The following is a 99,169-nucleotide window of genomic DNA, read 5'->3' on the forward strand; positions in this document are numbered from 1 at the left end:
ACCGCGAGGCGGAGACGGACGCCCTGCTGGCGGGCAGTACCGGCGCACCGGGGAGGGGTGGACCCGGCTTTCCTCCCTTTCCGGTGCTTACCAGTGCCTGACGAGACCCTGGGGCCGCGCCGTACCGGGCGTCGCGGCTGCCACGAACCTGCGCGGTGCAGCACTAAGGGCTGTCCCGTGATCCCTGGCGGGCGCACGACGACAGCTACGGCACCTCGCTGCGTTGCCGGAACGCCCGGATACACCCAGTATGAGGACGCCCCTCCGCCTTGCGAAGCACCGCATCTGACGCCGCGCGCTGATCCACCAGGGATCACGGGACAGCCCTTAGGCTCGCTGTATGCCCGCGCCCCACGACCGGCTGGGCCGGCCCGGACCGCCCGTCCACCGGGCCGCCGCGGCGGCCGTCCTCGCCACCAGCGGCCTGGAGTCCCTCCCCCACGACCACGCCGCCCGCCTCCCTCAGCTCCTGGAGGCGATGAGCGACCTCGGTACCGGCTCCGAGCTCCACAGCACCCTGGAGCGCATCGTGCACACGGCCGCCCGTGTCGCCGACTGCCGCTACGCCGCCGTCGGCGTACTCGCCCGCGGCAGGGAGGGCCTGGAGCATTTCGTCACCCACGGTCTGACCTTTGAGGAGCGCACCGCCGTGTGCCGCGATCCCGATCTGCGGCACGGGCTGCTCGGGTCCGGGCGGCGCACCTTCCTCGGCTTCCCGGTGAAGGTCGACGGGCGCCATGCCGGTGATCTCTACCTCACCGACAAGCACGGCGGGGGAGACTTCACGGCGGACGACGCGCTGCTGGTCAAGCTGCTGGCCACCGAGGCGGGCATCGCCGTCCGCAACGCCCGGCTCAACGAGGCGGCGCGCCGCCGGGAACGCTGGATCGAGGGCAGTGCCGCCGTCACGACCTCGCTGCTCTCGGGGTCCGATCACGCGGCGCACGACGCGCTCACCGTCGTCGCCGAGCAGGCACGCAGGCTCGCGGACGCCGCGGCCGGGATCGTGCTGCTGCCCACCGACGAGGGGGGTCTGGAGATCGTCGCCGCCTCCGCCGAGGACGCGCAGGAGCTGATCGGCACCGTGATGCGTCCGGGCAGCGAGACGGTGGGGCGGCTGCTCGCGGGGGAGCCGGTGTTCGTGGACGATCCGGCCCGTGACCCGCGTATGCCCACGCCCGTCGCGGAGCGGTTCGGGCCGAGCATGATGCTTCCGCTGCAGAGCGGCGGCCGGATCATCGGGACGCTGGCGGTGCCCCGCGCGGCTGGGGCGGAACCGTTCACCGGGGAGGAGAAGACCCTCGCCGCCCAGTTCGCCGCCCAGGCCGCGCTGGCCCTCGTCCTCGCCGACGCGCAACGCGACCGGGAGCGGCTCGCGGTCTACGAGGACCGTGACCGGATCGCGCGGGATCTGCACGATCTGGTGATTCAGCGGCTTTTCTCGGCGGGCATGACCCTGCAGGCCACCCGGCGCCGGGCGACCGAACCGGCGGTTGCCCAGGGGATCGAGGAGGTGACCGGCCAACTGGACGCGACGATCTCCGAAATCCGTACCGCGATCTTCGCCCTCCAGCAGGATCCGGGCCAAGCCCCGGCGGGGTTGCGTACCCGGGTGCTGCGGGAGGCCGGGCTGGCGGCCGAGCCGCTGGGCTTCCAGCCCTCGGTTCACTTCGCCGGTCCGGTGGATTCGCAGGTCGGCGAAGCGACGGCGAAAGCCCTGGTGGCGGCGGTGCGGGAAGCACTTTCGAACGCCTCCCGGCACGCGGCGGCGAGCCGGGTCGAGGTGACGGTGGACGCGGGCGTGGCGCTGCCCGATGGCTCACCGGGCGTACGGCTGACGGTCGCCGACGACGGGGTGGGCATCCCGCCGGAGGGACGCCGCAGCGGTCTGGACAACCTCGCGCGCCGTGCGGAGAGCCTCGGCGGCACGGCAACCTGGTCGCCCGGCCTCGGCCGCGAGGGTGAGCGGACCGGCACCACGCTGACCTGGCAGGCCCGGCGCTGAATACGCGGCCCCTCAGCCCCTCAGCCCCGGTCAGTTCAGCTCCGGCCCGTTAGCAGCCCTTCGATAACCGCCGCGACGCCGTCCTCCCGGTTGGAGCCGGTGTGGCGGTCCGTGGCCGCCAGCACCTCCGGGTGGGCGTTGGCCATGGCGTACGAGGTGCCGGCCCAGGCCAGCATCTCCAGGTCGTTCGGCATGTCGCCGAAGGCGATGACCTCGTGGGGGGCGATGCCGCGCTCCGCGCAGCACTGGGCGAGGGTGCTTGCCTTGCTCACGCCCAGGCCGCTGATCTCCAGCAGCGCGGTCGGGCTGGAGCGGGTGAACTGGGCGTGTTCCGCCGCGCCCGCTCGCGCCAGTGCCAGGAACTCGTCCGGGTCCTGCGTGGGGTGGTGCGCCAGCAGCTTCAGCACCGGCTGGTCGGCGAAGGGCTTGCCCTCCCCGTCGGTGACCGCCTCGGAGAGGAGCTTTTCCGCCGGTGCGGTCAGTGCGGCCGGGTCGAGGTAGAACGGCGGGTACGCGGGCTCGTAGTGGATGCCCTGGGAGCGTTCCACCGCGAAGCTCACTCCCGGCGCCACCCGGCGCAGCGTCTCCACGACGGCCATCGCGTCGGTCCGTTCCAGCGGCCGCACCTTCACGATCCGCCCGCCACGGTGCAGGTCCACGACGGCGGCGCCGTTCGCGCAGATCGCCAGTCCGTGGCCGTGCACGTGGTCGCTGACGACGCCCATCCAGCGGGCGGGGCGTCCCGTCACGAAGAAGACCTCGATCCCGGCCTTCTCGGCGGCGGCGAGCGCCTCGACGGTACGGGCGGAGACGGACTTGTCGTCCTGCAGCAGGGTGCCGTCCAGGTCGGTCGCGATCAGCCGGGGCAACGGGAGAGGGGCGGCTTCGGGGCGCGCGGAAGGGGACATCACGCCCCCATCCTTCCGTACACCCCCGCACAAGCGTGCACTGGGGCGCGCGCATGAGCTGATGCACGCGCGCCCCGGTACGGACCGGATCCGGCGCTCAGCCGCTCAGGTCTCCGCGTGCGGTGCGGTGCGGCGCAGGGCGGTGCGGCGGCGAGCGCGGGCGATCATCCGCAGGCCCCGGGATCTGCCCAGCGGGCGCAGCGGTGTCAGCAGGGAGGTGAGCCGGGTCTGCCGCAGACCGCCGAGCACGGCGAAGCGTGTGCCGCTCCCCTCCGCCACGGCCGCCATCCCGCCGACCACGTACTTGCTCTGCATCAGGCACCATCCCGGCTGCAGCAGCACCTCGAACCGCGCCCGGTGCCGGAAGAGGCTGTACGCCCAGACCTGTTTGCGCTCCTCGGGCCCGGGCGGCACGTGAAAGGCACTCAGCGTCGGTACCAGGTGCGGGAGTTCGCCCTCCAGGTCGCTTGCCATCGACCACACGTCGGCGAGAGGGGCGTCGATGTACTCGTCCGCGTACATCACAGAGTTGAGCCCCGCGGCCATCACCCGCAGCCGCAGGACGGGATCGAGATCGGCCGTAGGCCAGTCGGTGGTCATCGGGTCCATGCCTTCCGGAAACTGTTGCGGGCCCGGTGCAGCCGGGACTTCACGGTGCCGCACGATATGTTGAGGACCTCGCTCGCTGATCGCTCGTCGAGGCCCTCCAGTTCACGCAGCACCAGGACCGCGCGGTGTTCGGACGACATCCGGCGCAGCACATCGTGCACGTCCGCGGCGAGCTCCGTGCCCTGCCATCCTGCGACGTCGTCGAACTCGCTCACGGGGGTCTCCCGCTGGGCGCGCCTGGCGACCCGTACGGCTTCGCGCACGGTGATGACGCGCACCCAGCCGTACAGGGCCGTGGGGTCCTTGAGTCTGGGCAGGCCCTGGAAGACCGCGATGAGCGACTCCTGCACCGCGTCCGGGCCGTGCGTCAGGGCGATCGGACGGCACAGTCGGGTGACGTAGGGCGTCAGCAGGTTCAGCAGGTCGTTGAGGGCCAGGGCGTCGCCGGACTGTGCGGCCTCCACGAGTCTGGCCGCGGCGGTCCACCGGTCCGCGTCCTCCGGCGGTTTCCGGGAACCGGACTGGTGCCGAAGGGTGTCCATGCCGGTTGTGTTCATCTGCCACTCTCCTCACGTCCCTGGTGCGGGGCCTCGTTCCACAGGCACCGTGCGGGGGTTCCCTGTGTGGAGCTTCTTAAGGACAGAGGGCCTGGTGGCGCCGGGCACTCCCCGGAGCGGCAACGTGGCGCAAATCGCTCTGGCGCTGACCGCGGGTGACGAACGCCGCCGACCTGCATGTGACGAGGGGCTGCCTGTGTGTGACAAGAAAATTGGACAACTTTCGGAAGCGGGGGAGTGTTACGGGCTCGGGCCGACTCTTCCCTCATGTCGACGATGCCTGTCGCAGCGGTCCGGGCCACGGGCCGCTGCGACGCCCGCCCCTGACGCCCCGACTGGTTCCGCGGCCCGTTACGCAGAGTGTCACAGAGAAGGAGCTCCATCCCGCCTCAGCCCGACGCGCACCCCTCGGAAAATTAACGACAGCAAATGCCGTGAAGTTCACTTTGTAATTACTTTGTCCCGACTCCTGAGAACCATCAGATTACTTGATGACCTTCGCCACCCCTGGTGTTACGGTGACCTACGGGTTCCAACGAAACTTGAATTCGTGCTCGACGGGGGGGTACGCGCACTCCACTGGTTCTTCTTACGAATTGGTTACTCGCGAGTCGACTATTGGATTGCGCTTGGCCGGGCGAAGTTCATGCCATGTGCGCTTTGTTTCTGCGACACCTTTGGCTTGACGACCGCCCGCCGTTTCCTCGTCCACACAGGGCAACGTGACGAGGGGGCGCAGTGATGGGTACTGAGGCCGGGAGAGCAGTAGTCCGCGATCCGGACGTGCTGGCTCGGTTAGTAGAGGGCGCCCAGCGTGGCGACGCGCTGGCCATGGACGAACTGCTCGGGATCCTCCTGCCTTACGTCGGCCGCATCTGCGGACCAGTGGCGCAGCAGGACGGGGCGGACGCGGCGCAGGAAGCGCTCATCGCCGTCTTCCGCAACATCCGCCAGCTCAAGACGCCCGCGGCACTCTTCGGATGGGCACGCGCGATCGCCGTCCGCGAGGCCGTGAAGATCGCCAAACAGCGTCAGAAACTCGTGCCCGCCGAGTGGGAGGACCTGCCGACCCCCGATGATCTGCAGCTCGCGTCGGACATCGCCGACGTCATGCGAAGACTCGCGCCCGAACATCGGGCCGTACTCACCCTGAGACATGTCGACGGCCTCAACGAGCAGGAGGTCGCCGAAGTGCTGGCGCTTCCCGTCGGCACCGTCAGATCCCGGCTGTTCCGAGCCAGGCGGTCATTCCGCAATGTCTGGGAATGAACGGGCCGCCACCCGCTGCTGCAAGCGGTCGAAGAGCTTGCCGAACCGGTGCTCCGCCCGGAGCCGCCGCACCCTGTCGACGACCTGGCCGCCGGGAAACCGCGCACTGCTGTAGAAGGCGAACCTGCTGCCCTCCCCCTCGGGCACGGCCGCCATACCGCTGGTCAGAACTCTGCCCTGCATCAGGCACCAGCCGGGACGCAGCACCACCTCGAAGCGCTCGCGATGCCCGATCACGCTGACGGCACGCCCCGAGTGCCGGTCGCCGCCGGACTCGAGGATCGTGAACGACCGCAGACCGGAGACGATATGGGGCAGTTCGCGCTCGAGGTCGGACGCCACGCTCCACAACTGCCGGACCGGCACGTCGAAGTGCCGCTCGGCGTAACTCGGGTATTTCGCCGCGCCCGCTATCACCTGCAGTTGCCGCAACGTGTCGAGGTCCGCCGTGGGCCAGTCCTCGTCCACCACACCGGTCATGAGCCACCGATTCCTCTGTGTCGGATGCGCGGGAGCGTCGCGTATACCGCTCCATAGCCATGCAGATGAATACCGATCCGGACACTCGCCGAAACAAGCGCACCAAGAGAATCTCGGATACGCGGGGAGTGCATCACCGCCGCACGGCCTCTTACGTCTTGTAGGAGCAGGATATACGCATGCATCGGACCAGGGGAGCAACGGCATGTGGCTTACTCAGTTGCTGGAGCGCAACCGACAGTGCTTCGGTGCGCGGGCGGCACTTGCCGATATGCGCGGGGCGCTGACCTGGGACGAACTCGCCCTGCGCGTCGAGGCGCTGGCGTCCCGGCTGGCCGCGCACGGAGTGCGGCACGGGGACCGGGTTGCCGTTTTGTCGAGGGATCGTAAGGAAGTGGTGGAGACCTACTTCGCGCTCGGCCGTATCGGTGCTCTGTTCGTGCCGCTGGACCCGGGTCTGGTTTCCGGTGAAATCGCGGAACTCGCCGCACACGCCAAAGTCGCGGGAATCATCGGCGAGCGCGATCTGCTCGAACACGCGGACCAGCATGCCGCCGTCGGCGGGTGGCGGCTCGCCTTCGAGGACGCGGTCTTCCAGGGTGTTGCCGGCAGTGCCGAATCCCTGGACTCCGAACCGCACGTCCGGACGGACGACCCGGTGGCGATCCTCTACACCTCGGCCACCGGCGGCCACCCCAAGGGCGTGGTCGTGGACCACCGTTCGGTCAAGGACATCTCCCTCGGCTGGCTGGCGGCGACCGCCCCGCCCCCCGGCACCGTGCTGGTCACCTGCGGTCCGCTCTTCCACGGCACCGTCGTACTTGCCCTCGCCCACCTGGCAGCCGGTGCGACGCTGGTGATCCCCGGCCCCCGAGCCGAGGACATCGTCTCCGCGGCACGGACCCACCAGGCCACCCATATGTGGCTGGTGCCGGAGACCCTGCAGGGCGTGGTCGACCATCTCGCCACCCAACCGCACGACACCCTGCCCGCCTCGCTCACGGAGATCCTCTACGGCGCCGCGCCCCTGTCCGTCGACCTCTACGCGGCGGCCGCCCGGAGCATCGGCTGCGGCTTCCGCCAGGTCTACGGACTCACCGAGGCGGGCGGCCCGCTCGTGACCCTCGGGCCCGACGAACACCCGGACCCGTACGGCAGGCTCCCCGAGATCCTGCCCGCGGGGCGGGTCATCCCGGGCATGTCGGTACGCGTCTGCGACGCGGAGGGAAAGCCGCTGCCGGAAGGGCACACCGGCGAGGTCCAGATCCGCGGCGACGGCCGGATGCGCGGCTACTGGCGGGACCCGGCCGCCACCGCCGCGGCCTCGGTCGGCGGCTGGCTGCGCACCGGTGACCTGGGATACCTCGACGGTGACGGCCGCCTGCATCTCGTCGACCGCCTCACCGAGGTGATCATCAGGAACGGCAGGAACATCTACCCCGCCGAGATAGAGCGGGTGCTGCGACGGCATGCGGCCGTCGTGGACGCCGCCGTCGTCCCTGTCACCGACGGCGACGAGGGGGAGGTACCCCTGGCGCTGGTCGTCCTCGCGCACGGCGCGGGCGTCGCCCGTACGGAGATCCTCGGGCACCTCGCGGACGCCATGGCGGAGTACAAGATCCCGAAGGACGTGCGGATCATCGAGGAACTCCCGCGCGGCTCCACCGGAAAGGTGCAGAAGAAGCTGCTCACGGCGTAGAGCTGGGGCTCATGGACCCCAGCATCCCAGGAATCTGCATCCCAGGAACGGAAAGAAGCACTGTGGACTCCATCGGTACCCTCCTGCCGCTACCACGCGCACTGACGCACTTCCGGCCGCGGACACCGGGGCTCGGCTTCGGCACGGCCTCCGTCCACGAGGGCCCGCCGGTGGCGGTCCGGGAAGCTGAACGGCAGCTGTCCCGGACGATGCCGCCGCGCCGCCGCGCCGACTTCCTGATCGGGCGCAGCGCCCTGCACCGCGCGCTGCGCGCCGCGGGAATGTCTGCGGACGCCGTGCTCTACGACGGCACCCGCCCCCTGCTGCCGGACGGGACCTCGGCGTCGATCAGCCACTCCGAGGGCGTCGCGGTCGCCGTGGCCGGACGCTCCGAGGACTTCCGCACGCTGGGAGTCGACCTCGAACTGAACGCCCCGCCCCTGGCGGCCGCCCACCTCGTACTGAGCGGCCCCGAAGAGGCGTCGCTCGGGCAGGCGGGTTCGGTGGCGCGCCAGCGCCTGTTCGTCATGTACTCCGCCAAGGAAGCCGCGTTCAAGGCCCTCAGCCCGGTGCTCGGTCCGGAGCTGCGGGGGCTGCGCGACATCCGGCTGCACACGCACAACGACGGTTACCTCGCCGGTGTCCCGCGGCATCCCTCAGTCTCCGTACGCGTGACGGTGCGGCATCTGCCGCAGGGCGTCCTGTGCTGGGCCGTCCCGCACGACTGAGGCCGGCGCCCCGTCAGCCGGAATCTGCCCCGCCCGCCGCCCTGACGCGGCACTGGTGCCCGGCCCCACACCGGCTTCGCCCTCACCCTTTACGGAGACCAAGCCGCCATGAAGCCACCGCCCTCACCCGCACCGACAGCGCGCCCGTCAGCGCGCCCGAGCGCACATCTGACGGCGCTCGCCGCGCGCTCCGCTCCCGCCTGGACGCCCGCCGACTGGCGCCGGCACCCCGCCGCGCAGCAGCCCGACTGGCCGGACGCGGCGCTGCTGCTCCGGGTGCGCGCACGGCTGGCAGCCACCGCACCGCTGGTGACGCCGCAGGAGATCATGGACCTGAGGCGCTCCCTCTCCCGGGCCGCGCACGCCGAGGCGTTCGTCGTGCAACTCGGCGACTGCGCTGAGACGTTCGACTCTCCGACCTTCGCCGGCACGGCGGCCCGGGTGGACCAGCTGCACGCCGCGGCACGCGAGATCGGGCGCGCGCTGCACCGGCCCGCCATACCGGTCGGCCGGATCGCGGGCCAGTACGCCAAGCCCCGCTCCTCCCCGACGGAGCAGGTCGGCGACATGCTGCTGCCGTCCTTCCGCGGCCATCTTGTCAACGATCCGGCCCCCGACCCGCTCGCCCGAGTCCCCGACGCCATGCGCCTGCTGCGGGGCCACGGGCACGCGCGCGAGGTGCTCGGACTGCTGCGCGAACTCGCCCAATCGGGGATGGCCGTGCCCGACTCGCTGGCCGTCGGCGCCCCGGCCGTCTGGACCAGCCACGAGGCGCTGCTGCTCGACTACGAGGAGCCGCTCGTCCGCCGTGACCCGTCCGGCGGCGACTGGTGGCTGACCTCGACCCACCTGCCCTGGATCGGGGCACGCACCTGTGACCCGGACGGGGCCCATGTGCGTTTCCTCGAAGGGGTGGCCAATCCGGTCGGGGTGAAGGTCGGGCCGTCCACGGAGCCGGGCCGGCTGGCCGAGCTGTGTGCCCGCCTCGATCCGGACCACCAGCCGGGACGCCTCGTCCTCATCTCCCGGATGGGCGCGGAGGCGGTGGAGTCGGTGCTGCCGCCGCTGGTGGAGAAGGTGGCGCGGCTCGGCCATCCGGTGGTGTGGGTGTGCGACGCGGTGCACGGCAACACCTATACGAGCGGTACCGGGCACAAGACCCGGCACCTGGACGCCGTGGGCGCCGAGATCCGCGGCTTCTTCTCGGCCGTCCGTGCGGCCGGGGGGTGGCCCGGCGGGATCCACCTGGAGGCGACGCCGGACGAGGTCACCGAGTGTGTGGGCGGCTCGCCCGGGGTGGCGGAGGAGGAGTTGCCGCTGCGTTACGAGACGGCGTGCGATCCGCGGCTGAACGGTGCGCAGACGGCGCAGGCCGCCCGGCTCGTCGCCGAGCTCTGCCGTGAGGGCTGAGCCCCGCCGTGAGGGCTGAGTCCTGCCGCGAGGGCTGAGTCCTGCCGCGAGGGCTGAGTCCTGCCGCACTGACAACTCCCGCACCGCTACCCGCCGTACGCATGATGCCGCCGGACTGTCCGCAGCCGGCGGCATCGTGCGTACGGGCCCGGGGCCTCAGGTGCGGGTGCCGACCCCCGCTCCGAGGCTCTCCGCCTCGGCTACCTCCTTCTCGTCCGGCCCCGGCGTGTCCTCGCCGGGCAGGCCGCCGGACACCGGCTCGGTGAACCCGCGCGGCAGCCAGCGCAGCCAGTTGGGCACGTACCAGTTCCATTCGCCGAGGAGCTTCATCGTGGCGGGCAGCAGGACGACCCGGATCAGCGTCGCGTCCACGAGGACGGCCGTGGCCATGCCGACGCCCGACTCCTTCATGGACAGCTGCGGCATCATGCCGAAGACCCCGGCCACGGCGACCATGACGACCGCGGCGCCGGTGACCGCGCCGGCCGTGCTCCGCACGCCGTACTCGATCGCCTTGTCCGTCGTCAGCCCGCGGTCGTGGCCCTCACGGATGCGGCTGACGACGAAGACGTGGTAGTCCATCGACAAGCCGAAGAGGAAGACGAACATGAACAGCGGCACCCAGGAGGCGATGCCGCCGGTGCTGGTGAAGCCGAGCGGGCCCTCGCCCCAGCCGTACTGGAAGACGACGACGACGATGCCGTAAGCAGCGCCCACCGAGAGCAGGTTGAGCACCAGGGTGAATCCGGCTATCACCAGCGACCGGAACGAGAAGAGCATCACGCCGAAGGTGAAGAGCAGCACGAATCCGGCGACCCACGGGGCGGAGCCCGAGAGATGCTCGTTGGTGTCGACGGACGCCGCCGTGGTGCCGCCGACGGCGACGTCGGCGCCGGGGACGCGCGCGAAGGTGTCCGGTACGACCTCCTCGCGCAGGGTCTCCAGTGCGCGTACGGAGCGCTCGTCGGTGCCCGTGCCCGCCAGGCCGATCGTCGCGACGCCCACCGTGCCGTCGGCCGAGGTGTGGAAGGTGACCGGGCCGCTGATGCCCGAGGTCGAACTGCTCGCCGAGCGGAAGCGCTCCAGGGCGTTGCGGCCCTCGGCGCCTTCCAGGTCGTCGGCCCGGACCACGACCTTGGCCGGGGTGGGCGAGCCGGGGAACGACTCCTGGATGCGTTCGTAGGTCTGCAGGGCGGGCAGGCTGTCGGTCGGCAGGTCGCTCACGCCGGGGTCGGAGGTGTGCAGCGAGAAGGCCGGTATCACCAGGGCGACCAGCGCGCCGCCGCACACCAGGAGTGAGACGACGGGGCGGCGCAGCACCGTGCCGAGGATCCGGCCCCAACCGCCGCCGTCCCCTGCGGTGTTCGCCGACCCGTCAGGGGTCGTCGCGGTCGTTGCGTTCGTACCGCCGTCCGCGCTCATCCGCTTGAGGGCCCGCTGCTGCCGCATCCGCCGCAGCAGCGGCACCCGGCCCTTCTCGATGCGGTCGCCCAGCAGGGAGAGGAGGGCGGGCAGCACCGTCACCGAACCCAGTACCGCGACGGCCACCACGAGGATCGTCGCCGTCGCCATGCCGTAGAAGATGCCGTTGCCGGAGAGGTACAGCCCGGCCAGGGAGACGATCACGGTGATGCCCGAGACGATGACCGAGCGGCCCGAGGTGGCAGCTGCGGCGGTCACGGCGGCCTTCGTCGAGTCGCCGCGGGCCCGTTCCTCGCGTACCCGGCGGATGTAGAAGAGCGAGTAGTCGACGCCGACCGCGATGCCGATCAGCGACATCACCGAGCTGCCGTTCTGGTCGACGTGCACCAGCTGGCTGCTGAGCGCCAGCAGGCCGCTCGCGGCGACGACCGCGGTCAGTGCGAGCACCACGGGCAGCAGTGCGGCGACGAGTGCGCCGAAGGCAACCAGCAGGATGCCGAGCGTCACCGGGAAGGAGATGTACTCCGCGCTCGTGTAGTCGGTGTGCAGCTTCTCGTCATAGGCGTGGGTGAAGGACGCCTCGCCGAACTGCTCGACGGTCAGGCCCTTGTGGGCGTCGTCCACCTTCGCGACGGCGTCGAGTACGGGCTGTACCTTCTCCTTTGCCTCCACGGTGCCCGCCGCCATGTCGAACTGGACGAGTGCGGAGTGTCCGTCCCCGGAGATCGCCGGCTTTCCGGCCGAGTCGTCGAGCGGCGACACGATGTCGCGCACCTCGCCCGTGGCCTCGATCCGCTTCACCACGTCGGTGACGGCGGCACGGAAGCGCGCCGAGTCGGCGGTCGCCTCGTCGCTGTGGACGAACACGACCTCGTGCGCCGGGAGTTCCAGCCCGGCCTGCTCCAGGATCTCTTCCGCGTGCCGGGCCTCGCCGTTGGTCAGCTCGGCCGGAGTCGGCTCGGCTGTCGTGACGGAACTCCCGAGCACGGTCGTCATGGCGACGAACGCCAGCCACAGGAGCACCGCCGCCCATCTGTGGGTGGCGCTCCAGGACCCGGCGGCCTCGGCGAGACCTCGCCTGCTTCTCACAGTCTTCTTCTCCTCCGGTATCGACTCAGCGGCTTCAGCGAGCCGTTGGAGGGTCAGGAGAAGAGGGTCCCGGCAAACGTTCCCGCGAATTCCGCGGATCTCGTAGGGAACTTCTGGGGTGCCGGCCGACTCCTGACACGACGACCGACACACCTGACACCCCCAGCCGAACCCCCAGGGAGCGCTCAATGCCGAGCCAGGAGCCGTCCACGCCCGAGCCGTCCATGCCCGAGCTGGATGGCGTCCGGCACCACTACGCAAAGGTCCGTGGCGTGCGGCTGCACATCGCGGAGGCGGGGGAGGGCGAGCCGGTGGTGCTGCTGCACGGCTTCCCCCAGCACTGGTACGGGTGGCGGCGGCTGATTCCGCTGCTTTCCGGCGAATACCGGCTGATCTGCGTTGACCTGCGCGGTTTCGGCTGGTCGGACGCACCGGGCAAGGGGTACGACACCGACAGCCGGGTGGCGGACGTGCTCGCGCTGATGGACGAACTGGGCCTGGACCAGGTCCGCTTGATCGGGCACGACTGGGGGGCCTGGACGGGCTTCCAGCTCTGCCTGCGGGCCCCCGGCCGGTTCAGCCACTTCCTCGCACTGAACATGCTCCACCCCTGGCCGCTGCACCGGCGGCTGATGCCGCAGTCCTGGCGCTTCTGGTACACCGCGCTGCTCGAACAGCCGCTGCTCGGCCGCTGGGTGGTGCGCAACCGGCCCGGCTTCACCCGCTACCTGATGCGCAAGGGCGTCGTGGAGAAGGCGGTGTGGGAGCCGGCGGCGATGACCGAGTTCGTGCGCTCCAGCCAGGAGCCCGCTCGGGCGCGGGCGGCGGAGGCGCTGCACCGTGCTTTCGCCGTGCGGGACATCGCGAAGCTGCTACTCGGCACTTACAAGAAACTGTCACTTGACACCCCGACCGTGATCCTGGCGGGCGAGAAGGACTTCATGCTGCCGCCGAGTGTGCTGTCGGTGGACGAGCGCCGGGCGCCGCGGATGCGCGTCGAGGTGGTGCCCGATTGTGGCCACTACCTGCACGAAGAGCGTCCCCGGGTGGTTGCCGCCGCCGCGCGCGAGCTCTTCTCCAGCGGCGGCTGACGGGGCCGCCCAGGGCACCGGGCCGGAAGGGGCGAGGCACAGGCCTCCCCCTTCCGGTCCGGAATCATGCGTTCCACAAGATTCTCGGATTCCGGTGGAGTATGCGGACCGAGTGCGGGCTCTTATGTGATGTCGGATGCGCTCAAGCGTTTGATTTGCGCGAGGGAACATCCGCGAATGTCTGGAGAGCTCTCACGATCCCCCACACCCGCAGGGCTGCATTCGTGCTGCCCGAAAGAACCGTCCCGGCCGAGCAGAGGGAACGAAGACGTATGCCCGACGTGTCCGCACTCAATCTCGACGACATACCGCAGCCCACCGCATCCCTGGGCGTTCTCCCGGCCATCGCCGCGGAGAAGCATCCCGACACTCCCTTCCTCTCCGACACGGCCTGGCGCACCTACGACGGCCCGGTACGTAACTTCGCCGAGTTCGCGCTGGCCGTCGACGACTACGCGGACCGGTTCTGGGCTGCGGGGATCCGCCGCGGCGACATGGTCGCGGTCGTCCAGCGCAACCACATCGAGGTCGAGGCCGTGATGTGCGGGCTCGGCAAGATCGGCGCGCTGCCGGCGCTGCTGTCCTCCTCCATGGAGGTCGGTGAACTCCTCGAGTGCTTCGCCCGCCTGGAGAACCCCTACCTGCTCGTCGACTCGCTCGGCCTCTCCCGGCTGGCCGGATCGCGGCGCGCGCTGCGGCTGCTGACCCGCAACGTCCTGTGCCTGGAGGAGACGGAGGAGTCCTGGGTGGTGCCGGTCCAGGAGCGGCTGCCGCACACCGCCGACCCGCGTGACGAGGACGAGTGGTTCGTCATCACCCACTCCTCGGGCACCACCGGAACACCGAAGATGGCCGCGCACTCGACCCGTTCGCTGTTCGGCATGGTCGCCCCGATGATCATGATCTTCCGGGACCAGTACACGCCGTCCGACCTGAACGCCAAGCACCTCTCCTTCGTGCACGCCCGCACCTGCGCCGGCATGCTCGCCTCGCTGGAGACCGGGATGCCCGCACTGGCCATCGCCGACCCCGACCCGGCGCACGTCAAGAAGCTGATGCTGGAGCACCGCCCGACCTCGGTGGAGACCCACCCGAACGTCTACATCCAGTGGGAGCCGCTCGCCGCGGACCCGGACCGCCCCTTCTCCGGCGTCGAGCGGTTCATCAGCACCTTCGACGCGATGCACCCGCGCACCGTGCGCTCCCTGCTGGCCGCCTCCGACCACCCCGGCGCCCACTACTTCGAGGCGTACGGACAGACCGAGTCCGGCCCGATCTGCCTGCGCATCGTGACCCGCGAGGAGTCCTCCGACTACTCGCCGCGCAACGTCGGCCACGCCGGCGGCGGCATGGAGATCCGCATCGTCGACGAGAAGGGCGAGCCGCAGCCCGCGAACACGCCCGGCTTCATCGAGACCCGGTCGCTGGGCCGGATGCGCGGCTACGTCGGCGGCGACCCCATGCCCGCGGACGACTCCTGGTGGCCCATGGGCGACATCGGCCGCCAGCTCGACGACGGCTCGCTGGAGCTCCTCGACCGCATCGTCGAGCACGTCGACGGCGTCGGCAGCCTGCTGGAGAAGGAGGACAGCCTCCTGGAGGCGCTGCCCGAGCTGGTCGAACTGGTCCTGGTCAAGGCCGACGACTCCCCGGACAGCACCGTCTTCGCGGTCGCCTGCCCCCGGCCGGGCAGCATGCCCGACCCGGAGCGGTTCCACGCCGCCGCCGCGGAGGTCGGGCTGGACGGCCTCCAGGTGCGCTTCTGGGAGTGGGAGGCGATGCCGGTCACCGGCTCGTACAAGGTCCGCCGCGCGGTGCTCCGCGACCGGCTCGCCAGCCGTATCCAGCGCACCTCCCTCGGGAAGGAGAGCTGACGACATGGTTCAGCTGTGGAACGAGCTCGCCGCCGCCGTGCACGACGGCACCGTGCTGCACACCCCCTCGCGCCAGGAGGAGCCGGTCTCCGGACCCGCCCTCTTCGCACGCGCCGAGCGCACCGCGGGCGCCGTCATCGCCGCCTGCGACGGCCGCAAGCCGCGCCGCGTCGGCCTCCTGATGGCCAACGGCGAACCGTGGGTGCGCGGCCTGCTCACCCTCTTCCGCCTCGACGCCGCAGCCGTGCCGCTGGCGCTGCCGGTGGCCTTCGGCGGAGCGGACGCCTACGCCGCCCACGTGCGGCGGATCGCCGACGACGCCTCACTGGACGCCCTCCTCATCGACGGCAGCCTGGGCAGCCGCATCGTGGCCCGCGTCGCCGCCGCCGTACCGCACCTGCCGTTCATCGACATCGCCGAACCGCCGCACGAGGCGGTCGAACTGCCCCCCGTCACCGGCGGCGGCTCCGCTCCCGCCGTCATCCAGTACACCTCGGGCAGCACCTCCGCGCCCAAGGGCGTCGTCGTCACCCATGACAACGTCTCCGCCGGCCTCGTCTCCATCGAGGACGGCACCCGCTGGACGGCGGAGGACGGGCTCGGCCAGTGGCTGCCGCTCTTCCACGACATGGGCCTGTTCACCATGCTCGCCTCGGTGCGCCAGGGCACGCCCCTGCACCTGTGGCAGCCGGGCGACTTCGTGCGGCGTCCCATGAAGTGGCTCAGCGAGTTCGCCGCCTCCAGGGCGACGATCCTGCCGGCCCCGAACTTCTTCTACGACTACCTGATCGCCGCCGCCGCCAAGGGCATCCCCGACGATCTCGACCTGTCCGCCTGGCGGTACGGCGGCAACGGCTCCGAGCCGGTGCGCCGCAGCAGCCTGGAGGAGTTCCAGCGGACCTTCGAGCCCTACGGCCTGCGGCCCCGGGTGGTCCAGCCCAACTACGGGCTCGCCGAGGCGACACTCATCGTCAGCAGCGGCGTCCCCCTCACCGGGTACCGCAGCCTGACGCTGGACCGGGCGAGCCTGTCCGTCGGCGACAAGGTGAAGGAGGCGGCCGGAGACGGCCTCACCTCCCGCTCCGTCGTCTCCTGCGGGCCCCCCGTCGCGGGGCTGAAGGTCCGGATCGGCGACGCGGAAGGCGCACCGTACGACGCCGGAACCGTCGGCGAGGTGCAGATCGGCGGCGACCCCGTCACCTCCGGCTACCTCGGCATCCCCGAGGCGGAACAGCCCTTCACACCGGACGGACTGCTCCGCACCGGCGACATCGGCTTCCTGCACGACGACGAGCTCTACGTCGTCGGCCGCCTCAAGGCGATGGCGGTCGTCCGCGGCCAGAACTACTACGCCGAGGACGTCGAGGAGATCGTCAAGGACACCCCCGGAGTGGACCGCCGGCACTGTGCCGCCTTCGCCTGGGACGACGACGGAGAGGAGCGGATGGTCGTGCTCTGGGAGACCAAGCTCGACCCGGACACCGCCACCGCCGTCGGCGAGGCCATCCGGCGGCGGCTGTCCGAACACCTCGGGCTCGGCGCCGTCGAGACGGTCTCCGTCTCCCCGCAGACGCTTCCCTTCACCAGCTCCGGCAAGGTCAAGCGCTCCGGCGCCCTCGACCTCTACCGCCGCCAGACCAACCCCGTTTCCGCCGCACCGGAAGGACAGCACACGTGAGCGCCACCAAGACCCTGGACATCGTCGTACGAGCCCTGGCAGAGCAGGCCGGCGTCTCCGCAGCCGACGTCGACACCGCCAAGCCGCTCTCGGCGATCCCCGGCATCGAGTCGGTGAAGGCACTGCGCGCGATCACCGACATCGAGGACGAGTGCGGGGTCGTCATCCCCGACGACTTCCTCTTCGAGACGGCGACGGTGAACGAACTCGCCGAATTCGTCGCCTCGCTGGAACGGGAGGGCACCTCCGTATGACAGTGGACACCGCAGCCTCCGACGCGCTGCTGGGCGCACTCGGCCGGTTCACCACCGTGCCCGGGGACATCGGACGCTACGACACGGACGCCGAGACCGCGACGCGCGCCCTGCGCGCCGAACTCGGGCAGGTTCACCGGCTCGCCGACGAGGGCCTGCCGCACCGGATCGACTCCGAGCGCGGCCCCCTCTTCGACTACGACGACCTGATGAACGTCGGGATGTTCTGCGGCACCGGCCAGACGGTGCCCGAGCTCGGGCTGCGCTTCCTGATGCGCTTCGCCGCCTCCTCCCGCAGCAGCTGGTACGCGCCCCGCGACTGGCAGATCGGCGTCCACCCCGCCCGTACGGCCGGCGGGGACGGCGAGGACGCGAAAGGCGGCGGCGACCAGATCGAGGTGACCGTCCGGTTGCCCGACCTGAGCGCTCCCGGCGTGGAGCTGCTCTCCGAGCCGCTCCCCGACACCGGGCTGAAGACCTCCGGCTACCAGGCGGAAGTACGGCTGACCGGCGCGGACCAGACGGTGCGCGACCCGCGCATCCATGAGGTGTGGGAGGAGGTCGTCGACGCGTTCGCCTCCCGCCGCGTCAACTACCAGACGGTGCCCGAGACGCTGCGCGCCGACCACAACCGGGCCTGGGAGATGGGCATCGCCGACTGCGTGGTCGCCGCACGGCTCCTCGCCGAGCGGCTGCGCGCGGCCGGGCTGGAGGCACGCGCCCGGCGCGGCTACCTGCTCGGACTCTTCGGCAGCGACCACGCCTGGTGCGAGGTGGTCGAGGACGGAGTGCACAAGTCACTCGACCCGGTGTTCGCCTTCGTCGCCACCGTCGGAGACGAGCGCGGCGTCGCCGAATCCCCGGAGTTCGCGCGCGCCTGCTACGGCGGCCGCTTCAACCGGCTGCTCCCCTGCCGCACGGAAACCGCCGACCCGCTCGTCTACTTCGACGGCGAACCGGCCCCCTACTGGGCGATGGTCGGCGTCAGCGCCCGCCCCGGGAGGTCCTCATGAGCGTCGCGCGGACCCTCGTACGGGAAAGCCTGGACCACCCCGCCCTGCTCGACCGCGTCGTTGACGACGCCGACCTCGCGGGGGCGGGCGTCAACTCCGGCGAACTGATCAAGCTCGCGCTGCGACTGGAGGACCACCTCGGCAGGCCGCTGGGGGACGAGGAACTCCTCGGACTCACCTCCGTGAACGCGGTCGCCGAACTCCTCCAGAACGGAGCGGACTGACATGTGGCTCACGCACGTGCTACGCCGGGGACTCGACCACGACCCCGACGCCCTCGCCCTGCGTGACAGCCGCCGCGACGTCAGCTGGCGGCAGCTGGACCGCGACGTGCGGGCACTGGCCTCCCTGCTGCGGCGGGACGCCACCGCGGGCAGCCGGGTCCTCGTCCTCAGCGGCAACCGGGTCGAGGTCCTGGAGACCTATATCGCGTGCGCCGCGGCCGGCCTGGTCGCGGTGCCCGTCAACCCGGCGCTCACCGACCCGGAACTCACCCGCATCGTCGACTCCGTGGAACCGTCCGCCGCCATGGCGGACGACGCGGGCCTCGCACGGGTGAGCGCGCTCTACCCGGACCTGCCGCGTACGGACCTCGGCAGCGTCGCCGAACTGGCGTCCTCCGCGGAGGACGCCGCGCAGGACGCCGCGCAGGAGGCAGCCAGGAGCGCCGCCTCGGGCGACGGCGAGCACTGGGGCGGCTCCCTGACCGAGCCGGTCATGATCCTGCACACCTCCGCCACCACGGGCCGGGCCAAGGGCGTCGTGGTGGACCAGCGTTCGCTGCAGGCCAACGCCCTGTCCTGGCTGGCCGACGTACGGCCGGAGCCCGGCACGCCGTTCCTCAACGCGGGCCCGCTCTTCCACGGCAGTGTGGTGATCGCCCTGGACCATCTCGCGGCGGCGGGCACCGTCTGCGTACTGGACCGCTTCACGCCGCAGGGCGCACTGGCCGCACTGGAGAAGTGGAAGATCGAGCACGCCTTCCTGGTGCCCTCCATGGTCCGGCTGGTGCTGGAGGCCAAGAGCCTGGCCACCACCGACGTCAGCGCGCTGCGGCTGCTGCTGCACGGGGCGGCGCCGATGCCCGAGGCGCTGGCGCGGGAAGCGCGCGACAAGCTCGGCGCCGAACTGCAGACGATCTTCGGCATCACCGAGGGCGGGGGCCCGGTGCTGACGCTGCGTCCGAACACGGTAGTCGGGGAGCCGCCCGTACCCGGCGCGGTCTGCATCGGGGTCCCGATGCTCGGTGCCGGACTGCGGATCACCGACCGCCAGGGCAACGATGTCGCGGAGGGCGCCATCGGCGAACTCCACGTGGCGGGCGACGGCCTGATGCAGGGCTACTGGAAGAACACCGAAGCCGCCGCCGAGGTGCTGCGCGACGGCTGGCTCAACACCCACGACCTGGGCTGCTTCGACACGTACGGCCGGGTGTGGGTGGTCGACCGGCGCAACGACCTCATCCTGCGCGGCGGCCAGAACGTCTACCCGGCCGAGATCGAGCACGTCCTGAGGCAGTCACCACACGTCGCCGACGTCGTCGTCGTACCGCTGGCCTCCGAGCTCTGGGGACAGACCCCGGTGGCCTTCGTCCAGCCCGTCTCACCCGAACAGTTCGACGAGGCGGAGCTGCTCGGACTGTGTGTCGCGGAGCTGGCCGCCTACAAGCGCCCCAGCCATTTCCTGCCGCTGGACGTCGTCCCGCGCAACCCGTCCGGCAAGGCGCTGCGGGCTCCACTGCGGGACCGGGCACACCAGCTCATCACCGAGAGGGAGCAGACCACATGACCACGATGGACTACACAAAGCCGGAGGTGCTGACCGCGCTGGCGGGCGAGTGGGCCGTCCCGATCCACGGCAACGCCGTCATCCAGTGGGACTACGACCAGCGCAACGATAAGATGGTGCGCCTGTACAAGCAGGGCAAGCAGCGCCAGTGGGACATGGACGAGCGTCTCGACTGGGACCACGAAGTGGACCCCGACGACCCGCTCGGCCTGCCGGACGACTTCATCTCCATCGCCGGATCCAAGCTCTGGGACCGGCTGCCCGATGAGGAACGGCGCAACATCCGCCGGCACAGCAGCGGCTGGCTGTACTCGCAGTTCCTCCACTCCGAGCAGGCAGCCCTGATCGCCGTGGGCAAGATCCTGCTCGCGGTGGACGACCTGGACTCCAAGCTCTACGCGGCCACCCAACTGATGGACGAGGCGCGCCACGTCGAGGGGTTCAACCGCTTCCTGCACACCAAGATCGGCCTGCGCTACGGGCTGTCCCCGTCGATCGCCGCGATGTTCGAGCACGCGATGCGCGAACCGCGCTGGGACTTCGGCGTGCTCGCGGCGCACATCCTCGTGGAGAACATGGGCCTGGCCACCTTCGGCGTTCACCGCGAGCGCCTGAAGGACCCGCTGGCCCGCTCGTTCAGCGCCTATGTGGCCCGCGACGAGGCGCGCCACGTGGCCTTCGGACGGCTCCTGCTGCGCGAGTTCTATCCGCAGCTGAGCGAGTCGGAGCTGCGCGAGCGCGAGGACTTCGTCGTCGAGGGCTGCTGGGCGCTGCGCGACCGCTATGTGGACGACGACATCTGGAACACCCTCGGCTACGGCGAAGAGGCGATCAAGGCGTCCCGACGCTCGCCCGCCAAGCGCGAGTTCCGCCGCCTCGTCTTCATGCGGATCGTCCCGGGGCTCAAGGAGATCAACATGTTCGGGCCGCGCGTGCAGGACGCGCTGCAGAAGATGGGCGTGCTGGGCTTCCAGGAGGTGGACGAGGTCGCGCTGCGGGAGCTGGACGACAAGGCCGCCGTCGACGCCCTGACCGAACGCGAGATGGAGTTCCGCCGCCGCGACATCGGCTCGGTCATCGACCTGGGCCGGGGGCGAGAGGCGGACGGTACGCCTGCCTCCCTCTGAAACCAGTCCGCCGCCGCGCCCGGGACACGACCCCAGGCCCCTGGTGCGGCGGCGGGCCGTACGACCTCCCCCGCGACAGGGCGCGGGCTCGCGACGCCCTGCACTTTCGCTCCATCGTCGTCGTCGGTCCCTGAACCACGCCCTGTCGCGGGGGAGGTCGTCACCCGCCACGTCCGGCGGTCCGTCCTTCTGGAAAAGCGGAGAAGCCACCATGGTCGAAAGCACGCTGTCCCCTGCCCCGCCCTCCCCTGCGCCGTCGTCTTCGGCTGCGGCTGCTGCCGTCCCTGCTGCTGTCCCGGTTGCCGCCCCTGCTGCTGTCACTGCCGCGCCTGCCGCGCCTGCCGCGCAAGCGCCCGCGCGGCCCCGGCTGCGCGGGCTGGCGCCGTCCGACGCCGACACCCGCGGCCGCCGCATGCTGGCCGGTCTGGCCAACGGCACCGTGGCCCCGCCGCCCGCCGCGCACACCCTCCGCCTGCCGCCCGCCACCTCCTGGCTCCCGGGCCTGATCAGCTGCGAGACGGAGTTCGACGAGTCGCTCACCCTCACCCCCGGAGTCGTCTTCGGAGGCTGGATAGCGAACCTCACCGATCACTTCGCCGGGCTGGTGATGCTCTCGGCGATCCCCGACGGCACGGGATTCCTCACCGCCGGGCTCTCCGTGCAGTACCACGCGCCGCTCCTGCCGGGGCCCGTCTTCATCGAGACCGAACTGATCAGCTGCTCGACCCGGATCGCGGTCGCCGAGGTGCGCTTCGTCCAGGACGGCACGCGCACCTGCACCGGCACCGTCGAGCAGATCATCCACCGCGGAGGAGGCGGCGATGCGTGAGAGCGAACTGGAGCCGGAGCACCTGGCGTTCCGGGACATGGTGCGCGACTTCGTCGAGCGGGAGATCGTGCCCCACCACGCCGAGTGGGAGCGCGCGGGGCTCGTCGACCGCGAGGTCTGGCGTACCGCGGGCAAGCTCGGCCTGCTCGGCATCGACGTGGCCGAGGAGTACGGCGGCGGAGGCGTATGGGACTTCCGCTACCAGGCGATCATCAGCGAGGAGATCATGCGTGTCGGCGCCACCGGCGTCGGCTTCGCGCTGCACAACGACGTGGTAGCCCCCTACCTGCTGGAACTCGCCACCGCAGAGCAGAAGCAGCGCTGGCTGCCCGGCTTCTGCTCCGGCGAGCTGATCTCCGCCATCGCGATCACCGAGCCGGAGGCCGGCAGCGACCTCCAGGCGATCCGCACCACCGCACGCCAGGACGGCGACAGCTATGTCCTCAACGGCGCCAAGACGTTCATCACCAACGGCATCCACGCCGACCTGGTCATCGTGGTGGCCAGGACCGGCACGGGCGCGGGATCGCGGGGACTGAGCCTGCTCGTCGTCGAGCGCGGCATGCCCGGCTTCACCCGCGGCGCCAAGCTGGAGAAGATCGGCATGGCGGCCCAGGACACCGCCGAACTGTTCTTCGACGACGTCCGGGTCCCGGCCGCCAACCTGCTGGGCCGGGCGGGCCGTGCCTTCCTCCACCTCGCCAACAACCTGCCGCAGGAGCGGCTCGGCATCGCCGCCTACGCCGTGGCCGCCGCCGAGACCGCGTTCGCCCAGACGCTGGAGTACTGCAAGAGCCGCAGCGCGTTCGGGCAGCCGATCGGCGCATTCCAGCACATCCGCTTCGAGCTCGCCGAAATGGCGACGGAACTGGATGTCACCCGCACCTATGTCGACCGGGCAATTGCCGAACACAATGCGGGAAGGCTCGATGCAGTTGCCGCCGCAAAGGCCAAGTGGTGGTGCACCGACGTCCAGCGGCGCGTCCTCGACCGCTGCGTGCAACTGCACGGCGGATACGGCTTCATGCGCGAGACGCCGGTCGCCCGCGCCTTCGTCGACAACCGGGTGCACCCGATCTACGGCGGCACCAACGAGATCATGAAGGAACTGATCGGCCACGACCTCGGCGTCTAGGGCGTGTTTGAGAAGTCCCGCCTGTCTCGCGGGGTCTGGCACGCACGCTCGCTGCGTTGTCCGTCGTCGGCGCAGCCCGCTGCGCTCTCCTCCCTCCGCCTTGCGATCGCACGCCCCAGACCCCGCGAGACCCGCCCTCCGGGCGGCCGGCGCTACTTCTCAAACACGCCCTAGGCACCGACTCCAGGCACCGACTCCAGGCACGTTCTCCAGGCCCCCCGTCCGCCTGCGCCTCGCTCCCCTGGCGCGTCTCTGAGCCGCTGCCGCACTGCCCGGTACTCGAACGACGCAGAAGGATTACACGATGACGTCCAAGACACGTCGGTGGACCACCCCGGCCGGGGTGGAGGTGACACGTCTGTCGGAGCCCATGGACCCGGACTCCGCCGACGCGGAACTCGCCCGGCTGGAGAGCGCGCTCGACACCCACCGCGGACTGCTGATGTCCGGGCGCTCCGAGCAGCCCGGCCGCTACCGCCCCTACGACCTCGGCTACGCCGACCCGCCCGTCGAGCTGACCGCCACCGAGAACCAGCTGCGGGTGACCGCACTGAACGGGCGGGGCCGCGTGCTGCTCCCCGCCCTCGCCGCCGTACTCCTCCCGTACGGGGCGCTGCTCGACACGGCCGACGACGTCATCACCGTGGACGTCGACCACAGCGAGCTGCCCCTCGCGGAGGAGGACCGCACGCGCCGCCCGTCCGTCCTCAACCTGCTGCGCATCGTCCTCGCGGGCTTCGCCGGCCCGGAGGACCCGCTCTGGGGGCTGTACGGAGCGTTCGGCTACGACCTGGTCCTGAAGTTCGACCCCGTGCCGCTCCACCAGGACCGCGACCCGCGCGACCGCACCATGGTCCTGCACCTGCCCGACAGCCTCCTGCACATCGACCGGCAGTACGGCACCGCCGTACGCCACACCTACGACTTCAGCTACGACGGCCGCGCCACCACCGGCCTGGAGCGCACCACCCCCGCCGCGCCGTACGGCCCGGCCGCCGAGCCGGCCGTGTACCGCGACCACGCGCCCGGCGAGTACGCGCAACTGGTCCGCCATGCCCAGCAGCGCTTCCACGACGGCGAGATGTTCGAAGCCGTACCGGGCCAGAGCTTCCACCGGGCGGGCGACTCGCCGCCCGCCGACGTCTTCCGCAGGCTCCGCGACCGCAACCCGGCCCCCTACGGCCTGCTCATGAACCTGGCGGACGGCGAGCACCTCGTCGGGGCGTCACCGGAGATGTTCGTCCGTGTCGACCCCGCCCGCGGCACCGTCGAGTCATGCCCGATCAGCGGCACCATCGTCCGTGGCCGCAACCCCCTGGAGGACGCCGAGCAGATCCGCACGCTGCTCGACTCCCGCAAGGAGGAGTCGGAACTGACGATGTGCACGGACGTGGACCGCAACGACAAGGCCCGCGTCTGCCTGCCCGGCAGCGTCGAACTGCTCGCGCGCCGCCAGATCGAGCTGTACTCGACCCTCATCCACACCGTCGACCACGTACGCGGGCGGCTGCGCCCCGACCGTGACGCGCTGGACGCCTTCCTCACCCACATGTGGGCCGTCACCGTCACCGGGGCGCCCAAGCGGGCCGCCATCTCCTTCATCGAGGAGCACGAACGCAGCCCGAGACGCTGGTACGGCGGGGCCGTCGGCCGGATCGGCTTCGACGGAGGACTGGAGACCGCACTCACCCTGCGCACCATCCAGATCCGCGACGGCGTCGCCACCGTACGCGCGGGGGCCACCCTGCTGTTCGACTCCGATCCGGAGGCGGAGGAGCACGAGACGCTGCTCAAGGCGTTCGCGCTGCTGGAAGCCGTGGAGAACACCGGAGGCGGCGACCGGCACCGGCCCTTCGCCGGGCAGTCCGCCAGGCCGTCCCCCGCGCTGTACGGTGCGCCGTCCGCCCGGGAGGCGGGGCGCGGGCGCCGGGTGCTGCTCGTCGACCACCAGGACTCCTTCGTCCACACGCTCGCCGACTACTTCCGCCGGGCCGGGGCCGAGGTCGTCACCCACCGGGCCGGATTCCCTCCGGCGCTGCTCGACAGCGCCGCGCCCGACCTGCTGGTCCTCTCCCCCGGTCCGGGCCGTCCGGCGGACTTCGGCACCTCCCGGCTGCTGGACGCGGCGCTGGAGCGCGGGCTGCCCGTCTTCGGCGTCTGCCTGGGCCTCCAGGGGCTGGTGGAGCACTTCGGCGGGACGCTCGGCACCCTGCCGCTGCCCGTACACGGCAAGCCCTCGACCGTCAGCGTCGTCGACGGCGGCGGCACGGTGTTCAAGAACCTCCCCGAGCGGATACAGGCCGGGCGCTACCACTCCCTCCACGCCGAACCGGCAACGCTGCCCGACGTGTTCGAGGTGACGGCCCGCACCCCGGACGGCACGGTGATGGGCATCGAGCACCGCGACCTCCCCCTGGCCGGCGTCCAGTTCCACCCCGAGTCGATCATGACGACGGCTGACGACGCCGGACAGATCCTGATAGCCAACGTCGTCGCGGGCCTCACCCGCACCGGCCCCGCCCACGTCGGCGCGAGCAGCAGGTCGTAAGGGCGGGCGGCGGCGGGCCTGCCCGGCGGTCAGCGGTCGGTCACCGCTGACCGCCCGCCGGGCCCCGCCGCCGCTGTCGGCGTACGACCGCCCAGGACGTTAGGAAGTACACCGGCAGCGTGACGCCCAGCAGGGTGGCGCTACCGGTGAACGCGCTCGCCAGGAACCGGCCGCCCAGGCGGGCCACACCGTGGTAGTAGGCGACGATGACCACCAGCAGCAGCAGAGAGCCACCGGTCACGGTGCCCAGAACCCGGCGCAGCAGACCGGGCCACCCCCGCGATCCTTCCCGCGGCCGTGCTCGGGGCGCGCGCCGCAGGATGCGCAGGCCGAGCGCCAGATAGCCCATGACCAGCAGATAGCCGGTCACCATGAGCGTGACGTTCAGCGGCGTGGGGAGCACGACCGCGACCGTCCGGGCGCCCCGGCGGCCCCTGCGGCCCCGGCGGTCAAGAGGCGTCCCGGAGCAGGAAGTGCCAGCCCCGTACGAAGGTGTGCCAGCCGAACCACAACCACACCGCGAACAGCGCCCACCGGCCCGCCGGATAGCGCATGACACCGGCGACGGCCTCGCTGAGCGTGGGAAAACCGTCACCCGTCCGGATCAGTGAGATGCCCTCCCAGGTGAACAGGGCACCGAAGAGAACCGCCCAGACGAGATACCCGATCACCGGATGCGCTGCCACCACGACCTCCCGCACTCCTACGCGCCGACGCCCCACCCCGGCGCACCGGGGGAGGCCAGGCCGATCATCCGCTACCAACGGCCCCAAGCGCCGGAGGTGCCCCAGCGCGCTACGCGCGCACCCCGTACGGCCCAAGGGGGAGCGGGGGCTGTGACGGCCCGGAACACCGCGGCGAACGTGCCCGGCTCACACCTTGGGACCACGGCCGTAGGCTCTGAGGCATGAGTCTGCGCCTGAGCACCGTGATCCTGCCGTACCGCCGCTGGCACGAAGACGGCCGTGCCGCATGGCAGCGCGCAGAGGAACTCGGCTTCCACACGGCGTACACCTACGACCACCTTTCCTGGCGCACCTTCCGTGACGGACCCTGGTTCGGTGCCCTCCCCACGCTGACCGCCGCCGCTGCCGTCACCGGGCGCATCCGCCTGGGAACGCTCGTCACGTCGCCCAACTTCCGCCACCCCGTGACGCTCGCCAAGGAACTGATCTCGCTCGACGACATCTCCGGCGGACGGATAACACTTGGCATCGGCGCGGGTGGCAGCGGCTTCGACGCGACCGCTCTGGGCCAGGAGCCGTGGACGCCACGCGAGCGCGCCGACCGCTTCGGCGAGTTCGTGCCGCTCCTCGACCGCCTGCTGCGCGAGGACGTCGTCAGCCACGCCGGCACCTTCTACTCCGCCGACGAGGTCCGCAACATCCCCGGCTGCGTCCAGCGCCCCCGGCTGCCTTTCGCCGTCGCCGCGACCGGCCCGCGCGGACTGCGGCTCGCCGCCCGTCATGGGCAGGCGTGGGTGACCACGGGCGACTCCAAGGTCAACTCGGCCGGCACGCCCGCCGAGTCCCTCGCCGCCGTCGGCCGCCAGGTGGACCGCCTGGGTGAGATGTGCGGGGAGATCGGGCGGGATCCGGCGGAGTTGGAGAAGAGTCTGCTGACCGGCTTCACTCCGGACCGGCCGCTCGATTCCGTCGACGCCTTCGTGGACTTCGCGGGCAGCCACCGGGATCGCGGCATCACCGAGATCGTCCTCCACGCGCCGGTTCCCGGCTCCGTCTTCGACTACCAGGAGGCGGTCTTCGAGGAGATCGCCACGGAGGCCCTCGCTCAGCTCGGCTGAAGCGAGGCACGCTCTTCCTTCCAGAACTCGCCCTCCACTGACCAGCTGACGGTGGCTGTCCGGCCTCACCCCGGACAGCCACCCTTGGTTACGCCTGGCGGTCAGCGGCGCTCTCCGCGCACGAAGAAGACTCTGCGGACGTCCCGCTCGTGCGCGGGAGGCACCGGGTCCGGCCAGCGTCCGAAGTCGGCGCCCGGCTGACCGGGTTGTACCGCCTCGGCCGAGAACCCGAAGCGGTCGAACAGCGCTTCGGGCTCGTCGGTGCCGAACAGCCAGGGGCAGCCCCAGCGGGAGAAGAGGTCGAGCACCGGCCGCAGGTAGGTCAGGGTCAGTGCCGCCGAGTTGACCATGTCGGCGGCGATGCGGCTGCCGGGTGCCGTGATGGCGGCCACCCGCCGCAGGACGTGGTGGGTGTCGGCTTCCGTCAGGTAGTAGAGCAGCCCCTCCAGGAGCCAGGTCGAGGGAGCCTTGGGGTCGTACCCGGCGGCGAGGAGGTCTTCCTCCCAGGTGGGCGAGGTGAGATCCACGGGAACGGTGCGGTGGTCCACGCGGGGGGTGACGTCCGCGAGACGGTCCTGCTTGTAGCCCAGCACGGCGGGGCGGTCGATCTCGAAGTAGCGCAGCCCGTCGGGCCAGTCGAGGCGGTAGGCCCGTGAGTCCATGCCCGCCGGGGCCAGCACGATCTGGTGCATCCCCTCCGTACGGGCGGCCTCCTGGAGGAAGTCGTCGAACAGCCGGGTGCGGATCGCGTTGTAGTCGGGGCTGCTGGGCAGGGTCCGAGGCGTGCCGCTCGGCGGTGCGATGGCGGCGCGCATCTCCGCCAGCAGCGACGGGCCGACGTCTCCGCAGAGCATGGCCGCGTACGGGTCCTCGTAGATGCGGTCCGGGCGGCGCGTCTCGGCCGCTCGCAGGGCGGCGGTGAGCAGGGAGGTGCGTTCGACGGCGTCCAGCGTTTCGATCACGGGTCGTCTCCTTGTGGGTATGCCGGCGTGTGACCGAGGGCGCGGCCACAGCTGTGGTTCCTGCCGGAAGACACGGTGCGTGCGCTGTTCGTCGAGGAGGTGGATGCGGGGGAAGCCGTGAGGAGCACCCGGACAGGGGAGACGGTCAGGCCACGACTTCAGCGGCGGACCGGCTTGGCTCATCGGCATGTGAAGGCACTCCCGAGGCTCGCGTCGCGGGCAACTGCGGGGGTGACATCAGGAATCGTATGACGTACCCGGACATAGGAACAGCTGATCTCGCACCTTCGCCGGGGCCGAGCGGGAGCCCAGGGCGCATGTGCCCGTGGCAAGCAGATTCCGCTTACGGGCAGGTCACGGTCACCACGTGTCGTGGAGTGCGGGCAGGGGCGGTTCCGGTGCCGTGCGGTTCAGGGCGGCCCTGGCCCGCCGTGTCCGCTGTCAGCGTAGGGGCGGGGCTGCGTTCAGCCCTGCGTTGAACGGTTCAAGGAAGGTCGGCCGTTTCGATGCGGCGGCCCGACATGTAGTAGAGCACCGTGTCCGGCTCCATCGGGGTTTCCCAGGACGGACCGACCACCAGGCTGTCGTGGTGGCGTACGGCGAGCACCGTGGCGCCGAAGTCCCGGCCGAAGAGGGTCTGGCACTCGCCGAAGGGGCGGCCCGCCAGGGATGCGGGCAGCCGCATCGAGTAGGTGTTGCTGCCGGTGGTGTTCTGCATCAGGTCCATGTAGACCTCGGTGATGCCGGGATCCAGGACCTCCTCGGTCAGCAGGTCCGGCATGTGCCACTGGACGCACTGGACCCGGGGGTTCACATAGCGCAGCTGCCTGCTCTGGCTCATGTCGCGCAGCGCGGCCACCAGATGGACGTCGGGTTGCAGGTGGTCGACGGCGACGGCGAGGGTCAGCGCCTCGTTGTCGTCCCGGCCGTCGATCAGGACGGTGGCGGCCCGGTCCACGCACGCCCTGCCGAGCACTTCGACGGCGGCGAGATCACCTCGTACGAACAGGACCTTCTGCTCCTCCGGCATCGGGTGCTCTGGGGTCTCCTCCCAGGCGCACAGCACCAAGTCGGTGCGGGCTTCGAGCTGGAGCGCGCGGACGAGGCGCTCGGTCCGGCCCGGGGTGTAGCCGAGGATGACGATGTGGCCGCTGAGGTCGAGGTCGAGGACGCCCTTCATGCGCTTACCCTTCACGGCCTGGATGTGCGAGGCGAGTTCGGTGAACAGGATGGTCAGCGTGCCGATGCCGCCGACGATGACATAGGCGCCGACGACGTGGCCGGCGCCCGACTCCGGGAAGTAGTCGCCGTAGCCTACGGTCGAGCCGGTGACCAGGAACCACCACCAGTAGTTCTGCGGCTCGGTGATCCCGTTCGAGTCCGGCTCCACCAGCCACATCGCCAGCCAGCTGGTGACGAAGACGAACAGGGCGATGGTGACGGCGGCCCGCCAGCCGCGCACCCGCCCGCGCAGGGCCCGGATGAGCGTGGCCACGATGATCGGCAACGTACGTCCCCGTATTCCTTCACGTCCGCTGACTGCTTCGAGGAGGCAGCCTATCGGCAGCGGCCCTCAGCGGGTGACGTCGAGCAGGACGGGATCGTGCGACGCGGACATCACCGGCCCCTGCCGTCGGGGAAGCGGAGGTAGGACGGCGGTACCTCCCCGGCCAGCCAGACGCCGTTCGCGCTCACCCGGAACGCGTGACCTCCGGCGTGCATCGCTCCGGCCTCCACCGACAGCACCACCGGTCTGCCGCGCCGCGCCCCGACGCGCAGCGCGGTCTCCCGGTCGGACGACAGGTGCACCGCGTGCCGGTTCATCGGCCGCAGCCCCTCCGCGCGGATCGCGGCCAGATGTCTGCCGACTGTGCCGTGGTAGAGCCAGGGCGGCGGTGTCACGGCCGGAAGGCCGAGGTCCACCTCGACCGAGTGGCCCTGGCTGGCGCGGATGCGGTCCCGCTCCTGGTCCAGCGCGTAGCGCCGCTTGTCGTTGGAGGCGACGACCTCCGTCAGCTCCTCCCGGCTGAAGCGGAAACCGTGCGCCTCGGCGGCCCGCAGCAACTCCTCGACCGGCACCCAGCCGTGCTCGTCCAGCACGATCCCGATCCGGCCGGGATCGTGCCGCAGGTGCCTGGCGAGGTACTTGGAGATCCGTACGTCACGGTTGGCGTCCATGGCCACAGGGTGCCGGGCATGGCGGGCGGCGGCACATGGTTTTCGCCGGGCTAGGGCCATGGAAGGGCCACGGAAGGGCTACGGAGGTCCGCCTCGACTTTTCCACAGCCGTTTCTCACCTTGTATACCCGTACGAACGTGCTTCCTGTGGATAAGTTGTGCCCGTTCTCCACAGCGTGAGGGCTCCGGCGCCGCCTTCAGGCGGGGTTCGCGTGCCCTGGCACGCGTCCCCTCGGCCCTGCGGGCCTGGGGAGACGCCTTGCGACGCCACCACCAGACCCCGCTCACCGAGCCAGCGTGATCCAAACGAGAGACCCTAGCCGTAGTGCTCGATGCGCAGTCGGGCAGGCGGGGTGGTGGAGTAGCGGGTGTTCGCGCCGACGGACCAGACCGCTTCGGTGCCGGGGACCGCCGCGAGGTCGAGCATCATCGGCGTCTCGCCCGTCGCCAGCGGACCGCGCTCGCTGCTCCAGCCGTCGCCGTCGCGCCGCAGGTAGTGCGTGCGGGTGCCGTCCCAGAAGTCCCAGCCCGCGATCAGGGCGGGGTTTCCGTCGGCGTCGCCGACGACGGAGTTCAGCGCACCCACGCTGAACGGAAGTCCCTGCTGGGACACCCATGCGGTGCCGTTCCAGCGGAGCAGGACGACACCCGGCGGCTTGCCCGGCGGCCCGCCGACGCCGAACGCGGCGCCCACCGCCCACGCGTCGTCGGCCGCCACGGGCAGCAGGTCGACGAGGGTCTGACGGATACCGCCGGGGGCGGGCAGGACCGTCCACTCCTTGTGGTCCCAGCGGGCGATGCCGTCACCCGAGACCCAGACCGAGCCGTCCGCCGCCAGATGCGCGTTCCACGGGACGGGGGTGCCCTCGGGAAGGGGCGGCAGCCATCGCCACACACCGCCGTCCCAGTGCAGAAGCCGCACCCGGCCGCCGAGGACACCGGCGACCCAGGCGCGCCCGTCCTCCGCGACGGTGAGGGCGCGCAGTCTGGTGCCCGGGTCGGTGCTGCCGGGGAACGCGGTGTCCTGCCAGGTCGTACCGTCCCAGCGGAGCAGGTGGCGCGGGCCGTCCCCGGTGTCCCCGGCGACGGCCCAGGCCGCGTCGGGGGCGATGCCGGAGACTTCGCTGATCGATCCGGTGATGCCGAGGTGGGTCACGTCGGTGTGGCTCCAGGCGGTGCCGTCCCAGCGGAGCGCCAGCGGACGGCCCGGAGTCCTGGCGTCGCGGGCCTGCTCGCCCACCGCCCAGGCGAGTTCCGGCCCGGCGGCGGCTACCTTGAGCAGTCTGGACGCCTCGGCGCCGGGCGGCGCGGTGCTCTGGAGCCACTGCCCGGCGGTGGCCGTGGCAGGGGAGCCGGCAGGGCCGCCTGCCCTGGTGCTGTCGGGCGAGGCGCCGGCCGAGGCACCGAGCGGAAGCGCGCCGAGCCCCACTCCCGCCGTGGCACCGGCTAATCCTGTGACGAAGTGCCGTCTGCGCATGGAACAGTCTCCTCTGCGGTCGGTTTTCGCCCCCTCACTCTGATCACGACCGTTGGCTCCGTCAAGAGAGATGCACAGCCTGTGGATACTCCGGGTAACAGGGCGATCGTGCCGGGCCCCTAAGGGGGCCTCCCTCTCCGGTACGACATGGATCCACTCCCCCCGGGGGACGTGAGGCGGTACACAAACGCACTAGCGTTCCTTCCTGTGACTGTGATCGCGACCCAGAGCCTGACCATGCGGTACCCCCGGGTCACCGCTCTCGACCGGCTGACCGTGGACATCACACCGGGCGTGACGGGCCTGGTGGGTGCCAACGGCGCCGGCAAATCAACCCTGATCAAGATTCTGCTCGGGCTCTCCCCCGCCACCGAGGGGACCGCCTCCGTGCTCGGCATGGACGTCTCCCGCGACGGCGGCGCCATCCGCGAACGCGTCGGCTACATGCCGGAGCACGACTGTCTGCCGCCGGACGTGTCGGCGACCGAGTTCGTCGTCCATATGGCCCGGATGTCCGGGCTGCCACCCACCGCCGCCCGCGAGCGCACCGCCGACACCCTGCGCCACGTCGGCCTCTACGAGGAGCGCTACCGGGCCATGGGCGGCTACTCGACCGGCATGAAACAGCGGGTGAAGCTGGCCCAGGCGCTTGTCCACGACCCCCGGCTGGTGCTGCTCGACGAGCCGACGAACGGCCTCGACCCGGTCGGCCGTGACGACATGCTCGACCTGATCCGCCGCGTCTACACCGACTTCGGCATCTCGGTGCTCGTCACCTCGCACCTTCTGGGCGAGCTGGAGCGCACCTGCGACCATGTCGTCGTCATCGACGGCGGAAAGCTGCTGCGCGCCTCGACGACCGCCGATTTCACCCAGGACGCCGCGCTGCTCGCCGTGGAGGTTACCGACACCGACACCCACCCCGACGGCACGGCCGCCCTGCGCACCGCCCTGACCAGCGCCGGACTGACCCTCCAGGCACCCACCGAGGCGGGCGCGCCCGGCAGCGGGCACCTGCTCCTCGTCGACGTGGGGGCGGCCGGTGGCGCCGACGCCGGGGCCGACGCCGTGCACGACACGGTCCGTGACGCCGTCGCCGACCTCGGGCTCGGCCTGATCCGGATGGAACACCGCAGGCACCACATCTCCGAGGTCTTCCAGGACGACACGCCCGCCCCGCAGCTCGAACTCGCGGGGACCCGCCCGCAGGAAGGGGGCAGCGACGATGTCGCCTGAGCCCAGCCCGCCGGCCGTCGCGTCCCGCGCCACCGACGTCATCCACAACATCGGCTACCGCAGCTACGACGGCCCCCGTCTCGGCCGCGCCTACGCGCGCCGCTCGCTCTTCCTGCAGTCGCTGCGCGGTGCCTACGGACTCGGCCGCTCGGCCAAGTCCAAGGTCCTGCCGATGATCCTGTTCGCCGTGATGTGCCTTCCGGCCGCCATCATGGTCGCCGTCGCCGTCACGACCGGGCTCGACGAACTGCCCGTGGACTACACCGCGTACGCGAGCTTCCTGCTGCCCGTCATCAGCATCTTCATCGCGGCCGTGGCCCCGCAGACCGTCTCCCTCGACCTGCGGTTCAAGATCGTGCCGCTCTACTTCTCCCGCCCCATCGAGCGTGCCGACTACGTGAGCGCGAAGTTCACCGCCCTCTCCTCGGCCCTGTTCGTCTTCACCGCCGTCCCCGTCGTGATCCTCTACGCGGGCGCACTGCTGGCCAAGCTCGACTTCGTCGACCAGACCAAGGGCTTCGCCCAGGGCCTGCTCGCCGCCGCCGCCTTCTCCCTGCTGTACGCGGCGATCGGCCTGGCCGTCGCCGCGCTCACCCCGCGCCGCGGCTTCGGGGTCGCCGCCATCATCGCCGTCTTCACCATCCCGTACACCCTGGTCAGCGCGCTCCAGGCGATCGCGGAGGAGCAGGGCAGCATCGACGCCACCGGCTGGCTCGGGCTGGCCTCCCCCGGCACCCTGATGGACGGCCTCCAGGGCAAATTCCTCGGCGGGACCACGGAGTTCCCCGGCGGACGCCAACTGACCGGCGGCGAAGGCGTCGTCTACCTGCTCGTCATCGCCGCAGCGATCGCCGGTTCGTATCTCCTCCTCCTGCGCCGCTACCGAAAGGCCGGGCTGTGACCACCCTGCACATCGACCACACCTCCCGCTGGTTCGGGAACGTCGTGGCGGTCAACGACATCACCATGAACATCACCCCCGGCGTCACCGGACTCCTGGGCCCCAACGGCGCCGGGAAGTCCACGCTCATCCACATGATGGGCGGCTTCCTCGCCCCCTCCACCGGCAGCGTCACCCTCGACGGCGCCCCGATCTGGCGCAACGAGAGCGCCTACCGTCAGATCGGCCTGGTCCCCGAGCGCGAGGGCATGTACGACTTCCTCGACGGCGCGGAGTTCGTGCTCGCCAACGCCGAACTGCACGGCCTTCCCGACCCGGGTGCCGCCGCCCAGCGCGCGCTGGCCACCGTCGAGATGGAGTACGCCCAGGACCGCCGCATCTCCACCTACAGCAAGGGCATGCGGCAGCGCGTGAAGATGGCCTCCGCGCTCGTCCACGACCCGTCCGTGCTGCTGCTGGACGAGCCGTTCAACGGGATGGACCCGCGCCAGCGCATGCATCTGATGGACCTGCTGCGCAGGATGGGCGAGGAGGGCCGGACCGTCCTCTTCTCCTCGCACATCCTCGAGGAGGTCGAGCAACTCGCCTCCCACATCGAGGTCATCGTCGCCGGACGGCATGCGGCCAGCGGCAACTTCCGCAAGATCCGCCGCCTGATGACGGACCGGCCGCACCGCTATCTCGTGCGCTCCAGCGACGACCGGACCCTGGCCGCCGCACTCATCGCCGACCCGTCCACGGCCGGGATCGAAGTAGACCTGAGCGAAGCGGCCCTGCGCATCCAGGCGGTCGACTTCAACCGCTTCACCGAACTCCTGCCACGCGTCGCCCGCGACCACGGCATCCGGCTCCTCACGGTCTCGCCCTCGGACGAGTCCCTGGAGAGCGTGTTCTCGTACCTCGTCGCGGCCTGACGGCCGACAAGGAGACTGAGCGATGTACAACCCCACTGTCGCCCGGCTCACTTACCGGGCACTCCTCGGCCGCCGCCGCGCACTGCTCCTGTGTGCCCTGCCCGTGCTGCTGCTCATCGTCGCGGGTGTCGTCCGCGCGATGGTCGGCGCCGACGACGCGGTGACGGCCGAACTCCTCGGCGGCTTCGCACTCGCCACCATGGTCCCGCTGATCGGCGTCATCGCCGGTACGGGCGCGATCGGCCCGGAGATAGACGACGGCTCCGTCGTCTATCTGCTGTCCAAACCGCTGAAGCGGCCGACGATCATCATCACCAAACTCTTCGTCGCCGTCGGGGTGAGCATCCTCTTCTCGGCGCTCCCCACCCTCCTCGCGGGCTTCATCCTGAACGGCAACAGCCAGCAGCTGGCGGTCGCCTACACCTTCGCGGCGGTCGTCGCCTCCATCGCGTACAGCGCGGTCTTCCTGCTGCTCGGCACGGTCAGCAGGCACGCCGTCGTCATCGGCCTTGTCTACGCCCTGATCTGGGAAGCGCTGTTCGGCAGCCTGGTGGCCGGGGCGCGCACGCTCTCCGTACAGCAGTGGTCGCTGTCGCTGGCCGAGGAGATCGCCGGTGACGGGCTGATCAGCTCCGACGTGGGGGTGCCGGTCGCCGTCGTGCTGCTCGTGGCGGTGACCGTCGGCGGCACCTGGTGGGCGGGGCAGAAGCTGCGGACGCTGACCCTGGCGGCCGAGGGCTGACGCGGTGGCCCCGTCCGGAGGAAGCCCGGACGGGGTCCGCACGGTTGGGCGGGCACGGCTGGGTGCGCACGGCTGGGGCCGCACACCGGGGGCCGGTCGACTGGTCCCGGCCGTCGGCGGTCAGCCGCCGGCGAGCAGCTTCTCCAGGACCACCGCTATACCGTCCTCGTCCTGCGGCGCCGTGACCTCGTCGGCCACCGCCAGCAGCTCCGGATGCGCGTTCCCCATCGCGACCCCGTGTGCCGACCACGCGAACATCGGTATGTCGTTCGGCATGTCCCCGAAGGCGATCGTCTCCGAGGCGCGCACGCCCAGCCGCCGGGCGGCCAGCGACAGGCCCTTCGCCTTGCTGAGCCCCAGCGGCAGGAGTTCGACGATCCCCGCGCCCGACATCATCACGCCCACCAGATCCCCCGCCGCCGACCGTGCGGCGGAGGCCAGCGCGTCGTCGCCCAGGGTCGGGTGCTGGAGATAGAGCTTGTTCAGCGGCTCGGCCCACACGTCCGCCCGGTCCTCGTACGGCGTCGCCGGAAGCGGGCCCTCCTGCTGCCGGTAGCCGGGCCCGACGAGCACCTGACCGTCCAGCCCGTCACGCGAGGCGGCGAGCGCCAGCGGGCCGACCTCCGCCTCGATCTTCTCCACCGCCAGCCGGGCCAGCTGCCGGTCCAGGGTCACCGAGGTCAGCAGGCGCCCCTCGCCCGCGTGGTACACCTGTGCGCCCTGTCCGCAGACCGCCAGCCCGGTGTGGCCCAGCTCAGCCAGCACATGCCTCGTCCAGGGCACCGCGCGCCCGGTCACCACGAGGTGCGCCGCACCCCGCGCGCACGCGGCGTCCAGCGCGTCCGTGGTGCGGCGGGATATCGAGTCGTCGGAGCGCAGCAGCGTCCCGTCCAGGTCGGTGGCGATCAGCTTGTAGGGAAAGGATGCCAGGGGGGCACCGGCTCCCGGCAGGATGCCGGCGGTCACCGGGCGACCGGTTCCAGCACCGCACGCCCGCCCAGATACGGACGCAGCACTTCCGGCACCCACACCGAGCCGTCCGGCTGCTGGTGGTTCTCCAGCAGCGCCACGATCGTGCGCGGCACGGCGCACAGCGTGCCGTTCAGCGTCGCCAGCGGCCGTACGTGCTTGCCGTCGCGCATCCGCACCGACAGCCGCCGGGCCTGGAACTCGTCGCAGTTGGAGGCCGAGGTCAGCTCGCGGAACTTGCCCTGAGTCGGGATCCACGCCTCGCAGTCGAACTTGCGCGAGGCGGAGGCGCCCAGATCACCGGTTGCCACGTCGATCACCTGGAAGGGCAGCCCGAGCCCGGTCAGCCACTGCTTCTCCCACTCCAGCAGCCGCTGGTGCTCGGCCTGCGCCTCCTCCGGCGCGACGAAGGAGAACATCTCGACCTTGTCGAACTGGTGCACCCGGAAGATGCCCCTGGTGTCCTTGCCGTACGTACCCGCCTCGCGCCGGAAGCAGGGCGAGAACCCGGCGTACCGCAGCGGCAGCCGCTTCGCCTCGATGATCTCGTCCATGTGGTAGGCGGCCAGCGGGACCTCGGAGGTGCCGACGAGATAGAGGTCGTCCTGCTCCAGGTGGTAGACGTTCTCGGCCGCCTGGCCCAGGAAACCGGTGCCCTCCATTGCCTGCGGCTTGACCAGGGCGGGCGTCAGCATCGGGGTCAGGCCCGCCTCGGTCGCCTGGGCGATCGCGGCGTTCACCAGGGCCAGCTCCAGCAGGGCGCCGACGCCGGTGAGGTAGTAGAAGCGCGAGCCGGACACCTTCGCGCCGCGCTCCACGTCGATGGCGCCGAGCAGCTGGCCCAGCTCCAGATGGTCCCTGGGAGTGAAGCCCTCGGCTTCGAAGTCGCGCCGCTCACCGAGCGTTTCGAGGACGGTGAAGTCCTCTTCGCCGCCCACCGGGACGTCGGGGTGCACCAGGTTGCCCAGCGTGCGCAGCAGCCGCTGGGTCTCGGCGGCCGCCTCGTCCTGCTCGGCGTCGGCGGCCTTGACGGCGGCGGAGAGCTCGCCCGCCTTCGCGAGCAGCGCGGCCTTCTCGTCACCCGCGGCTTTGGGGATCAGCTTGCCCAGCTGCTTCTGCTCGGAGCGCAGCTGATCGAAGCGGACGCTGGACGACCGGCTGCGCTCATCGGCGGAGATCAGCGCGTCGACGGTGTCGACGTCCTCTCCACGGGCGCGCTGCGAGGCGCGTACACGGTCGGGGTCGTCACGGAGGAGCCGAAGGTCAATCACCCGGCCAGGGTACCGGTGCCGCTCGAACCGCTCGACCTGATATCCCGTTCTCTGGTGATATGCCCTATTTGTGAAAGAAGAGTGGGGCGGCGGAGCGCGGCGGTGCGAAGGGGAGGCGAGTGGAGTTCGGTGAATTCCCGGATTCCGGTGGGCGGAGCCCGCACCGCTGGGAGGGGCGGGTGTACGGGGAGTAGGGGCCCAGGAGTTGAGAGTTATCCACAGGTGTTGGGTTCCTCCTCAAGTTTTCCACAGGGGGCATTGGGGGCCTGTGGAAAATGAGGAAGATCATTTGGCGGTAATGTCCGCTGGCGCAGAATTCCCGGTTTGTGTTCGGAATACACCCTCATTCGAGGGGGATTGCCTCACTCCGGTGCGGTGTTCGAGAGAATTGGGGTAACGCGAGTCGATCCGGGAGGCTGTGGTCGGACCTGGGGTCTCCATGGTGTTTTGTCGACTCGGTCCGATTCGTCTGTCGACTTATGCACAGCACCACCCGCCACCCTGTGGATAACTTTGAGCGAGCGCTGCGACGCATGCGGGACACCCGCAGGTCAGTCCTGGTCCAGCCGTCGTTCAGCCGTACGCCGACCCGCCGCAGCGATGGTTCAGGCCCGGCCGTCCATGCAACGGTTCAGCCAGTCCGCCGCCGCCACGAACTCCTCGTCCGTCGTGCCGGGCGCCAGCGTCGGCCACACCTCGTCCGCCCGCGGATACGACCCCAGGAACCGCACCCGCTGACACGCGCGCTTCAGCCCCATCAGCACATCGCCCACCCGCCGGTCGGCGACATGCCCCTCGCAGTCCACCGAGAAGCAGTAGCGGCCGATGCCCTCACCCGTCGGCCGGGACTCGATGCGCATCATGCTCACCCCGCGCGACGCGTACTCCTGGAGAAGCTCCAGCAGCGCGCCGGGGTGGTCCTCGCGCAGCCACATCACGACCGAGGTCTTGTCCGCGCCGGTCGGGGCGGCGGGCCGCGCGGGGCGCCCCGCCAGCACGAAGCGGGTCGTCGCGTTCTCCGCGTCGTGGATGTCGGTGACCAGCGCCTCCAGCCCGTACGGACCGGCGGCGAACTCGCCCGCGAACGCCGCGTCGTAGCGCCCCTCCTGCACCAGCCGGGCGCCGTCCGCGTTCGAGGCGGCCGACTCCCAGACGGCTTCCGGCAGCCGCGCGGCCAGCCAGTTGCGCACCTGCGGCTGCGCGACGGGGTGTCCGGTCACCGTCTTCACGCTCGTCAGCTGCGTGCCGGGCCGCACCAGCAGCGCGAAGCTGATCGGCAGCAGCACCTCGCGGTAGATCATCAGCGGCTCGCCGCTCGCCAGCTCGTCGAGCGTGGCGGTGACGCCGCCCTCGACGGAGTTCTCGATCGGCACCAGCGCGGCCGCGGCCTCCCCGGTCCGTACGGCGTCCAGCGCGGCGGGTACCGACACCATCGGTACCAGTTCGCGGGTGGCGGCCTCGGGCAGCGTACGGAGAGCGGCCTCGGTGAAGGTCCCCTCGGGGCCGAGGTAGGTGTAGCGACTCGCGGGTGACATGCGGTCCACAGTAGTCGCGCGAGGGGTGCGGGCGGCGCCGGTCTCCGCTTCTCACCAGGCCGTCAGCCTTCGAGCAGCCGCTGCCCCACGTACTCGCCCTTGCCGGGGCCGCCCGGGACCGCGAACAGCGCGCTCGCCTCGTGCCGGATGAACGGGGAGAGCGCGTCGCCGCTGTCGAGCTTGCGCTGCACCGGCACGAAGCCGCGAAGCGGGTCGGCCTGCCAGGCGACGAAGAGCAGGCCGGCGTCGGGAGCGCCGTCCTCGCGGAAACCGTCGTGGTAGGAGAAGGAGCGGCGCAGCATGGCGGCGTCGCCGTTGGTCTCGGGGGCGCTCACTCGTACGTGTGCGTCGGCGGCGATGGCCAGGCCGCCGTCGGACTTCCGCTTGTCCAGCGCGACGGCCGTCGTCTCGGTGCCGCCGGACAGCGGGGCGCCGTCGGACTTCCGGCGGCCGATCACCTGCTCCTGGGCGCCGGGCGAGAGGTCGTCCCAGCGGTCCAGGAGCATCCGGATGCGGCGGAAGACCGCATACGAGCCGCCCGTCATCCAGCCGGGCGAGCCGCCGGTGGGCAGGAAGATCCGTTCGGCGAAGTCGGGGTCGGAGGTTTTGGGGTTGTTGGTGCCGTCGACCTGGCCCATGAGGTTGCGCTGGGTCATGGGTGCGGGGGTGGCCCCGGCGGAACGGTTGAACCCGCTCATCTGCCAGCGCACCCTCGCCGTGCCGTCCGCCGCGCGCTGGAGCGCGCGCAGCGCGTGGAAGGCGACAAGGCTGTCGTCGGCGCCGATCTGCACCCACAGGTCGCCGTCCGAGCGCTTGGCGTCGAGTGCGTCGGCGGAGAACGGGGGGAGTGGCGCGAGGGCGTCGGGGCGCTGGGAGGTGAGCTTCGTACGAGTGAAGAAGCTGCGGCCGAAGCCGAAGGTGACGGTGAGCGAGCACGGGCCCGCGTCCAGTGCGATGCCGGAGGCGGGCTCCGCTTTTGCTTCCGACTCGCGCGACCGGTCAGACCCGCCCGTCCCGTCGGCCTCGCCCGTCATCAGTTCGGCTGCGGTGCGTGACCAGCGGCGCAGCAGGGCGGCGGCCTGCTTGCGGCCGGCGCCGGGGGCGAGGTCGAAGGCGGCGAGGTGACAGTGGGTCTGGAGCGGCGTGGTGATTCCGGCCTGGTGCCGGCCGTGGAAGGCGACGGTTGCCGAACCGACGCTGGCCAGTGCCCTCGGCGGATCTGCCTGGGCGGCGGACTGGCCGAGGACGCCGCCGCCCGCGCCCATCGCCAGCCCGGTCGCCCCGGCGGCGCCGACGGTACCGAGGAGACGGCGCCGGGAGAGGCTGATGTCGTTGTCGTTCATTACGGGGACCGGGATTCCTTCTTCTTGCTGGTGCGTCTGTGCTGGTCGTCTGTGCTGGCGTGTCCGGGCTGATCAGCCGATGCGGACGGTCTTGGTCTCGGTCACCTGGTCGATGTCCGAGGTGCGGATGGTGAGGGCGATCCGCCAGTTGCCGGAGACCGGAAGCCGTACCTCCGTGTCCACCCAGCGGCCCTCGCCTGCGGGGTTGGGGGTGGTGCGGAGCGGGCCGATGTCCTTGGCGGGCTGGGTGAGGGCGACCTGGACCTCGGGTGCCTTGACGGGCTTGCCGTCGGGGTCGGTGGCCTTGATGGTGAGCCCGTTGTTGCCCTTGGTGCCCGGATTGAGAGTGATCTTCGCGGTGCCCTTTCCGTTCGGGCCGCCGGTGTCGAAGGGAAGGTCGACGGTGACGGGCCCGGCCGGTGCGGCGGAGGTTGCGCCGGAGCCCTGCTCGGATTCCACGGCCCGCCCGGGTTCGGTGCCGCTGAGCAGCGTGGCGACGGCGAGGATGGCGACGGCGACACCCGCCTCGTACAGGACGGAGCGCCGCAGTCCGGCGCGGGGCAGGTCGGAGTCCCTGGCCCGCTTGCGGCGGGCGGTCGCGGTGGCGGCGCGCTGGCGGGCGAGCTGGGCGGCACGTACGGGGTCCGGGTCGGGGTCGCGGTCGGGACCGCCCGCGGACACGAGTACGGGCTCAGCTTCGGAATCGGTGTCGGTGTCGGTGTCGGTGTCTTCTCGGTCTTCCCCCTCTGCCGCGCCTCCCACGCCGCCGGGCTCTTCCTCCCCCCGGCCTTCCGCACCCGAGACGCCGGAACCGCCGGCCGTGGCGGAACCGACGAGGCGGGCCGTCCAGCGCCGCGAGAACCAGGCGATGCCGAGCAGCAGGGAGATCAGCCCCAGCTTCAGCAGCAGCAGTACTCCGTAGTCGGTCCCGGTGAGCGCGCTCCAGGAGCCCACCTGCCGCCAGGACTGGTACAGCCCCGTGCCCACCAGCACGATGACGCTGGTGAAAGCGAGCTGGGAGAACCGGCGGGTGGCGGCGACGCTGGGGGGAGTGCCGCGGTGCAGAGCGGTGAGCAGTGAGGTCAGTCCGCCGAGCCAGCAGGCGACGGCGAGCAGGTGGACGACGGCGACCGGCATGGCGAGCATGGTCTGAATGCCGGTGGACGCGTGTTCGGACATGGCCCAGGTCGCGGCGAGCCCGGCGGCGACGACGGTGCCGCCGAGGGAGAGGCCGAAGAGGAGGTCGCGCCGCTCGGCGGGTGTACGGAGGGGGGCCTTGGCGTCCGTGGCCTGCTTGCCCCCCTTGCCCTGCTTTCCCCCCTTGCTGTCCGTGCCCTCCTTGCCGTCCTCCTTCTGGTCCTTGCCGTCCTTCGCGTAGGTGCCGAACAGCACCGAGAGGAAGGCGGCCGCCGCCGCCAGCAGCAGCAGGCGGGACATGAGGGCGGTGCCCGACTTCGTGTCCAGGGTCTCCTTCAGTACCGCCAGGTCGAACGCGTCGGTCAGGCTGCCCGAGCCGGTGTAGGGACCGCGCAGCGCCAGCATGGCGACGGTCGCCGCGGCCATGACGACCCAGGCACCGGAGACGAGGCGCTGCAACGCCTCGTTCTTCGCCCCCTCCCGCCAGCAGGCCAGCACGAAGGCGGCGCCGCCGACGAGCACCACGAAGCCCCCGTAGGCGGCGTAGCGTGCCAGGTCGTAGAGGTAGCCCGTCGTGCCGCCGCCCGCTTCCGTGTCCTGGGCGCCGACGGAGGTTTCCGAGGGGGCGCCGATGGAGAAGGTGAAGGCGCCCCCGATGGGGTGGCTGTCCGCCGAGACGGCCTTCCAGGCGACGGTGTAGGTGCCGTCGGCGAGGTCGCTGCGCAGTTGCGTGCCGTGCTTGACGGCTCCGCCCTCGGAGAGGTCTTTGAGCCCGCCCGTGTCGACGCGTTTTCCGTCGGGGGCGAGCACGCGTATGGAGTCGTCGGAGGTGGCGATGTTCTCGGAGAAGGTCAGGGTGACCTCTCCGGGTGCGCTGCCCACCACCGACCCGGCCGCCGGGCTGCTGCCGGTCAGTGCGGCGTGTGCCGCGGCGGGGCTCGCCGTACCGAGCAGGAACGCACAGAGTGCCGCCAGCGCCCCGAGGGTGCTGAGCAGCCAGGTGAGCCATTGCCGTGGTGAGGTGGTGGGCAGCACGCGTCAGACCCTCACTTCTCGGGAGTGTGGTTGGTGGCCTTGACCGGAACGGACAGCTTTATCGCGTCGGATTTCTCGAAGTGCAGTTCGAGGGAGACCTTGTCGCCCTTCACCGGTTTCCGGTGGAGATCGACAAGCATGAGGTGGTTGCCGCCTCGTGCGAAGTCGAGGGAGCCGTCCGCCGGCACGGGCATGGACTTCACCCGCTGCATCTGCTGGTCGACGGTCTTGTGCAACTGCACCTCGTCCGTGAGGTCGCTGGTGACCGAGGTCAGCTTGTCGGCCTTGCCGCCGCTGTTCTCGATGACCAGGAAGGCTCCCGCCATGTCGGCCATGACCGGCTGCGGCACGTAGGCGCCGTGCGCCTTCAGAGCGGGCGCGGCCTTCGCGTCCGAGCCGGAGTCCGAGTCGCTGTCCGAGCCGCAGGCGCCCAGCGCGAACATCCCGGCCAGCGCCAGGGAGGCGGCCGGAAGGGCGGTACGCCGTCGGTTCACGGAGTCTCCCCCTTCACGATCGCCGGGAGTTCCTTCTCCAGGATCTTGGCGGTGGACGTCCGTTCCGTATAGAGGACGTACCCCTCGTCGCTCTTCGGTGAGAAGGCGAGCACCTGTGCGCCGTGCGTGGAGACGACGTCGCCGTTCTTCTTCTCGTACGACGGCTCGATGTGCACGCCGACGCTGCGCGCGCCCGCCTGGATGGTGTCGAAGTCGCCGGTCAGCCCGATGAAGGAGGTGTCCTGCATGCGGAGCCACTTGCCCAGCCGCTTCGGGGTGTCGCGCTCGGGGTCGGAGGTGACGAAGACGACCCGGAGCTTCTCCTGCTCGGCCTTGCTGAGCTTGGACTTGGCGATGGCGATGTTGCTCATCGTCAGCGGACACACGTCCGGGCAGTGGGTGTAGCCGAAGAAGAGGAGAGTCGGGCTGCCCTTCGTCTCCTCGATGAGGTCGTACTCCTTCCCCTTCGTGTCCGTGAGGGTGAGGTCGGGCTTCGCGAAGGGCTTGTCGAGTAGGGCACCGCCCTTCTTCTGCTCGCTCTGGACGTTCGCGGCGGGATCGGTCTTGTCGCCGGAGCCCGAGGTGTCGTCTGAACCGCAGGCGGTCAGGGTGAGCGCCGCCGCGCAGAGTGCCGCGGCGGCGGTGAGGGTCTTCCGTTTGAGCATGGGTGGTTCCCGGTGTTCTTGTTTCTCAGCTGCGATGACTGGTGGCCGGTTCATGCGGAACGGCGCCGTCCGGCCAGTACCCCGAAGGCGACCCCGGCGACTCCGACGGCGATGCCGACTCCGCCGAGGACGCGGGCGGTGGTGTCCGTGCCGTCCGAGCTGTCCGAGGCGGCGTCGTCGGTGCCCTCGCCGTCCTCGGCTCCCTTCTCGGCCCCGTTCTTCGCTCCGTCCGCGGAAACGTCGGTGCCGTCACCGTCCTCCGGTGCCGGGGCGGCGAGCTTCAGTACGGGGGCGGGGTGCTCCGGCTCCTTCTCCCCCTCCTTCGGCTCCTCGATCCAGCGCACGACCTCCTTGCTGTCATAGGTCTGGAGGGACTTGAAGACCATCTGCTCGGCGTCCTCGGGCAGCGCACCCATGGAGAGCGGGAACTGCTGGAACTGGCCCGGCTCGATCTTGCCGCCGCTCCAGGTCACCTTCGAGACGGCCTCGTTGATCGTCTCGCCGTGCATCTCCATCGGCTTGTCCAGCTTGGACTTGGTCACCTTGACATCCCAGCCGGGCACCGGCTGCGGCATGACGGAGGCGAGCGGCGTGTCGGCGGGCAGGTTGACCTCGAGCTTGACGGTCGAGGCGTCGTCACGCTCGTTGGGCACCTTGAAGGTGACGGTGCTGTAGCCGCCCGCCTCCGCCTCTTCCGGATTGACGGAGACATGCGCGGATGCGCTGCCTGCGCCGAGCAGGACGGCGGAGGCGGCGAGGACGCCGGTGGTTGCGAACCGGCGCTGAGAAAGCTTCATGGTGTGGCTACCTCTGTCAGGTGTCAGGTGTCAGGTGTCAGATGTGTTCAGGCGTGGTGGCTCGCCCTGGCACGGCCGGTGGCGTACCTCCGGTGGTGCCGTCAGCGAGGCCGGACGCGGGTGGGCGGCGACGGGCGGAGACAGGCGGAGGCAGGCGGCGACGGGCGGTCCGCCGGGAACCGTGGAATCCGGAACCCAGGGGTGTGCCGCGTGCCGGCCATGCGGTGTCCTGCGCCGCCGTCGCGAGGGGCGGGGGCCGGGTGCCCGGGTGCGGCGGTGCTCGGGCCCCCGGTCCACGGGAGCGCGGGCGTCAGGCCGCGAGGGCGAGGCCTTCCGCAGCCCGCGGCGGTCCACGCCTGCTGACGGTGTGGTGGAGGAGCACGGGGCGGGGCACGATCTCGTCGTGCGCCCTGAAGACGCGACGGGGCGCGGGGGCGTCCGCCAGCAGTCCGGCGCGCAGCGCCCGTACGTAGGACAGCGCAGTGCGCAGATCGCGGACGGTCACCAGCTTCTCGGCGGCGGTCGCCGCCGTGACCGAGAGCCGGACCAGCCGCCACAACGCGGCCTCACCGCGGCGCAGCAGCAGGCCCGCGGCGATGGCGGCCAGCAGGTGGCCGAGCAGCATGGCGGGGGTGAGCTGCTGGAGCGCGTCGGTCACGGCGGCGCGCAGGCAGTCGACGGCGGTCTCCGACAGGCCGTGCCCGCCGTGCCCGCTGTGTCCGCCGTGTGCCAGGTCCGGGGCGTACGCCGTGTGCGCGGTGGACAGTCCCGCGTCGGAGACCACCTCCCGGGCCTTGGCCTCGGTCAGGGCCGCCGCCGCGCTGTCGTTGCACAGCAGCTGCCCGGCCAGCGCCTTCAGCCCGCTGCCGCCGCCACCGCCGTGCGCGTTCGCGCCGACGCCGCCCGAGTGCGCGGCGGTGCCGTGCATCCCGAAGGAGAAGAGGGTGTGCAGTGCGACCTGCCCCAGTGCGAGGGCGGCCGTGATGCCGGGCAGTGAACGCTCCCGCCCGGCCAGTCGCGCGGCGGCGGCGAACACCATCGCGCAGGCGGCACCGATCGTCCACAGCGGCAGGACGGAGCCAGCCGCCAGGGTGTGACCGGCCATGGACAGTGCGACGCAGGCCACGGTGAACACCGCAGCCCGCAGCAGTCTGAGATCCGCACCGGCAGTCATGGCGGCGACATCATCTCACCGCGTCCTGCCCCTGTCTGCGGCGGGCGGCGGAATACGGACTTCCGGCATTCGTGGGGAAGGCGTTACACGGCGAAGGGCGTACTCCGCTTCCGCCGAATGAGGGGAGTCACACCCTTTTCACGCTTACCTTCCGCTCACACAGGCAATACGTATCGGTATGGCCGGGCGGCCCTGAGAAGCTGCAGCCTCTCAGCGGCCCCATACCAGCCGCAGCCTGGAGGGTGAGCATGAGTATCTGGTGGTCTCTCCATCTGCGCCGCGAGGCGGCGAGCGTGCCGCTCGCGCGGCGGCTGCTGCTGGGCACCATGGAGACGGCGGGTGTGGACCCGGAGATCTCCTTCGAACTCGCCGTCGCCCTCTCGGAGGCTTGCGCCAACGCCGTCGAGCACGGGCTGAACGAGCGGACGGACGCGTACCGCGTGACGGCCTGCATCGACGGCGACATGTGCCATATCGAGGTCACCGACCCCGGCCCCGGCTTTCCGGCCGCCACCGTCTCCCGGGCCGTCCGCGCCGGCGTGACCGAATCGGTGGCGGGCCCCGGCGGCTCTCCCGGCGGCAGCGGCGCAGGCACCGGCGCAGGCAACGGCGGGGGCCCGCCCGAGGGGCCCCCGATCGCCGAGGACGGCCGCGGCCTCTGCCTCATCGAAACCCTGGCCGACCACGTCCGCTTCCACAACCGGCCCAACAGCGGCGGCGCGGTGGTCAGCTTCGACAAGATCCTCAAATGGCGCGACGACGCCCTCCTGAAGGCGGGCTGACCCGGCCCGCCCGCCGCCGGCCGTCGCGTCTTCAGGCGGGCTTGCGGGCTACGCCTCCGTAGAAGCCGATCTCGCTCGACCTCGGTGGTGGTGTGGTGTCCGGGCGCCAGAAGGGGGCCTGGGCCAGGCCGGGCTCGAGGAGTTCGAAGCCGTCGAAGAACCGCTCGACCTCGGGGCGGGACCGCAGGTTCAGGGTGGCGGTCGCCTTGCTGTAGATGGCCTTGGCCGCGCTGCGGTCAGCGAAGTCGTCCGTGGCGTGCGAGAGGACGAGGAAGCTGCCGGCCGGCAGTGCGTCGCGCAGGGTGGCGACGACCTCCTCCGGCTTCTCCGCCTCGGTGAGGAAGTGGAGGATCGCGACCAGGAGCAGGGCGACCGGTTCGTCGAAGTCGATGATCCGGCGGATTTCGGGGTGGTCCACGATGGCCTGCGGGTCGCGCAGGTCGGCGAGCACGATGCTGGTCGTGCCGGAGCCGCTCAGCAGTGCGCCGGCGTGTCCGTTCACGATCGGGTCGTTGTCGACGTAGGCGACACGTACGTCCGGCGCCACTTTCTGGGCGACCTCGTGGACGTTCGGCGAGGTGGGCAGTCCGGTGCCGATGTCGAGGATCTGGCGGACGCCGCTGCCGACCACGTACCGGACGGCGCGCTGCAGGAAGGCGCGGTTGGCGCGCAGGCCGATCCGCACCTCGGGTGCGGCGGTGGCGAGTTCGTCGCCGGCCTGCTGGTCCACCTCGTAGTTGTCCTTGCCGCCCAGCAGGTAGTCGTAGATCCGGGCAGGGTGCGGCCTGCTGGTATCGATCTGCCCGGCACGGAGGTCGTCCTGTGTCACGCTGCGCTCCTCTCGACGACCGCCGGGGCCCTTGCCCGCGTACGTCTGACGACAGCTTCCCATGGCGACTGCCCTGCATTCGCACGTAGTTGTCACTTCATGACTTGGGGAGCCCGGCGGAGGGTGAAGTGGAGGGCGAAGGGGCGCGGGGCGAATGCCTCGTCTGCCAGCTGGCGAGGATGCGCAGGCACTCCTCGTCCGCCGATCCCGGACCGGCGGTGTAGACGGTCAGGAACTGGTCCGGGTCGTCCGGCAGGCGCAGCGTCTCGAACCGCAGCGTCATCGGCCCGACGACCGGATGGGCGAATCGCTTGTAGCCGTGCGACTTGCTCTTGACCGTGTGGATGGACCAGTGCCTGCGGAACTCCTCACTCTTCAGCGACAGTTCGCCAACCAGTGCGGCCAGCTCCGGGTCGTCGGGGTTTCTTCCGGCGTCGATGCGCAGGTGCCCCACGGTGTCCTTGGCCACGAACTCCCGGTCCGGGTAGAGCCGGACGACGTCCTCGTCCAGCAGCACCAGCCGGGCGAGGTTGCGCTCGTGCGGCGGCAGCGCGTCGAAGTCGGTGATCAGGGCGCCGGCCAGCCGGTTCCAGGCAAGGATGTCCATGCGCCGTCCGAAGACGAACGCGGGGGTGTCGCCGACCGCGTGCAGCAACTGCCTTATTCCCGGCCTGGCTTGCTGTGGTGGTGCCCGGCGCGTCCGCTCCCGGCGTGCGGTGTGGCCGGGGTGGCGGGCGATGCGGTGCAGGTGGGTGCGTTCGTCCTCGTCCAGCCGCAGCACGCGGGCGACCGCGTCCAGCACGGCGTCGGAGACACCGGGGTTGCGCCCCTGCTCCAGCCGTACGTAGTACTCGACGCTGATTCCCGCGAGATAGGCCACTTCCTCGCGGCGCAGGCCGGGCACCCGCCGGGGGCCGCTTCCGGGGGCGAAGCCGACGTCCTCGGGGCTCAGCAGCGCACGGCGGGAACGCAGGAACTCTCCGAGATCGGCGCGCCGGTTCATGCCGCCATGATGCTCCACGCCGGGCGTCCCAGGGTGGTCCTGCCGGTACCAGGGAACGTCCGTACCGGGGTACGGCAGAGCGATACCAGCCGACGGCGGGCCGGTTGACCATGTGGGCGACGGCAACCGACCAGAGCGCCACCGGCGAGGAGCTGACGATGAAGGATCTGTCCCCGACCCCACTGATGACTGCGCGGCCGTCCCGGCGGACCGTGCTGGCCGCGACGGCTGCCACGGCCGCGACGGCCGCGACGACGGCCCTGACCGTGGCCGCACCCGCATCGGCAGCACCCTCGGCCCCGGCTTCCGTGAGGGGAGGCGGCGCGCTGCCGGAGCGCTATGTGGTGCCCGGCGACCGGGCGTTCCCCACCGGCAATGCCCACGACCCGCGCACCGGCCACCTCTACGTCGGCAGTGCCGAGGACGGAACCCTCTACCGGGGCCACGTCACCGAGCCCGAGCTGCGCCCCTGGTCGCCCGACGGCACCGACGGGCGCAGCACCACCTCGGGCATGGCCGTCGACCGTGCGGGACGGCTGTACGTGGGCGGGGCGGACACCGGCACCCTGCGGGTGTACGACACCGCTCACGGCACGCTGCTCGCCCGACTCCACGGTGTGGAGGGCGGATTCATCAACGAGATCACCCTCGCCCCGGACGGCACCGCCTACGCCACCGACTCCTTCCGGCCGGTGATCTACCGGCTGATCCGTTCCGGTGGCCGATGGGCGCTCCAGCGCTGGCTCGACATCACCCGCACGCCCGTCGACTGGGTCGACGGCCAGCACAACCTGAACGGCATTCTCTGTGTGGGCCGTCACCTGTTCACCGTGAATAGCAACACGGGCCAGCTGTGGCGTATCGACCGCCACACCCGCGCGGCGCGCGAAGTCGACCTCGGCGGGCATCTGTTGACCAACGGCGACGGGATCGTCTGGCGCGACGGCCGGCTGCACGTGGTGCAGGGCAACATCAACAACACCCCGGGCCTCACGCCCCAGGTGGCCGTGATCGCCCTCTCCGCCGGTCTCTCCCGGGGCCGCTACGTCGCCCGGATCATCCCGCCCGGCGGCTTCCGCCACCCCAGCTCGGCGTCGCTCGTCGGGGACCGGATCGTGGTCGTCAACAGCCAGTACAACCGCTGGGTCGCCGGTCTCCCCCCGGAGTCCCTTCCGTTCACCCTCTCCAGCATCCCCCTGAGCGACGCCACCCCGGTCACCTCCACTCCGCGCTGACGTGCGGTCCCGCTCCGGTCCACGGCCTGGCCGCAGCCAGGCGCCGGCCAGGCCGGCCGGGGCGCTCGTCGTCAGCCCGCGAAGATCTTGCGGAGCCTGGCCTCGCTCTCGGCGTCGAGGTTGCTGTGCACCAGCTCGGCGTTTCCGGTCTGGGGGAGCGCCTCGCGGATGCGGTCGGTGACCTCCTCCCGGGTCAGCAGGAAGAGGGCGGAGGTCCCCGGGGTGACCTCCTGCTTCACCTGGTCGATGAAGTCGTCGTCGATGCCGATGTCGGTGAGTTTGCCGCCCAGCGCTCCGGCCGCCGCGCCGATCGCCGCGCCGAGCAGCGGCATCAGGAAGATCAGTCCGAAGAGCATGCCCCAGAAGGTGCCGGAGAGTGCGCCCATACTGACCAGGCTGGTGAGTTGCCTGGTCCTGGGCTTGTGGTGGTTCTCGGGCCAGCTGACGACGGCCGCGTCGTCCACCATGATCAGCTGCTGCCGCTGCAGCGACAGCAGGGTGGACTCCACCTGCTGGGCGCCTTCGGGGGAGTCGAACTTCCAGACCGTGAGGGTGGTCATCTGTGCCTCCGAGTGTGGGCGTGACGGGCCGCGGCGGACAGCGGTGAGCAGGACCAGTAAACCCGGAAAGGAGATCAATGTGCGATATAAGAGCTTTCTCCTCTCCGGCGCGGCGCGCCGTGCGGCCGCATGGGGGCGCGCCGGAACGCGGCACGGCTCGGCACGGCTGGGGAGCCGGGCCGAGCCGGTGTCCTGCGGGGGTGTCGTACGGGGGTGTCGTACGGGGTGCCGCGCCGGGTGACGTCAGAAGGCCATGATCGCTACTGCCGCGCCGATGAACACGAGCTGCAGCACCGTACGCATTCCGATCGGGTCCCCCTGCGCCACCTGCCGTTTCGCGGCCGAGTAGTTGGCCGGGTACATGGCGATCATGAGAAGGGCCAGGCCGCCTGCCGCCCACCAGGCCGTCGCCGGGATCAGCAGGCCGACCGCGCCGGACAGCTCCAGCACGCCGGTGGCCGTCACGAGCAGGTCGGGCCGGGGGAGTGCGGGCGGCACCATGCCGATCATGTCGGGGCGGAGCTTGGGGTGGAAGTGGGCGGAGGCGGTGAGGAGGAACATCAGCGCCAGCCCGGCGCGCAGCGCCGGATGCCAGCCGTCGAGCGCGTCCATACCGGCAAGTCCCGCCAGACGGGCCGCCAGGGATCCGGCGATGAGGACGATCAGGGGTTCCATGGTGACCTCCAGAAGGAGGGGTCGAGAAGAACTTGTCACTGACAAGATAAACACCCACTCCCCTATCTTGTCAACGACAAGATAGGGTGGAGTCATGACTGACCGGCCGTATCACCACGGAAACCTGCGCAGCGCCGTGCTCGGCGCGGCCGTCGAAGTGATCGAACAGAACGGACCGGCCGCGCTGAGCCTGCGCGATCTCGCCCGCCGCGCGGGCGTCTCGCACGCGGCCCCCGCCCATCACTTCGGCGACAAGGCGGGTCTGCTCACCGCGCTCGCCGCGCAGGGATACGAGCTGCTCGCCGGTTCCCTCGCGGAGGCGCTCGCCGAGGCGCGCGGCGCAGCCCCGGGCGAGGCCGGTGAGGAACTGGCCGAGGCGGGAGTCGCCTATGTGCGGTTCGCTGTCCGGCACCGGGCCCACTTCGAGGTGATGTTCCAGCCCGGCCTCTACCACCCGGACGATCCGCAGGTCGTCGCCGCGCGCGGGCGGGCCGACCAGGCGCTGGCGGACGCGCTCCAAGCGCTGCCCGACCCCCCGGCCGGCGAGCAGCGCCGGTTGGCCGAGCTCGCGGCCTGGTCCATGGTCCACGGATTCGCCGCCCTCTGGCTGAGCGGCGCCCTGCCCACCGAACCGGGCGCGGAGCCCGGAGACGTCGCCCGTACGGTCATCCGCGGCCGCTTCGGGAGCGGGTGAACCACCTGCCGGCCGTACCGGTCGATGGAATTGACACTTTCCGAGCCGGATCGTGGTCAAAGCGTCGACCGTAAAAGATCATCCGGGCGGGGGGAGCCTGCGGGCCCGACCTCGCCGGTGGCTCAGCAGGCCGGTGGTTCGGCGAGGAGCTTCTCGATGAAGGCACGGCTCGCCTCCGGCGTATGTGCCGCCGCGCCGAGGCGGGCCATGATCAGCGAGTACTGGTCGATCTCGCTCTCCTTGTCCAGATACACCGCGCTGGTCAGCTGTTCGAGGTAGACCTTGTCCGGAAGTGTCGGCTCGCTGAACCGCAGGATGGTGATCGGCGTGCCGGCGGCCGCCGCGCTGACGCTGAACGGCGCAACCTGGACCGTCACGTTCGGCTTCTCCATGACCTGGAGGAGGTGCTCCAACTGGGCCCGCATCACGTCCGGTCCGCCGAAGGAGCGGCGCAGCACGGCCTCGTCCAGCACGGCCCACAGGATGGGCGCCTCCGGCCGGTCCAGCAGTTTCTGGCGGCGCATCCGCACCTCGACCAGGCGGTCGAGCTGCTGGGGCCGCGAGTCCGGGTACCCGAGGCCGGTCACGGCGTAGGCGTACTGCTCGGTCTGCAACAGGCCCGGGAGGAACTGGACTTCGTAGGTGCGGATGAGTGAGGCGGCTTCCTCCAGCCCGATGTGCAGTTCGAAGAAGTCCTCGATGACATCGCTGTACTGGTGCCACCAGCCCGGCGCGTTGGCCTGGCGCGCCAGCGCGAAGAAGTCCGCACGCTCCGCAGGGTCCACGATCTTGTAGAGGGTCAACAGGTCTGCCAGATCACGCTCCTTGGAGGCCACCTGGCCCAGCTCCAGCCGGCTGATCTTGGCGTGCGAGCCACGGATCGCCTCACCCGCGTCGGGGCGGCTGATGTGCAGCTCCTGGCGCAGCTTCCGGAGGCGGGCGCCCAGCACGATACGCAGGGCGGTGGGCCCGTTCTGAGGCTGGTCCAGATAGCTCCGGAGCGGAGGTTCGCCGCTCGGCCGCATCATGGCGGACATACCCAACTCCAGGGTGTGATGGGGCGGATACCATCAGTCTCGCACTCTGGACGGCAGTGGGTACAGATTCCGTCAAATAAGCAACGACTTTCCCGTCACCCTGCCCCTGCGTTGCCTGCTCCGGGCTTCCCCCGGAACGCCACACGCGCCCGCCGGGGTGCGGCGAGCGCGTACGGAAGGGCCCTCCGGCGCGGTGCCGGAAGGCCCCATGGGTCCGGTCAGAGCCCCGGGCCGGGTCAGGACCTCGGGGCCGGGCAGACCAGTCCTAGGAGAGCAGTGAGTCGAACTCGCCGTCCTTGACACCGCCGAGGAACGCGGCCAGGTCCTCCCCGGGGTAGATGAGGGCGGGACCGGCCGGTTCCCGGGAGTTGCGTACGGCGACGCCCCCGTCCGGGAGGGCGGCCAGTTCGACGCAGTTGCCGCCCGGGGCGCTCCGGCCGCTCTTGCGCCAGCTGACTCCCTCGATGCGATGGGCCGGAACTCCGTTGTCGATCTGCTGCATCCCACGGCTCCTTCACTGCCGTCGCGGTACCTGACCAGGCGTCAGATACCGTGTAAGTGCATCTGTGCTTGCAGGTGTGCGTACGACTGTAATTGCAGATGTACTTACAGTGCTATGCCAACTGCGCTGATACGCGCCTCTGTTCACCAGTCCGAATCCTGGTGCCGAGGTCTCGGAGACCTTCGCCGGCCCGGCGCCGCTGCCTACGCCGGGCCCGTGCCCGCGTGCTCGGGCGTGGCGTTCTCGGCTCGAGCGCGGTCGAGGCGCAGTCCGCGTACGGAGTAGGCGACGGCCGCCGCCCAGATCGCGGACAGCACCACGTACACCACCGCCCGCGTGGGCCCGGCCACCTCGTACGAGGTGAGCAGCGTGCGGGAGTTGGTGAGGATCACGATGCCGCCGACCAGCGAGCCCAGCAGCCTGGTCGGCACCCTGCTGACCAGCCAGGCCGCCAGCGGGGCGGCCAGTGCGCCGCCGAAGAGGAGTCCGGCGACCGTCACCCAGTTCAACTGCTCGTCGCCCAGCGCGAGAAGGAACCCGGCGCTGGCCGCGACGGAGACGACGAACTCCGAGGTGTCCACGGAGCCGATCACCTTGCGCGGCTCCACCCGGCCCGAACCCAGCAGTGCGGGGGTGGCCACCGGGCCCCAGCCGCCTCCGCCGGTGGCGTCGACGAACCCGGCGAACAGCCCGAGCGGGCCGAGGTGGCGGCGCCGGGGCGTGGACCACTGCGCCTTGTCGGTGCGCGGCGGCCGGAGGGTGAAGCGGATGAAGATGTAGGCGCCGAGTGTCAGCAGCACTCCGGCCATCCACGGCTCGGCCACCTCGGTGGAGAGGTTCGAGAGCACCGTGGCGCCGATGAAGGCTCCGACTCCGCCGGGTACCGCGAGCCTGAAGACGATCTTCCAGTCGACGTTGCGGAACTTCCAGTGCGAGAAGCCGGACACCAGCGAGGTGCCGATCTCGGCCAGATGGACGGAGGCGGAGGCGGTCGCGGGCGACGTGCCGGCTATCAGCAGCAGGGTGGTGGAGGTGACGCCGAAGGCCATGCCGAGGGTGCCGTCGACGAGTTGGGCGATGGCCCCGAAAAAGGCGAAGAGTACGAAATGGGTCACGATGTGGATTTCCTCAGCTCGCGGTATGTCACGGTCGAAGGGCGGAGGGGAACCCTCCCGACCGGGCCGGACATGCGTGAGCGAGGCGGGAGTCGGGGAGACGGCACGGCGGAACGCTCACCGGCCGGGCGCGCCGGCGCCGGGCCGGGGCGCGGAACACCGCGTCACTGGGACTGCATGTGGACTGTCGAGAGGGGCAATCGCCCCTGGGCGCTGCTGTCGAGCGTCAACACATGCTGGTGGAAACGCGAAGGAGATCCACGTGCAGTCGCTGCACCAGGCTCACTCCACTTGTCATGCGCTGGAGTATGTCAGCGCCTCGCGGAGGTTCACCAGGGCGCGTCCAGTACATGGGACGCGCCCCCTGCGGCCCTTCGTGGTGAAGGGTCACAGGGGGCGCGTTGTCGCAGGTGGGCGGCGTGCGCCGTCGTACGGGGGCTCTCAGCCCTTGAGACGGGCCATCCAGGACTCCACCTCGCCGCTCGTCCGGGGAAGCCCGTCGGAGAGGTTGCGGTTGCCGTCCTCGGTGACCAGGATGTCGTCCTCGATGCGGACGCCGATGCCCCGGTACTCCTCGGGGATCATCAGGTCGTCGGCCTGGAAGTAGAGCCCGGGCTCCACTGTGAGGCACATGCCCGGCTCCATCGTGCCCTCCGCGTACGTCTCCCGGCGGGCCACCGCGCAGTCGTGCACGTCCATGCCGAGAATGTGGCCGGTGCCGTGCAGCGTCCAGCGCCGCTGCAACCCGAGCTCCAGTACCCGCTCGACCGGCCCGTCCAGCAGGCCCCACTCCACCAGCCGGGTGGCGAGCACCCGCTGCGCCGCCCAGTGGAAGTCGAGGTACTTGGCGCCCGGCCGCACCGCCGCGATGCCCGCCTCCTGCGCCTCGTAGACCGCGTCGTAGATCTTGCGCTGGAGGTCGTTGAAGCGGCCGTTGACGGGCAGTGTGCGCGTCACGTCGGCGGTGTAGAGGGTGTGGGTCTCCACGCCCGCGTCCAGCAGCAGCAGTTCGCCGGAGCGGACGGGGCCGTCGTTGCGCACCCAGTGGAGGGTGGTGGCGTGCGGGCCGGCGGCGCAGATCGAGCCGTAGCCGATGTCGTTGCCCTCGACGCGGGCGCGCAGGAAGAAGGTGCCCTCGATGTAGCGCTCGGAGGTGGCCTCCGCCCGGTCGAGCACCCGGACGACGTCCTCGAAGCCGCGCACCGTCGAGTCGCACGCCTTCTGCAGCTCGCCGATCTCGAACGCGTCCTTGATCAGGCGCATTTCGGAGAGGAAGGTGGTCAGCTCCGCGTCACGCTCGGCGGTCACCTTGTCGGTGTGCGCCGCCTCCACCGCCGCGTCGTGACCGCGGACCACGCGCACCGGGCCGGTGGCGGCGCGGAGTTCGGCCGTCACCTCGCGGACGTCCTTGCAGGGCATGCCGTAGAGCTGCTCGGCCTCGGTCAGGCTGTGGCGCCTGCCGACCCACAGTTCGCCCTGGCCGTCGAGCCAGAACTCGCCGTTCTCGCGGTTGGAGCGGGGAAGGAGGTAGAGCGTCGCCCGGTGGCCGTCCTCGGCGGGCTCCAGCACGAGGACGCCGTCCTCGGTCTGGTCACCGGTGAGATAGGCGTACTCGACCGAGGCACGGAAGCTGTACTCGGTGTCGTTGGAACGCGTCTTCAGATTGCCCGCGGGGATCACCAGGCGCTCGCCGGGGAAGCGCGCGGAGAGCGCGGCACGACGGGCGGCGGTCTGCTCGGCCTGCGGGATCGGCGCCAGGTCCGGCAGCTCGGTGTCGGCCCAGCCGGTCTGCATGTTCGCGGCGAGCTCGTCGGAGACCTCCGTGTACGTGCCGTTCTTCCGCTGCTGGATCGGCTGCTCTTCGGGGGCGTCTGACACGTCCACGTCTCCTCCTCGTACCGGTTCAGGCCACCATCCATGGTAGGGCTCGGGCGTCAGCTGTACAGGTGCGAAATGCTGTGACGTATCTGTCAGGCGCCCCTCAGAAGCGCGCCGCCAGCAGTACGACGTCCTCCCGGCCGCCCGCACGGTCCCGGCCGCCGGGCAGCACCTCGCCCAGTACGTGGTCGATAAGGGCCTCCGGATCGTCCCGTGCCTCCGGCGGCGCGTCGGCCACCGACGCAAGCAGCCGGGCAGACGCCCGGTCCACGCCCTCCCCGGTGCGGTGCAGCAGACCGTCGCTGTAGAGCAGCAGGGTGTCGCCCGGCCGCAGCTTCACCTCGACGCTCGGTGCCTCCCAGCAGGCCAGCATGCCCAGCGGCGCGGACAGCGTCGTCTCGACGTATTCGGTACGCCCGTACCCGGTGACCAGCGGCGGGCAGTGCCCGGCCCCGGCGAGCACCATCCGGCGGCGGCCGGGCTCCGCGTAGCCGAACAGCGCGGTCGCCGAACGCGCCGGATCGGTGAGCCGCAGCAGCAGTTCGAGATCGGAGAGGACGGCGACCGGGTCCTCGCCCTCCATCACCGCGTACGCGCGCAGCGAGGCCCGCAGCCTGCCCATCGCCGCGACCGTGCCCGGCCCGCTGCCGGTCACCCCGCCGACCGCCAGGCCCAGCGCGCCCTCGGGGAGCGGCAGCGCGTCATACCAGTCGCCGCCGCCGTGCGGCCCCGTACGGTGCCGGACCGCCAGCCGGACGCCCGGCACTCGGGGCAGCCGCTGGGGCAGCAGCTCCTCGCACACGGTGGCGACGGCCCGGCGGGCGCGGGTGAGCTCCAGCTGCCGGGCGAGCTCCTCGGTGGCGCAGCGGGTGTAGAGGTCGAGCAGATGGCGCTGGCGGGCGTCGGGCTCGGCCGGCTCGTCGTACAGCCAGACGGCAGCGCCCACGCGGATGCCCGTATGCGTGGTGAGCGGGACGGAGTAGCTGGCGCCGAAGCCGAGGCGGGCGGCGACCTCGCGGTGGCGGGGGGCGAGGCGGACGTCGAGGGCGATGTCCGGGTGGGCGATGCCGGGCCGGGCGGTCGGGGGACCGCCCAGAGGGCCGGTGCCGCTCGGGGTGCGGGCGGGCGAACGCGCGTCCGATGTCTGCGAGTCCGGCGTGCCGGGCTCGGTGGACTGGGCGGACTGACCGGGCGGGTCAGACGGGGCGGACGGCCCCAGCCCGTCGAGGAGCCGCGTGTACGAGCTGGAACTGCGCGGCACCGTCTCGATCTGGCCCAGATCCGCGCGCCCGAGCCCGAGCCCGATCGTGCGCTCCGGGCCGAGGCCGTCGGCGGGCGCGAGTGCGAGCAGTCCCCGCCGCGCTCCGACCAGCGCGGCACCGGCGCTCAGCACTTCGTCGAGCGCGTCGTCGAGACCGGCGGAGCGGGTCAGCCGCTCGGTCAGATCGTGCAGGGTGGTCAGATCGGAAATCCACCCGGTGAGCCGGTCCTGGACCGCCGTCAGCTGTTCAACCGAGGCAGTGTGCGGCGGAGCGGGAATCGTAGGGTTGATTCCAGCCACATTCGGCACACGAGGGTTAGTCATGGGTGACGTCTTTCGCCCACGTGCACTTTGCTCATTAGCATCACAAACCCCCATGTCATGCCGTTCCGCTCAACGCGTCCAGATGTACACGCAGGGATGACACGATGTCCAGCATTGTCCCGATGGGATTGATGGTGTCCGAGTGGCGCGTGCCCCCTCATCGGCTGTCCCAGGATCATTGAAGTTGGCGGAAAAGGATTGCTGTGGCGCGCTTTTTGGGGTCGACTGGGCGCGCACGACAGCTCAATGCGCGCCGATGCTTCATCTCAGGGCGGCGTCGTGCGACGGGAGGAGAGTCACCTCGGCCATCGCGGGTACGGAACTGTGCAGGAAGCCCACGCGTCTTACCCCGCGACGGCCGCGCCCCACCCCTGAATTGGCGGGTAGTACGAAGAGAAGCGCCAACTGTGCGCTCTCCCCGCCAGGTACCACGCTCGGCGAGCGGCATGCTGCAGTGCCTTGTACGCACAGTTATTCGTGATCTACGTGGTGTGATGGGCTAGACGATCTCCGAACGAGAAGATCCTTGGCGTTCACAGAACGGAAAGGAACGAGCGCTCATGCGCGAGATCCTCGGAAGGCGACGAACGACCCGGTCAACCCTGCACGACGCGGCGATCACCTGCGCCACCCGTTGGCAGTGGCCGGTGGTGCCCGGCGCGACGTGCACGCCCGGCCCCGGGCCGGACCGACAGGAAGAGCCGGTTGTGCGGTCCGGCGCCCGGCCCGGCTCCAGCTCCGCACCGGTCTGCTCCTGTGCCGACCCGGACTGTGTGGTCCCGGGGGCGCACCCTGATGACCCCGTACTCCTGGCCGCGACAACCGACCCACGCATGGTCAGCTGGTGGTGGACGGGGCGGCCCGACGCCTCCCTGATCCTCGCCACCGGAGCCGCCTCGGACGGCGCCGGCCGTGCCCCGTGCGCGCTGAGTCTTCCCGCGATCGCGGGGAGGCGTGCGCTTGCAGTGTTCCGGCGAAGCGGTGTGCGGGTCGGCCCGGTCGTGGCGAGCCCGACCAGATTCGCGCTGCTCGTCGCCCCGTACGAGCTGGAGGAGCTGGGCGATCTGCTGTACGCGCACGACTGGGTGCCCAGCTCGCTGCGCTTCCACGGCGAGGGCGGTTATGTCGCGCTGCCGCCTTCCCAGGGGGCGGGTGCCCCGCAGCGGTGGGAGCGAGAGCCCGAGGTCGAGCGCGGGGGCGGCGCGCCCTGGCTGCCCCGGATGAACACGCTGCTCGACGGACTGGTGGAGGCGAGTGCGGCCGTCCCGGACCCTGGCAGCCGACTGGCGTACTGAGAAGGGCCGTACTGACGGGCTGGCTCATGTGCGTCCCTGTGGGCGCATGTGGGGCAGCCCGGCCCTTTCGGCTCCAACCGCTCCGCCCTCCGGGGAAGTTCACCCGTATGGCGAGCGTACGGTGCGTCACCATGCGCCGTCCTGCGGGAGTTGGCCCCCGCATGCGGTGCCGGGGTGAGGCGCGCAGGCGGGTGACCAGCCTGTGGGCGGCGTGCCTGTGGGTCTCGGGTGGGGCGGCCATTCGGTGCCAAGCCCGCACGTACGGCGAGGAGTTGGCGCGCATCGGGTGGGCGGTGCCGCTCCCGGGGCAGTAGAAAGCCCGGTCGCTGGCGACGGGGGATGCACCAGCGACCGGGCACTATGAACGGTAACAAGAGATCGGCTTTTCGCAAATTCGATCGCGCAGATCCGGACGTCTCATTACCTGCGGGTACGTCCCGGAAGGGGTATGACTGTGACGGGTGTCACTCGGGTTTCTCCGTCACATTCTCTGCGCAGCCGCATCACGCGTTCTTCAGCTCAGCGTTACCTGGCGATTGGTGAGCCCGCTGCGTGCCCGCCGCTCCTCCGGAGTCAGCGGAGCGGATGAGGCGAGGGCCTCGGCCAGCCGACCGTTGAATTCCTCGGCGGGCTTTTCACAGTCGTCCGAGGTCATCGCCTTCGGCAGATCCCAAACGGGCACCGTCAGCCCATGCGCACGGAAGGAACCCACGAGCCGGGTGCCCTCACCGAGCGAGGAAGTGCCCGCGACGTGCAGCCGGGCGAGGGCGTCGAGCAGCTCCTCCTCCGGGTGCGTCATCACCCAGCGGAGGTGATTCTTATCGGGAGTTTCGCACCAGTACGCGCCCTCGGAGCCCTTGAGCCGGGCCGTGGGAATCGCGGCGGAATTGGCGTGTTCAAGTGATGCCGCTACGTCACCGGACGCCTTGTCGGCGTCCTCCAGCCAGAATTCGAAGCCGCTGTGCACCTCGGGAGTGAACGGCGCCTCCGGGTCGAGCAGATCCTGCAGACGCGGACCGTCCGGAGCGGCAAGGCCCACCTCGACCGGATTCCCCGGCTCGGTGTTGAGCGCGCACTCCAGCACATGGGCCAGATCACGGCTGATGTCGCCGGACGGCGTGTCGTTCTGCAGCCCGATGAGCACTTCGCCGCTGTCGCGCCGCAGCGCGGGCCAGGCCATCGGAAGCACCGTCGCGAGCCGCACCGCGGGCACTCCCTCGGGCAGTCCGCCACGGAGGGTGAGGTCGGCGGTCGCCGCGGGCACCAGTTCGCGCAGCGCGACCCAGTCGGGCTCACCGGGCAGCCCCTCGAAGGGACGTCGCACCAGCTCGGTGACGGCGTGCGAGGCGGCCCGGCCGTGGCACGCCTTGTAGCGGCGGCCGGAACCGCACGGACACGGCTCGCGTGCGCCGACGACGGGAACCTCGCCGTCGACGGGCTTAGGTGGGCTGGCCTTCGTCAGGGGGCGGCGCTTCTTGGCCATGGCGTGCGGTACTCCCGGTCTGCGGTGGGCACTTCCAGCCGCGAGCCTATGCCGTGTCCGGCTGATCAGCCGACAGGCCGGACGTTCCGGCTTCTGAGTCCGACCGCAGTCCGGCATTCCCGCGGCCGGTGGCGGATTCGGGCGACAGGGCCGGGCCCGGCGAAGCCCCTCCCGATCCGGCCTGACCGGGCCTGGTCAGGCCTGGTCCGAAGGGCAGGGCCTAAGCGGACTCGTCCAGCTCCGCCAGCTCGTCCAGCTCCGCCATCTCTTCCAGTTCGGCCAGCTCCGCCAAGCCCAGACCGGCGAACGCCGCGCCGAAGCCGTCCCCCGGCGCCAGAACGGCCCAGACCGTCACTCCCGGGGCCGCGCCCGGCGGCCCGGGGACGACCGTGCCGCCGCCCCTGCCGCGGAACCGCGTGTCGCGTACGCGCACTCCGGTATGCGGCCCACCGGCCGCACCGACGGGGCCGCCCGTGCCCGTACATTCCTCGACGCCCCAGTCGCTGGCCAACGAGGTGATGATCGCCAGCCCCCGGCCACCGCGCGCGGTGACCGACGGGGTCGCTGCGAGAGGTCTGGTCGGCCCCCCGCCGTCGGTGACGGAGATGGTCAGCTCGCCCTTGGCGCCGCGGCTCCAGGCGGCCCGGACGAACTCCTCGTGCGCTCCGGCCGCCGGGCCTGCTCCGCCCGCGCCCACCGTGCCACCGGCGTCGACCGTGCCACCGGCAGTGGCCTCGCCGTGCGGACTCAGCGGGCGGGCGTGGCGGCAGGCGTTGCTCAGCAGCTCGGAGAGAATCAGTGTCGCGTCATCGACGATGTCGTCCGGCGCGCCGCAGGCGCGGAGCTCCGCACGCATCCTGTGTCTGGCCGCGCCCACTCCCGCCGGACCATGCGGTACGGCCATGGTCGACGAAGCAGGCACCTCCTGTGCCACCATCAACGCCACCCCCGAGAACCTCCTTCGCCCCACGCTGGGCTCTGCCTTTTGACGGCCGTCACGCCAGGCTTCGCCCCACGCCAAAGGGATGGATTCCCCGAAGGGCTGCACAGGAAACCGGTGCCCGTCAGTCTCTTGACGCATTCGTGACCATCGAATACGGAGCGAGTGCGCCGGCGCACCACCCGTGTGCGCCTGGGCGGTGGCCCGCTCGACGGCTGGCAGGCGTCAGGAGGCGAGCTGGGCGCGGACCTGCTGCGGCCGGTTGGTGATCACGGCATCGACGCCGAGCCGCGCACAGAGCGCCACGTCCACCGGGTCGTCCACCGTCCAGACGTGTACCTCGTGCCCGGCGCGGTGCGCCCGCTCCACGTACGTCGGATGGGCGCGCAGGATGCGCATGCTGGGGCCGGCGATCCGCACCCCCGGAGGCAGCCGCCCGTCCCGCAGCCGGGGCAGCAGCAGCTGCATCAGATAGACGGTGGGCAGCTCAGGGGCGGCGATCCGTACACGGTGCAGCGAGCGAGCGGAGAAGCTCATGATCCGTACGGGCGTCGTCAGCCGGTAGTGGTCGAGGAGCGCCAGCACCCGTTCCTCCACCTGTCCGGCCCAGCGGGTCGGATGTTTGGTCTCGATCGCCAGTCCGACCGGCCGCCCGGCTTCCGCGATCAGCTGGAGCAGCCGGTCCAGCGTGAGTACGGAGGTGCGCTCCGGGTCCTCGCTGTCCGGTGACTCGTGCGGGTCCTTGCCGTGCTGGGCGCTCTGCCCGTGCTTCCAGGAGCCGAAGTCCAGTTCGGCCAGATCGGCGAGTTCGAGCGCGGACACGGCGCCGCGGCCGTTGGAGGTGCGGTTGATCCGGCGGTCGTGGACGCAGACGAGATGCCCGTCGGCGGTCAGCCGGACATCGCATTCCAGCGCGTCGGCTCCGTCGTCGATGGCTTTCCGGTAGGCGGACAGGGTGTGCTCCGGGACGGCCTCGGAGGCGCCCCGGTGCGCGATGACGCTGATGCGCTCGGCCGGTCGCGGAGCGAGGGGCCTTCGCCGGGGGCGGATCTCAGAGCTCACCGGGTTATCGTGCCATCGGGAGAGGTTCTGTCGCCGTTCGGGTGCGGCGGACGCGTCTGAATTGCCGGGAGTAAAGAACGCCCGGCCGGTAGCGCACCGCGATTTACGCCCTCCTGACAGGCCATGGGGAAGGCTGGAGGGAAGACCCGGAGACTTGCACATCCCTTCCGCGATGTCGTGTACCTGAGGAGAGAGCTGTGAGCACCGAGAACGAGGGCGACGCCGCCGCACCTGCGGCGGGTACGACCCCCACGCAGGGTGCCGCGACGCCCGGTCCCACGGACGGCAGCCAGTCGCCGGAGTCCTCGGCTGCCCGGTCGCAGGACGATGACTTCGCACTGGCCGAGCCCACCACGCCGGGGGGCGACAGCGGCCGTGACGCCGACGGCTCCGTGAGAGACGCGCGTACGGCGGTCGGGCCCGCCTTCGACGAACCGCGCGACGCGGTGCCCCATGACACGGTGCCCGGTGCCACGGCGTCCGGCGACGCGAGGGCGGGAGAGGACACCGCCGTCCTGCAAGCGCTCACCCCGCCGCCCGGAGCCGGCGACGGCACCACCCAGCTGCGCGCCGTACCGGCGGACGCCGCACCCCGGCCCCTCACTGGCATGGCCACCGAGACGGACGCCGCCGCCGGAGACACGGTCTCCGGCCTGACCGCTCCCAGCGCGGGGGCGGCCATCGCTGCGGGAGCCTCCGCACAGACGGCGGCGGAGCCCGTGCAGACGGCGGCGGAGCCCGTGCCGACGCTGGGGGACCAGGCAACCGTGACCGCCGGTGGGCAGGTCCTGCCGCCGGAGATGACGAAGCAGCAGCCGGATGTCACGACGGCGTTCGCCGCCGAGGGCAACACCGGCCAGTGGGGCACGGGCGGCGGTCAGGCGGGCGGCGCCGGTGCGCCCCCGCCTCACGGCGGCCACGGCATGGGGCCGGGCGGGCCCGTCGGGCCGGGCGGACAGCACGGTCATGGCGGGCCCGGTGGCCCGGTCGGCCCCGGCGGCCCGCAGAGCCCCTGGGGCACTCCGCCCCCGCCGCCCCCGTCCGGCTCCGGCGGCAGGCGCGGCCCGGGTGTGCTCATCGCCGCCGTGCTCGCCGCCGCGCTCTTCGCGGGCGGCGTGGGAGGCGGGATCGGTTTCTGGGCGGCCGACCGTGAGGACTCCGGTTCCACCACGGTCTCCTCCGACGAAGGGACCAACGGGGGCTCGAAGGAGCTGAACCGTTCCCCCAAGTCGGTCGCCGGGATAGCGGACAAGGCACTGCCCAGCGTCGTGACCATCGAGGCGGCGGGCGAGGGAGGTGGCGGCACCGGCACCGGATTCGTCTACGACGAGCAGGGCCACATCCTCACCAACAACCACGTGGTCGCCAGCGCGGCCGACGGCGGGAAGATGACCGCCACCTTCTCGGACGGCAAGTCGTACGCGGCCGAGATCGTCGGCCGGGCCGAGGGGTACGACATCGCGGTCATCAAGCTCAAGGACGCGGGCGACCGGGAGCTGAAGCCGCTGCCGCTGGGCAACTCCGAGAAGATGAAGGTGGGCGACGCGACGATCGCGATCGGCGCCCCCTTCGGGCTCTCCGGCACCGTCACGACCGGCATCGTCAGCGCGCAGGACCGCCCGGTCGCGGCCAGCGGCGGTGAGGGCAGCGACGCCTCGTACATGAACGCCCTGCAGACCGACGCCTCCATCAACCCGGGCAACTCCGGCGGGCCGCTGCTGGACCGGAACGGTGCTGTCATCGGGGTGAACTCGGCGATCCGCTCGGGTGGCGGCGGACTCGGCGAGGCCCAGTCCGGCAGCGTCGGCCTCGGCTTCGCCATCCCGATCAACCAGGCCAAGCGCGTCGCCGGTCAGCTGATCGAGACCGGCGTCCCGGTCTACCCGATGATCGGCGTACGGGTGCAGACGGGCGAGAAGGCGACGGGCGGCGCCGCCATCGCGGAGTCCGTCAGCAACGGCGAGCCGGTCACGGAGGGCGGCCCGGCCGACAAGGCGGGGCTGGAACCGGGCGATGTGATCACCGAGTTCGACGGCAGGTCGATCGACAGCGGCCCCACCCTCATCGCCACCATCTGGACTCACAAGCCCAACGAGACGGTCGAGGTGACCTATGAGCGTGACGGCCAGAAGAAGACGACGGAGCTGACGCTCGGCTCCCAGAAGGGCGACTGACACCCGGACAGGTTCCGGGCGACCAGCGCCCGACGGGGGAGGCCCCGCCGTGCGAGACGTTCGCGTCCGTACGGCGGGGCCTCTCGCGTGGTGCATGGGTGCGTGTGCGTGGTCACCCGGAGCACACCACGGCGACCGTTCGGTCAGATGCCGCAGGAAGAGGCCGACCAGTAGCGGCTGGAGCGGTGGTCCACGTGCGTGTGGTCGTTGTGGCCGGGGAAGCCGGGGCCGAGGATGCCCCGGAAGCCGTGGCTGCGGGCCTGCTTGGCCATGGTGCACAGCGAGTGCGAACCGGCGCCCAGATCCACGCCGTCGCCGTACATGTGGCGGCTGCTGGGCGATCCGCCCACCGCGTCGTTGCACGCACGCGAACGGAAGCCGCTGGTAACCCGGATGGGTGCGTCACCGAGGGCGTGCCGCATCGCCTCGAGCTTCCACATCGACCGCAGCGCGTTCGACTTGGCCGTCGCGGCGGAGACCGCGCCGCCCGACCAGGAGGAGTTGCAGCGGTTCAGCTCGGCGTAGGTGAAGTGGATCGGGGTGCAGTCGTTGTCCTGGAGCGCGTAGATCTTGTTGAAGGTCTGCGTTCCCGCGATGCCGTCGGCCGACAGCCCGTACGCCCGCTGGAAGCGGGTGACGGCCGCCTTGGTGGCGGGGCCGAATTCGCCGTCGATGGCCAGCACGCCGCCGTAACCGGGGTAACCGGCGACCCGGATCTGGAGCTGGCGGACGTCGGATCCGGACATGCCGGACTTGAGTGTGCGGCCCCAGCTGTAGCAGCCGTCGGCCAGTGCGGTGCTGGGTGCGGAGGCGGCGGGGGCGGAGGAGCCGGACGGGGCGGCGGTGGCAGCCGAACCGGCCAGCATTCCAGTCGTGATCATGACAAATGCAACCAGTAGTCTGATGAAGCGTCTCTTCACGCGAACTCCTTGGGGGAAGCGGAGGGACTCGGCGCCGGAGGCAGTCACACGCCCGGGCCGTCGACACGACACCAGAAGACTGACCGCGTCTCTCCCGCAGGTCAACGCCACCCGCCCGGTGCCAGTGGCATGGACCTCTGGACCTTGTCCTCCGGCCGCCCTCCCGCCACCGCTCCGTCACCGGCCCGCCGCCTCGACCTGAGGTGAGTCACCCGTGCCCATCCGGCTACGCTGTCCCTGTGCCGCCTCACCGGGCGGCGCCGGGAGGTGTGCCCGAGCGGCCTAAGGGATCGGTCTTGAAAACCGTCGTGGCGGCAACGTCACCGTGGGTTCGAATCCCACCGCCTCCGCCCAGGTCAACTTAACCGCTGGTCAGAAGGGGTGCCCGTCACAGACGGGCACCCCTTCGGCGTGCACCTTGTCTCACCCTGACTCGCCCGTGTACCGGCTTTGACCAGTGCGTATGGGCCACCTGTGGGCCAGCCGAGGACCTACCCGCCCTTGCTCAACTCCTGTGCGATGAGCTGGTTCGAGCGGGACTGGTCGCCGCGCAGGATCTTCGCGTAGAAGCGGAAGAGCACGGCGATGCTGTGGCCTGCCCGGCGCGCGACTTCCACCGGGTCAACCCCCGATTTGATCCACAGGGACACCCCTGCACTGCGGAGCGAGTACGGCACTTCCGCCAAGGGGGTTGCCGCATCCTCCTCCGAGAGGACGGCGGCACGGGCTGCATCCCACAGGTCGCAGTATTCGTTGGACCCCACGCGCCCGCCCCGCGCCGCACGGAAGAGGCGACCGTCAGGAGCCGTTCCGTAGGCGTTGAGGTGGTCTCGCAGCATGCGCACAAGGACGGGAGGAATGGGCACTGAGCGTGTCGCACCTCGCGCCCGGCGCTTCAGGCCGCGCGTCTCATGCGGAGTGCCGTCGTCCGTCCAGCCGCCACCCACTTCCGGGCGGCTCTCACCGAGCAGCAGTTCACCCCACTGCTCTGAAGCTTCTGCGGTGGCCGGCGGGAGCTTGCAGTTCGACCCTTTCAAGGAAGCGATTTCGGCGGGGCGCATGGCTGCGTAGTAGAGGCACCCGAAGAACGCCGCGAGATGCTGCCCGCGCGGTCCGGCGTTCCGCACCGCCTCGATGAGCGACTGCGCCAGCGCTGGGCCGGGCACGTAGCGAAAATCGATCTCGTCATCCGTCTCCGGTGGCGTCCAGTCGACACGCTTGAGCGGGTTGGCGGACAGCAATCCCTTCTCCTCCACCGTGTAGCGCAGAAGATTACTCAGGACCATGCGCTTCCTGCGCGAGGTGTTCTCGGCAGCCTTCTTGCCGTCCATCCGATGCGAGAGAGCTTCGAGCGCCGGACGGAGTAGTGCAGGGTCTTCGAGGGCGTTGACCCTCATCGAGTGCTCCGAAAGCCAGGACAAGGCTGCACGGATCTCATCCGGTGGTTCCTGCACCATGTGGCGGGGCTTCAAGTCGCCGTCCGGCCCCCGCAATGCTCGAAAGGCCCACTGGTAGAGAGCCGCGCGCAGGATCTTCGGGTTCGGGGCGCCCCGTGTCGTTGTGACCAGCGTCGGTGTGACGACCGCGAGTGATTCAGCGATGTTGGAACGATGCTTGGCTGCCGCTCGCGGCCACTTCATGAGCACGTACGCCGTGGCGTGCACATACCAGGTAGGCGAGCTGAGTACCGCCAACTCACGTGCGGGCAGACCAGTTTCCTCGTCGAACTGCTCGCGCTCCCGAAGGGCTGTCATCAGTTCTGAACGGCGGCCATCTGCTTGGGGCTTGAGCTTGAAGCTCTTCGAATGCGGACGGGTGCCGACTCGCCAGCGCAGTTCATAAGGCTTCTGGCGCCCCGCGCGCTTACGGATGGACCAAATATCGACGTCATACGTGAGCATGTCTCTCCATGCTGAGAGGGCCCGCCGACGACGGGCCCTCTCGGTTCGATGGTCGGAAGAATCAGGCGGCGGTGTCCAGCTCGCAGGACTTCCACCAGGCGTCAAGGTCGCTCCGGCGGCAGCGGAGTTGACCATTCGGAAGCTTGATGAGTCGGGGCGCCTTTCCGCGGGCCCGCATGCGGTAAAAGGCGGGGCGACTCATGTCGATCTCGGCGAGGACTTCGGGGAGTTTGAGCATCTGAGCGCGTGCCATGGCTGCTACTCCTGTCGAGGCTTCGGCGGGGCCGGGGCCCCTTCTCTCAGGTCCGCTACATCCGCTTCATCTGCTACGCCGCAGGTCAGGGGCGGCCTCTGGTGTAGCGGTGGGGTGGGGTGTAGCGGACGGTGCCGCTACAGAACGGTTCGGGCTGTAGCGGCACCGTTGGGGTGTAGCGGGTGTGTAGCGGCTTCAGTCGGCTACGTCCGCTACGGCGTCCGTGCTGATCAGGGGGTTGTCGTGGGTGGTCGTGGCGGATGTAGCGGCCGGGCAGTACCGGGCCCAGGCGTCGTGGAGGTCGGTGGCGTAGTAGCCCTTGACCACGGACCCTTCTCGGGTGCGGATGTTGCGCGCCTTGATCGGCTGGTTGTCGGCTGTGACGTACTCCGCGAGCCGCTTGGCCAGTTGCCGGGAGTCCAGTGGCTTGCCGCCCATGTCGGCCCAGGGTGCTTCGTCCATGGCGTTGAGCCCGGCGAGGATCTGCGCGGTGGGCATCCGGTCGGCCCCGCCGAACACGGTGTCGCGCAGGTCGGTGAGCAGCCGGATGCCTAGTGACGCCTTGTCCCCGGCGGTGGCGGCGGCGACCAGTTCGAGGCAGGCTTGCCGGGCACGCTCAGGCCAGGCTCCGCCTGCCGCGTCCGCGACGGCGAGCAGCGGTTCCCATACGTCCGCAGGACGGTCGGAGACCCCTTCGGGCATCGCGGGGAAGGCGTCACAGACCTGCTCGCGCACGCTGTCGGTCCACGTGGTGAGCTGGGTCCGCAGGGCGTGCCCTTCGGGCTCGTTGCGGGTGCGGAAGGGTTCCACCTGCTCGTTGGGTGCGCGGCGTCGCATGCGGATGACCACGGAGCGGGTGAGGATCGTGTCGGGCAGCCAGCCAAGCCCGGCCACGGCCACCCCGCAGTAGGAGGGGAAGGGCTGAACGCCCTGGTTGGAGCCGTCGCCCACGCACCGGTAGGTGACGCCTTTGCGGCGGTGCCCGGCGTTGAGGAAGCCGCGCAGTTCCTCGTTGTCACCGGCCTTGGGGCCGAAGACGGTATCGATCTCGTCGAAGAGGATCGTGGGGCGCCCCTCGGCCCCGGAGACGGAGCGGAAGAGGGCTGCCGCACTCGCGTTGACCGCCACCATCGGCTGTGGAACGAGGGTCTCGCAGATCTCCAGCGCCCGCGTCTTCCCCGACCCTGGTTCCGGGGAGAGGAACGCCAACCTCGGTGTGGAGTCGAAGCAGTCGAGAAGGTGCGTGTGCGCGTCCCACAGCACCACCGCCACGTAGGCGGCTTCGGTGGGGAAGACGTTGAAGCGGCGGTGGAAGGCTTCCACCTCGTTGAGCAGCGCGGCACCGTCGATGACCTCGGTCATGCGGCGGCCCTCCCTTCGGGCTTGGTGGTGCGGAGCGGGCAGGTCTGGCGGTGCGTGTCGTGGTCTGCGATGAGTGCCAGTACGCGGCGTTCTCCGATGGCGCTGCGGTCCCAACCGCAGGCGCACACCGAGGTGGCGGAGGGGACGGTGCGGCGTCCGGGTGCGCGCACGTGAAGCCACGCGAGCGGGGTGCGGCCGTTGCCGGTGTGCGGGTTCGGGCGAAGAGCTGAAGGGGCGCCCTGCCGGGCGACGTCCTTCGGCGCGCTACGACCGGATGGGGCCGGGACCGGAGTGGCGGGGTCCGGGCCGTGGTCGGTGGAAGGACGGCGTTTCAGGGGCGGGGCGGTCATGCCGTCTGCCTTGTGCGGCAGGTGCGGATGGACCAGTTCAGAGCGCTGCGCACGGTGGCGCGGCACTCGGACGACGGCAGTCCCGCCGATTCCGCCGCCCCCTGAAACGCTTCTTCGACCACGTGCCGGTCGATGTCGCCCCACGCGACGAAGCGGCCCATGGCGCGTGCGGCGGCCAGCAGCCGCGCGTTGCGGGTCCCTTCCGGAGCGGTGGCCACGTCGGCGGATTCGGCCGTGAGAGCTGCTGAGGCGCGCCGTGAGGCCCGCGAGTGCGACGGCAGGGGCGTTACTGCCCGCAGTTCCTGACGGGCCGTCAGGAGACTGCACAGCCATTCCGGCAGGGGTGCGACCGGTGCCGGGTCGGTCACCTGGTAGGCGCCCTCAGGTGTGGTGCTGCCCACTGCGACGACGTACCCGCCGTGCGCGCGGGAATCGACCAACGAGGCGATCGTGCCCGCCGTGTTGCCCAGTCGGACACCCACGGGAGCCGCGAAGTACAGGTGGAGTCCGCCGCCCGCAGTCCGCACTGTGCGAGTGGTGGGGACGGTGTGTCCGGCGCGCTCGCAGAGCGCACGAAAGGTCGCGACGCCGTCAGGCGTCTCGCTCCCGCTCTTGCCCTTGCCTGTCGTCTTGGGCATGTCGAGGTCGACCACGACCAGGTCGGCCGGGCCGCACGCCACACCGACGTTGAAGGGCCGCACAGACCATGCGGCGTGGATGCGGTCGGGGTCGGTGGTGGCGCGCTGTTCCCACTTGCGGTGCCCGCCCGCGCAGTCCCCGGTGGCGGGGCACGCGGTCTCACCGTGCAGCGCGGGGCGCTTGGTGCCGGGCAGCAGGGGGAAGACGGGCCAGCCGCGTTCGGCGGCGTCCAGCGCCGCGCGCAGCAGCGCGGCGCGGGGGTCAGGTGTCATGCTAGGAAACCTCCTGAGTCTCGTGATGGGGCTGGAGACCGGAGCGACCGCAGGTTCTTTGGCGAGAAGGGCGGTCGCTCCGGGCGTGTTCAGGCGTCAGGGTGGTCGGCGCAGTTGCACTGGTAGGTGAGCCAGCCGCAGTTGGGGCAGCGGCCGGAGGCCGTGAGGTCCGCGCGACGCCAGGCGCGGTACTGCTGGCGGACGTAGCCGCACGGGTCCGCTTCGGCCGCCGAAGCGGACCTGGGCGGCCGTGCACCGCCGCCGTGCTGGTCGTTGTTCACGAGCATCAGCGCGCATGCCTCGGCGGACTCGGCCGCCTCGTCGTCGGCCGGGGTGTTCAGGGCGATGCGATCCCAGTAGGCGGCCAGCCGGAGGCCGTACTTCCGGTCTAGTTCGGCTTCCCAGTCATTGCTGGTGTGGGTCAGCCAGGCTTCCTCGGTGGCGATGTCGGGTGCGTGGGCGTATGCCTGCTCCGGGGTCGGCCATGAGGTGGTACTCATGCGGCTTCTCCTTCTGGGGTGTGGGTGGGGCGGTGTTCGGTGTTCGGGTGTGTGGTGGGGTGTTGCGGGGTGGCGTGTGCCCCCCTTTACCGTCCTTACCTTGCAGGTCAGAGCCCTTTACCTGCCCCTCTACCGGGGTAGAGGGCCCCCGCTACCCCGGCACCCCTTCGAAGATCGCCGCAAAGGGGTGCCGGGCGGGTGTGTCGCGGGGGTGGGTAGGCAGGGGCCCCTTTACCCGGCGAGGAGGATCTCCGCGGGAACGGCGCCTTCGATGTCGCGCCGCTGGTACCCGGCGCCGTTCGCGCCGGAGATCTTGACCTGCTTGCTGGTGCGCTTGACTCCGGCGTTCTCCAGCTCGTTGGCGAGCCGCTCGGCGTTCCAGTCGCCGTACTCGTCCTCATCGAGGTTGACCAGAGCGGCCAGCAGATCGGTGGTGAACATCCGCACGCTGTGCCGCATCGCCTCCAGCACATCGGAGATGACGGCGGGAACGGTGACACCGGCTGCGTCCGCGGCGGCGGTCACGTCACCGGCCGCATCCCCGGTGAGCTGCCCGGCAGCCTCACGCAGACTCCGGCCCTTCTGGCACAGCGTGGCGAAGCCGGGGCCGTCCAGGTAGTCCGCCCGCACGGTCACGTAGGACGCGGGTCCGGTGACCAGCACTCCCGTGCCTACATGGTCTTCGGACAGGACCGAGGCGTCCGCGCCCTGGGCGGCCTTGCCCTTGCCCAGCACCATGTCCGAGGAAGCGCGGTCGACCACCTGTGTCGAGTACCGCAGGGTGATGATCTCCCGCAGCTTGGTCGGCACGGATTCAGCGTCCGGGCGCTGGCTGGCGAAGTTGGAGATGAACCCGGCGGCCGGACCGCGGCGGGCGACGCGGCACAGGTCGTTGATGACCTGCTCCCGGTCCTCGCGCTCCATCGCGGTGAAGTACTCCTGCAACTCATCGATCGTGACGAAGATGACCGGCAGGTTGTACTTCTGGGAGATCGCCGGAGTCAGCTTCCCCTCCGGGCAGATGGAGGTGGGCAGCTCCCGCAGCAGCGCGAAGCGGCGTTCCATCTCACCCAGCAGCTCTTTCAGCATCTCCTTCAGCGCTTCCACGGCGTCGTCCTCGGCGCCCATGACCAGGCGGTGCGCGACGGCCTTCATGGGCATCCAGTCCGCGCCGCCCTTGCCGTCGGCGACGTAGTGCCGCACCCACGGGTCGAGCAGCCCGGCCGCGGTCATCAGCCGCTGCGTGAAGGTCTTCCCCCTGCGGGGGAGACCGCCGAAGAACATCGACTGCCACATGATCGGCACGGTGATGCGGTTGCCGCGGGCGTCCTGCCCGAAGGGGATCGGGTCCCACACCGAGAACTTCTCCGCCGCGGCCAGCGGCGACGGGTTCGGCGCACCGAGGTAGGGGTCATCATCAGCCACCCACATGCTTACGCGCCCGGCGTTGCCGCCCTTCGCGGCGCGCACGCGGGACATGATGACCTGGATCTCATCCACGCCGAGTTCCTGCGCGAGGACCTCCCGCTTGGCCAGCACATCGGAGGCGGTCTTGCCGCCGCCGCGGGGCAGGTCGAAGATCACTGCCCAGCCGCGGCCGTCGCGGACCGGCCCCATCGAGCACGACACGCGCGGAGCATCCTTGTCGTCTTTGCCGCTGCCGCTTTTCAGGAGGCCGGCGGCGCGCAGCGCCTCGTTGAGCTGCTGCGCGGACATGTCCACCTTCAACGGCGGCGCGCCCTGGTCGAGGAACTGCGTTTCCTTGCCGCGCCCGAGGTAGGCCAGCGGGACACCCACGGCTGTGGCCGCGCCGGTCTGCAACAGCGGATCAGCCAGCGCGAACCCCGCGGCAGCGGCAGCCACACCGACGGCGGCGATACCGAAACGCCAGCGGCGCGTCTGGGTGCGCTCCGCGTGCGCGGCCTGGTGCCGCAACGCGAGTTCGACGTCCTCCGGCCGGGCCTTGGTCTGCACGCGCAGGGCCTTCACCGCGGCGGTGTGCTCCTGCGCGGTGAGGGTGGGCCAGATACCCACGGTGGCGCGGTAGAGACCGCGGCAGGCCAGCAGCACGGCTTTCATCAGGTACTTCGGTGCCCGGATGCCGTGGTAGCGGGTGTGCCACCAGGTCAGACGGCCCAGCGCGGTCACATTCGCCACGATGGAGGCACGCGAGCGGGCCCACACCGGCAGTACCGGGGCATCGGGGACGGTCAGCCAGTCCGCGAGCGGGTTGTCCGCCCGGTCAACCGCCTCCACCAGCGGGGCAGACGCCGCACCTGTGGCGGGCGGCGCCTTGACCAGGCTCACCACCGGGGAAGCCGCGGCTTCCCGAGCAGCGCGGTGCGCATCGAGGTCGTGCACGGAGCCCGCATCGGCCCGTGCCGTGGTTTCGGTCATGATGGTCTCTCCTGTTCACACATCAGTCGTGCGTGCGGGGGCCCGCGACGGCCGACGAGCTTCCCGGCATGGCGGCCGTCGCGGGGCGGAACTAGTGGCGGGCGCGCTCGACCGCGCGGAGACGCTTCTCGGCGTCCTTGCGCTGCTGCCGGGCGGTTGCCTTCTCGGTGCCGGATGCGCAGCGCTCCGCCACACGGGCAGCAGCGAGATCCTGCTTCGCGGTGTCCAGCAGCCGGGCGTGTGCCTGGCTTTCGCGGCGGGCGCGGTCCTCGGCGGCCTGGTCGATCCGCTCGATCTGCTTCTCGATACGGGAGATGTCGCCAGCACAGCGCTTGGCGCCCTGGAACAGCAGCTTCGCGCGCTGGGCCTTCTCGCTGCGGGTGTAGGTGCGCTCGGGAAGCGGCATGGGGGCTCCTCTCGGGCACCGGGACTGTCCCGGCCCCACCACGCCCGCCAGCCCCGAAAAGTGGGGGCTGGTTGGCGCGGAAGGGTCGGGGTCACTGGTCCTTGCGGAAGTCGGCCAGCACCGAGCGCAGGACGACCACGCACACGGTCAGCGCGACGGCGCCGATGGCCACGGCGATGAACGAGATAGCCAGGGCCAGCGCGAGGAACGAACCGCCGATGCCGATGGCCAGCCACTTCCCCGCCGCACCGCCCGCAACGGCCGCGGCCGGGGCGGTTGGTGCGACCGGGTGGTGGGTGTGGTGGCAGGCGGGGGGCGGTGCGCTCTGGTAGCAGGCGCACCCGGCGCCGTGCTGGTGCTCCAGCCCCGGCGGGCGGTATGCGGGCAGGTCAGACACGGTGAATCTCCTTGCGCAGTCGGGTGGTTCAGGCCGCTTGCTGTTCTTCGGGGTAGGCGCAGGTGATGCAGCACCCGAGGGAGAGCGGGATGCAGTAGGGCTGCACCGCGTGGCAGTCGGGGCAGATACGGCGGGCTTTGGTCGCCGCAGCCAGCGCCCACCACCGCGCAGGCGTCATGGGCCGTACGGGCTTCGCCGCATCGACGCGGTAGAGGTAGGCGACCAGCGGGGGCCGCCCGCGACGGCGGGGGCGCATCACCTGGGCACCGATGTCCTGACCACCGGGCCGCAGCCCACACGCCCGCAGTTGGCGGCGGGTGGCGTAGCCGTCCGGGGCGTACCGCCACGGGAACGTCGGGACGCCGTAGGTGGCGCCCGAGGGGTCGTAGCACTTGCTGTACGCGGCGGACATCAGGCAGCCGCCTCGTCCGGCCGCGCGGCGCGCTCAGCCCGCAGGGTCTCGCGCAGCCCGCGTGCTTTGTCGGCTGAGGTGTGGACGGCCTTGCGGATGCCCTCGGCCGTCAGCTTGTCGTCGGGCCAGTCGGCGGTGGCCGACCGTGCCTCATCGAGGAGTTGGGCCGGGGTGCGGGTCGGCCGACTGGTGCGGGCGGCAGCGGGTACCCGACCGGTCGCCCGACGCGGCAGGCCCGACTCCGCCGCGACAGTCGCCAGGACCGGCGCGGACTCGACCGGCACCGCCGACTCGACCGGTGCCGACACTGGAAGCGCGGTCGAGTCGGGCACCGTGGCGACCGGCTCCGGGGTCGACTCTTCCAGGTCAGAGGTAGACCGATTGATGTCGACCTGAGTCGATTTCTGATCGTCTGTGCTGGTGTCCGGTCGGTGGTGCAGGACCTTGGCGACGAGGTCGGAGCCGAAGAAAATCGACCCGACCGGCAACGAGGTGGCCAGTAAGACCAGCGCCCAGTTGGCCGGTGCCCACTGGGCAAGCTGCACCTGCTGCCCGCCGTCGTGCAGGTCGGGAACCAGTCCGTGCACGTAGTTCAGCGCGAGTGAGGCCAGGGTGTATCCGGCCAGCACCCGCAGCGCAAACCGCCGGTCAGCCCCCGGCAGCACGAGGGTGGCGACCAAGGCCAGGGCCATCAGGCCGTCGACCACGATGGGGTAGAGCAGCGCGGCGGTCGGGTCGGCGCCCACTGTGGTGGCCACGTCCCGCAGCGCGTTCCACGACACTCGGAAGGCCATGCCGACCACGGCGACCAGAGCCAGGACAAGCAGCGCCTTCGCGGTCCGGTTCACGCCGCACCCCGCAGGGTCACCAGAGCGGCCACGAACAGCGGCGAGGCGGTCAGCAGCGTCAGATTCACCGCAGTCTGCACGCCGCGCATCTTCGACATCACGATGCCGGACAGCGCCACCACATGGTCAGCCGTCCGGTCCTCAGCCAGCTCCGTAGTGAGCTGGGCGGCCGTCAGTTCCGCCCACCGGGGGAATCCGACGCGGGCGGCGGTCGGGGAGATCCGGGGCCGCACCACCAGCAGGAGCTGCGTCACCGACGCCAGCAGCAGCACCACCGCCAGACCGCCCAGCAGCCGCGCCCCCAGGGGCACGCCGGGCTGGGAACCGAGGGTCCACACACCCGCCAGTGCCACCCCGTTGAAGGCGAGCAGCAGACCGGCCTTCGTGTCGGTGCGGGCGATCTCCGCCTTTACCTCGTTCTTCGCCTCGACCACGGCGCTCATGCCGACACCCCCGGCCGGTTGTGTGCGGTCAGGCGACGGCGTGCCGCGAGGGCCTTGCGCCGGGCCCGCCGGATGCGGCGGGTGTCCAGCTCGGAGGCGGGGCGGTCAAGGCTGATGATCTGCGCGTCCAGCAGATCGACCTCAGCCGCGATCAGCGGCATCTCGCGCTCGATGGCGTCCAGCTCCGAATCGAGCGGCTCCATCCAGGGCTCAAAGGCCGTAACGGCCTCTTCAACAGTGACGATGTGGTTCATGGGTCGTGCTCCCTTCGCAGTGGGACGGCCCAACACGGCCCCGGTGGTGAAGCACCGGGGCCGTACGCCGTGGGGATGCCGCTCGGCAGGCGAGCGGCGTTGAGACCGCAGGAGAGCGGCCAAGTGCCCCGGCCGGGAGTCGAACCCGGCCTGCGACCATCGGGGCGGTTGTGCGAACAGGCGCCTACTCGTCCTCGGAGCTCTCGGCGGCAGGGCCGCCCACGACCACATCGCCGTACACGACGCCACCGGTCACGCCCACCTGGTCACCCACAACCACAGAACCGCCGAAGGTGACGCTGGCATTGCCGAAGTCGAAGACGGTGCTGCTCTTTTCGTCGCTCATCTGTCTCTCCTCTGTGCGCTTGGCCTGGCACGCGGTCGGTCGACCGCCGCGCCTCGGGCGGGATTCGATCCCGCGCCCTCACGGCTGGATACCGAGGCTGTGGAAGTGCGCGGACCTCGTCCGCGCGGTCCGTCTTTTCAAATCGGGGAGACGGGGCCCACCTATGCAGTTGTCGAAGAACTGACGCTTCCTTCGGACCCGTGTCACGGGGCCCTCCGGGCGCTGATCTGCGCAGATGGGAACACAACATGGTTGCGTTGACCCACCTGCTCAACTTGTTGGAACAAGTTGATAGAGTGATACTGCACCGACAGGCAGTGATGAGTCAAGCGATTGGGGCCCGCATGTACCAACAAGTTCAGCGAGTGCGCCATGATGAGGGCATGAGCAAGCAGCCGAAGTACCGGCAGGTGGCCGACGCCCTGCGCCGCGAGATCGACAACGGCGACTACCCGCCCGGCTCGCGGCTGCCCTCGGAGAGTGAGCTGTCAGCCCGTTTCAGCGCGTCGCGCAACACCGTGCGCGCGGGTCTGAACCTGCTGGTCACCGAGGGTTTGGTGTCGTCCAGCCAGGGGCTCGGATACGAGGTGCGCAAGCACGAGGTCTTCGAGCTGAACGCGTCCAGATTCGAGAACCTGAGCTTTCCGCAGAGCGGAGACTCCTACAGCACCGACGTGACGAACGCCGGGCGGCGACCGCGCCAGACGTTCCGCGTGGAGATGACTCCTGCACCCGGCTACGTCGCGGAGCGGCTGAACGTCGAGCCGGGGTCAACCAGCGTCTTGCGCTTCTGCCATCGCTTCGTAGACGACGTGCCGTGGTCGACGCAGGCCACGCACTACCCGGAATGGCTCGTCGCGAAGGGCCCCCGGCTGACTGAACCGGGCGACATCGAGGAGGGTACGACCCGCTACCTGGCGAGCCTGGGCGTTGAGCAGGTCGGGTACTTCGACGAGATCGCTACCCGCATGCCCACGCCCGATGAGGCGCGGCTTCTGGAGATCGGCGCCGGTGTCCCCGTCCTGCTCTGGACTCGCGTCGGCTACTCCGGCGAGCAGGCAATCCGCTGCACCGTCACTACCTTCCGAGGTGACCTGAATCGCATGAACTACGAGATCGGCGACCTGTCGGCACGGAGCGAAAACGAGCCTCAGTGATAGTCACCCCTGCCCAGCCGGACGACTTGACCAGGCTGCTCGCCTTCCGTGAGGAAGCGGCTGCCTGGCTCAGCGAACTCGGCAGCGACCAGTGGACCCGTCCGTATCCGGCGGACCGCCTACTGGCCACCATCGAGGCCGGAACCGTCTTCATGGTCCGCGACGGCGCGTCGATCCCTGCCACCATCACCATCACTCCGGAAGCCGAGCAAGGTCTCTGGACGGACGAGGAGCTGGCAGAGCCGTCGATCTTCGTCAACAAGCTCACGGTGGCTCGTACGCACGCCGGGCAGAACCTCGGTGGTCGGCTGCTCGACTGGGCCGGGGACCGGGCCTACCGGGCGTCGGCGAAGTGGCTCCGGCTGGACGCCTGGACAACGAACGAAGCGCTTCAGCGCTACTACCGGCAGCAGGGGTTCGAGCACGTCCGCACGGTCCGGGAAGGCGGGGCGGTCAACGGCGGTCCGCGCGTCTCCGGATGGCTGGCGCAACGTCCCACCCGTCTGGCGGAGCACGGATTCGTAGACGAGACACCCGCGCCGGAGCCCGTGTCTCCCGGCGACTGATCGGCCCCGTTCGGTGGCCCATGGGCCATCTGTGGGCCAAGGGCAGCGGATGGAGCGCGGCGGAGGGCTCTCGTGCAGGTCAGAGCATTGAGCTGGTCGGTATCGCGACGCTCTTGAAAACCGTCGTGGCGGCAACGTCACCGTGGGTTCGAATCCCACCGCCTCCGCAGCTCATGGCCGTGCTGGTCAGAAGGGGTGCCTCTCGCTGAGAGGCACCCCTTCTCATGGCGAAAATGGGGGGCGCACGCCCCCGGCATGGGAAATCATTCAGCATGCGACCGGATGGCTGGCACCTCACCGAAGACGTTGGCGACTTCCTGGCCCGATCCGGAGACTTCCTGCGCTCACGGCCCGCCCTGCACACCATGCCGCTGACGGTGACGGAGAAACTCCGCACACACGGGGCGGACGCATACGGCGCCCAAGCCACCGTCTTCGGCCGACTGGAGCGAGCGGGCAAGGTCCGTGCCGCCTTCTACCGGCTCCCGTCCCGCGGTCTCAGCCTCACCCCGCTCAGCCCCGAGCATGCCGACACCCTCGCCGCCCGCCTGGCCGCCCTCTGGCCCTCCCTCCCCTATGTCAGTGCGGACCACGGCACCGCCACCGCCTTCGCTGAGGCATGGCAGCGGCACACGGGTGCGGCGCCGACGCTCGGCAAGCGGATCCGTCTGTACCGTCTCGGCACGCTCACCCCGCCGGAACCGCTCCCGGAGGGCCGGGGCCGAGTCGCGGGTGAGCAGGACCATGAGCAAGTCGTGCGCTGGTGCGGCGAGTTCGTCGAAACCGTCGGAGAAGTCCCCGCCGTGGACGCCGCCTCCTGGGCCGGCTCGCGCTTCGCCGACAGACACTTCACGTTCTGGGAGACACCGGACGGCACTCCCGCCTCCGTGGCGGCCGTTACCTCGATGGTCGCCGGCCATGTCCGGGTGGACCCCGTCTACACCCCGGCTCACCTCCGGGGCCGTGGCTATGCGGGCGGCGTGACGGTCGAGGTGAGCAGGGCCGCGCTGGCCGCGGGCGCGACGGACGTCGTGCTCTTCGCGGACCCTGCCAACCCCACCAGCAACGCCCTCTACCAGCGCATCGGATACGCCCCGGTCACCGACTGGGCCGTGTACGACTTCTCATGTGCCGCACCGGAAGCCGGTTGAGAACGTGGGAGCGGAGAGGTGCGCAGGGGGCTGGCGGGGCTGGTGGGAGAGGACTGTAAGGTAAGGCTTACTTGCCTTGCCGGTCCGTGATTCCGTGAGGAAAAGCCACTCCCGTGCTGCTCAAAGACCCTGCCCGCACTGCCGGTTCCGCGCCGTTGGTCGGAAGTTATCGCAGACTGCGGGCGCTTACGCCGCTCGCGCAGTTCGAGGTGGGGCTGCCGGAGACCGGCGAGAGCTGGGTGACCGGACGTCAGCTCGCTGAGGACGCTGCCGTGACCGAGGGGCTCGTCCAGGCCGAGACCGAGCGCATCCGCGAGGCGTACGGTACGGCTCCGCGCCGCGACGTCGCGGCGACGTGGGTGCTTCACCGCTACGCCTTCACGGTGTGCCTGGCGTTGAGCGCCCCCTGGTTCCTGGAGCGCAGGGTGCCCCGGCTGCCGCTGGACGGCGTCGGCTACGGATGGCGGGACCGGACGCTGCTGCTGCGTCCCTCCGCCGTGAGCTGTCTGCCGGGCGATCCGGCGGCGGAGCGGCACGGTGCCCTCCCGGTGGCGGGCACGGCGGAGTTGCGTGCCGAGCTGCGTACGGCGGTCGCCGCGCATCTGGGCCCGGTGCTGGACGCGTTCCGGCCTTTCGTGCGCCGTGGCCCGAGCGCGCTGTGGGGCATGGCCTGTGACGAACTGACCGACGCGGTACGGCATCTGGGGCGGGTCCTGGAGGTTCCCCGGACCGCCGCAGACGCCGCTGCCGCGCTGTTGCCGGGCGGCACACCGCCGTTCGTGGGCGACGCGGGCTTCGGTCCGCGGAGTGCAGCCGACGGGCAGGCAGCCGACGGGCAAGCGGGCGGCGGGCAAGCGAGCGGCGGGCAAGCGGGCGGCGAGCCGCCCCGTACGCGAGTCGGCTGCTGTCTCTACTACACCTTGCGGCCCGCCGAGTTGTGTGCGGGATGCCCGCGCGCCTGCTGAGGGTCTGACGCGGGCGGGGCCGGACCCGGAGGTCCGGCCCCGCCCGTCCTGGCCGTCGCTGCCGGCCGGGCAGCGGGGGGCCGCCGCGACCCCCGAGGTCGTCGCGCTGTCGTCCAGGACGCGGTTCGCGCCGTAGAGACCCACCGCGCTCATCCAGATCGCGTCGTCGGCCTCGTGGATCTCGCCCTCGAGCTGCTTCCACAGCGGGTTGGCCTCGAACTTGTCCTTGGTCTTCTGGGAGAGGCCGCCCTCGTCCGCGTAGGTGGTGATGAAGATGTCGTCGGCGTCCATCTTCTTGATCTCCTCGTCGGAGATCTCGGTGTTGAAGTCGTTGCCCTTGGCGGCGTCGGGCTTGTCGAAGCCGAGGTCGTTCATGATGACCCCGGTGTAGGTGTTCTCCTGGTAGATGCGTGTCGGACCGTCGACGAAGCGGACGACGGACACCTCGGGGTTGCCGCCTTCCTTCTTGCGGACGCTGTCACCGATGGTCGTGGCCCGCTTCTCGAAGGCGCTGACCTTCTGCTCCGCCAGCTTCTCCTTGCCGAGAGCCTCCCCGACGAGGTTGAGGTTCTCCTTCCAGGTCCCGCCGGTGGTCTCGGAGAAGACGGTCGGTGCGATCTTCTGGAGCTGCGGGAACAGCTTCTCGTGCCGCACCTTCGCGGAGAGGATCAGGTCGGGCTCCAGCGCCGCGATCTTCTCGAGGCTGGGCTCGTCGAGAGTGCCCACGGGCTCGGCGTCCGCAGCGAACTTCTCCCGGTCCTCGCCGAAGTAGTCGGGCAGCTCCTCGTCCGAGCCGGCCAGCGTCGTGTAGCCGACGACCTTGCCCTCCAGCGCCAAGGTCGCGTCGACGAAGGTCATGTCGAGGGCGACGATGCGCTTGGGGCTCTCGTCCAGCGTCGCCGAGTCCATCGCGTGCTTGACCGTACGCGGGAACGCGGAGTCCGAAGAGGAGCTGCCCTTGTCGTCCTTGGCTTCGCTGTCGTCCTCGGAGTCGCTGCCGCATGCGGCGGTGGCGAGGAGTCCGGCGGTTGCTGCGACGATACCGACCGTACGGCCGATCCGGGTGAGCCACTGGGCTCTCATGAGGGTGTCCCTTCTTCCGTGAGTGTGCGGCGTAAGGATAGGCTCGCCTAACTATTTATACGGACTCGGAAGCCGGACCGGAGGAGATCGTGACAGAAGCGCTATCTGCCCCACCGCGTGAAGCGGTGCCCCGGCAGGTCGCGGACGCGCGCGCGGCCAGACGCTGGGGCGGGCTCGCCGTACTGTGCGGAGTCCTTCTTCTCGCCGCGCTGCTCAGCGTCGTACTCGGCAGCAAGCCCCTGAGCCTGGGCCAGGTGTGGCACGGCCTGTGGAGCCCGACGGGCACCGAGGGCGATGTCATCATCCGCTCGCTGCGGCTGCCGCGCACCGCGCTCGCGGTGGTGGCCGGATGTGCGCTCGGCGTCGCCGGGGCCCTGATGCAGGGCCACACCCGCAATCCGATCGCCGACCCGGTACTGCTCGGAGTGAGCGCCGGTGCGGGGATGTTCGTCGCGGGCGGGATCTTCGTGCTCGGGATCAGCTCGCTGTACGGCTATGTCTGGTTCGGTTTCGCCGGTGCGATGCTCGCCACCACCGTCGTCTATCTCGTCGGCACCGCCGCCCGGGGCGGAGCGACCCCGGTGACCCTGGCGCTCGCCGGAGCCGCGGTGCACGCGCTGTTCACCGCGCTCACCGCCGGGATGATCCTCCTCGACCAACGCGCCCTGGACACCTACCGGTTCTGGACCGTCGGATCGGTGGGCGGTCGTCCGATCGACCTCACCCTGGACATGCTGCCGTTCATCGCGCTGGGCCTGCTGCTCGCCGCCGCCAACGCCCCCGGCCTGAACGCCCTCTCGCTGGGCGAGGACGTAGCGCGGGCGCTGGGCGTACGGGTCGGGCTGACCCGGTTCACGGGAATGGCCGCGATAACCCTGCTGACCGGTACGGCAGTCGCCGTGTGCGGACCGATCGGTTTCGTCGGGCTGATGGCCACGCACATCGGGCGGGCCTTCACCGGACCCGACTACCGGTGGGTGCTCTGCTACGCCGGGCTGCTCGGCGCCATCCTGATGGTCTTGGGTGATGTCCTGGGGCGGGTGGTGGCCCGGCCGGGTGAACTGCCGGTGGGCATCATGCTCGCGCTCACCGGGGCGCCGGTCTTCATCTATCTGGTACGCCGTCGCAAGCCGGTGCGACTGTGAAGGGGGCGGACGAGGCAATGGCGGCTGAGGCTGACACCACCGGCACGGGGAAGGCCACCGGCCCGGCTGTCCGGGAGACGGGCAGCCTCCTCGTCCCCGGCCGCAAACCGCTCCGCGCCGGAGCGGTGTCCGGCGTGTGGCGCCCGCGCGCCGTCGTCGTCCCACTGCTCGCCGCCCTCGCCCTCTTCGCCGCCGTCGTCGTCGGCACCGGCCGCGGCGAATCGCCGATCTCGGTGGTGGAGGTGCTGCGCGTCCTGTTCGGCGGCGGCGACTCCGGCCAGCGGCTCATCGTGATGGAGTTCCGCCTCCCGCGCGCGGTGGTGGGCGCCCTTGTCGGCTCCGCCCTGGCGCTGGCCGGAGCCATCATCCAGGGCATCGCCCGCAATCCGCTGGCCAGTCCCGACGTGCTGGGCATCACGTACGGCGCGGGCGTCGGCGCCGTCTCGGTGATCGTCCTGGGCGGCGAGTACGGCAGCGTCAGCGGACCGCTGGCGGAGATCGGCGTACCGACCGCCTCCGTGGCCGGCGGGCTGCTCACCGCCGCCGTCGTCTATGTGCTGGGCGTACGGCGCGGGTTGTCCGGATTCCGCGTCCTGCTCGTCGGCGTCGGCATGCAGGCGATCCTCTCCAGCGTCATCTCCTGGCTGCTCATCAAGGCGTCCATCGTCGACGCGGGCCGCGCCGTCGTGTGGATGACGGGCAGCCTGAACGGCACCAACTGGGACAACGCGCAGGCCGTCGGCCTGGCTCTGGCCCTGCTGCTGCCCGCCGCGCTCATCCTCTCCTTCCCGTTCGGCGCGCTGAACTTCGACGACGACACGGCGCGCGGTCTCGGCGTACGGATGAACTCGGCACGCGCCGCCCTGCTGTTGACCGCCGTCCTGCTCACCGCGACCGCCTGTGCCGCGGCCGGACCGATCACCTTCGTCGCGCTGGTGTGCCCGCAGATCGCCGTACGGCTGCTGCGCACCGGCACACCGCCGCTGCTGACCTCGGCGCTGATCGGCGGGGCCGTGACGGTGTGGGCGGACGTGCTGGGGCGCACCGCCTTCGGCCGGGTCGAACTGCCGGTCGGCATCCTCACCGCGGCGCTCGGCGCCCCCTATCTGCTGTACCTGCTCATCCGGAGTGGAAAGGCCCAGCGTTCATGACGGACACCATGGGGAAGGCCGGTGCGGGGGCGGACCCCGCCGCGGCCGACGCCTCGACCACCGCCCCCACTTCCAGTGACGGGCGCCGCGTGCGGCTGCGCGCCGAGGGGCTGACGCTCGCGTACGGGGATCACGCCGTCGTCCACGATCTGGATCTGGACATCCCCGACGGCTCGGTGACGGCTGTGATCGGCCCCAACGGCTGCGGGAAGTCGACCCTGTTGCGCGCCTTCGGCAGGCTGATGAAGCCCGCCGGGGGCCGCGTGCTGCTGGACGGCAGGCCCGTGCACACCATGCCCACCCGTCAGGTCGCCGCACTGGTGGGGCTGTTGCCGCAGTCGCCGGTCGCGCCGGAGGGGCTGACGGTGGCGGATCTGGTCGCCCGCGGGCGGCATCCGCACCAGTCCTGGTACAGCCGATGGTCCGCCAGGGACGAGGACGCCGTCGCCCAGGCACTGCGCAGCACCGGCACGTACGAACTGGCGGAGCGCACGATCGACGAACTCTCCGGCGGCCAGCGCCAGCGCGCCTGGATAGCCATGACGCTGGCTCAGGAGACGGAGCTGATGCTGCTCGACGAGCCGACGAACCATCTCGACCTCGCCCACCAGCTCGATGTGCTCGACCTGGTGCGCACGCTGCACCTGGAGACCGGACGCACCGTGCTGCTGGTCCTGCACGAGCTCTCGCTCGCCGCCCGCTACGCCGACCGGCTGGTGGCGATGAAGGACGGCCGGATCGTGGCCCAGGGCACGCCGTCCGAGGTGCTGACGGAGGATCTGCTGCGGGAGGTCTTCGAACTCCGGGCGCGGGTACGGCACGACGAGGAGACCGGGGTGCCCCTGGTCATCCCGCTGGGCCGGGACCACTCGGCGGGTGACCGCCGGTGACGCCCGACGGGGCCAGGGGAGGGGCGGGTGCGCCAGGTGGGGCGGTCCAGGCTGAAGCTTAGGTTAGGCTAACCCAAGTTATCGTACGGACTGTGGGTCCTCGGTGGCACATTGTGCCCGCATGCACATGCGCGGGCATGCGCAGGACGCCGCCACCGCAGGACCGCACCTGGTCACGACCGAAGGGCATCGGCCATGCAGCGTGCTCAACTCCCGGCCCGCCGAGGGCTGTACGAATCGGCAGCAGTGGCCGGTGGAGTGGAAGGGCCGCGCGTACTGCGCGAATTGACCGGTGTCGTGCTCGACGCTCTGGCCGAGGGAGCCGTCGCCCGGGGCGGCCCGGCACCCGCGGGCGGCCCGGCGGAGGTCACCGAGCGGACCATGGCCCGCTGCACCCCGCTGCTCCCCGCCGAGGGAATCGGCGCCACGGCTGCGCTGACCGATCTCGTACGGGCCGTGACGGAAGGCGCCACCGATCCCGCCGACCCGGCCTGCGCCGCCCATCTGCACTGCCCCCCGCTCGCCGTCGCCGTCGCGGCCGACCTCGCGGCCTCCGCGCTCAACCCCTCCATGGACTCCTGGGACCAGGCGCCCGCCGCCGGAGTCATCGAGGAACAGACCACCGACGCGCTGGCCGCGCTCGTCTACCCCGCACGGGCCGCACCGGACGCCCTCATAACCACCGGTGGCACGGAATCCAACCTCGTCGCGCTGCTGCTCGCCCGGGAGCGTGCCCGCGCCCGAGGTGCCCGGTCCGTCCATGTGCTGTGCGGGGCCAACGGGCACCACAGCGTGCGCCGCGCCGCCTGGATGCTCGGACTGCCCACGCCCCTCTCGGTGGAATGCCGCGACGGGCGCCTCTCGCCCGCCGCGCTCGACCGCGCGCTCGCCTCGCTGAGCGGCCCCGTCCTCGTGGTGGCCACCGCCGGTACCACCGACGAGGGCCTGATCGACCCGCTCCCCGAGATCGCCGAGATCGCCGCCGCGCACGGCGCGGAGGTCCATGTCGACGCGGCGTACGGCGGGCCGCTGCTGTTCAGCGAACGCCTCGCACCCCGACTCGCGGGGCTCGATTCCGCCGTGTCCGTCACCTTCGACCTGCACAAGCTGGGCTGGCAGCCCGTCGCCGCCGGAGTGCTGGCCGTCGCCGACAACGCCCGGCTCGACCCGCTCTCCTTCAGCACGGACTATCTGAACGCCGACGACGACACCGAGGCCGGACTGCCCGACCTCCTCGGCCGCTCCATCCGCACCTCGCGCCGCCCCGACGCGCTGAAGATCGCCGTCACCCTGCGCGCGCTGGGACGGGACGGACTCGGGCGGCTCGTGGAGCACTGCGTCGACACCGCGGACCAGTTCGCCCAGGCGGTCGACGCCCATCCGGCGCTGCGTCGCCGCGCGGGCGACATCGGCATCAGCACGGTGCTGCTGCGGCCGACGGCAGCGGACGCGCTGCCCGCCGCCGAGGGGGACGCGCTGGTCGCCGCGATCCGCAGGCAACTGCTGGCCGAAGGCCGCGCCGTCCTCGGCCGCGCCGTCGCCACGGACGAGGACGGGCAGTCCCGGCTCTGGCTGAAGGCAACACTGCTCCATCCGCAAGCCCAGCAGGCCGACCTGGACGGGCTGCTGAAGCTGGTCGCGCACCATGCGGGCCGGACGGCGCCGCCGCCCGGCAGCCCGGAAGCTGCGGCCCCGGCCGCCGGAGCGGAGTGGGCGGGCGCCCCGGACGCGGGTACGGCGAGTGCCGGCGCGCCAGGGTCCGGCAGCCTGGCCTCCGACGGCCCGGTGGTGGCCTCGGCAGGCGGCGAGGCGGGTGCTGCCGCCCGGGACGCTGCGGCGGCGCAGACTCCCTCCCCGGCCCAGGCCCCGGCCCCGGCCCCGGCCCCGGCCCCGGACGCGGGTGCGGGTGCGGGTGCGGATGCGTCGCAGGCGGGCGCGGTGCGGGCCGGCGCCCCGGCTCCGGGTGCCCAAGCGCGGGCTGAGCGGGGCGTCTTGGCCCGGGGCGTCGAGTTGCCGGGAGCTGTCGTTTCGGCCAGGGCCGCCCCGGGCGCCGACGCACCGCAGGTCCGTGGAGGGCAGCGATGAACGGGTATGGGGAGGAAGGGGCCGGAGCGGCGGACACGCCGCTTGACCTGCTGGGGGTGGGGGCCGGGCCGTTCAACCTCTCGCTGGCCGCGCTCGCCGACGCGCTGCCCGGCCTGCGGACCGCCTTCCACGAGCGGCGCCCCGCCTTCCACTGGCACCCCGGCCTGCTCATCGACGGGACCACGCTCCAAGTCCCCTTCATGGCTGACCTGGTGAGCCTCGTCGACCCGACCAGCCCGTGGTCCTTCCTCAACTACCTGCGCACGCGCGAGCGGTTGTTCCCCTTCTACTTCGCCGAGCGCTTCCACATCCACCGCGCCGAGTACGACGCGTACTGCCGCTGGGTCAGCGAGCGGCTGCCCTCCTGCCACTTCGGCCGCCAGGTCGACACCGTCCGCTGGAGCGCCCCGCACCGCGCATTCGAAGTGGACTACACCCGCCGCGGACCCGATGGTGGTGTCGACGGCGCCATCGACGCGGCGGGGCGTACGTACGCACGCAACCTCGTGCTCGGCATCGGCACCGCCCCGCACATACCGGAGCCGCTGCGGCCGCTCGCGGAGGACACCCGCGTGCTGGTGCTGCATTCGGCCGACTACCTGGAGCATCGCGAACGGCTGCTCGCGGCGCGGCACATCACCGTCGTCGGCTCCGGCCAGTCCGGTGCGGAGGTCTTCCTCGACCTGCTGCGAGACCGCCCGCTGGGCCGGGAGGGCCTGACCTGGCTCGCCCGCACCCCGGCGTTCGCGCCGATGGAGTACTCCCGGATCGGCCTGGAGCAGTTCACCCCGGACTACACCCGCTATTTCCACGGCCTTCCCGAGACCACCCGGGACCAGGTGCTGCCCGAGCAGTGGCAGCTGTACAAGGGCGTCAGCGGCGACACCCTGGGCGACGTCCATGACGAGCTGTACCGCCGCACCCTGGACGGCGGCTGGCCCGAGGCGTCGCTGACTCCCGGGGTCACGGTGCGCGGCGGCACCCGTACGCCCGCCGGGCGGATCGAACTCGCCCTGGAACACGGCCAGCAGCGTGCCCGCGGCACTCTCACCACGGACGCCGTCGTGTTCGCCACCGGTTACCGGGAGCGGCCCTTCGAGGAACTGCTCGGCCCGCTGAGCGAGCACATCCGCCGTGACGACTCCGGACGGCCGCGCGTCGACCGCGAGCACCGGCTCGTACTGGACTCGTCCGTCGGCGGCAGTGTGTTCGTGCAGAACGCCGAGCGTCACACGCACGGCGTGGGCGCCCCGGATCTGGGCCTCGCCGCCTGGCGATCGGCGGTGATTCTCAACGCGCTCACCGGACGGGACGCCTACCCGCTGCCCGCGCGCACCGCCTTCACCACCTTCGGCCTGGACGGTACGACGGCACTCGGCGCACCCGAAGGCGCGTCCCCGGACCCTTCCGGACACATCACAGGAAGCACGACAGAAAGCACGACAGAAAGCACAACAGGAGGACGTTCGTGACCGCGCAGATACCCGCAACGGCCGCACGTGCCTGGCAGCAGGCCGGCGCACTGATCACCGAGAAGATGCTCGGTGAGCTGTCGTACGAGTTCCTCTTCGAACCCGTGACCGACCCGGACCCGGTCACCGAGGGCTCGGACCCAGCCTGGCGGCTCGACCTGCCGGGTGAGGTCAGCTACCGCTTCCGTGCCCGGCGCGGCGCCTTCCTCTGCTGGGTCGTGGCCGCCGGTTCCGCCACCCGCCACACCGCCTCCGGGCAGGCGCCCGCGGACGACCCGCGCATCCTGGTCACCGACGCCCGCACCGTCCTCGGACTCTCCGGCATGCGGCTGGCCGATGTGCTGAGCGAACTCACCTCGACCGTCGCGAACGAGGCCAAGCGCCTCGAAGCTCCCTTGACAGCAGCCGAGTTGGCAGCGCTGCCCTACGACGAGGCGGACGGCCGCCTGACCGGCCACCCGCGCATCGTCGTCAACAAGGGCCGGGTCGGCTTCTCGGCCGCCGACCGCGCGAACTTCTCACCGGAGGCGCGTACCGCCTTCCCCGTCCGCTGGGCGGCCGTCCACCGGGACCTCGCCAGCTTCCGTTCCGTGCCGGAACTGGACGAGGAGACGCTGCTCGCCGAGGAGTTGGACGCAGAGACCCGTGCGGCCTACCGGGAGCGGCTCTCCGCGTACGGCGACCCGGCCGACTACCTGTGGATGCCCATCCACCCCTGGCAGTGGGAGGAGATCGTCGGCACCCTCTACGCCGCCGAAGTCGCCACCGGCCGCATAGTCTTGCTCGGCGACTCCGCCGACAGCTATCTGCCGCACCAGACCATCCGCACGCTGGCCAACATCAGCCACGCGAGCCGACGCGACGTCAAGACCGCCTGCTCCGTACGGAACACGCTGGTCTACCGGGGCCTGAACTCCGCCGCGACCCTCGCCGGTCCGGCGGTCACCCAGTGGCTGCGCTCCCTCCACGAGGGGGACGAACTACTGCGCGACGAATACCGGTTCGACCTGCTGGGCGAGGTGGCCGCCGTCTCGGTGACCCACCCGCTCTTCGGCTCCCTCGAAGAACTGCCCTACCGCTTCCACGAGACGCTCGGCGCCCTGTGGCGCGAGCCGCTGCGCACCCGCGTCGCCGAAGGCGAACGGGCGATCTCCCTCGCCGCGTTGCCCTACCGGGACCACCACGGCGACAGCGTCCTCGCCCACCTCGTCGGCACCTCCGGTATGAGCCCCGAGGACTGGTTCGGCAAGCTCTACGACCTCATCCTCACCCCGCTGCTGCACTGGCTCTACCGCTACGGCGTCGCGTTCTGCCCGCACAGCCAGAACCTCGTCCTGATCACCGACCCGGACGGCCGCCCCCTGCGGGTCCTCATCAAGGACTTCGCCCAGGGCGTGGACCTCGTCGAGGCGGATCTGCCGGTGCACGACACGCTCGCTCAGGAGGCCCGGAAGGACATGCTGCGCTGGCCCGCCCCGCTCATGGCCCAGTCGCTGTTCTCCTCCGTCTTCTCCGGCCAGGTCCGCTTCCTCGCCGAGATCGCGTACGACGACCTCGGCTACGCGCGCGGCGCGATGTGGGAGCAGGTACGCGCCGTCATCCGCGCCTACGCCGACCGTTTCCCCGAGGACGCCAAGCGCTATCCGGACCTCGACCTGTTCGCGGCCGATGTCGAGCGGGTCTGCCTCAACCGCGAGCACTTGGCGGGGGAGGGCTTCGAACGGGTCGACCGGGACGAGGAGTTCGACGTCCGCTACGGCCGCGTGCCCAACCCGCTGGCCGGGCGTGGTCCGGAGGGCGCCTGGTGACCGGCGCGGCTGGAACGGCCGTCGCGGGGACCACCCCGGCAACGTCCGCCGCTCCGCCCTTCTGGCGCCGTCCGGTGGGGCCCCGCCCGCTGGCGGCCCGTACGGCGGCGGGCGCCGCGATGCGCGGCGAACTCGCCGCCCGCGAGGTGCGACGCCTGACCCTGCTGGCACCGGACCCGCACGCCCGCTTCGCCGCCGTCGACCTTGACGGCGGCTTCGCCCTCGACACGGTGCTCGACGACGGCTACGGCGCCTGCACCTACCTCTTCGCCTGGGACGCGGAGCGCGGCACCTCGGACGCGCCCGCGCTGCGCCCGTACTACGACACCTACTCCGACCTCCTGCTGCGCCCCGACCCCGCCACCCTGCTGCCCCAGCCCGCCGAGGACGGCAGCTGGTACGCGGTCTGCGACGCCGAGTGGCCCGACGGCACCCCCGTACGGGTCGCGCCCCGCACCCTGCTGCGCCGGCAGTTGGCCGACGCGGAGGAGTGGGGCATCGTCCCCTCCGTCGGCCTCGAACACGAGGTCACCTTCTACCGGCCCGACGGCACCCCCCTCACCGCCCACGGCACCGACTACGCGCTCGGCGGCACCGAGCCGATGGCGCCACTCCTGCGCGACGTGCGCGGCACGCTCCGGGAGGCCGCGCTCGGCGTCGAGTCCGCCCGCGCCGAATGCCACCCCGGGCAGTACGAGATCGTGCTGCGCCACCGGGATGCCCTGGCGGCCTGCGACGACGCGATGATCCAGCAGACGCTGGTGCGCCAGACCGCCGTACGGCACGGCCTGCACGCCTCCTATCTGGCCGCCGAGGCCCCCGGCCAGGGAAGCTCCTGCCATGTCCACCTCTCCCTGAACGACCTCCACGGCGTGAACACAGGCGTGAACACAGGCGTGAACACAGAAACAGCTGCGCGCCGCCCCAGCCCCCTGCTGGGCTCCTTCCTCGCCGGAGTGCTGCGCGCCGCCGCCGACCTCACCCTGATCTGGGCCCCCACCGTCAACTCCTACGTACGGCTGCGCAATGGCGGCTTCGCGCCCACCACCGTCCGCTGGGGCGTCGACGACCGCACCGCCGCCGTACGACTCGCCGGGCGCGGCAACTCGCTGCGCCTGGAGTGCCGTTTCCCGGGCGCGGACGCCCAGCCGCATCTGGCGGTCGCCGCGCTGCTCGCCGCCGGTCTCTCCGGCATACGGGACGAGCTGCCGGAGCCGCCCGCCGGTGAAGCCGTCGACCGGCTGGCCACCACCCCGTGGCAGGCGCTGGAACGGTTTGCCACCGCCCGGCTCCCCGCCCGGCTCCTGGGCAGGGAGGTGGTCGACCACTACGCCGCACTGTTCCAGTCCGAGCTGGACGCCTGGTGCGGGAGCGTCACCGACTGGCAGCGACGGCGCGGGGCACAGCGCTCATGAGCGCCTCCGCCACCGAACAGCCGACGGGACCGGCGGATGGGCCGGGGCAACCAGGGCAACCAGGGCAACCAGGGCGGCCGGGGCGGCCGGGACCGGGCGCCACGCTCAGGGAACTGGCGGCGGCACCGGCCCTGCTCCCGCTGCTGGGCTGGAGCCTGCTCGCGCGGCTGCACCTCTCCGCGAGCGTCATCGCCCTGCTCGTCGTCGCCGCCGACCTCACCGGCTCCTACGCCACCGCGGGCCTGGTCACGGGCGCGCTCGTCCTCGGCCAGGGCATCACCGGACCCCTGCGCGGCCGTGCCGTCGACCGCCGCCCGGCCGCCCGCCTCCTCGTCTGGACCTCGCTGCTCTACGGTGCGGGGCTCGGGGCGCTGGCGGCCGTACCCGCGAGCGCCGGGTGGCAGACCCTGGCGGGGGCGGCGTTCCTCGTCGGTCTCGCCTGCCCGCCCTCGACACAGGTGTCGCGGTGCAAGGTCGCGCAGCTCACCGAGGGGCCGCTGCGGCAGCGTGCGTACACGCTCCAGGCCACGGTCAACGAGATCGTGCTCGTGCTGGGACCGGGCGTGGTGTCCCTCGCCCTCGCGGCCTTCGGGGCGCGCGGCGCGGTCGCCGTCTGCGGGGTGCTGGCGGTGCTCGGCGGCCTCGGGCTTGCACACGCGGTGCGCCGCGCCGGAGTCGACAGCCCGGACTCCCCCGCCTGCCCGCCGCCGTCGGCTCCCATCCCACCCTCAGCCCCCCGCGCCTCCGGCACCCCGGGGCCGCAGGACAGCTCACTGCTGCGCAACCGTCCCGCGCTGCGCGCCATCGCCGCCGTCACCGCCCTCATCGCGGCCTTCTCCGTCATCGATTTCATCCTGGTCTCCTGGGCGCACTCCCGTGGCACGCCCGCGCTCGGCGGTCTCCTCACCGGCGTCTGGGCCGCCGGGTCCGCCGTGGGCGGTCTCGCCGCCACGGTCGGGCTCACCGGCACCGCCGTGCTGCGCCGTCGGCTCGCCCTTGTCGCCCTCGGTGTGGCCCTGCTGCTGCCCGCCCTGTCCGAACGGCTGGGCGCGGGCACCCCGACGACCGTCTGCCTGGCCCTCGCGCTGGGCGGCACCGTCATTCCGCCCGCCCTCGCCGCCCTCTATGACAGCGTCGCCGAACTCGCGGGTGGTGCCCGCCGCGGCGAGGCGTTCGGCTGGATCGCTTCCCTGACCACGGCCGCCGCCGCCATGGTCAGCCCGCTGGCCGGGATGGTCCTCGACCGCTGGGGTGCCGTGGCCGCGACCGGGCTCGCCCTCGCCGCCTGCGCCGCCGCCCTGGCGCTCGCCCCCGCCAGGCTCTCGGCGAGCAAAGCCACCCCGTAGCGCCCGCCGCCCGGGGACCGGCAGACACTGGGGATCGACCGTCCTGCCCTGCGTATGGCTGAAGACGGCGAGCGGCCCGGCATGTCGCTGCCGTACGGAGGACCGTGGGCCGTTCACTCGGGCCATGCGGCAGACATCTCATCACATGCGCGGAGCAGCGGACCAGAAGCAGTGCGACGGGGCCGGCCCACGGCGGGCTTCCGTGCGGCGGGCCGGCGTTCTGCTGGTGGCGCTGGCCTCCCTGCTGGCGGGAGGCACCGCACCGGTCCTGGCTGAGGCGGGCACCGCCCCCGGGCCGGAGCCAGAGCGCGGCGCACAGGCGTACGCCCCCCGGTACATCCAGGCTCAGGCCGACGCCCACGGAGAGGACCCGCGCGACGAAGGCGCGGAAATCTTCCAGGGCCGCGCCTTCGACACCTGCGTCGCCCCGACCCAGAGCACCATGCGGGCCTGGAGGGCCTCGCCCTACCGCGGGGTGGGTGTCTACGTCGGCGGCCGGGGCCGCGCCTGCCCTGTCCAGCCCAACCTCGACCCGGCCTGGGTCGAGGGCGTCACCTCGATGGGCTGGCGGCTGCTGCCGCTGTACGTGGGTTCGCAGGCGCCGTGCGTGCACGCCGAGCGCAAGCGCCGCTACGCGATCGACAGCCGCGACCCCGCGGGTGCGGGCGTACGCGAGGGACGGGACGCAGTCGCGCAGGCGCGGGCACTCGGCATGAGGGAGAAGAGCCCGGTCTACCTCGACATGGAGGCGTACGACATCCGCGACGCCGCCTGCGCCCGCACCACCCTCCGCTTCATCCAGGGCTGGAACCGCGAGGTGCGCCGCCTCGGCTATCTCCCCGGCTTCTACAGCAGCGCCACCTCGGGTGTCACCCACCTGGAGGAGGCCCGCGCGGCGGGCGTCCAGGACCTTCCGGCGGTGATGTGGTTCGCCCGCTGGAACACCGCCCCCGACCTGCGCGGAGAGCCTGCCCTCGCACCCGGCGCCTGGCAGCCGCACCGCCGCGTCCACCAGTACCGCGGCAATGTGAGGGAGACGTACGGAGGGCGGACCGTGCAGATCGACAGGAACCTCGTGGATGCCCCCGTAGCGATCGTGGGGTGACGGACCGTAGGGTGACCCATGGCACACCCTGAGGCGGCCCCTGATGCCTGAGCCGTACGTCCTCCACCTGCGGTAGGTGTAGCTGGAGCCGCCACTACAACCTGAGGCGGACGCTGCATCGGGACCTCCGGGCGATCCGCTGAGCTCCGGCGACTTCTAGCGTTGAGCCATGACCACGCCTGGGATCGAACGGAGCGCAAGGAGCTCCGCTGCGACAGTGACGCCACTGACGTTCACGTCGTACGTGCGGACGCGTGGGCCGGTGCTTCTGCGTACCGCCCGATCGCTCACCGCCAACCCCTGCGACGCCGAGGACCTTCTCCAGACCGCGCTGACCAAGACGTACCTGGCGTGGGAGCGGATCGAGGACCACCGCGCGCTGGACGGGTATGTCCGCCGCGCCCTGCTGAACACCCGTACCTCGCAGTGGCGCAAGCGCAAGATCGACGAGTTCGCGGTCGAGGACCTGCCGGAACCAGAACCTCTCCCCGGCCCGGACCCAGCCGAGCAGCAGGCCACGCGCGACGCGATGTGGCGTGCGGTGCTCAAGCTCCCCGCACGGCAGCGCGCGATGGTGGTGCTGCGCTACTACGAGGATCTGAGCGAGGTGCAGACGGCCGAGGTGCTCGGAGTCTCGGTGGGGACGGTCAAGAGCGCGGTGTCCCGCGCCCTGGCCAAGCTCCGCGAGGACCAGCAGCTCGCGGCGGACACCCGGGGGGAGCACGTGAAGGCGGCCTGAGGGGCGCGCCCGCGCGGGAGCGAATGAGACTGCACGCCTGCGAGAGCGTCGGCGCGCGTGCCGGATGAACGCGAGTTACCTACACGGATCCCTCCGGGGTAGTGACATACCGCGCGGTATGCGTCCAGAATCACAGCACCCATTACCCGCCCGTAATACGGGGAGGCACTCGGTGCTCAGCACGATGCAGGATGTCCCGCTCATCGTCTCGCGAATTCTGCGGCACGGCTCCACGATCCACGGAGACGCGCAGGTCACGACCTGGACGGGGGACGCGGAAGCGCCGCACCGCCGCAGCTTCGCCGAGATCGGCGACCGCGCCGCCCAGCTCGCGCACGCGCTGCGCGAGGAACTCGGCGTCCTTCCGGAAGAACGCATCGGAACGCTCATGTGGAACAACGCGGAGCATGTCGAGGCGTACTTCGCCGTCCCCTCCATGGGCTCCGTGCTGCACACGTTGAATCTCCGGCTCCCGTCCGAACAGCTGGTGTGGATCGTCGGTCACGCCGCCGACCGCGTCATCCTCGTCAACGGGTCGCTGCTGGCCCTGCTCGCGCCGCTGCTCCCGCAGCTGCACACGGTCGAACACGTGGTCGTCGTGGGCCCCGGAGACCGCGCGCTGCTGGACGGCTGCCGCCCCGCCGTACACGAGTACGAGGAGCTGCTCGCCGGGCGGCCGACCGCGTACGAGTGGCCCGAGCTGGACGAGCGGGAAGCCGCCGCCATGTGCTACACCTCCGGTACCACCGGGGACCCCAAGGGCGTCGTCTTCTCCCACCGCTCCATCTATCTGCACGCGATGCAGGTCAACATGGGCGAGTCCATGAGCCTCACGGACGCGGACACCACACTTCCCGTGGTGCCCATGTTCCACGTGAACGCCTGGGGCCTGCCGCACGCCACCTTCATGACCGGCGTCGGCATGCTGATGCCGGACCGCTTCCTGCAGCCCGCCCCGCTCGCCGAGATGATCGAGACCGAACGGCCCACGCACGCCGCCGCCGTCCCCACCATCTGGCAGGGGCTGCTGACCGAACTGGCGGACAAGCCGCGCGACATCTCCTGTCTGAAGACCGTCACCATCGGCGGTTCCGCGTGTCCGCCCGCCCTGATGAAGGAGTTCGAGGAGCGGCACGGAGTCCGGGTCTGCCACGCCTGGGGCATGACGGAGACCTCACCGCTCGGCACCATCGCCCGTGAGCCCGGCTCCGCGCTCACGCCCGAGGAGGCGTGGCCGTACCGGCTCACCCAGGGGCGCTTCCCCGCCTCCGTCGAGGCGCGGCTGGCCGGACCGGACGGCGAACTCATGCCCTGGGACGGCGAGTCGGCCGGTGAGCTGGAGGTGCGCGGCCCGTGGATCGCCGGGGCCTACTACGGGGGCGAGGGCGCGGAGCCGGTGCGGCCCGAGGACAAGTTCAGCCCGGACGGCTGGCTGCGTACGGGCGATGTCGGTGTGATCACCCGGGAGGGCTTCCTGACGCTGACCGACCGGGCCAAGGACGTCATCAAGTCGGGCGGTGAGTGGATCTCCTCGGTGGCCCTGGAGAACCACCTGATGGCGCACGAGGCGATCGCGGAAGCGGCGGTGGTGGCCGTACCGGACGGCAAATGGGGCGAACGGCCGCTGGCGGCCGTCGTGCTGGCGGAGGACGCGGGCGCGGTCACCTACCAGGAGCTGCGCGCCTTCCTCGGCGAGCGGGTCGCGCGGTGGCAGCTGCCCGAGCGCTGGGCCCGGATCGAAGAGGTGCCGAAGACGAGCGTGGGGAAGTTCGACAAGAAGGTGATCCGCGCGCGGTACGCGGCGGGCGCGCTGGACGTCACGATGCTCTGACGCGGCAGAGGCACCGGCAGCGCCGGTGCGGTGCTGCCGGGTCAGCTGGCGCCGATCTTCGCGAGCAGGTCGACGATCCGGGACTGCACCTCGGCGCTCGTCGACCGCTCCGCGAGGAAGAGCACCGTCTCGCCGGAGGCCAGCCGGGGCAGTTCCGCCGGATTCATGTCGGCCGCCGTGTAGACGACGAACGGCGTACGGTGCAGCAGCCCGTTGGCCCGTAGCCAGTCGATGATCCCGGCGCGGCGGCGGCGTACCTGCATCAGGTCCATCACCACCAGATTCGGCCGGATCTGCGCCGCGACGCTCACCGCGTCCGCGTCCGAGAGCGCGTGCGCCACCTGCATGCCCCGGCGCTCCAGCGTGGAGGAGAACGCGCTCGCGATCGAGGTGTTCTCCTCCACCAGCAGGACCCGGGGCGGGTGCTGCTCGCTGTCGCGCGGCGCGAGCGCCTTCAGCAGGACCGCCGGGTCCGCCCCGTACGCCGCTTCCCTGGTGGCCTGCCCGAGCCCCGCCGTGACCAGCACCGGGACCTCGGCGGCCACGGCAGCCTGACGCAGCGACTGGAGCGCCGTACGGGTGATGGGCCCGGTGAGCGGATCGACGAACAGCGCGGCCGGGTACGCGGCGATCTGCGCGTCGACCTCTTCGCGCGAGTGGACGATGACGGGCCGGTAGCCGCGCTCGGAGAGCGCCTGCTGGGTGGAGACGTCGGGCTCCGGCCAGACCAGCAGCCGCCGCGGGTTGTCGAGAGGCTCGGGGGGCAGCTCGTCGTCGACGGGGTGCGATGACGCGGACAGTCCGCCGTCGTCGGTGACCTCGACGGCGCCGTTCGGCCCGTCCAGCGGTTCGGGGCCCTCGGCCGAGCCCTCGTCGGGCGCGCCGATGGCGAACTGGCGGGCCGGTGTCTGCGCGTGCGGCTGGCTCTGCGGCTGCCCATGAGCCTGGCCGTGGCCGTGGCCCTGGGCGTGCGGCTGAGGCTGCGGCTGGGCCGGAAGCTGAGTCTGGGCCGGGGGCTGCGGCTGCGGCTGGGCCTCGGACGGGGACGCGGGCCCGCCGTCCTCGGCCGGGGCGGAGAGCCTGCGGCGGCGTCCGGAACCAGCCGGTGCCGGAGGCGTCGACGGCGTGGACGGGATCGCCGGAACGGAGGGCGGCGCCGAAGCGGGCGCCGCCGCGGCGTGGCCGCCTGGCGGATGGGCGCCGTGGTCGCCCATCCCCTGCGCGAAGGGGACACCCTGACCCAGCGTTCGTACGCTGATGCCGCCGGACGACTGGTCCGCCGTGTACGGCTCGACCTCGCTGCCGGGCGTCCGCGGCTGCGGGGGCTGCTGTGCGGCGGGCAGTTGCGGTGGGGCCCCGCCGCCGAGGATCGGGCTGGCCGCGACCACCGAGTGGTCGGCGGTGCGCGGGTCGGTGGCGGAAGGCGCCCCGGGTGCGCCCTCGCCCGGCGCGGTTGCGGGCTCCTGGGCGGACGTGGGCTCGGGCAGGGGCTGGGCTCCGGGCAGGGCGGCCGGGGCAGGCAGCGCGAACGGTTCGTTCGTCGACGGCTGCCCTGCGGCCTGCTCCTCGGCGCGGGCCCGCGCCGCCGCGAGCCGGCGCGCGCGCCGCCCGCCGCCCACGACGGCCGGGGAGCGGTCCGTACCTGCGTCGCCGTCACCCGTCTGGGTTGTCGTCGTCTCGCTTGTCATCGTTTGGGGCGTCTGCTGCTGCGGCGGCGCGGGGGGCAGGGCCGCCTGCCCCGCGCCGTTCCACTCGGCGCCGCTGCCGACATCGGCGCCACTGCTGCTGGGGCCGGGGCCGAGCGCGGGGACGGGCGTGGCCGAGGGCTGCCCCGGTCCGCCGGCGCGGCGGGCGCGGCGCCCCGTACCGGGCGGCACCTGCTGCGGAATCGCCTGCCCGCCGGTGCCGGGCCCGGCCTGCGCGCCGGCGGCCTGGGCGCCGCTGGCCTGCGCGCCGCTGTACGACAGCGAGCCGGTGCCGTCGGAGTCCGGGCCCGAGCTGGAGCCGGAATCCGTGCCGTCCTCCCGTTCGTCGGTCCGCGTCCCGAGCGCCCGGCGCGTACGGCGGCCGTTGCCGTTCTGGTGCGTGCCGGTGCCCGCGCCCGTACGGCCGCCCGCAGTGCCGTTTCCTCCCGGTGCGCCGTTGCCCTCGTCGTCCGCTCCGGCGTCCGGGTCGGCGAGGGGGCGCCGCGTGCTGCCGCTCTCCCCCGCCGTGCCGGGGGGCGGGGGGAGCGCGGGCTGCGCGTGCGGGGCCCGAGGGTCGGGCTGGCCGTGGTCCGGGCGCGCGGGGTGCCCCGGCTGCGCCTCCTCGGCCGGGCTCGGCCGTCCTCGGCGGCGCCCGGTCGGCCGTGGCTGGCCGAGCTCGGGGGCGCCGCCCTGTGCGGGGACGCCGCCGTGGCCCGGGCGGTGCGTCCCGCCGAATTCCATGCCGCCGAGGCCCGTGCCGGTGCCGTCCGAATGCCCGTCCGAATGCCCGTCCGAATGGCCGTGCGCCCCCGCCGCCGCCCCGGGCGCACCCCCCCGAGCCCGAACCTCCCGCGGCGGGTCGCCCAGTGGCGGACCCCC

Annotated in this window: 90 protein-coding genes, 1 tRNA gene and 1 pseudogene (1 of these 92 only partly in view); 43 read left to right on the forward strand and 49 right to left on the reverse strand. The window is 71.3% G+C overall.

Going from position 1 to position 99,169, the window contains the following annotated elements; translation table 11 throughout:
- Positions 1–101, forward strand: partial view of a thiol reductant ABC exporter subunit CydD gene (gene cydD / locus LHJ74_RS05015; protein WP_260216274.1) — the 3' portion only. It extends 3,595 nt beyond the left edge of the window; only the last 101 of its 3,696 coding nucleotides appear in the window; its start codon lies off the left edge, out of view; the stop codon is at positions 99–101.
- 239 nt (positions 102–340) lie between these two features.
- Positions 341–2,005, forward strand: coding sequence for a sensor histidine kinase (locus LHJ74_RS05020; RefSeq protein WP_260216275.1), 1,665 nt, complete (start codon positions 341–343; stop codon positions 2,003–2,005).
- 35 nt (positions 2,006–2,040) lie between these two features.
- Here the strand turns inward: LHJ74_RS05020 and LHJ74_RS05025 are convergent, their stop codons facing one another.
- The 3 genes from LHJ74_RS05025 to LHJ74_RS05035 form a co-directional block, all read right to left on the reverse strand.
- Complete coding sequence (locus LHJ74_RS05025; protein WP_260216276.1) at positions 2,041–2,913, reverse strand: Cof-type HAD-IIB family hydrolase; 873 nt, start codon at positions 2,911–2,913, stop codon at positions 2,041–2,043.
- Between the two features lie 105 nt (positions 2,914–3,018).
- Positions 3,019–3,513 (reverse strand): hypothetical protein, encoded by a 495-nt coding sequence (locus LHJ74_RS05030; RefSeq protein ID WP_260216277.1) that lies wholly within the window; start codon positions 3,511–3,513, stop codon positions 3,019–3,021.
- On the reverse strand, positions 3,510–4,079 hold the full coding sequence (locus tag LHJ74_RS05035) for an RNA polymerase sigma factor (protein WP_260216278.1): 570 nt from the start codon (positions 4,077–4,079) through the stop codon (positions 3,510–3,512). The genes LHJ74_RS05030 and LHJ74_RS05035 overlap by 4 nt, the downstream gene beginning before the upstream one ends.
- Positions 4,080–4,820: 741 nt before the next feature.
- Here LHJ74_RS05035 and LHJ74_RS05040 point away from each other — a divergent pair.
- A complete protein-coding gene (locus LHJ74_RS05040; RefSeq protein ID WP_260216279.1) occupies positions 4,821–5,348 on the forward strand; it encodes an RNA polymerase sigma factor in 528 nt (175 codons plus the stop codon).
- Here the strand turns inward: LHJ74_RS05040 and LHJ74_RS05045 are convergent.
- Positions 5,325–5,828, reverse strand: coding sequence for a hypothetical protein (locus LHJ74_RS05045; RefSeq protein ID WP_260216280.1), 504 nt, complete (start codon positions 5,826–5,828; stop codon positions 5,325–5,327). The two genes, LHJ74_RS05040 and LHJ74_RS05045, sit on opposite strands and share 24 nt — an antisense overlap.
- A 205-nt stretch (positions 5,829–6,033) precedes the next feature.
- On the opposite strand from LHJ74_RS05045, the gene LHJ74_RS05050 reads away from it, so the two are divergent.
- The 3 genes from LHJ74_RS05050 (at position 6,034) to LHJ74_RS05060 (ending at position 9,665) form a co-directional block, all read left to right on the forward strand.
- Complete coding sequence (locus LHJ74_RS05050; protein WP_260216281.1) at positions 6,034–7,527, forward strand: class I adenylate-forming enzyme family protein; 1,494 nt, start codon at positions 6,034–6,036, stop codon at positions 7,525–7,527.
- A gap of 62 nt (positions 7,528–7,589) precedes the next feature.
- Entirely contained in the window at positions 7,590–8,255 is a 666-nt protein-coding gene (locus tag LHJ74_RS05055) for a 4'-phosphopantetheinyl transferase family protein (RefSeq protein WP_260216282.1), read from the forward strand.
- A 108-nt stretch (positions 8,256–8,363) separates the two neighbouring features.
- On the forward strand, positions 8,364–9,665 hold the full coding sequence (locus LHJ74_RS05060) for a 3-deoxy-7-phosphoheptulonate synthase (protein WP_260216283.1): 1,302 nt from the start codon (positions 8,364–8,366) through the stop codon (positions 9,663–9,665).
- 156 nt (positions 9,666–9,821) lie between these two features.
- Here the strand turns inward: LHJ74_RS05060 and LHJ74_RS05065 are convergent, their stop codons facing one another.
- Entirely contained in the window at positions 9,822–12,176 is a 2,355-nt protein-coding gene (locus tag LHJ74_RS05065; RefSeq protein ID WP_260216284.1) for an MMPL family transporter, read from the reverse strand.
- 188 nt (positions 12,177–12,364) lie between these two features.
- On the opposite strand from LHJ74_RS05065, the gene LHJ74_RS05070 reads away from it, so the two are divergent.
- From LHJ74_RS05070 to LHJ74_RS05120, 11 genes are all read left to right on the forward strand, one after another.
- Entirely contained in the window at positions 12,365–13,267 is a 903-nt protein-coding gene (locus tag LHJ74_RS05070) for an alpha/beta fold hydrolase (RefSeq protein WP_260216285.1), read from the forward strand.
- Positions 13,268–13,539: 272 nt separating this feature from the next.
- Positions 13,540–15,141 carry a class I adenylate-forming enzyme family protein gene (locus LHJ74_RS05075; protein WP_260216286.1) on the forward strand — a complete coding sequence of 534 codons (1,602 nt, stop codon included), beginning with the start codon at positions 13,540–13,542 and terminating at the stop codon, positions 15,139–15,141.
- 4 nt (positions 15,142–15,145) lie between these two features.
- Positions 15,146–16,819 (forward strand): AMP-binding protein, encoded by a 1,674-nt coding sequence (locus LHJ74_RS05080; RefSeq protein ID WP_260216287.1) that lies wholly within the window; start codon positions 15,146–15,148, stop codon positions 16,817–16,819.
- A complete protein-coding gene (locus LHJ74_RS05085) occupies positions 16,816–17,073 on the forward strand; it encodes an acyl carrier protein (protein WP_260216288.1) in 258 nt (85 codons plus the stop codon). The genes LHJ74_RS05080 and LHJ74_RS05085 overlap by 4 nt, the downstream gene beginning before the upstream one ends.
- On the forward strand, positions 17,070–18,086 hold the full coding sequence (locus LHJ74_RS05090) for a transglutaminase-like domain-containing protein (protein ID WP_260216289.1): 1,017 nt from the start codon (positions 17,070–17,072) through the stop codon (positions 18,084–18,086). Before LHJ74_RS05085 ends, LHJ74_RS05090 begins: the two co-directional genes overlap by 4 nt.
- A complete protein-coding gene (locus tag LHJ74_RS05095; protein WP_260216290.1) occupies positions 18,083–18,310 on the forward strand; it encodes an acyl carrier protein in 228 nt (75 codons plus the stop codon). Before LHJ74_RS05090 ends, LHJ74_RS05095 begins: the two co-directional genes overlap by 4 nt.
- A 1-nt stretch (position 18,311) precedes the next feature.
- On the forward strand, positions 18,312–19,874 hold the full coding sequence (locus LHJ74_RS05100) for a class I adenylate-forming enzyme family protein (protein WP_260216291.1): 1,563 nt from the start codon (positions 18,312–18,314) through the stop codon (positions 19,872–19,874).
- Positions 19,871–21,001, forward strand: coding sequence for a diiron oxygenase (locus tag LHJ74_RS05105; RefSeq protein ID WP_260216292.1), 1,131 nt, complete (start codon positions 19,871–19,873; stop codon positions 20,999–21,001). Before LHJ74_RS05100 ends, LHJ74_RS05105 begins: the two co-directional genes overlap by 4 nt.
- Before the next feature lie 211 nt (positions 21,002–21,212).
- Positions 21,213–21,830 (forward strand): PaaI family thioesterase, encoded by a 618-nt coding sequence (locus LHJ74_RS05110; protein WP_260216293.1) that lies wholly within the window; start codon positions 21,213–21,215, stop codon positions 21,828–21,830.
- Complete coding sequence (locus LHJ74_RS05115; protein WP_260216294.1) at positions 21,823–22,965, forward strand: acyl-CoA dehydrogenase family protein; 1,143 nt, start codon at positions 21,823–21,825, stop codon at positions 22,963–22,965. The genes LHJ74_RS05110 and LHJ74_RS05115 overlap by 8 nt, the downstream gene beginning before the upstream one ends.
- Positions 22,966–23,269: 304 nt before the next feature.
- Complete coding sequence (locus LHJ74_RS05120) at positions 23,270–25,513, forward strand: anthranilate synthase component I (protein WP_260216295.1); 2,244 nt, start codon at positions 23,270–23,272, stop codon at positions 25,511–25,513.
- 40 nt (positions 25,514–25,553) lie between these two features.
- Here LHJ74_RS05120 and LHJ74_RS05125 read toward each other — a convergent pair whose 3' ends face one another.
- Positions 25,554–25,916, reverse strand: a complete 363-nt coding sequence (locus LHJ74_RS05125; protein ID WP_260216296.1) for a DUF6256 family protein — start codon at positions 25,914–25,916, stop codon at positions 25,554–25,556.
- Between the two features lie 46 nt (positions 25,917–25,962).
- Complete coding sequence (locus LHJ74_RS05130) at positions 25,963–26,199, reverse strand: DUF6186 family protein (protein WP_260216297.1); 237 nt, start codon at positions 26,197–26,199, stop codon at positions 25,963–25,965.
- A 221-nt stretch (positions 26,200–26,420) separates the two neighbouring features.
- Between LHJ74_RS05130 and LHJ74_RS05135 the strand changes: the two genes are divergently transcribed.
- A complete protein-coding gene (locus LHJ74_RS05135) occupies positions 26,421–27,317 on the forward strand; it encodes an LLM class flavin-dependent oxidoreductase (RefSeq protein WP_260216298.1) in 897 nt (298 codons plus the stop codon).
- Between the two features lie 101 nt (positions 27,318–27,418).
- Here the strand turns inward: LHJ74_RS05135 and LHJ74_RS05140 are convergent, their stop codons facing one another.
- From LHJ74_RS05140 to LHJ74_RS05155, 4 genes are all read right to left on the reverse strand, one after another.
- Positions 27,419–28,279, reverse strand: a complete 861-nt coding sequence (locus tag LHJ74_RS05140; RefSeq protein WP_260216299.1) for an SAM-dependent methyltransferase — start codon at positions 28,277–28,279, stop codon at positions 27,419–27,421.
- 484 nt (positions 28,280–28,763) lie between these two features.
- On the reverse strand, positions 28,764–29,786 hold the full coding sequence (locus LHJ74_RS05145; protein WP_260216300.1) for an ion channel: 1,023 nt from the start codon (positions 29,784–29,786) through the stop codon (positions 28,764–28,766).
- A gap of 110 nt (positions 29,787–29,896) precedes the next feature.
- Positions 29,897–30,457, reverse strand: a complete 561-nt coding sequence (locus LHJ74_RS05150) for an RNA 2'-phosphotransferase (RefSeq protein ID WP_260216301.1) — start codon at positions 30,455–30,457, stop codon at positions 29,897–29,899.
- A gap of 316 nt (positions 30,458–30,773) precedes the next feature.
- Positions 30,774–31,934: an NHL repeat-containing protein gene (locus LHJ74_RS05155; RefSeq protein WP_260216302.1), complete on the reverse strand. Its 1,161-nt coding sequence runs from the start codon at positions 31,932–31,934 to the stop codon at positions 30,774–30,776.
- A gap of 207 nt (positions 31,935–32,141) precedes the next feature.
- Here LHJ74_RS05155 and LHJ74_RS05160 point away from each other — a divergent pair, with 207 nt between their 5' ends.
- The 4 genes from LHJ74_RS05160 to LHJ74_RS05175 are packed head-to-tail and all read left to right on the forward strand — an operon-like array spanning position 32,142 to position 35,727.
- Positions 32,142–33,170 (forward strand): ABC transporter ATP-binding protein, encoded by a 1,029-nt coding sequence (locus LHJ74_RS05160; protein WP_260216303.1) that lies wholly within the window; start codon positions 32,142–32,144, stop codon positions 33,168–33,170.
- Complete coding sequence (locus LHJ74_RS05165; protein WP_260216304.1) at positions 33,160–34,071, forward strand: ABC transporter permease; 912 nt, start codon at positions 33,160–33,162, stop codon at positions 34,069–34,071. The genes LHJ74_RS05160 and LHJ74_RS05165 overlap by 11 nt, the downstream gene beginning before the upstream one ends.
- On the forward strand, positions 34,068–34,985 hold the full coding sequence (locus LHJ74_RS05170; RefSeq protein ID WP_260216305.1) for an ABC transporter ATP-binding protein: 918 nt from the start codon (positions 34,068–34,070) through the stop codon (positions 34,983–34,985). Before LHJ74_RS05165 ends, LHJ74_RS05170 begins: the two co-directional genes overlap by 4 nt.
- A gap of 22 nt (positions 34,986–35,007) precedes the next feature.
- Positions 35,008–35,727 carry an ABC transporter permease subunit gene (locus tag LHJ74_RS05175; RefSeq protein WP_260216306.1) on the forward strand — a complete coding sequence of 240 codons (720 nt, stop codon included), beginning with the start codon at positions 35,008–35,010 and terminating at the stop codon, positions 35,725–35,727.
- Between the two features lie 120 nt (positions 35,728–35,847).
- On the opposite strand, the gene LHJ74_RS05180 is transcribed toward LHJ74_RS05175, so the two are convergent.
- The 9 genes from LHJ74_RS05180 to LHJ74_RS05220 form a co-directional block, all read right to left on the reverse strand.
- Positions 35,848–36,657 carry an HAD family hydrolase gene (locus LHJ74_RS05180; RefSeq protein WP_260216559.1) on the reverse strand — a complete coding sequence of 270 codons (810 nt, stop codon included), beginning with the start codon at positions 36,655–36,657 and terminating at the stop codon, positions 35,848–35,850.
- Positions 36,658–36,689: 32 nt separating this feature from the next.
- Entirely contained in the window at positions 36,690–37,967 is a 1,278-nt protein-coding gene (serS, locus tag LHJ74_RS05185) for a serine--tRNA ligase (protein WP_260216307.1), read from the reverse strand.
- A 605-nt stretch (positions 37,968–38,572) separates the two neighbouring features.
- Positions 38,573–39,502, reverse strand: coding sequence for a prephenate dehydratase (gene pheA, locus LHJ74_RS05190; protein ID WP_260216308.1), 930 nt, complete (start codon positions 39,500–39,502; stop codon positions 38,573–38,575).
- Positions 39,503–39,564: 62 nt separating this feature from the next.
- Positions 39,565–40,845, reverse strand: coding sequence for an iron uptake transporter deferrochelatase/peroxidase subunit (efeB, locus tag LHJ74_RS05195; protein WP_260216309.1), 1,281 nt, complete (start codon positions 40,843–40,845; stop codon positions 39,565–39,567).
- A 72-nt stretch (positions 40,846–40,917) separates the two neighbouring features.
- On the reverse strand, positions 40,918–43,014 hold the full coding sequence (locus LHJ74_RS05200) for a copper resistance CopC/CopD family protein (RefSeq protein ID WP_260216560.1): 2,097 nt from the start codon (positions 43,012–43,014) through the stop codon (positions 40,918–40,920).
- 14 nt (positions 43,015–43,028) lie between these two features.
- A complete protein-coding gene (locus tag LHJ74_RS05205) occupies positions 43,029–43,511 on the reverse strand; it encodes a copper chaperone PCu(A)C (protein ID WP_260216310.1) in 483 nt (160 codons plus the stop codon).
- Positions 43,508–44,176 carry an SCO family protein gene (locus LHJ74_RS05210; protein ID WP_260216311.1) on the reverse strand — a complete coding sequence of 223 codons (669 nt, stop codon included), beginning with the start codon at positions 44,174–44,176 and terminating at the stop codon, positions 43,508–43,510. Before LHJ74_RS05210 ends, LHJ74_RS05205 begins: the two co-directional genes overlap by 4 nt.
- 50 nt (positions 44,177–44,226) lie before the next feature.
- A complete protein-coding gene (locus LHJ74_RS05215) occupies positions 44,227–44,973 on the reverse strand; it encodes a YcnI family copper-binding membrane protein (RefSeq protein ID WP_260216312.1) in 747 nt (248 codons plus the stop codon).
- A 310-nt stretch (positions 44,974–45,283) separates the two neighbouring features.
- Positions 45,284–46,147 (reverse strand): hypothetical protein, encoded by an 864-nt coding sequence (locus LHJ74_RS05220; protein ID WP_260216313.1) that lies wholly within the window; start codon positions 46,145–46,147, stop codon positions 45,284–45,286.
- A gap of 248 nt (positions 46,148–46,395) precedes the next feature.
- On the opposite strand from LHJ74_RS05220, the gene LHJ74_RS05225 reads away from it, so the two are divergent.
- Positions 46,396–46,929: an ATP-binding protein gene (locus tag LHJ74_RS05225; RefSeq protein WP_260216314.1), complete on the forward strand. Its 534-nt coding sequence runs from the start codon at positions 46,396–46,398 to the stop codon at positions 46,927–46,929.
- A gap of 31 nt (positions 46,930–46,960) precedes the next feature.
- Here LHJ74_RS05225 and LHJ74_RS05230 read toward each other — a convergent pair whose 3' ends face one another.
- Together LHJ74_RS05230 and LHJ74_RS05235 are read right to left on the reverse strand one after the other, a co-directional pair.
- On the reverse strand, positions 46,961–47,758 hold the full coding sequence (locus tag LHJ74_RS05230) for an SAM-dependent methyltransferase (protein ID WP_260216315.1): 798 nt from the start codon (positions 47,756–47,758) through the stop codon (positions 46,961–46,963).
- Positions 47,759–47,855: 97 nt separating this feature from the next.
- Positions 47,856–48,761: a helix-turn-helix transcriptional regulator gene (locus LHJ74_RS05235; RefSeq protein ID WP_260216316.1), complete on the reverse strand. Its 906-nt coding sequence runs from the start codon at positions 48,759–48,761 to the stop codon at positions 47,856–47,858.
- 158 nt (positions 48,762–48,919) lie between these two features.
- On the opposite strand from LHJ74_RS05235, the gene LHJ74_RS05240 reads away from it, so the two are divergent.
- The gene (locus tag LHJ74_RS05240) at positions 48,920–49,996 is read left to right on the forward strand and encodes an SMP-30/gluconolactonase/LRE family protein (protein ID WP_260216317.1); all 1,077 of its coding nucleotides are present in this window, start codon (positions 48,920–48,922) and stop codon (positions 49,994–49,996) included.
- Positions 49,997–50,067: 71 nt separating this feature from the next.
- On the opposite strand, the gene LHJ74_RS05245 is transcribed toward LHJ74_RS05240, so the two are convergent.
- Together LHJ74_RS05245 and LHJ74_RS05250 are read right to left on the reverse strand one after the other, a co-directional pair.
- Positions 50,068–50,556 (reverse strand): DUF1269 domain-containing protein, encoded by a 489-nt coding sequence (locus LHJ74_RS05245; protein WP_260216318.1) that lies wholly within the window; start codon positions 50,554–50,556, stop codon positions 50,068–50,070.
- Between the two features lie 243 nt (positions 50,557–50,799).
- The gene (locus tag LHJ74_RS05250) at positions 50,800–51,231 is read right to left on the reverse strand and encodes a DoxX family protein (RefSeq protein WP_260216319.1); all 432 of its coding nucleotides are present in this window, start codon (positions 51,229–51,231) and stop codon (positions 50,800–50,802) included.
- A gap of 94 nt (positions 51,232–51,325) precedes the next feature.
- Between LHJ74_RS05250 and LHJ74_RS05255 the strand changes: the two genes are divergently transcribed.
- Positions 51,326–51,925 (forward strand): TetR/AcrR family transcriptional regulator, encoded by a 600-nt coding sequence (locus LHJ74_RS05255; protein WP_260216320.1) that lies wholly within the window; start codon positions 51,326–51,328, stop codon positions 51,923–51,925.
- Positions 51,926–52,047: 122 nt separating this feature from the next.
- On the opposite strand, the gene LHJ74_RS05260 is transcribed toward LHJ74_RS05255, so the two are convergent.
- The 5 genes from LHJ74_RS05260 to LHJ74_RS05280 all read right to left on the reverse strand — a co-directional run bounded on the left by LHJ74_RS05260 (position 52,048) and on the right by LHJ74_RS05280 (position 58,096).
- Positions 52,048–52,962, reverse strand: a complete 915-nt coding sequence (locus tag LHJ74_RS05260; RefSeq protein WP_260216321.1) for a Sco1979 family transcriptional regulator — start codon at positions 52,960–52,962, stop codon at positions 52,048–52,050.
- A gap of 265 nt (positions 52,963–53,227) precedes the next feature.
- Positions 53,228–53,464 (reverse strand): DUF397 domain-containing protein, encoded by a 237-nt coding sequence (locus LHJ74_RS05265; protein WP_260216322.1) that lies wholly within the window; start codon positions 53,462–53,464, stop codon positions 53,228–53,230.
- A 203-nt stretch (positions 53,465–53,667) separates the two neighbouring features.
- Positions 53,668–54,579 (reverse strand): sulfite exporter TauE/SafE family protein, encoded by a 912-nt coding sequence (locus LHJ74_RS05270; RefSeq protein WP_260216323.1) that lies wholly within the window; start codon positions 54,577–54,579, stop codon positions 53,668–53,670.
- Between the two features lie 441 nt (positions 54,580–55,020).
- Positions 55,021–56,457, reverse strand: coding sequence for an aminopeptidase P family protein (locus tag LHJ74_RS05275; protein ID WP_260216561.1), 1,437 nt, complete (start codon positions 56,455–56,457; stop codon positions 55,021–55,023).
- A gap of 103 nt (positions 56,458–56,560) precedes the next feature.
- Positions 56,561–58,096 (reverse strand): PP2C family protein-serine/threonine phosphatase, encoded by a 1,536-nt coding sequence (locus LHJ74_RS05280; protein WP_375546661.1) that lies wholly within the window; start codon positions 58,094–58,096, stop codon positions 56,561–56,563.
- A 506-nt stretch (positions 58,097–58,602) separates the two neighbouring features.
- Here LHJ74_RS05280 and LHJ74_RS05285 point away from each other — a divergent pair.
- Positions 58,603–59,337, forward strand: coding sequence for a bifunctional DNA primase/polymerase (locus tag LHJ74_RS05285; protein WP_260216325.1), 735 nt, complete (start codon positions 58,603–58,605; stop codon positions 59,335–59,337).
- Positions 59,338–59,851: 514 nt separating this feature from the next.
- Here LHJ74_RS05285 and LHJ74_RS05290 read toward each other — a convergent pair.
- From LHJ74_RS05290 to LHJ74_RS05300, 3 genes are all read right to left on the reverse strand, one after another.
- Positions 59,852–60,820 carry a DUF5926 family protein gene (locus tag LHJ74_RS05290; RefSeq protein WP_260216326.1) on the reverse strand — a complete coding sequence of 323 codons (969 nt, stop codon included), beginning with the start codon at positions 60,818–60,820 and terminating at the stop codon, positions 59,852–59,854.
- Positions 60,821–61,040: 220 nt separating this feature from the next.
- Positions 61,041–61,766 (reverse strand): ATP-binding protein, encoded by a 726-nt coding sequence (locus LHJ74_RS05295; protein ID WP_260216327.1) that lies wholly within the window; start codon positions 61,764–61,766, stop codon positions 61,041–61,043.
- Positions 61,767–61,985: 219 nt separating this feature from the next.
- A complete protein-coding gene (locus tag LHJ74_RS05300; RefSeq protein WP_260216328.1) occupies positions 61,986–62,822 on the reverse strand; it encodes a glycerophosphodiester phosphodiesterase in 837 nt (278 codons plus the stop codon).
- A 608-nt stretch (positions 62,823–63,430) separates the two neighbouring features.
- On the opposite strand from LHJ74_RS05300, the gene LHJ74_RS05305 reads away from it, so the two are divergent.
- Positions 63,431–64,996 carry a S1C family serine protease gene (locus LHJ74_RS05305; protein WP_375546674.1) on the forward strand — a complete coding sequence of 522 codons (1,566 nt, stop codon included), beginning with the start codon at positions 63,431–63,433 and terminating at the stop codon, positions 64,994–64,996.
- Between the two features lie 143 nt (positions 64,997–65,139).
- Here LHJ74_RS05305 and LHJ74_RS05310 read toward each other — a convergent pair whose 3' ends face one another.
- Complete coding sequence (locus tag LHJ74_RS05310; RefSeq protein WP_260216330.1) at positions 65,140–65,916, reverse strand: D-Ala-D-Ala carboxypeptidase family metallohydrolase; 777 nt, start codon at positions 65,914–65,916, stop codon at positions 65,140–65,142.
- A gap of 263 nt (positions 65,917–66,179) precedes the next feature.
- Here LHJ74_RS05310 and LHJ74_RS05315 point away from each other — a divergent pair.
- Positions 66,180–66,266: transfer RNA gene (locus LHJ74_RS05315), tRNA-Ser, on the forward strand.
- A 141-nt stretch (positions 66,267–66,407) separates the two neighbouring features.
- On the opposite strand, the gene LHJ74_RS05320 is transcribed toward LHJ74_RS05315, so the two are convergent.
- The 14 genes from LHJ74_RS05320 to LHJ74_RS05385 all read right to left on the reverse strand — a co-directional run bounded on the left by LHJ74_RS05320 (position 66,408) and on the right by LHJ74_RS05385 (position 76,696).
- Entirely contained in the window at positions 66,408–67,817 is a 1,410-nt protein-coding gene (locus LHJ74_RS05320) for a tyrosine-type recombinase/integrase (protein WP_260216331.1), read from the reverse strand.
- Between the two features lie 61 nt (positions 67,818–67,878).
- Positions 67,879–68,070: a helix-turn-helix transcriptional regulator gene (locus tag LHJ74_RS05325; protein ID WP_260216332.1), complete on the reverse strand. Its 192-nt coding sequence runs from the start codon at positions 68,068–68,070 to the stop codon at positions 67,879–67,881.
- Between the two features lie 195 nt (positions 68,071–68,265).
- Positions 68,266–69,432: a DUF3631 domain-containing protein gene (locus LHJ74_RS05330; protein ID WP_260216333.1), complete on the reverse strand. Its 1,167-nt coding sequence runs from the start codon at positions 69,430–69,432 to the stop codon at positions 68,266–68,268.
- The gene (locus LHJ74_RS05335) at positions 69,429–69,782 is read right to left on the reverse strand and encodes a hypothetical protein (RefSeq protein WP_260216334.1); all 354 of its coding nucleotides are present in this window, start codon (positions 69,780–69,782) and stop codon (positions 69,429–69,431) included. The genes LHJ74_RS05330 and LHJ74_RS05335 overlap by 4 nt, the downstream gene beginning before the upstream one ends.
- The gene (locus LHJ74_RS05340) at positions 69,779–70,693 is read right to left on the reverse strand and encodes a bifunctional DNA primase/polymerase (protein ID WP_260216335.1); all 915 of its coding nucleotides are present in this window, start codon (positions 70,691–70,693) and stop codon (positions 69,779–69,781) included. Before LHJ74_RS05340 ends, LHJ74_RS05335 begins: the two co-directional genes overlap by 4 nt.
- Positions 70,694–70,782: 89 nt before the next feature.
- Positions 70,783–71,193 carry a hypothetical protein gene (locus LHJ74_RS05345; RefSeq protein ID WP_260216336.1) on the reverse strand — a complete coding sequence of 137 codons (411 nt, stop codon included), beginning with the start codon at positions 71,191–71,193 and terminating at the stop codon, positions 70,783–70,785.
- A 231-nt stretch (positions 71,194–71,424) separates the two neighbouring features.
- Positions 71,425–73,590 (reverse strand): FtsK/SpoIIIE domain-containing protein, encoded by a 2,166-nt coding sequence (locus LHJ74_RS05350; protein WP_260216337.1) that lies wholly within the window; start codon positions 73,588–73,590, stop codon positions 71,425–71,427.
- 91 nt (positions 73,591–73,681) lie between these two features.
- The gene (locus LHJ74_RS05355; protein WP_260216338.1) at positions 73,682–73,996 is read right to left on the reverse strand and encodes a hypothetical protein; all 315 of its coding nucleotides are present in this window, start codon (positions 73,994–73,996) and stop codon (positions 73,682–73,684) included.
- A gap of 91 nt (positions 73,997–74,087) precedes the next feature.
- Entirely contained in the window at positions 74,088–74,393 is a 306-nt protein-coding gene (locus tag LHJ74_RS05360; protein ID WP_260216339.1) for a hypothetical protein, read from the reverse strand.
- Positions 74,394–74,421: 28 nt separating this feature from the next.
- Positions 74,422–74,805, reverse strand: a complete 384-nt coding sequence (locus tag LHJ74_RS05365) for an RRQRL motif-containing zinc-binding protein (protein ID WP_260216340.1) — start codon at positions 74,803–74,805, stop codon at positions 74,422–74,424.
- Positions 74,805–75,653: a DUF2637 domain-containing protein gene (locus LHJ74_RS05370; protein WP_260216341.1), complete on the reverse strand. Its 849-nt coding sequence runs from the start codon at positions 75,651–75,653 to the stop codon at positions 74,805–74,807. Before LHJ74_RS05370 ends, LHJ74_RS05365 begins: the two co-directional genes overlap by 1 nt.
- Positions 75,650–76,096 carry a Pycsar system effector family protein gene (locus LHJ74_RS05375; protein WP_260216342.1) on the reverse strand — a complete coding sequence of 149 codons (447 nt, stop codon included), beginning with the start codon at positions 76,094–76,096 and terminating at the stop codon, positions 75,650–75,652. The genes LHJ74_RS05370 and LHJ74_RS05375 overlap by 4 nt, the downstream gene beginning before the upstream one ends.
- Positions 76,093–76,350, reverse strand: a complete 258-nt coding sequence (locus tag LHJ74_RS05380) for a DUF6284 family protein (RefSeq protein WP_260216343.1) — start codon at positions 76,348–76,350, stop codon at positions 76,093–76,095. The genes LHJ74_RS05375 and LHJ74_RS05380 overlap by 4 nt, the downstream gene beginning before the upstream one ends.
- Positions 76,351–76,534: 184 nt before the next feature.
- Entirely contained in the window at positions 76,535–76,696 is a 162-nt protein-coding gene (locus tag LHJ74_RS05385) for a hypothetical protein (RefSeq protein ID WP_260216344.1), read from the reverse strand.
- A gap of 383 nt (positions 76,697–77,079) precedes the next feature.
- On the opposite strand from LHJ74_RS05385, the gene LHJ74_RS05390 reads away from it, so the two are divergent.
- From LHJ74_RS05390 to LHJ74_RS34345, 4 genes are all read left to right on the forward strand, one after another.
- Positions 77,080–77,853, forward strand: a complete 774-nt coding sequence (locus tag LHJ74_RS05390; RefSeq protein ID WP_260216345.1) for a GntR family transcriptional regulator — start codon at positions 77,080–77,082, stop codon at positions 77,851–77,853.
- Positions 77,850–78,419 carry a GNAT family N-acetyltransferase gene (locus LHJ74_RS05395; RefSeq protein WP_260216346.1) on the forward strand — a complete coding sequence of 190 codons (570 nt, stop codon included), beginning with the start codon at positions 77,850–77,852 and terminating at the stop codon, positions 78,417–78,419. The genes LHJ74_RS05390 and LHJ74_RS05395 overlap by 4 nt, the downstream gene beginning before the upstream one ends.
- A gap of 272 nt (positions 78,420–78,691) precedes the next feature.
- On the forward strand, positions 78,692–79,570 hold the full coding sequence (locus LHJ74_RS05400) for a GNAT family N-acetyltransferase (protein WP_260216347.1): 879 nt from the start codon (positions 78,692–78,694) through the stop codon (positions 79,568–79,570).
- A 665-nt stretch (positions 79,571–80,235) separates the two neighbouring features.
- On the forward strand, positions 80,236–80,535 hold the full coding sequence (locus LHJ74_RS34345; protein WP_375546675.1) for a (2Fe-2S)-binding protein: 300 nt from the start codon (positions 80,236–80,238) through the stop codon (positions 80,533–80,535).
- Between the two features lie 201 nt (positions 80,536–80,736).
- Here the strand turns inward: LHJ74_RS34345 and LHJ74_RS34350 are convergent.
- A pseudogene (locus LHJ74_RS34350) lies at positions 80,737–81,618 on the reverse strand (ABC transporter substrate-binding protein); the annotation flags it as partial.
- 89 nt (positions 81,619–81,707) lie between these two features.
- Here LHJ74_RS34350 and LHJ74_RS05410 point away from each other — a divergent pair.
- From LHJ74_RS05410 to LHJ74_RS05460, 11 genes are all read left to right on the forward strand, one after another.
- Positions 81,708–82,763, forward strand: a complete 1,056-nt coding sequence (locus LHJ74_RS05410; protein ID WP_260216349.1) for a FecCD family ABC transporter permease — start codon at positions 81,708–81,710, stop codon at positions 82,761–82,763.
- Positions 82,764–82,780: 17 nt separating this feature from the next.
- Positions 82,781–83,914, forward strand: coding sequence for a FecCD family ABC transporter permease (locus LHJ74_RS05415; RefSeq protein ID WP_260216350.1), 1,134 nt, complete (start codon positions 82,781–82,783; stop codon positions 83,912–83,914).
- Positions 83,911–84,804 carry an ABC transporter ATP-binding protein gene (locus tag LHJ74_RS05420; RefSeq protein ID WP_260216351.1) on the forward strand — a complete coding sequence of 298 codons (894 nt, stop codon included), beginning with the start codon at positions 83,911–83,913 and terminating at the stop codon, positions 84,802–84,804. The genes LHJ74_RS05415 and LHJ74_RS05420 overlap by 4 nt, the downstream gene beginning before the upstream one ends.
- A gap of 195 nt (positions 84,805–84,999) precedes the next feature.
- Positions 85,000–86,889, forward strand: coding sequence for a pyridoxal phosphate-dependent decarboxylase family protein (locus LHJ74_RS05425; RefSeq protein ID WP_375546662.1), 1,890 nt, complete (start codon positions 85,000–85,002; stop codon positions 86,887–86,889).
- The gene (locus LHJ74_RS05430; protein ID WP_260216352.1) at positions 86,886–88,361 is read left to right on the forward strand and encodes a lysine N(6)-hydroxylase/L-ornithine N(5)-oxygenase family protein; all 1,476 of its coding nucleotides are present in this window, start codon (positions 86,886–86,888) and stop codon (positions 88,359–88,361) included. Before LHJ74_RS05425 ends, LHJ74_RS05430 begins: the two co-directional genes overlap by 4 nt.
- A complete protein-coding gene (locus LHJ74_RS05435; RefSeq protein WP_260216353.1) occupies positions 88,358–90,169 on the forward strand; it encodes an IucA/IucC family protein in 1,812 nt (603 codons plus the stop codon). Before LHJ74_RS05430 ends, LHJ74_RS05435 begins: the two co-directional genes overlap by 4 nt.
- Positions 90,166–91,584, forward strand: coding sequence for a type I glutamate--ammonia ligase (locus LHJ74_RS05440; RefSeq protein WP_260216354.1), 1,419 nt, complete (start codon positions 90,166–90,168; stop codon positions 91,582–91,584). Before LHJ74_RS05435 ends, LHJ74_RS05440 begins: the two co-directional genes overlap by 4 nt.
- On the forward strand, positions 91,581–92,930 hold the full coding sequence (locus tag LHJ74_RS05445; protein ID WP_260216355.1) for an MFS transporter: 1,350 nt from the start codon (positions 91,581–91,583) through the stop codon (positions 92,928–92,930). The genes LHJ74_RS05440 and LHJ74_RS05445 overlap by 4 nt, the downstream gene beginning before the upstream one ends.
- A 124-nt stretch (positions 92,931–93,054) precedes the next feature.
- Positions 93,055–94,035: a glycoside hydrolase domain-containing protein gene (locus LHJ74_RS05450; protein ID WP_260216356.1), complete on the forward strand. Its 981-nt coding sequence runs from the start codon at positions 93,055–93,057 to the stop codon at positions 94,033–94,035.
- Between the two features lie 169 nt (positions 94,036–94,204).
- Positions 94,205–94,774: a SigE family RNA polymerase sigma factor gene (locus LHJ74_RS05455; protein WP_260216357.1), complete on the forward strand. Its 570-nt coding sequence runs from the start codon at positions 94,205–94,207 to the stop codon at positions 94,772–94,774.
- Positions 94,775–94,946: 172 nt separating this feature from the next.
- The gene (locus tag LHJ74_RS05460) at positions 94,947–96,605 is read left to right on the forward strand and encodes a long-chain fatty acid--CoA ligase (protein ID WP_260216358.1); all 1,659 of its coding nucleotides are present in this window, start codon (positions 94,947–94,949) and stop codon (positions 96,603–96,605) included.
- Between the two features lie 41 nt (positions 96,606–96,646).
- On the opposite strand, the gene LHJ74_RS05465 is transcribed toward LHJ74_RS05460, so the two are convergent.
- The coding region (locus tag LHJ74_RS05465) for a response regulator (protein ID WP_511262215.1) at positions 96,647–99,169 on the reverse strand (2,523 nt) is incomplete at its 5' end.

Source organism: Streptomyces gossypii, from assembly GCF_025165795.1.
In the GTDB taxonomy this organism is placed as follows: domain Bacteria; phylum Actinomycetota; class Actinomycetes; order Streptomycetales; family Streptomycetaceae; genus Streptomyces; species Streptomyces gossypii.

Excerpts from the sequence above, each read along its gene's own strand:
- LHJ74_RS05020 (WP_260216275.1), top strand. The coding sequence starts at position 341 with ATGCCCGCGCCCCACGACCGGCTGGGCCGGCCCGGACCGCCCGTCCAC.
- LHJ74_RS05025 (WP_260216276.1), bottom strand. The coding sequence starts at position 2,913 with ATGTCCCCTTCCGCGCGCCCCGAAGCCGCCCCTCTCCCGTTGCCCCGG.
- LHJ74_RS05030 (WP_260216277.1), bottom strand. The coding sequence starts at position 3,513 with ATGACCACCGACTGGCCTACGGCCGATCTCGATCCCGTCCTGCGGCTG.
- LHJ74_RS05035 (WP_260216278.1), bottom strand. The coding sequence starts at position 4,079 with ATGAACACAACCGGCATGGACACCCTTCGGCACCAGTCCGGTTCCCGG.
- LHJ74_RS05040 (WP_260216279.1), top strand. The coding sequence starts at position 4,821 with ATGGGTACTGAGGCCGGGAGAGCAGTAGTCCGCGATCCGGACGTGCTG.
- LHJ74_RS05045 (WP_260216280.1), bottom strand. The coding sequence starts at position 5,828 with ATGACCGGTGTGGTGGACGAGGACTGGCCCACGGCGGACCTCGACACG.
- LHJ74_RS05050 (WP_260216281.1), top strand. The coding sequence starts at position 6,034 with ATGTGGCTTACTCAGTTGCTGGAGCGCAACCGACAGTGCTTCGGTGCG.
- LHJ74_RS05060 (WP_260216283.1), top strand. The coding sequence starts at position 8,364 with ATGAAGCCACCGCCCTCACCCGCACCGACAGCGCGCCCGTCAGCGCGC.
- LHJ74_RS05070 (WP_260216285.1), top strand. The coding sequence starts at position 12,365 with ATGCCGAGCCAGGAGCCGTCCACGCCCGAGCCGTCCATGCCCGAGCTG.
- LHJ74_RS05075 (WP_260216286.1), top strand. The coding sequence starts at position 13,540 with ATGCCCGACGTGTCCGCACTCAATCTCGACGACATACCGCAGCCCACC.
- LHJ74_RS05080 (WP_260216287.1), top strand. The coding sequence starts at position 15,146 with ATGGTTCAGCTGTGGAACGAGCTCGCCGCCGCCGTGCACGACGGCACC.
- LHJ74_RS05090 (WP_260216289.1), top strand. The coding sequence starts at position 17,070 with ATGACAGTGGACACCGCAGCCTCCGACGCGCTGCTGGGCGCACTCGGC.
- LHJ74_RS05095 (WP_260216290.1), top strand. The coding sequence starts at position 18,083 with ATGAGCGTCGCGCGGACCCTCGTACGGGAAAGCCTGGACCACCCCGCC.
- LHJ74_RS05100 (WP_260216291.1), top strand. The coding sequence starts at position 18,312 with ATGTGGCTCACGCACGTGCTACGCCGGGGACTCGACCACGACCCCGAC.
- LHJ74_RS05105 (WP_260216292.1), top strand. The coding sequence starts at position 19,871 with ATGACCACGATGGACTACACAAAGCCGGAGGTGCTGACCGCGCTGGCG.
- LHJ74_RS05110 (WP_260216293.1), top strand. The coding sequence starts at position 21,213 with ATGGTCGAAAGCACGCTGTCCCCTGCCCCGCCCTCCCCTGCGCCGTCG.
- LHJ74_RS05115 (WP_260216294.1), top strand. The coding sequence starts at position 21,823 with ATGCGTGAGAGCGAACTGGAGCCGGAGCACCTGGCGTTCCGGGACATG.
- LHJ74_RS05120 (WP_260216295.1), top strand. The coding sequence starts at position 23,270 with ATGACGTCCAAGACACGTCGGTGGACCACCCCGGCCGGGGTGGAGGTG.
- LHJ74_RS05135 (WP_260216298.1), top strand. The coding sequence starts at position 26,421 with ATGAGTCTGCGCCTGAGCACCGTGATCCTGCCGTACCGCCGCTGGCAC.
- LHJ74_RS05150 (WP_260216301.1), bottom strand. The coding sequence starts at position 30,457 with ATGGACGCCAACCGTGACGTACGGATCTCCAAGTACCTCGCCAGGCAC.
- LHJ74_RS05155 (WP_260216302.1), bottom strand. The coding sequence starts at position 31,934 with ATGCGCAGACGGCACTTCGTCACAGGATTAGCCGGTGCCACGGCGGGA.
- LHJ74_RS05165 (WP_260216304.1), top strand. The coding sequence starts at position 33,160 with ATGTCGCCTGAGCCCAGCCCGCCGGCCGTCGCGTCCCGCGCCACCGAC.
- LHJ74_RS05175 (WP_260216306.1), top strand. The coding sequence starts at position 35,008 with ATGTACAACCCCACTGTCGCCCGGCTCACTTACCGGGCACTCCTCGGC.
- pheA (WP_260216308.1), bottom strand. The coding sequence starts at position 39,502 with ATGTCACCCGCGAGTCGCTACACCTACCTCGGCCCCGAGGGGACCTTC.
- efeB (WP_260216309.1), bottom strand. The coding sequence starts at position 40,845 with ATGAACGACAACGACATCAGCCTCTCCCGGCGCCGTCTCCTCGGTACC.
- LHJ74_RS05210 (WP_260216311.1), bottom strand. The coding sequence starts at position 44,176 with ATGCTCAAACGGAAGACCCTCACCGCCGCCGCGGCACTCTGCGCGGCG.
- LHJ74_RS05215 (WP_260216312.1), bottom strand. The coding sequence starts at position 44,973 with ATGAAGCTTTCTCAGCGCCGGTTCGCAACCACCGGCGTCCTCGCCGCC.
- LHJ74_RS05220 (WP_260216313.1), bottom strand. The coding sequence starts at position 46,147 with ATGACTGCCGGTGCGGATCTCAGACTGCTGCGGGCTGCGGTGTTCACC.
- LHJ74_RS05225 (WP_260216314.1), top strand. The coding sequence starts at position 46,396 with ATGAGTATCTGGTGGTCTCTCCATCTGCGCCGCGAGGCGGCGAGCGTG.
- LHJ74_RS05235 (WP_260216316.1), bottom strand. The coding sequence starts at position 48,761 with ATGAACCGGCGCGCCGATCTCGGAGAGTTCCTGCGTTCCCGCCGTGCG.
- LHJ74_RS05240 (WP_260216317.1), top strand. The coding sequence starts at position 48,920 with ATGAAGGATCTGTCCCCGACCCCACTGATGACTGCGCGGCCGTCCCGG.
- LHJ74_RS05245 (WP_260216318.1), bottom strand. The coding sequence starts at position 50,556 with ATGACCACCCTCACGGTCTGGAAGTTCGACTCCCCCGAAGGCGCCCAG.
- LHJ74_RS05250 (WP_260216319.1), bottom strand. The coding sequence starts at position 51,231 with ATGGAACCCCTGATCGTCCTCATCGCCGGATCCCTGGCGGCCCGTCTG.
- LHJ74_RS05255 (WP_260216320.1), top strand. The coding sequence starts at position 51,326 with ATGACTGACCGGCCGTATCACCACGGAAACCTGCGCAGCGCCGTGCTC.
- LHJ74_RS05260 (WP_260216321.1), bottom strand. The coding sequence starts at position 52,962 with ATGTCCGCCATGATGCGGCCGAGCGGCGAACCTCCGCTCCGGAGCTAT.
- LHJ74_RS05265 (WP_260216322.1), bottom strand. The coding sequence starts at position 53,464 with ATGCAGCAGATCGACAACGGAGTTCCGGCCCATCGCATCGAGGGAGTC.
- LHJ74_RS05280 (WP_375546661.1), bottom strand. The coding sequence starts at position 58,096 with ATGGGGGTTTGTGATGCTAATGAGCAAAGTGCACGTGGGCGAAAGACG.
- LHJ74_RS05285 (WP_260216325.1), top strand. The coding sequence starts at position 58,603 with ATGCGCGAGATCCTCGGAAGGCGACGAACGACCCGGTCAACCCTGCAC.
- LHJ74_RS05290 (WP_260216326.1), bottom strand. The coding sequence starts at position 60,820 with ATGGCCAAGAAGCGCCGCCCCCTGACGAAGGCCAGCCCACCTAAGCCC.
- LHJ74_RS05305 (WP_375546674.1), top strand. The coding sequence starts at position 63,431 with ATGGCCACCGAGACGGACGCCGCCGCCGGAGACACGGTCTCCGGCCTG.
- LHJ74_RS05320 (WP_260216331.1), bottom strand. The coding sequence starts at position 67,817 with ATGCTCACGTATGACGTCGATATTTGGTCCATCCGTAAGCGCGCGGGG.
- LHJ74_RS05325 (WP_260216332.1), bottom strand. The coding sequence starts at position 68,070 with ATGGCACGCGCTCAGATGCTCAAACTCCCCGAAGTCCTCGCCGAGATC.
- LHJ74_RS05330 (WP_260216333.1), bottom strand. The coding sequence starts at position 69,432 with ATGACCGAGGTCATCGACGGTGCCGCGCTGCTCAACGAGGTGGAAGCC.
- LHJ74_RS05335 (WP_260216334.1), bottom strand. The coding sequence starts at position 69,782 with ATGACCGCCCCGCCCCTGAAACGCCGTCCTTCCACCGACCACGGCCCG.
- LHJ74_RS05340 (WP_260216335.1), bottom strand. The coding sequence starts at position 70,693 with ATGACACCTGACCCCCGCGCCGCGCTGCTGCGCGCGGCGCTGGACGCC.
- LHJ74_RS05345 (WP_260216336.1), bottom strand. The coding sequence starts at position 71,193 with ATGAGTACCACCTCATGGCCGACCCCGGAGCAGGCATACGCCCACGCA.
- LHJ74_RS05350 (WP_260216337.1), bottom strand. The coding sequence starts at position 73,590 with ATGACCGAAACCACGGCACGGGCCGATGCGGGCTCCGTGCACGACCTC.
- LHJ74_RS05355 (WP_260216338.1), bottom strand. The coding sequence starts at position 73,996 with ATGCCGCTTCCCGAGCGCACCTACACCCGCAGCGAGAAGGCCCAGCGC.
- LHJ74_RS05365 (WP_260216340.1), bottom strand. The coding sequence starts at position 74,805 with ATGTCCGCCGCGTACAGCAAGTGCTACGACCCCTCGGGCGCCACCTAC.
- LHJ74_RS05375 (WP_260216342.1), bottom strand. The coding sequence starts at position 76,096 with ATGAGCGCCGTGGTCGAGGCGAAGAACGAGGTAAAGGCGGAGATCGCC.
- LHJ74_RS05380 (WP_260216343.1), bottom strand. The coding sequence starts at position 76,350 with ATGAACCACATCGTCACTGTTGAAGAGGCCGTTACGGCCTTTGAGCCC.
- LHJ74_RS05385 (WP_260216344.1), bottom strand. The coding sequence starts at position 76,696 with ATGAGCGACGAAAAGAGCAGCACCGTCTTCGACTTCGGCAATGCCAGC.
- LHJ74_RS05390 (WP_260216345.1), top strand. The coding sequence starts at position 77,080 with ATGAGCAAGCAGCCGAAGTACCGGCAGGTGGCCGACGCCCTGCGCCGC.
- LHJ74_RS05400 (WP_260216347.1), top strand. The coding sequence starts at position 78,692 with ATGCGACCGGATGGCTGGCACCTCACCGAAGACGTTGGCGACTTCCTG.
- LHJ74_RS34345 (WP_375546675.1), top strand. The coding sequence starts at position 80,236 with ATGGCCTGTGACGAACTGACCGACGCGGTACGGCATCTGGGGCGGGTC.
- LHJ74_RS05415 (WP_260216350.1), top strand. The coding sequence starts at position 82,781 with ATGGCGGCTGAGGCTGACACCACCGGCACGGGGAAGGCCACCGGCCCG.
- LHJ74_RS05420 (WP_260216351.1), top strand. The coding sequence starts at position 83,911 with ATGACGGACACCATGGGGAAGGCCGGTGCGGGGGCGGACCCCGCCGCG.
- LHJ74_RS05425 (WP_375546662.1), top strand. The coding sequence starts at position 85,000 with ATGCAGCGTGCTCAACTCCCGGCCCGCCGAGGGCTGTACGAATCGGCA.
- LHJ74_RS05430 (WP_260216352.1), top strand. The coding sequence starts at position 86,886 with ATGAACGGGTATGGGGAGGAAGGGGCCGGAGCGGCGGACACGCCGCTT.
- LHJ74_RS05445 (WP_260216355.1), top strand. The coding sequence starts at position 91,581 with ATGAGCGCCTCCGCCACCGAACAGCCGACGGGACCGGCGGATGGGCCG.
- LHJ74_RS05450 (WP_260216356.1), top strand. The coding sequence starts at position 93,055 with ATGCGGCAGACATCTCATCACATGCGCGGAGCAGCGGACCAGAAGCAG.
- LHJ74_RS05455 (WP_260216357.1), top strand. The coding sequence starts at position 94,205 with ATGACCACGCCTGGGATCGAACGGAGCGCAAGGAGCTCCGCTGCGACA.